Source organism: Agreia bicolorata (genome assembly GCF_000938265.1).
Taxonomy (GTDB): Bacteria; Actinomycetota; Actinomycetes; order Actinomycetales; family Microbacteriaceae; genus Agreia; species Agreia bicolorata.
In genome coordinates, this window is sequence record NZ_JYFC01000009.1 from 1 (window position 1) to 112,552 (window position 112,552).

At 66.6% G+C, this 112,552-nt stretch carries 115 protein-coding genes and 3 pseudogenes (1 of these 118 cut by a window edge); 63 read left to right on the top strand and 55 right to left on the bottom strand.

Annotation, left to right across the window (positions count from 1 at the left end; all coding sequences use genetic code 11):
* Positions 1-202, top strand: a pseudogene (locus tag TZ00_RS16705) (hypothetical protein); the annotation flags it as partial.
* 72 nt (positions 203-274) lie between these two features.
* Here the strand turns inward: TZ00_RS16705 and TZ00_RS16710 are convergent.
* Complete coding sequence (locus TZ00_RS16710) at positions 275-763, bottom strand: pyridoxamine 5'-phosphate oxidase family protein (RefSeq protein ID WP_044443499.1); 489 nt, start codon at positions 761-763, stop codon at positions 275-277.
* A gap of 207 nt (positions 764-970) precedes the next feature.
* Between TZ00_RS16710 and TZ00_RS16715 the strand changes: the two genes are divergently transcribed.
* Positions 971-1,984 (top strand): TerC family protein, encoded by a 1,014-nt coding sequence (locus TZ00_RS16715; protein WP_044443501.1) that lies wholly within the window; start codon positions 971-973, stop codon positions 1,982-1,984.
* On the opposite strand, the gene TZ00_RS16720 is transcribed toward TZ00_RS16715, so the two are convergent.
* The 8 genes from TZ00_RS16720 to TZ00_RS16755 all read right to left on the bottom strand — a co-directional run bounded on the left by TZ00_RS16720 (position 1,981) and on the right by TZ00_RS16755 (position 8,014).
* A complete protein-coding gene (locus TZ00_RS16720; protein WP_052521658.1) occupies positions 1,981-2,898 on the bottom strand; it encodes an alpha/beta hydrolase fold domain-containing protein in 918 nt (305 codons plus the stop codon). The genes TZ00_RS16715 and TZ00_RS16720 overlap by 4 nt on opposite strands.
* A gap of 5 nt (positions 2,899-2,903) precedes the next feature.
* The gene (locus TZ00_RS16725) at positions 2,904-3,437 is read right to left on the bottom strand and encodes a tetratricopeptide repeat protein (protein ID WP_044443615.1); all 534 of its coding nucleotides are present in this window, start codon (positions 3,435-3,437) and stop codon (positions 2,904-2,906) included.
* Entirely contained in the window at positions 3,424-3,903 is a 480-nt protein-coding gene (locus tag TZ00_RS16730; RefSeq protein WP_044443503.1) for an SRPBCC family protein, read from the bottom strand. The genes TZ00_RS16725 and TZ00_RS16730 overlap by 14 nt, the downstream gene beginning before the upstream one ends.
* A gap of 81 nt (positions 3,904-3,984) precedes the next feature.
* Entirely contained in the window at positions 3,985-4,371 is a 387-nt protein-coding gene (locus tag TZ00_RS16735; RefSeq protein WP_044443505.1) for a type II toxin-antitoxin system VapC family toxin, read from the bottom strand.
* On the bottom strand, positions 4,368-4,613 hold the full coding sequence (locus TZ00_RS16740; RefSeq protein WP_044443507.1) for a type II toxin-antitoxin system Phd/YefM family antitoxin: 246 nt from the start codon (positions 4,611-4,613) through the stop codon (positions 4,368-4,370). Before TZ00_RS16740 ends, TZ00_RS16735 begins: the two co-directional genes overlap by 4 nt.
* Before the next feature lie 34 nt (positions 4,614-4,647).
* Positions 4,648-5,466 (bottom strand): ABC transporter ATP-binding protein, encoded by an 819-nt coding sequence (locus tag TZ00_RS16745; RefSeq protein ID WP_044443509.1) that lies wholly within the window; start codon positions 5,464-5,466, stop codon positions 4,648-4,650.
* Entirely contained in the window at positions 5,463-6,563 is a 1,101-nt protein-coding gene (locus tag TZ00_RS16750; protein WP_084606244.1) for a FecCD family ABC transporter permease, read from the bottom strand. The genes TZ00_RS16745 and TZ00_RS16750 overlap by 4 nt, the downstream gene beginning before the upstream one ends.
* Positions 6,560-8,014, bottom strand: coding sequence for an iron chelate uptake ABC transporter family permease subunit (locus TZ00_RS16755; RefSeq protein WP_084606246.1), 1,455 nt, complete (start codon positions 8,012-8,014; stop codon positions 6,560-6,562). Before TZ00_RS16755 ends, TZ00_RS16750 begins: the two co-directional genes overlap by 4 nt.
* Positions 8,015-8,146: 132 nt before the next feature.
* On the opposite strand from TZ00_RS16755, the gene TZ00_RS16760 reads away from it, so the two are divergent.
* The 3 genes from TZ00_RS16760 to TZ00_RS16770 all read left to right on the top strand — a co-directional run bounded on the left by TZ00_RS16760 (position 8,147) and on the right by TZ00_RS16770 (position 10,878).
* Entirely contained in the window at positions 8,147-9,184 is a 1,038-nt protein-coding gene (locus tag TZ00_RS16760) for an iron-siderophore ABC transporter substrate-binding protein (protein ID WP_044443511.1), read from the top strand.
* Between the two features lies 1 nt (position 9,185).
* Complete coding sequence (locus TZ00_RS16765) at positions 9,186-10,091, top strand: siderophore-interacting protein (protein WP_044443513.1); 906 nt, start codon at positions 9,186-9,188, stop codon at positions 10,089-10,091.
* Between the two features lie 295 nt (positions 10,092-10,386).
* Positions 10,387-10,878, top strand: coding sequence for an FBP domain-containing protein (locus TZ00_RS16770; protein ID WP_044443515.1), 492 nt, complete (start codon positions 10,387-10,389; stop codon positions 10,876-10,878).
* A 173-nt stretch (positions 10,879-11,051) separates the two neighbouring features.
* Here TZ00_RS16770 and TZ00_RS16775 read toward each other — a convergent pair whose 3' ends face one another.
* Positions 11,052-11,372, bottom strand: a complete 321-nt coding sequence (locus TZ00_RS16775; RefSeq protein WP_044443516.1) for a hypothetical protein — start codon at positions 11,370-11,372, stop codon at positions 11,052-11,054.
* Positions 11,373-11,437: 65 nt separating this feature from the next.
* Here TZ00_RS16775 and TZ00_RS16780 point away from each other — a divergent pair, with 65 nt between their 5' ends.
* A complete protein-coding gene (locus TZ00_RS16780; RefSeq protein ID WP_139368839.1) occupies positions 11,438-11,773 on the top strand; it encodes a VOC family protein in 336 nt (111 codons plus the stop codon).
* Positions 11,774-11,805: 32 nt separating this feature from the next.
* Here TZ00_RS16780 and TZ00_RS16785 read toward each other — a convergent pair whose 3' ends face one another.
* Entirely contained in the window at positions 11,806-14,115 is a 2,310-nt protein-coding gene (locus TZ00_RS16785; RefSeq protein ID WP_152631244.1) for a hypothetical protein, read from the bottom strand.
* Between the two features lie 74 nt (positions 14,116-14,189).
* Here TZ00_RS16785 and TZ00_RS16790 point away from each other — a divergent pair, with 74 nt between their 5' ends.
* The 7 genes from TZ00_RS16790 to TZ00_RS16820 all read left to right on the top strand — a co-directional run bounded on the left by TZ00_RS16790 (position 14,190) and on the right by TZ00_RS16820 (position 21,871).
* Positions 14,190-16,628, top strand: coding sequence for an ATP-binding cassette domain-containing protein (locus tag TZ00_RS16790; protein WP_174436087.1), 2,439 nt, complete (start codon positions 14,190-14,192; stop codon positions 16,626-16,628).
* Positions 16,629-16,736: 108 nt separating this feature from the next.
* The gene (locus TZ00_RS16795; protein ID WP_044443519.1) at positions 16,737-17,168 is read left to right on the top strand and encodes an Hsp20/alpha crystallin family protein; all 432 of its coding nucleotides are present in this window, start codon (positions 16,737-16,739) and stop codon (positions 17,166-17,168) included.
* Positions 17,169-17,282: 114 nt separating this feature from the next.
* On the top strand, positions 17,283-17,519 hold the full coding sequence (locus TZ00_RS16800; RefSeq protein ID WP_152631245.1) for a hypothetical protein: 237 nt from the start codon (positions 17,283-17,285) through the stop codon (positions 17,517-17,519).
* A gap of 26 nt (positions 17,520-17,545) precedes the next feature.
* Complete coding sequence (locus TZ00_RS16805; RefSeq protein WP_044443521.1) at positions 17,546-18,223, top strand: SatD family protein; 678 nt, start codon at positions 17,546-17,548, stop codon at positions 18,221-18,223.
* A gap of 71 nt (positions 18,224-18,294) precedes the next feature.
* A complete protein-coding gene (locus TZ00_RS19095; RefSeq protein WP_052521659.1) occupies positions 18,295-19,032 on the top strand; it encodes a hypothetical protein in 738 nt (245 codons plus the stop codon).
* A gap of 190 nt (positions 19,033-19,222) precedes the next feature.
* On the top strand, positions 19,223-20,095 hold the full coding sequence (locus TZ00_RS16815; protein ID WP_044443522.1) for a hypothetical protein: 873 nt from the start codon (positions 19,223-19,225) through the stop codon (positions 20,093-20,095).
* A 111-nt stretch (positions 20,096-20,206) separates the two neighbouring features.
* Positions 20,207-21,871 carry a cation:proton antiporter gene (locus TZ00_RS16820; protein WP_044443523.1) on the top strand — a complete coding sequence of 555 codons (1,665 nt, stop codon included), beginning with the start codon at positions 20,207-20,209 and terminating at the stop codon, positions 21,869-21,871.
* A 12-nt stretch (positions 21,872-21,883) separates the two neighbouring features.
* Here TZ00_RS16820 and TZ00_RS16825 read toward each other — a convergent pair whose 3' ends face one another.
* The 3 genes from TZ00_RS16825 to TZ00_RS20025 all read right to left on the bottom strand — a co-directional run bounded on the left by TZ00_RS16825 (position 21,884) and on the right by TZ00_RS20025 (position 24,426).
* Positions 21,884-23,416 (bottom strand): SNIPE associated domain-containing protein, encoded by a 1,533-nt coding sequence (locus TZ00_RS16825; protein ID WP_044443620.1) that lies wholly within the window; start codon positions 23,414-23,416, stop codon positions 21,884-21,886.
* A gap of 170 nt (positions 23,417-23,586) precedes the next feature.
* Positions 23,587-23,901 carry a hypothetical protein gene (locus TZ00_RS16830; RefSeq protein ID WP_044443524.1) on the bottom strand — a complete coding sequence of 105 codons (315 nt, stop codon included), beginning with the start codon at positions 23,899-23,901 and terminating at the stop codon, positions 23,587-23,589.
* A gap of 75 nt (positions 23,902-23,976) precedes the next feature.
* Complete coding sequence (locus TZ00_RS20025) at positions 23,977-24,426, bottom strand: YybH family protein (RefSeq protein ID WP_044443526.1); 450 nt, start codon at positions 24,424-24,426, stop codon at positions 23,977-23,979.
* A gap of 75 nt (positions 24,427-24,501) precedes the next feature.
* Here TZ00_RS20025 and TZ00_RS20030 point away from each other — a divergent pair, with 75 nt between their 5' ends.
* The gene (locus TZ00_RS20030) at positions 24,502-25,050 is read left to right on the top strand and encodes a PadR family transcriptional regulator (RefSeq protein ID WP_052521661.1); all 549 of its coding nucleotides are present in this window, start codon (positions 24,502-24,504) and stop codon (positions 25,048-25,050) included.
* A 79-nt stretch (positions 25,051-25,129) separates the two neighbouring features.
* Here TZ00_RS20030 and TZ00_RS19100 read toward each other — a convergent pair whose 3' ends face one another.
* Complete coding sequence (locus TZ00_RS19100; RefSeq protein WP_052521662.1) at positions 25,130-26,173, bottom strand: DNA polymerase Y family protein; 1,044 nt, start codon at positions 26,171-26,173, stop codon at positions 25,130-25,132.
* 89 nt (positions 26,174-26,262) lie between these two features.
* Here TZ00_RS19100 and TZ00_RS16850 point away from each other — a divergent pair, with 89 nt between their 5' ends.
* Positions 26,263-26,700, top strand: a complete 438-nt coding sequence (locus TZ00_RS16850) for a hypothetical protein (protein ID WP_152631246.1) — start codon at positions 26,263-26,265, stop codon at positions 26,698-26,700.
* On the opposite strand, the gene TZ00_RS16855 is transcribed toward TZ00_RS16850, so the two are convergent.
* Both TZ00_RS16855 and TZ00_RS16860 read right to left on the bottom strand, forming a co-directional pair.
* On the bottom strand, positions 26,657-27,175 hold the full coding sequence (locus TZ00_RS16855) for a hypothetical protein (protein WP_052521663.1): 519 nt from the start codon (positions 27,173-27,175) through the stop codon (positions 26,657-26,659). The two genes, TZ00_RS16850 and TZ00_RS16855, sit on opposite strands and share 44 nt — an antisense overlap.
* On the bottom strand, positions 27,148-27,561 hold the full coding sequence (locus TZ00_RS16860) for a DoxX family protein (RefSeq protein WP_044443532.1): 414 nt from the start codon (positions 27,559-27,561) through the stop codon (positions 27,148-27,150). Before TZ00_RS16860 ends, TZ00_RS16855 begins: the two co-directional genes overlap by 28 nt.
* A gap of 11 nt (positions 27,562-27,572) precedes the next feature.
* On the opposite strand from TZ00_RS16860, the gene TZ00_RS20035 reads away from it, so the two are divergent.
* Positions 27,573-27,746 (top strand): hypothetical protein, encoded by a 174-nt coding sequence (locus TZ00_RS20035; RefSeq protein WP_161793794.1) that lies wholly within the window; start codon positions 27,573-27,575, stop codon positions 27,744-27,746.
* Between the two features lie 79 nt (positions 27,747-27,825).
* Here TZ00_RS20035 and TZ00_RS16865 read toward each other — a convergent pair whose 3' ends face one another.
* Positions 27,826-28,686, bottom strand: coding sequence for a helix-turn-helix transcriptional regulator (locus TZ00_RS16865; protein ID WP_044443533.1), 861 nt, complete (start codon positions 28,684-28,686; stop codon positions 27,826-27,828).
* A 102-nt stretch (positions 28,687-28,788) separates the two neighbouring features.
* On the opposite strand from TZ00_RS16865, the gene TZ00_RS16870 reads away from it, so the two are divergent.
* The 3 genes from TZ00_RS16870 to TZ00_RS16880 all read left to right on the top strand — a co-directional run bounded on the left by TZ00_RS16870 (position 28,789) and on the right by TZ00_RS16880 (position 32,084).
* Positions 28,789-29,481, top strand: a complete 693-nt coding sequence (locus TZ00_RS16870; protein ID WP_044443534.1) for an SDR family NAD(P)-dependent oxidoreductase — start codon at positions 28,789-28,791, stop codon at positions 29,479-29,481.
* A 63-nt stretch (positions 29,482-29,544) separates the two neighbouring features.
* Positions 29,545-31,293 (top strand): alkaline phosphatase family protein, encoded by a 1,749-nt coding sequence (locus TZ00_RS16875; RefSeq protein ID WP_044443535.1) that lies wholly within the window; start codon positions 29,545-29,547, stop codon positions 31,291-31,293.
* A 119-nt stretch (positions 31,294-31,412) separates the two neighbouring features.
* Entirely contained in the window at positions 31,413-32,084 is a 672-nt protein-coding gene (locus TZ00_RS16880) for an NADPH-dependent F420 reductase (RefSeq protein WP_044443624.1), read from the top strand.
* A 2-nt stretch (positions 32,085-32,086) separates the two neighbouring features.
* On the opposite strand, the gene TZ00_RS16885 is transcribed toward TZ00_RS16880, so the two are convergent.
* Entirely contained in the window at positions 32,087-32,647 is a 561-nt protein-coding gene (locus tag TZ00_RS16885; protein WP_044443536.1) for a TetR/AcrR family transcriptional regulator, read from the bottom strand.
* Positions 32,648-32,740: 93 nt separating this feature from the next.
* Here TZ00_RS16885 and TZ00_RS20215 point away from each other — a divergent pair, with 93 nt between their 5' ends.
* Together TZ00_RS20215 and TZ00_RS16895 are read left to right on the top strand one after the other, a co-directional pair.
* On the top strand, positions 32,741-32,932 hold the full coding sequence (locus TZ00_RS20215) for a hypothetical protein (RefSeq protein ID WP_044443537.1): 192 nt from the start codon (positions 32,741-32,743) through the stop codon (positions 32,930-32,932).
* On the top strand, positions 32,929-33,360 hold the full coding sequence (locus tag TZ00_RS16895; RefSeq protein ID WP_238579734.1) for a nitroreductase/quinone reductase family protein: 432 nt from the start codon (positions 32,929-32,931) through the stop codon (positions 33,358-33,360). The genes TZ00_RS20215 and TZ00_RS16895 overlap by 4 nt, the downstream gene beginning before the upstream one ends.
* On the opposite strand, the gene TZ00_RS16900 is transcribed toward TZ00_RS16895, so the two are convergent.
* Positions 33,341-34,192, bottom strand: coding sequence for a DNA-3-methyladenine glycosylase family protein (locus TZ00_RS16900; protein ID WP_044443540.1), 852 nt, complete (start codon positions 34,190-34,192; stop codon positions 33,341-33,343). The two genes, TZ00_RS16895 and TZ00_RS16900, sit on opposite strands and share 20 nt — an antisense overlap.
* Positions 34,193-34,195: 3 nt before the next feature.
* Positions 34,196-34,561: a VOC family protein gene (locus TZ00_RS16905; RefSeq protein WP_044443542.1), complete on the bottom strand. Its 366-nt coding sequence runs from the start codon at positions 34,559-34,561 to the stop codon at positions 34,196-34,198.
* Between the two features lie 58 nt (positions 34,562-34,619).
* Between TZ00_RS16905 and TZ00_RS16910 the strand changes: the two genes are divergently transcribed.
* Both TZ00_RS16910 and TZ00_RS16915 read left to right on the top strand, forming a co-directional pair.
* On the top strand, positions 34,620-35,066 hold the full coding sequence (locus tag TZ00_RS16910; protein WP_044443544.1) for a MarR family winged helix-turn-helix transcriptional regulator: 447 nt from the start codon (positions 34,620-34,622) through the stop codon (positions 35,064-35,066).
* Between the two features lie 140 nt (positions 35,067-35,206).
* A pseudogene (locus tag TZ00_RS16915) lies at positions 35,207-36,045 on the top strand (HpcH/HpaI aldolase/citrate lyase family protein).
* Positions 36,046-36,137: 92 nt separating this feature from the next.
* On the opposite strand, the gene TZ00_RS16920 reads toward TZ00_RS16915, so the two are convergent.
* Positions 36,138-36,347, bottom strand: coding sequence for a hypothetical protein (locus TZ00_RS16920; RefSeq protein ID WP_084606252.1), 210 nt, complete (start codon positions 36,345-36,347; stop codon positions 36,138-36,140).
* Positions 36,348-36,512: 165 nt separating this feature from the next.
* Between TZ00_RS16920 and TZ00_RS16925 the strand changes: the two genes are divergently transcribed.
* From TZ00_RS16925 to TZ00_RS16935, 3 genes are read left to right on the top strand one after another with little or no spacing between them, the layout of a single operon-like run.
* Positions 36,513-37,292, top strand: a complete 780-nt coding sequence (locus TZ00_RS16925; RefSeq protein ID WP_139368723.1) for a carbon-nitrogen hydrolase family protein — start codon at positions 36,513-36,515, stop codon at positions 37,290-37,292.
* Positions 37,293-37,338: 46 nt separating this feature from the next.
* Positions 37,339-38,799 (top strand): APC family permease, encoded by a 1,461-nt coding sequence (locus TZ00_RS16930; RefSeq protein ID WP_044443548.1) that lies wholly within the window; start codon positions 37,339-37,341, stop codon positions 38,797-38,799.
* A 51-nt stretch (positions 38,800-38,850) separates the two neighbouring features.
* The gene (locus TZ00_RS16935; protein WP_044443550.1) at positions 38,851-39,570 is read left to right on the top strand and encodes a FadR/GntR family transcriptional regulator; all 720 of its coding nucleotides are present in this window, start codon (positions 38,851-38,853) and stop codon (positions 39,568-39,570) included.
* Here TZ00_RS16935 and TZ00_RS16940 read toward each other — a convergent pair.
* The 10 genes and pseudogenes from TZ00_RS16940 to TZ00_RS20460 form a co-directional block, all read right to left on the bottom strand.
* The gene (locus TZ00_RS16940; RefSeq protein WP_044443552.1) at positions 39,567-40,190 is read right to left on the bottom strand and encodes a hypothetical protein; all 624 of its coding nucleotides are present in this window, start codon (positions 40,188-40,190) and stop codon (positions 39,567-39,569) included. The two genes, TZ00_RS16935 and TZ00_RS16940, sit on opposite strands and share 4 nt — an antisense overlap.
* Positions 40,190-40,732 (bottom strand): cysteine hydrolase family protein, encoded by a 543-nt coding sequence (locus tag TZ00_RS16945; RefSeq protein ID WP_044443553.1) that lies wholly within the window; start codon positions 40,730-40,732, stop codon positions 40,190-40,192. Before TZ00_RS16945 ends, TZ00_RS16940 begins: the two co-directional genes overlap by 1 nt.
* Positions 40,729-42,003 (bottom strand): MFS transporter, encoded by a 1,275-nt coding sequence (locus TZ00_RS16950; protein ID WP_044443554.1) that lies wholly within the window; start codon positions 42,001-42,003, stop codon positions 40,729-40,731. Before TZ00_RS16950 ends, TZ00_RS16945 begins: the two co-directional genes overlap by 4 nt.
* The gene (locus TZ00_RS16955) at positions 42,000-42,587 is read right to left on the bottom strand and encodes a winged helix-turn-helix domain-containing protein (RefSeq protein WP_052521664.1); all 588 of its coding nucleotides are present in this window, start codon (positions 42,585-42,587) and stop codon (positions 42,000-42,002) included. Before TZ00_RS16955 ends, TZ00_RS16950 begins: the two co-directional genes overlap by 4 nt.
* Before the next feature lie 52 nt (positions 42,588-42,639).
* Positions 42,640-43,371, bottom strand: coding sequence for a FadR/GntR family transcriptional regulator (locus tag TZ00_RS16960; protein ID WP_052521665.1), 732 nt, complete (start codon positions 43,369-43,371; stop codon positions 42,640-42,642).
* A 54-nt stretch (positions 43,372-43,425) separates the two neighbouring features.
* A complete protein-coding gene (locus TZ00_RS16965) occupies positions 43,426-44,379 on the bottom strand; it encodes a sugar kinase (RefSeq protein ID WP_044443558.1) in 954 nt (317 codons plus the stop codon).
* On the bottom strand, positions 44,376-44,999 hold the full coding sequence (locus TZ00_RS16970; RefSeq protein WP_044443627.1) for a bifunctional 4-hydroxy-2-oxoglutarate aldolase/2-dehydro-3-deoxy-phosphogluconate aldolase: 624 nt from the start codon (positions 44,997-44,999) through the stop codon (positions 44,376-44,378). The genes TZ00_RS16965 and TZ00_RS16970 overlap by 4 nt, the downstream gene beginning before the upstream one ends.
* Complete coding sequence (locus tag TZ00_RS16975) at positions 44,996-45,751, bottom strand: SDR family oxidoreductase (RefSeq protein ID WP_044443559.1); 756 nt, start codon at positions 45,749-45,751, stop codon at positions 44,996-44,998. Before TZ00_RS16975 ends, TZ00_RS16970 begins: the two co-directional genes overlap by 4 nt.
* Positions 45,748-46,449 carry a zinc-dependent alcohol dehydrogenase gene (locus TZ00_RS16980; RefSeq protein ID WP_238579735.1) on the bottom strand — a complete coding sequence of 234 codons (702 nt, stop codon included), beginning with the start codon at positions 46,447-46,449 and terminating at the stop codon, positions 45,748-45,750. Before TZ00_RS16980 ends, TZ00_RS16975 begins: the two co-directional genes overlap by 4 nt.
* Positions 46,450-46,511: 62 nt before the next feature.
* A pseudogene (locus TZ00_RS20460) lies at positions 46,512-46,856 on the bottom strand (alcohol dehydrogenase catalytic domain-containing protein); the annotation flags it as partial.
* Positions 46,857-47,191: 335 nt separating this feature from the next.
* Here TZ00_RS20460 and TZ00_RS16985 point away from each other — a divergent pair.
* The 7 genes from TZ00_RS16985 to TZ00_RS17015 all read left to right on the top strand — a co-directional run bounded on the left by TZ00_RS16985 (position 47,192) and on the right by TZ00_RS17015 (position 56,795).
* On the top strand, positions 47,192-48,394 hold the full coding sequence (locus TZ00_RS16985; RefSeq protein ID WP_238579736.1) for an ABC transporter substrate-binding protein: 1,203 nt from the start codon (positions 47,192-47,194) through the stop codon (positions 48,392-48,394).
* 44 nt (positions 48,395-48,438) lie between these two features.
* Positions 48,439-49,368 carry a carbohydrate ABC transporter permease gene (locus TZ00_RS16990; protein WP_238579737.1) on the top strand — a complete coding sequence of 310 codons (930 nt, stop codon included), beginning with the start codon at positions 48,439-48,441 and terminating at the stop codon, positions 49,366-49,368.
* Positions 49,355-50,269 carry a carbohydrate ABC transporter permease gene (locus TZ00_RS16995; RefSeq protein WP_238579738.1) on the top strand — a complete coding sequence of 305 codons (915 nt, stop codon included), beginning with the start codon at positions 49,355-49,357 and terminating at the stop codon, positions 50,267-50,269. The genes TZ00_RS16990 and TZ00_RS16995 overlap by 14 nt, the downstream gene beginning before the upstream one ends.
* 20 nt (positions 50,270-50,289) lie before the next feature.
* Complete coding sequence (locus TZ00_RS17000) at positions 50,290-50,610, top strand: L-rhamnose mutarotase (RefSeq protein WP_274519283.1); 321 nt, start codon at positions 50,290-50,292, stop codon at positions 50,608-50,610.
* A gap of 43 nt (positions 50,611-50,653) precedes the next feature.
* Positions 50,654-51,817: a mandelate racemase/muconate lactonizing enzyme family protein gene (locus tag TZ00_RS17005; protein ID WP_044443565.1), complete on the top strand. Its 1,164-nt coding sequence runs from the start codon at positions 50,654-50,656 to the stop codon at positions 51,815-51,817.
* 362 nt (positions 51,818-52,179) lie between these two features.
* Positions 52,180-54,588, top strand: a complete 2,409-nt coding sequence (locus TZ00_RS17010) for a right-handed parallel beta-helix repeat-containing protein (protein ID WP_152631247.1) — start codon at positions 52,180-52,182, stop codon at positions 54,586-54,588.
* 92 nt (positions 54,589-54,680) lie between these two features.
* Positions 54,681-56,795, top strand: coding sequence for a beta-galactosidase (locus TZ00_RS17015; RefSeq protein ID WP_044443566.1), 2,115 nt, complete (start codon positions 54,681-54,683; stop codon positions 56,793-56,795).
* Between the two features lie 10 nt (positions 56,796-56,805).
* Here the strand turns inward: TZ00_RS17015 and TZ00_RS17020 are convergent, their stop codons facing one another.
* Positions 56,806-57,591: a FadR/GntR family transcriptional regulator gene (locus tag TZ00_RS17020; RefSeq protein ID WP_052521667.1), complete on the bottom strand. Its 786-nt coding sequence runs from the start codon at positions 57,589-57,591 to the stop codon at positions 56,806-56,808.
* Between the two features lie 164 nt (positions 57,592-57,755).
* Between TZ00_RS17020 and TZ00_RS17025 the strand changes: the two genes are divergently transcribed.
* The 3 genes from TZ00_RS17025 to TZ00_RS17035 are packed head-to-tail and all read left to right on the top strand — an operon-like array spanning position 57,756 to position 59,820.
* Positions 57,756-57,941, top strand: coding sequence for a hypothetical protein (locus TZ00_RS17025; protein WP_152631248.1), 186 nt, complete (start codon positions 57,756-57,758; stop codon positions 57,939-57,941).
* Positions 57,942-57,994: 53 nt separating this feature from the next.
* Positions 57,995-58,837: an amidohydrolase family protein gene (locus tag TZ00_RS17030; RefSeq protein ID WP_238579740.1), complete on the top strand. Its 843-nt coding sequence runs from the start codon at positions 57,995-57,997 to the stop codon at positions 58,835-58,837.
* Complete coding sequence (locus tag TZ00_RS17035; protein ID WP_044443568.1) at positions 58,834-59,820, top strand: aldo/keto reductase; 987 nt, start codon at positions 58,834-58,836, stop codon at positions 59,818-59,820. The genes TZ00_RS17030 and TZ00_RS17035 overlap by 4 nt, the downstream gene beginning before the upstream one ends.
* 84 nt (positions 59,821-59,904) lie before the next feature.
* Here TZ00_RS17035 and TZ00_RS17040 read toward each other — a convergent pair whose 3' ends face one another.
* Positions 59,905-60,213, bottom strand: coding sequence for a winged helix-turn-helix domain-containing protein (locus TZ00_RS17040; protein WP_044443569.1), 309 nt, complete (start codon positions 60,211-60,213; stop codon positions 59,905-59,907).
* Positions 60,210-60,641, bottom strand: coding sequence for a chemotaxis protein CheY (locus TZ00_RS17045; RefSeq protein WP_238579741.1), 432 nt, complete (start codon positions 60,639-60,641; stop codon positions 60,210-60,212). Before TZ00_RS17045 ends, TZ00_RS17040 begins: the two co-directional genes overlap by 4 nt.
* Before the next feature lie 99 nt (positions 60,642-60,740).
* Here TZ00_RS17045 and TZ00_RS17050 point away from each other — a divergent pair, with 99 nt between their 5' ends.
* The 4 genes from TZ00_RS17050 to TZ00_RS17065 all read left to right on the top strand — a co-directional run bounded on the left by TZ00_RS17050 (position 60,741) and on the right by TZ00_RS17065 (position 64,736).
* Positions 60,741-61,721, top strand: a complete 981-nt coding sequence (locus TZ00_RS17050; RefSeq protein WP_044443573.1) for a hypothetical protein — start codon at positions 60,741-60,743, stop codon at positions 61,719-61,721.
* A gap of 165 nt (positions 61,722-61,886) precedes the next feature.
* Positions 61,887-64,169, top strand: coding sequence for an RNA polymerase recycling motor ATPase HelR (gene helR / locus TZ00_RS17055; protein ID WP_044443575.1), 2,283 nt, complete (start codon positions 61,887-61,889; stop codon positions 64,167-64,169).
* Positions 64,170-64,182: 13 nt separating this feature from the next.
* A complete protein-coding gene (locus TZ00_RS17060) occupies positions 64,183-64,473 on the top strand; it encodes a type II toxin-antitoxin system Phd/YefM family antitoxin (protein ID WP_338010802.1) in 291 nt (96 codons plus the stop codon).
* Positions 64,470-64,736, top strand: coding sequence for a Txe/YoeB family addiction module toxin (locus tag TZ00_RS17065; protein ID WP_044443576.1), 267 nt, complete (start codon positions 64,470-64,472; stop codon positions 64,734-64,736). The genes TZ00_RS17060 and TZ00_RS17065 overlap by 4 nt, the downstream gene beginning before the upstream one ends.
* Here the strand turns inward: TZ00_RS17065 and TZ00_RS17070 are convergent, their stop codons facing one another.
* The gene (locus TZ00_RS17070) at positions 64,737-65,225 is read right to left on the bottom strand and encodes an Lrp/AsnC family transcriptional regulator (RefSeq protein WP_238579742.1); all 489 of its coding nucleotides are present in this window, start codon (positions 65,223-65,225) and stop codon (positions 64,737-64,739) included.
* 101 nt (positions 65,226-65,326) lie between these two features.
* Between TZ00_RS17070 and TZ00_RS17075 the strand changes: the two genes are divergently transcribed.
* The 3 genes from TZ00_RS17075 to TZ00_RS17085 all read left to right on the top strand — a co-directional run bounded on the left by TZ00_RS17075 (position 65,327) and on the right by TZ00_RS17085 (position 68,401).
* On the top strand, positions 65,327-65,806 hold the full coding sequence (locus tag TZ00_RS17075; protein ID WP_044443580.1) for a DUF2000 domain-containing protein: 480 nt from the start codon (positions 65,327-65,329) through the stop codon (positions 65,804-65,806).
* 86 nt (positions 65,807-65,892) lie between these two features.
* On the top strand, positions 65,893-66,915 hold the full coding sequence (locus TZ00_RS17080) for a phosphotriesterase family protein (RefSeq protein ID WP_044443581.1): 1,023 nt from the start codon (positions 65,893-65,895) through the stop codon (positions 66,913-66,915).
* 31 nt (positions 66,916-66,946) lie between these two features.
* A complete protein-coding gene (locus TZ00_RS17085; protein ID WP_044443582.1) occupies positions 66,947-68,401 on the top strand; it encodes an aldehyde dehydrogenase family protein in 1,455 nt (484 codons plus the stop codon).
* Positions 68,402-68,510: 109 nt separating this feature from the next.
* Here the strand turns inward: TZ00_RS17085 and TZ00_RS17090 are convergent, their stop codons facing one another.
* Both TZ00_RS17090 and TZ00_RS20040 read right to left on the bottom strand, forming a co-directional pair.
* The gene (locus tag TZ00_RS17090) at positions 68,511-69,728 is read right to left on the bottom strand and encodes an MFS transporter (RefSeq protein ID WP_044443583.1); all 1,218 of its coding nucleotides are present in this window, start codon (positions 69,726-69,728) and stop codon (positions 68,511-68,513) included.
* Positions 69,725-70,231, bottom strand: a complete 507-nt coding sequence (locus TZ00_RS20040) for a RidA family protein (RefSeq protein WP_044443584.1) — start codon at positions 70,229-70,231, stop codon at positions 69,725-69,727. Before TZ00_RS20040 ends, TZ00_RS17090 begins: the two co-directional genes overlap by 4 nt.
* A gap of 93 nt (positions 70,232-70,324) precedes the next feature.
* Here TZ00_RS20040 and TZ00_RS17100 point away from each other — a divergent pair, with 93 nt between their 5' ends.
* Genes TZ00_RS17100 through TZ00_RS17120 form a run of 5 tightly spaced genes read left to right on the top strand, consistent with a single transcriptional unit; the run spans position 70,325 to position 77,626 of the window.
* Complete coding sequence (locus tag TZ00_RS17100) at positions 70,325-71,566, top strand: aminotransferase class V-fold PLP-dependent enzyme (protein WP_052521668.1); 1,242 nt, start codon at positions 70,325-70,327, stop codon at positions 71,564-71,566.
* Positions 71,563-72,654, top strand: a complete 1,092-nt coding sequence (locus TZ00_RS17105; protein WP_044443585.1) for an FAD-dependent oxidoreductase — start codon at positions 71,563-71,565, stop codon at positions 72,652-72,654. The genes TZ00_RS17100 and TZ00_RS17105 overlap by 4 nt, the downstream gene beginning before the upstream one ends.
* Complete coding sequence (locus TZ00_RS17110; RefSeq protein ID WP_044443586.1) at positions 72,651-74,183, top strand: gamma-glutamyltransferase; 1,533 nt, start codon at positions 72,651-72,653, stop codon at positions 74,181-74,183. The genes TZ00_RS17105 and TZ00_RS17110 overlap by 4 nt, the downstream gene beginning before the upstream one ends.
* A 30-nt stretch (positions 74,184-74,213) precedes the next feature.
* Positions 74,214-76,214, top strand: a complete 2,001-nt coding sequence (locus tag TZ00_RS17115) for a primary-amine oxidase (RefSeq protein WP_084606254.1) — start codon at positions 74,214-74,216, stop codon at positions 76,212-76,214.
* A complete protein-coding gene (locus tag TZ00_RS17120; RefSeq protein WP_044443587.1) occupies positions 76,214-77,626 on the top strand; it encodes an amidase in 1,413 nt (470 codons plus the stop codon). The genes TZ00_RS17115 and TZ00_RS17120 overlap by 1 nt, the downstream gene beginning before the upstream one ends.
* Before the next feature lie 15 nt (positions 77,627-77,641).
* On the opposite strand, the gene TZ00_RS17125 is transcribed toward TZ00_RS17120, so the two are convergent.
* Positions 77,642-78,334 (bottom strand): GntR family transcriptional regulator, encoded by a 693-nt coding sequence (locus tag TZ00_RS17125; RefSeq protein WP_044443637.1) that lies wholly within the window; start codon positions 78,332-78,334, stop codon positions 77,642-77,644.
* Positions 78,335-78,463: 129 nt separating this feature from the next.
* Here TZ00_RS17125 and TZ00_RS17130 point away from each other — a divergent pair, with 129 nt between their 5' ends.
* The 4 genes from TZ00_RS17130 to TZ00_RS17145 all read left to right on the top strand — a co-directional run bounded on the left by TZ00_RS17130 (position 78,464) and on the right by TZ00_RS17145 (position 81,711).
* Complete coding sequence (locus TZ00_RS17130; RefSeq protein ID WP_044443588.1) at positions 78,464-79,018, top strand: hypothetical protein; 555 nt, start codon at positions 78,464-78,466, stop codon at positions 79,016-79,018.
* A gap of 88 nt (positions 79,019-79,106) precedes the next feature.
* Positions 79,107-79,868, top strand: coding sequence for an amidohydrolase family protein (locus TZ00_RS17135; RefSeq protein ID WP_044443589.1), 762 nt, complete (start codon positions 79,107-79,109; stop codon positions 79,866-79,868).
* On the top strand, positions 79,865-80,320 hold the full coding sequence (locus TZ00_RS17140; RefSeq protein ID WP_152631250.1) for a cytidine/deoxycytidylate deaminase family protein: 456 nt from the start codon (positions 79,865-79,867) through the stop codon (positions 80,318-80,320). Before TZ00_RS17135 ends, TZ00_RS17140 begins: the two co-directional genes overlap by 4 nt.
* Positions 80,317-81,711 carry an amidohydrolase gene (locus TZ00_RS17145; RefSeq protein ID WP_044443590.1) on the top strand — a complete coding sequence of 465 codons (1,395 nt, stop codon included), beginning with the start codon at positions 80,317-80,319 and terminating at the stop codon, positions 81,709-81,711. Before TZ00_RS17140 ends, TZ00_RS17145 begins: the two co-directional genes overlap by 4 nt.
* Here TZ00_RS17145 and TZ00_RS17150 read toward each other — a convergent pair.
* Complete coding sequence (locus TZ00_RS17150; protein ID WP_044443591.1) at positions 81,705-82,100, bottom strand: DUF3224 domain-containing protein; 396 nt, start codon at positions 82,098-82,100, stop codon at positions 81,705-81,707. The genes TZ00_RS17145 and TZ00_RS17150 overlap by 7 nt on opposite strands.
* A 62-nt stretch (positions 82,101-82,162) precedes the next feature.
* Here TZ00_RS17150 and TZ00_RS17155 point away from each other — a divergent pair, with 62 nt between their 5' ends.
* From TZ00_RS17155 to TZ00_RS17180, 6 genes are all read left to right on the top strand, one after another.
* Positions 82,163-82,966, top strand: coding sequence for a helix-turn-helix domain-containing protein (locus TZ00_RS17155; protein ID WP_084606258.1), 804 nt, complete (start codon positions 82,163-82,165; stop codon positions 82,964-82,966).
* Between the two features lie 328 nt (positions 82,967-83,294).
* A complete protein-coding gene (locus TZ00_RS17160; RefSeq protein ID WP_084606260.1) occupies positions 83,295-84,860 on the top strand; it encodes an ABC transporter substrate-binding protein in 1,566 nt (521 codons plus the stop codon).
* 45 nt (positions 84,861-84,905) lie between these two features.
* Positions 84,906-85,952 carry an ABC transporter permease gene (locus TZ00_RS17165; protein ID WP_238579743.1) on the top strand — a complete coding sequence of 349 codons (1,047 nt, stop codon included), beginning with the start codon at positions 84,906-84,908 and terminating at the stop codon, positions 85,950-85,952.
* Positions 85,945-87,690, top strand: coding sequence for a dipeptide/oligopeptide/nickel ABC transporter permease/ATP-binding protein (locus TZ00_RS17170; protein WP_238579744.1), 1,746 nt, complete (start codon positions 85,945-85,947; stop codon positions 87,688-87,690). The genes TZ00_RS17165 and TZ00_RS17170 overlap by 8 nt, the downstream gene beginning before the upstream one ends.
* Entirely contained in the window at positions 87,687-88,469 is a 783-nt protein-coding gene (locus tag TZ00_RS17175) for an ABC transporter ATP-binding protein (RefSeq protein WP_052521670.1), read from the top strand. Before TZ00_RS17170 ends, TZ00_RS17175 begins: the two co-directional genes overlap by 4 nt.
* Positions 88,470-88,471: 2 nt before the next feature.
* Positions 88,472-89,749: a metal-dependent hydrolase family protein gene (locus tag TZ00_RS17180; protein WP_044443593.1), complete on the top strand. Its 1,278-nt coding sequence runs from the start codon at positions 88,472-88,474 to the stop codon at positions 89,747-89,749.
* Between the two features lie 423 nt (positions 89,750-90,172).
* Here TZ00_RS17180 and TZ00_RS17185 read toward each other — a convergent pair whose 3' ends face one another.
* Both TZ00_RS17185 and TZ00_RS17190 read right to left on the bottom strand, forming a co-directional pair.
* Positions 90,173-90,865: an alpha/beta fold hydrolase gene (locus tag TZ00_RS17185; RefSeq protein ID WP_044443594.1), complete on the bottom strand. Its 693-nt coding sequence runs from the start codon at positions 90,863-90,865 to the stop codon at positions 90,173-90,175.
* A 28-nt stretch (positions 90,866-90,893) separates the two neighbouring features.
* Positions 90,894-91,532, bottom strand: coding sequence for a cyclase family protein (locus tag TZ00_RS17190; protein WP_044443647.1), 639 nt, complete (start codon positions 91,530-91,532; stop codon positions 90,894-90,896).
* Positions 91,533-91,626: 94 nt separating this feature from the next.
* Between TZ00_RS17190 and TZ00_RS17195 the strand changes: the two genes are divergently transcribed.
* Positions 91,627-92,433 carry an N-acyl homoserine lactonase family protein gene (locus tag TZ00_RS17195; protein WP_052521671.1) on the top strand — a complete coding sequence of 269 codons (807 nt, stop codon included), beginning with the start codon at positions 91,627-91,629 and terminating at the stop codon, positions 92,431-92,433.
* On the opposite strand, the gene TZ00_RS17200 is transcribed toward TZ00_RS17195, so the two are convergent.
* The 8 genes from TZ00_RS17200 to TZ00_RS17235 form a co-directional block, all read right to left on the bottom strand.
* Positions 92,414-93,124 (bottom strand): TetR/AcrR family transcriptional regulator, encoded by a 711-nt coding sequence (locus TZ00_RS17200; protein WP_052521677.1) that lies wholly within the window; start codon positions 93,122-93,124, stop codon positions 92,414-92,416. The two genes, TZ00_RS17195 and TZ00_RS17200, sit on opposite strands and share 20 nt — an antisense overlap.
* A 33-nt stretch (positions 93,125-93,157) precedes the next feature.
* Complete coding sequence (locus tag TZ00_RS17205) at positions 93,158-94,861, bottom strand: allophanate hydrolase (RefSeq protein ID WP_044443595.1); 1,704 nt, start codon at positions 94,859-94,861, stop codon at positions 93,158-93,160.
* Positions 94,858-98,511, bottom strand: a complete 3,654-nt coding sequence (gene uca, locus TZ00_RS17210) for an urea carboxylase (protein ID WP_044443596.1) — start codon at positions 98,509-98,511, stop codon at positions 94,858-94,860. The genes TZ00_RS17205 and uca overlap by 4 nt, the downstream gene beginning before the upstream one ends.
* Positions 98,508-99,245, bottom strand: coding sequence for an urea amidolyase associated protein UAAP2 (locus TZ00_RS17215; protein WP_044443597.1), 738 nt, complete (start codon positions 99,243-99,245; stop codon positions 98,508-98,510). Before TZ00_RS17215 ends, uca begins: the two co-directional genes overlap by 4 nt.
* Complete coding sequence (locus tag TZ00_RS17220; protein WP_044443598.1) at positions 99,242-100,090, bottom strand: urea amidolyase associated protein UAAP1; 849 nt, start codon at positions 100,088-100,090, stop codon at positions 99,242-99,244. Before TZ00_RS17220 ends, TZ00_RS17215 begins: the two co-directional genes overlap by 4 nt.
* A gap of 86 nt (positions 100,091-100,176) precedes the next feature.
* Positions 100,177-101,772, bottom strand: a complete 1,596-nt coding sequence (locus TZ00_RS17225) for an APC family permease (protein ID WP_044443599.1) — start codon at positions 101,770-101,772, stop codon at positions 100,177-100,179.
* A 98-nt stretch (positions 101,773-101,870) separates the two neighbouring features.
* Positions 101,871-102,473, bottom strand: coding sequence for a class I SAM-dependent methyltransferase (locus TZ00_RS17230; protein ID WP_044443600.1), 603 nt, complete (start codon positions 102,471-102,473; stop codon positions 101,871-101,873).
* Between the two features lie 166 nt (positions 102,474-102,639).
* Positions 102,640-104,244 carry an ATP-binding cassette domain-containing protein gene (locus TZ00_RS17235; protein ID WP_238579745.1) on the bottom strand — a complete coding sequence of 535 codons (1,605 nt, stop codon included), beginning with the start codon at positions 104,242-104,244 and terminating at the stop codon, positions 102,640-102,642.
* Between the two features lie 363 nt (positions 104,245-104,607).
* Here TZ00_RS17235 and TZ00_RS17240 point away from each other — a divergent pair, with 363 nt between their 5' ends.
* Positions 104,608-105,015 carry an Imm70 family immunity protein gene (locus TZ00_RS17240; protein WP_044443601.1) on the top strand — a complete coding sequence of 136 codons (408 nt, stop codon included), beginning with the start codon at positions 104,608-104,610 and terminating at the stop codon, positions 105,013-105,015.
* Positions 105,016-105,204: 189 nt separating this feature from the next.
* Here TZ00_RS17240 and TZ00_RS17245 read toward each other — a convergent pair whose 3' ends face one another.
* Positions 105,205-105,741: a hypothetical protein gene (locus tag TZ00_RS17245; protein WP_152631251.1), complete on the bottom strand. Its 537-nt coding sequence runs from the start codon at positions 105,739-105,741 to the stop codon at positions 105,205-105,207.
* A 66-nt stretch (positions 105,742-105,807) separates the two neighbouring features.
* Here TZ00_RS17245 and TZ00_RS17250 point away from each other — a divergent pair, with 66 nt between their 5' ends.
* From TZ00_RS17250 to TZ00_RS17260, 3 genes are all read left to right on the top strand, one after another.
* Positions 105,808-106,359 carry a DUF998 domain-containing protein gene (locus TZ00_RS17250; protein WP_152631252.1) on the top strand — a complete coding sequence of 184 codons (552 nt, stop codon included), beginning with the start codon at positions 105,808-105,810 and terminating at the stop codon, positions 106,357-106,359.
* 142 nt (positions 106,360-106,501) lie between these two features.
* On the top strand, positions 106,502-107,029 hold the full coding sequence (locus TZ00_RS17255; protein ID WP_238579746.1) for a GNAT family N-acetyltransferase: 528 nt from the start codon (positions 106,502-106,504) through the stop codon (positions 107,027-107,029).
* Between the two features lie 97 nt (positions 107,030-107,126).
* Positions 107,127-107,894, top strand: coding sequence for an MBL fold metallo-hydrolase (locus tag TZ00_RS17260; protein ID WP_044443603.1), 768 nt, complete (start codon positions 107,127-107,129; stop codon positions 107,892-107,894).
* A gap of 143 nt (positions 107,895-108,037) precedes the next feature.
* Here the strand turns inward: TZ00_RS17260 and TZ00_RS17265 are convergent, their stop codons facing one another.
* The 4 genes in view from TZ00_RS17265 to TZ00_RS17280 are tightly spaced (at most 57 nt apart) and all read right to left on the bottom strand, a layout consistent with a single transcriptional unit that may run on beyond the window.
* Positions 108,038-109,282 (bottom strand): amidohydrolase, encoded by a 1,245-nt coding sequence (locus TZ00_RS17265; RefSeq protein WP_044443604.1) that lies wholly within the window; start codon positions 109,280-109,282, stop codon positions 108,038-108,040.
* Between the two features lie 29 nt (positions 109,283-109,311).
* Positions 109,312-110,676, bottom strand: coding sequence for a glutamate decarboxylase (gad, locus tag TZ00_RS17270; protein ID WP_044443605.1), 1,365 nt, complete (start codon positions 110,674-110,676; stop codon positions 109,312-109,314).
* Between the two features lie 57 nt (positions 110,677-110,733).
* Positions 110,734-112,383 carry a fucose isomerase gene (locus TZ00_RS17275; protein ID WP_044443606.1) on the bottom strand — a complete coding sequence of 550 codons (1,650 nt, stop codon included), beginning with the start codon at positions 112,381-112,383 and terminating at the stop codon, positions 110,734-110,736.
* Between the two features lie 28 nt (positions 112,384-112,411).
* Positions 112,412-112,552, bottom strand: the 3' end of a protein-coding gene (locus TZ00_RS17280; protein ID WP_044443607.1) for a dihydrodipicolinate synthase family protein. 729 nt of this gene lie beyond the right edge of the window; only the last 141 of its 870 coding nucleotides appear in the window; the start codon falls outside the window, past its right edge; the stop codon is at positions 112,412-112,414.

A 112,552-nucleotide genomic window follows, 5' to 3' on the forward strand; every position in this document is an offset into this window, starting at 1 on the left:
CACCCAGGCCCTCCTCTTCGACCTCCACGGAGGAACCCTGAAGCCCCTCCAGACCGGCCCGAACGACACCGCCATCCTCGAAGGCACCACCGTACACATCTCCGCCGACGCCGCAGGCCTCCTCAACGACACCTTCAAGACCGACGCCGTCAAAGCCGGCCTCCTCGTCGGAATCGCCAAAATCACCGTCAACACCAAGTAGTACTACTCCCCTGTGGCCCCCCGCCACACCGAATGGCCCGCCACAGACGTGGCGGGCCATTCGTGCGTTGCGCTAGTCGAGGTTCACCTTCGCGTTCTCACCGACGTCACCGACCGAGCCGGTGACCTTCGACTTCACGAAGCTGATCACCGAGGCGATGCGGCCTCCGGGGCTGTCCCAGTATTCGGCGCCAGAGGCGGAGAACTTCAGCAGGGTCACGTTCGGGTCCTCGGGTCCGTCGGGGAACCAGGCCTCGACGAACGGGTTCCAGTACTCCTTCAGGCGCGCAGGGTCGTCTACCTGCGCAGCCGTTCCGGTGAGCGACACCCACGTATCGTTAGACGCGAACGAGACTCCGGCGACGGGGTTCACGCCGAGCTCTGCGACCTCGTGGGAGTCGCGGGCCACGATAAACCAGAGGTCGCCGTCGAACTCGGCCTCCTGCACGGTGAGAGGGCGCGCGACGAGTTCGCCGAGCGTGTTGACGGTGGTCACCATCGCGAATCGGAAGTCCTTGATGAGGTCGGCGACTTTGGCGACGTCGGCGGATGAATCGGTCATGATGTGTCTCCTTTTGTCGGTACTCCTCCAGCCTCATGCAGTGCGCGAGAGCATGACAGGGGATAGACTTGAGCCCGCAAGGGGAGTATTCCCGCACGGCTGACTCGTCAGTACGGACCCATCGACGGGTTCCGGGCAGCCGGCCTTCACGATTGTGAGGGTGGAAGAGACCTTGGTTCTTCTACACCCGACCGTGGAGATACCCCTATGCAGATCACACCTCTTATCTGGCTCATCACCATCGCCGTGACGATCGCCTTCTTCGTCTTCGAGTTCTTCGTGCACGTGCGCAAGCCGCACGAGCCCACCATCGCCGAGTCGGCCCGCTGGTCGGTCTTCTACATCAGCCTCGCCCTGCTCTTCGGGGTCGGCATCGGCATGGTCTCGGGCTGGAACTTCGGTGGAGAGTACTTCGCCGGCTACCTCACCGAGAAGGCGTTGTCGATCGACAACCTCTTCGTGTTCCTCATCGTGATGACCGGGTTCGCCGTTCCCAAGGCCTTTCAGCAGAAGGTGCTGATGATCGGCATCATCATCGCGCTCATCATGCGCGGCGCGTTCATCGCCGTGGGTGCGACCCTCATCGAGAACGTGTCGTGGATCTTCTACATCTTCGGCGCGCTGCTGCTCGTGCTGGCCTACCGCCAGGCCTTCAGCGACCACGAGTCCGACCCGGCCAACGGCAAGGTCGTGAAGTTCGCCCGCAAGCTTCTGCCGATCACCAACGATTACCACGAAGACAAGATCGCGGTGAAGATCGACGGCAAGCGCTTCTTCACTCCCATGCTGCTCACCATTGTGGCCATCGGCTTCATCGACCTGGTGTTCGCGGTCGACTCGATCCCCGCGATCTACGGACTCACCAACGAGGCATACATCGTGTTCACCGCCAACGCATTCGCACTCATGGGTCTGCGCCAGCTGTACTTCCTGATCGGCGGACTGCTCGAGCGCCTGGTCTACCTCGCCCAGGGGCTCGCGGTCATCCTCGCCTTCATCGGCGTGAAGCTCGTGTTCCACGCCCTGCACGTCAACGAACTGCCGTTCATTAACGGCGGCCAGCACGTCGAGTGGGCGCCCGAGATTCCGATCTGGTTCTCGTTGGTCTTCATCGGCCTCACCATCACGGTGGCCACGGTGCTCAGCCTGCGCAAGACGCGCGGCGACGCCCGACGCGACGAGGCCGAGGTCGCCGTCGACGCGAAAGAGGGCAGGCTCTAGGCCGTAGGGCCGCTCGCGCGGAGCGCATTCCGGATGCGCGCCACGATGATCGCCCGCGCGTCGCGTCCCACGGCGGTCGGCAGCAGCGGGAACACGTGCACCTGTCCGGCTCCCTCGTGGTAGTCGAGCTCGACCCCGGCGGCCGCTGCCTTCTCGACGAGGAGGCGGGCGTCGGGGTTCAGCACGTCGCGTGTTCCCGAGAACAGCGTGATCGGCCCGAGACCCGCGAGCTCTCCATAGAGCGGGCTCACGACCGGGTCGAGCAGGTCGTGATCGCCGCGCCAGTACTCGGCCAGAACCTTGCCACCAGGCGTCGCGAGCCACGGATCGCTGGGCTGTACTCGAGGGATCTCGGGGTTGCTCCAGGTGAGGTCGAGTGCGGGAGAGATGAGCACCGTCTGCGGCAGTGTGATGCCGTGGTCGTCGCGCAGGGCGAGGGCCACCGACAGCGAGATCTGGCCGCCGGCCGAGTCGCCGCCGATGCTCGTGCTGCCGTAGTGCTCGATGCTGTCGCGAACGAGATCGACGACGAATGAGGCGACCTCAGCCGCTGTTCCGAACGGAACCAGCGGGTAGATCGGAAGGATGACCGTGGTGTTCGCCTCGGCGGCGATCTGCGCGGCGAGGTTCCAGTGCTGGCTCACGATCTGGTTCACCCAGCCGCCTCCGTGAACGTAGACGAGGCTGCCTATCGGCGTTCCGATACGAGGCGCGACCGTGTACACGGGCCAGCCGTCGCGATGCTCGACGTCGACACGAACATCCGGATGCAGGTGGCCGGGTGGCGCGTACGACGTCGGCCTGAGCTCGCGGGCCCGCACGTGGCGCCGCGCCTCGTCGGCCGAGACGAAGATGCGGTTGGCGCGCGTGAGTCGTAGGGCGGGAGCGACGATGCTGCTCGGAAGGGTGACCATGACTTCTATTCTGATTCGCGTTCCTGTGCCGCGGCGTCGAGAGCGCGCAGATAGTCTGCGTTGCCCCGAAGGGCGGGTTCGTAGCGGTCGATGTCGGGCGAGTGGATGCGATCGGCCGCCAGCGCGAGCAGCTCGGCGACGGCCGCATCGCTGCGCGACGCCGCGTGCAGCGACAGCGCAAGGAAGACGCGCAGCGAATCGGACTCAGGAAACTCGGAGCAGGCCTCGCGCAGAACGACTATGGACTCGTCGAAGAGTCCGAGGTTTCGCAGAGTGCTGCCGTATTGCAGCAGGCAGCGACGGCGCGTATCGCCCTGCAGGCCCGCAGCGAGGGCGCGTTCGTAGAAACCGCGCGCTCGTTCCTCTTCGCCCGCGGTGTCGTAGGCCCCGCCGACCTCATAGATCGCCTCCGGATGATCGGGGTACTGGGCCAGCAACGCCGTGACGTACTCGATCGTCGGGGCCATGTTGTTTCGGTCGCGGCGCGCGTAGCCCTCGGCGATCGCCCGCTGCAGATCGTCTTCGTTACCCGAACGCAAGGGCGTCACCTGTCTCGAGCAGCGATTTGAGGCTCGACAGCACGATCGGCCAGCCGTCTGTCACGCCCGCGAGGACCGCGCTGCCTGCCTCGAATCCGGTGTGGGTGATCGTGAGTTTCGTCTGCGCTCCGGCGGGCTCGATGTCGAAGGTGGCCGTCGAGCGCTTCTCCGATGCAAGCGCTGCTAGCAGCTCTGTGGAGTCGCCGACGGCCTCTCCGAACTCCGGGGTGAATGTCTGCCAGGTGAACGAGAGCCGGTGCGGCTTGTCGAACAGGAGAACGACCTGCTCCGCATCCACGATGTCGACGCCCGCGACATGCCAGGTCATCGTCGACCCGACCGCCCAATCGGTGCTGTGCGTGAGAAACCAGAACTGGCTCGTCAGCGACGGATCGGTGAGCGCCTGCCAGATGCGTTCCGGCGTCGCGCGAACGTAGATCGTGTAGGTGAAGGATTCGGCTGACATGCTCCCGACGGTAGCGGATGCCCATGGGCGCCGACAGGGTCGTTCATTCGTGAGCTGGATCCCGGCCGATAGGCGCGGGCGTCAGACCTTGATCGTCGACACGGGGTAATCGAGAATCCTGCTGTCGGCGGTGACCAGTGTGAGTCCCTCGGAGAGTGCCTGAGCAACGAGCATTCGATCAAATGGATCGCGGTGTAGATCAGGCAGGCCTGCAAGCACCGCAGCATGCGCGGCTGTGATGGGCAGGTCGACATAACCGTTCGCCTGCAGTCCTGAGCGCAATGCGACCACGTCGACATCGAAATCGGGTCGCGCAAGAGAGTTCTTGATCGAGATCTCCCAGTGCGTGGCGGCGCTGACGACGAGTGTGTTCTCGGTCGACTGGAGCAGTGCGCGTATTTGTGGCGTCAGGCGAGGGCTGTCGGTCGCGGCCCAGAGCACCACGTGTGTGTCGAGCAGGAGCCTCATTCGTCGGTGGAGAACATCGCTGCGATTTCGTCTGCGGCGAGAGAGTCTGTGTCGTCGGGAAATACGGCTGTCGAGGTGAGAAAACCGATGCGCTGCTGAATAACGTGCTCGGCGGGGCTCAGGGATATGAGCTTCGCGACAGGGCGGCCTGCCTTGGCGATGATGATCGTCTCACCTGCTTCGGCGGCCGATACAAGGCGTGAGAAGTGTGTTTTGGCGTCGTGCATGTTCACGGTTCGCATGGCACTCCTCGCCGATGGACTTAGTCCGTCTAGTCTAGTCCACCGGTATGCGAGTGGCGCGACGAGTGCTGTGCGGAATTACGGTGGGGGCGCCCGATTCGTCGTCGATCATCACGGTGGCAGAGAGCCCGAAGACCTCGCGCAGCATCTCGACGGTGATCGTCTCCTGAGGGGTGCCGACTGTGACGACTCGCCCCTCTTTCATCACGATGATTCTGTCGCTGTAACGCGCGGCCAGGTTCAGGTCGTGCAGAACCATGAGCACTGTCCTGCCGAGCTCGTCGTTGAGCCGATCCACGAGATCGAGCACATCGACCGCGTGGGCGAGATCGAGATAGGTCGTCGGCTCGTCGAGCAACAGGATCTCGGTTCCCTGCGCGAGCGTCATCGCTATCCAGGCCCGTTGGCGCTGTCCGCCCGAGAGCTCATCGATCGGCCTGCCTGCGAGGTGCGTCATGCCGGTGAGCGCGAGCGCGGCGCCGATCTCCGCCTCGTCATCGCTCGACCACTGCCGGGCCCAAGACTGATGGGGGTGCCGCCCCCGGCTCACGAGTTCTGCCACGGTGAGTCCTTCGGGGGCACTCGGTGCCTGCGGCAGAATCGCGACTCGACGGGCGATGTCGCGCGTGCGCATCCCGTCGATGGGCGCCCCGTGCAGCAGAATCTCACCCTCGCGGGTTCGAAGCAGCCGACCGAATCCGCGAAGAAGGGTCGACTTGCCACAGCCGTTCGGGCCGATGATCGTGGTGACCGAGCCCGCCGGGATCGATACGTTCAACCCGTCGATGATCGACGACCGGCCGTATCCGAGGGTGATGTCTCGAGCGACGAGCGGCGAGGAAGGCTCGGTCATGCGGCGGCTCTCCGATTCGTGCGGATGATCAAGTAGATGAGGAACGGCCCGCCGATAGCCGTGGTCACGATCCCGACCGGAAGGGGCGACGGCAGAAGCGTGCGGGCGATGAGATCGCTGGCCGTCACGAGGCACGCTCCCATGAGCGCGGATATGAGAAGCGGAGGAGCCGCTGCGCCCGTGACGCGCAGCGCTATCTGAGGCGCGACGAAGGCGACGAAGCCGATGGGCCCGGCCGCAGAGACGCTGAACGCAGTGAGACCGACCGCGATGATGAGCAGCACCGTCTTGCTCGCGCCGACGCGCACCCCGAGCGCGGCGGCGGAGTCGTCACCCAGCATCAGTGCGGGCAGCGATCGAACGACCACGATCGACAGCGCCGAAAAGAGCCCAACGGCGACGGTGACGGGCCAGAACTGTTCCCAGGTGCGGCCTTCGAGCGATCCTGTGAGCCAGACCGTCGCCTCCGTGGCCTGCGCGATTCGCGCGCCCGCCAGCATCCAGGTGGTGAGAGCCACGAGCACCGCATTGATCGCGATACCGACGAGGATCAGGCGGAATCCGTCGACACCGCCGCGCCATGCGAGCGTATACACCAGAACGGCCGCGATGAGGCCTCCGGCGAGAGCGGCGGCGGGCACGGCGACGACGGTTCCGACGATGGTGTTCGACCCCAAAACGATCACGGTCAGGGCGCCGACACCGGCGCCCGCACTGACACCGAGGATGTCTGGGCTCGCGATGGGATTGCGCGTGACGGTCTGCGTGAGGGCGCCGGCGAAGCCGAGCGCCACACCGACGAGCACACCGATCGCGGTCCTCGGCGCGCGCAACTGCAGAATCGTGAAACGATCGAGCGGGTCGCCGCCACCGAGCAGCACGTCGGGCACGCTGAACAACGGCACAGGGTAGTCACCGGTTGCGAGGCTGATGCCCGCGGCGAGCAGGAGAACGGCGACCAGAACGACGAGGATGACGGCTCGTCGCGGCAACCAGAGGCGCGAGAAGGATCCGATGCGTAGGGGCCGCGGTGAGCCGGCTCCATCGCGTGGTTCGGGGACAGGCGCACGGGGCGCGAGCTCGCTGAGAGTCTTCATAGCGCGGCCAATCGCCGGCGCCGGATGAGCGCGATGAAGACGGGGCCGCCGATCAGCGCGACCACGATGCCCACCTGCAGTTCGCCGGGTCGCAGCATCAGCCGGCCCACGACATCCCCCACGCACAGCATGAGTGCTCCGAGCAGCCCCGAGTACGGCACTGTCCAGCGGTAATCGCTTCCTACGATCGCCCGCGCCATGTGCGGGGCGACCAGGCCAACGAAGCCGATCGGGCCGCACGCGGCGGTGGCCGCGCCGGCGAGAAGGGTGATGGCCAGGATGCCGGACGCCCGGTGAGCGCGGATGTTCAGGCCGAGACCCACAGCGAGGTCGTCGCCGGTTGCGAGGAGGTTGAGACCGGGTGCACTGAGTAGTGCGATCACTGTTCCTGCAGCCAGAAAAGGCAGCAGCGGCAGCAGCACATCGAGCCCGCGGCCTGCCACCGATCCGACGATCCAGAAACGATACGAGTCCAGAGTCGACTCATCGAGAAGAACCAGCGCGCTCGTGATCGACCCGAGAAACGCGGCCAGGGCGGCGCCGCCGAGCACGAGGGTCATGGGGGAGCGCATCCCGCGACCGGCGGACGAGATGCCGAAAACCGCGGCGCTCGCGGCGAGCGCGCCTGCGAAGGCGAACCACACGTATCCGGCCGGTGTGGAGACGCCGAGCACGTAGATGGCGACGACAACAGCGCAGGCGGCTCCCGCACTGATGCCGAGGATGCCGGGGTCGGCAAGCGCGTTGCGTGTGTGCCCCTGGATCAGCGAGCCGGCAGCCCCGAGGGCGAAGCCCACCACGATCGCGAGGATGGTTCGGGGGAATCTGATCGAGCGGACGATCAGCTCCGCATCGCTTGCGCCGGTGTCGTATGGGGGAAGGAGGGCGGCGCCGACATCGGCGATGCTCAAGGGGCGCGATCCGATGGCAAGGCTCGCGAGTGCGGCGATGAGCAACAGGACGACAAGAGCAGGAAGCCAGCCGATGCGACGCAGCCGTAGTGCCCTGATCGGATCGTCGGGCTGATGCGGCACGAAGCCGTCGAGCTGTGCCGTCTCGCGGAGTACGACGTGCCGTCGAGTCAGAGGCGAGAGGCTGCGCCAGATTCCGAGTGGCGCGCCTTCGAGGTTTCGGGCGATGAGCCCGCACCACTGCTTGCCTACGGTTGCGCCGGTTCGGCCCTGCTTGACCCCGAGGTTGCCGACGAGAACAGCGATGCTGGCCAGAACGGCCACGCTGCCGAAGACGAAGCGGTCGGCCGACCCGCCCCCGCGAAGGTCACTCAGAGAGGCGACAATCAGCATCCCGACCACGGCCGGTGCCGCGATCGCCGCGAGATCGATTACGGCGGCGGCGACTCGCCGGGCGCCGATGCCCTGTCGACGCGCGGGGGCCGGAGGCAGCTCGTGAGGAAGATCTTCGGGGAGTGGGCGCAGGTCGGCGAGAGTCATTCCTGCCTCCTCGGCCGCGGGTCGGAGGGAGCCGGGTTGCATCCGCGATCCGATGTACTTAGGTTAGCCTAAGCTATAAACGCTGCCGAATAATCGGTGCAGCGCCGCCTCCCTCCACACGAAAGATCGTTGATGACCTCGAGCTCTCCCACTGCCGCGCCCATTCGAGCCCGCCGCCGCGCTATCGCATCAGCGGCGGTCGTCGTCGCAGCTCTTGTCGCTGTCACGGGCTGCTCGGCCGGGGCCGGTGCGACGACAGCTGTGAGCGATGTCAAGACGCAGACCATCGACGACTACTTCGGCTCGGTCGACGTTCCTGTCGAGCCCCAGCGCGTCGTTGCGGGAGATCCTGTGTCGCTGGCGATCATGCTCTCGCTCGGCGTCAAGCCGGTGGCCGCATCGTTCAGCCCGACATCGCTTCCGAGTCACCTCGCCGACAAGGCCGAGGGCATCGAGAACATCGCCGGCGAAGGCGGCGGGTTCGACCCCAACCTTGAAGCGGCATTGGCCGAGAAGCCCGACCTGATAGTTCTCGACACGGGATACACCGGCGAGGGTGACAAGGCGTGGAACAAGAAGACCTATGACCTCGCGACCGCGAGCGGCGTGCCCACCTTCGGCTACGCGTTCGACGATGGAGTCTCATTCGACGACCTGAAGCACGGGGTCACAGAGGTGGCCTCGGTGCTGGGAAAGAAGGAGGCTGGCGAGAAGCTGATCTCAGGCCTGGAGCAGCGAATGACCGACCTGGCGGCGCGCGTCAAGAGCGCCGGACTGTCGGACAAGCCTGTATCCGCCGTTCGACTGAGCGACGGTGGCAACTACTCCATCCGCGTCGGCACCAGCGAGAGCATCGCGTTCCGAGCCCTCGGCATCGCCCAGCCTGAGGGGCAGCAGGATCCCAGTCTGTTCCGCATCGAGCTCACCGCAGAGAACCTCAATGAACTCGCCAAGGCCGACACGCTCTTCGTCTACGTCGACGACAACTCTCCCGCCGAGAAAGAGAAGTTCACGTCGTCTCCGCTCTGGCCCACACTGCCTGCCGTGCAGGCGAACCGCGTGCACTGGGTTTCGTCCGGTGTGTGGAACTCCTCCGACCCGGTCGGCCTCGACAAGATTCTCGACGATATCGAGAAGGACTTCATCGAGCCGGCCGAGCAGCAGGGCTGATATGGCGGCGCGTGACAGTAAGGCGGCAGAGTCGACGCCCGGGTACTTCCGTGCTCGGGTCGCGGGCGTCGAACAGATATCGCCCTCTCTTATTCGCGTTCACTTCGATGGTCCGGGATTGGCCGGCTTTCCTTCGACGGGAGTGCCGGACGAGTCCATCCGGCTGTACTTTCCACGAGACGGCGAGGTCGAGCCGCCGCCGATGACGGTCCGAGATGGAGTGCTGGGCCATCACGATGACGATGACGCTCGCGAGTGCCGTACTTACACGGTGCGCCACTGGCAGCAGGAGCGTCTGTCGATCGACTTCGTCACCCACGGCGATGGCGTCGCCTCGTTGTGGGCAGCCGCAGCCCGCGTCGGCGACATGCTGGGCATCTGGGGTGTGCGCTCGTGGTACGCACCACCGGCCGACACCGCCTGGCAGCTTCTCGTCGCCGACCTCCCCGGCCTGCCCGCGCTGATGCGCGCGCTCGAGCGCCTCGAGGAGGGGGAGCGCGCGCACGCGATCGTCGAGGTCGCACATGCCGACGACAGGGTCGACGTCGTCACGAAGGGAGACGTGACGATCGATTGGCGCGTAGCCGGCAACGGGCGAGCATCGTCAGAACTCGCGGATGCTGTGCGGGCGTATGCGCTGCCCGACGGCCCGGGCTATGCCTGGTTCGCCGGCGAGGCGGCGGCGGGCAGAGAGATTCGCAAACATCTGCGCAACACCTGTGCGATGCCGGTCGGCCGCATGTCGATCATCGGATACTGGCGAGCAGACAAGGAGCAGTGGCTTGAGCGGTATGCGCCGCTGGAGGACAGGCTGCTCGTCGAGTACGACGAACTTGTGAGCTCCGGGGTCGACGAGACCGCCGCTGAGATCCACTGGGACGAGATGCTCGAGCGAGCCGGGCTCTAAGTCTCTGAGTCAGAGAGTCTCTCGGTCGATACGGGCGGGCGGCCGAATCGGTGGCTACAGTGGAGATGTGAGTTTCTCCTGTTCATCGGTGTCGCCCTTCGGGCGTGAGGGGGTTGCCGGCCGTCTTCTCGCCGGCATCAGATAACCCTGTTCCTCAGCCGCTCGCGTTCAACGTGGGCGGCCAAGCGGTGTGCGAGCCGGCCGATGTCGGGCACGTTCTGTGTGCGCATGCCGTCCGAATGGACATCCGCCCGACGGCTTCGAGCCGCGGGCCGACACTGATTGGCAACTCATCATGTTTTCCCTGAACGACAAAACAATCCGCGACTCCTTCGTGAACGCGTCCCGCAAAGAACTCTCCGACCTCACGCTGCCCGCCGGCTTCGCCGAGATCGACTGGTCGAAGCTCGACTACTTCGGCTGGAACGACCCGAAGCGCCCACGCCGCGCGTACGTCGTGGTTCCGGTTGGCGAGGTCGCGGTCGGCGTGCTGCTGCGGCGGGCCGACACGAAGCCCGCATCCAGAGCCCAGTGCTCGTGGTGCCAGGATGTGCAGCTGCCGAACGACGTTGTCTTCTTCAGTGCCCGTCGCGCGGGTGCGGCCGGGCGCAACGGCGACACCGTCGGAACGCTCGTGTGCTCGGAGTTCGAGTGCTCGCGCAATGTGCGCAAGCGCCCGACCATGGCGTACATCGGCTTCGACATCGAGGCCGCACGTCTCGACCGCATCGCATCGCTCCAGAGCCGCGCGGCCTCCTTCGCAGAGGACATTCGCGCGACGGACTGACGCGCACCGGCGCATCCATGTGGCGGTAATCGACCCATCTTCGAGGCGGAGGGTCGATTACCGCCAAGTCATGAACGCGAGGTCATGACGGTTTGGCGCATATCGACCTTCCCGAGCAAATATGGGTCGATATGCGCCAAGTGACAGCAGGGTGGGCGGTAGAGGCGGCAGTGTCAGACCCGGTCGCGGTGCTCCTGATACATCTCCGCGAGCATGCGGGTGTGCAGTCCCGACTCCGACGAGTCGTTCGGATCTGCTCCGAAGAGCCAGGTCAGGCCGCGCAGCCCTCGGTTGTCGATGCCGACGAGGGCGACCGCGATCGTCTCGCCTGCATCGGCCTCGCCGCGCGCCCAAGCAAAGGTCTCGGTGAACGTCGCATCCGACACATCGACGGTGCGCACCGCGGCGTCGGGGACCGTGGCGAAGTAGACGCGAAAAAGAGAGGAGTGCTGCTCCCACGTGCTGTCGCGCTCGTCGGAATCCACGATGTTCATGGCATCGAGCCTAGAGCGGCGGCCGAAGCAGACGTACCCTTGCTGCACGAGACAAGGAGGTCGCCGTGACGATATCGCGCCTGCTCGCCCAGATGACGGTGAGCGACTCCGCGCAGTCAATCCCCTGGTATTCGCTGTTGTTCGGGCGCGGGCCTGACGTGCATCCGATGGACGGACTCGTCGAGTGGCATCTGACCGACACGTTCGGGGTTCAGGTGTGGGTCGAGCCCGGGAGGGCCGGTACCTCATGCATGGTGCTCGACGACGACGATCTGGATGCCCGGCTTCAGCTGCTCGACGGCGCCGGCATCGAGAATGGCGGCATCAGGGCGGCCTCGGCCTCTCGGATCCTGCCCGTCGTCGACTCGGACGGCAACCGCATCGTGTTCACTGGCCCCTGAGAGTCAACGGCTGTGGCCGGAGGCCGAACTGGTCATTCCAGCCCACAGCGGGCGTCGGCGCATTCGAGCACGGTTCCTATCCACCGCGGATGCTCCGTATCGGCTCCGACGCGTCGATCGCCCACCGCGATGACGGGTTTCTGGTCGGCAGACAGGCCGAGTGCAAGGCCGCTCGCGAGATACGAATCGTCATCGAACTCGAGCATCGCGAGGCGTGTGGACGTCGAGTTCGTGCACAGCTTGTCGGCGCAGGAGAGAAGGTCGAGCGAACGGCTCTGGGCATCGACTCGCGCGATCAGCGGCCTGCCAGTGGCATCGATCGTGAACGTCGGGGTGCGTGCCTGCGAAATCAGCCTGTCGTGGGACCGGGTCGACGCAGATACATCCGTGGGAATGTCCGTCGCCTTGTACTCGGAGCAGTCCACCGTGAGGCACGTGAACATGCGCATGTCAGTCTGACTCTCTGCCCGCGAGAGGATGACCGGCAATCCGTCAGCGCCGCGCTCGATGCGCGCTCCGAATGTGGTGTCGTAACTCGTGTCGTCTGGATCAGCCGCCAATGTTTCGGGTGTCTCGATGCGTGGCTCGGAGGTGACGCCCGCGGAGATCACTCGAAGGGGAACGACGTCGGGGTCGCGTGAATCGCGGGCATCGACGAGGGTGACGACAGCCGTTCCGTCAGCCATGACAGAGACATCGAGTGTCGCCACGGTCGACTCGCCACCTCTCCAGCTCACCGGAACGCGCCGCTCTGTCGACGTCGTGCATGCATCGTCGTTGCAGAAGTAGATCAATACGTCGGTGTTGATCGAGTTCAGACCGGGCCGCGCAATTGCGGCGATGACGGGATGCTCGCCGTCGGTTGAGATCGCCGCCGCCGTGAGGCGCCGATTGCTGCGTGCATAGACGGAGTCGCCTCCTGAGAAGTACGCGTCATATCCGGAGAGGACTGTGCGGGTGCCCGGCACAGGGCCGCCCTTCGGTGGAGCATCCGGTGACGATTTCGTGCCCCATGCCTCGAGCTCGTCCGCGTCGGACGCAAGAACCTGCAGCTCGAAACGGTCCGGTGTGGAGCCCTGACCCTCCTTCGGCATCCACTGGGCGAACAGCAGGTGATTATCAGGTGTTCCTGCAATGCCTGAACCGAGGATGGATCCTGGTACGAGAGGCACGGAGCAGGCGGCGCCGCCGCAGAGAGTGACGGTGGTCTCTTCGCCACCCAGAACGCTGAGGACGCCGGACCGGTCGCCGACGGCGGTGACGTCGGCGGAATCCCAGATCCTCGGCACCGTCGCGGCCGAGTACGACGCGAGCCTCCACGGGTTCACCACTGCGAGCGGCACCGCGAGCAGGGCAGGAACCAGCAGGACGGCCAGCCCGACCAGCGCGCCCCCGCGGGTTCCGGCATCCGAGTCTTTCTGCGCCCACGACGGCGCGGCGAGGGGAACGATGGGCTCGGTGCCGATGCGGGCACGGGACTCCTCGCGAACGATCACCGCGCGAACCGCTACGGCCGTGAGAACCAGAACGAGTACGGCGGGAACGACGATGCCGAGCGCGTCGGCGACCATGGCGGAGAGCAGCGACTGGTGCATCAGTCCTGTGAGGAGTTTCAGGCCTACGCCGATGCCGCCCACGACCACGGTCGCGATGATCAGATTGACCCGGGGCGTGCGGTCTTCGGTGCGCCCTGAGACGACATCCTTTCCGGAGCGCCATCCGCGCGCCAGAGCCTCACCCCACGATGCGCTGCGTAGAACGAGCTGCGGCCACGCCAGTAAGAGCGGCGCGATCACGATCAGAACGATGAGGGCGAGAACGAGGCCGCCGATCGCCCAGAGGGGAGCGATGGCGAGGGCGACGGATGCGGCAACGGCCGCGACGAAGAGAGCGAGCGCGCCGACGAACGCGAGTGCGACCAGGTCTGGGCGGCGGGCGGCACGGGCCCACGCGGCGCGGGCCGGGAGGCTGGAGTCGGTGGTGTTCGCGATCAGGGAATGGGTCGCGGCGGTGATGCCGAAGGCGTGGCCGACGCAGAGCAGAATCACGGCGATCGCGGCAGTGACGAGCGCCTCGGTCGAGCTGGCCAATTGGGTGAGATTTCCGTTCACGATCACAACGGAGCCGTCTGGCACGATCGACAGCCCCACGACCGTGGCGATGATGGCGGCGACGATCACGGGAACCCCGTACGCCAGCACCGGTGTCGGCGACAGGAAGACAAGCGCCCACGCGCGTGGCGGTCCGTACATGCGGCGGGCGGCATCCCGGGCGGCTTCGGGGGATCGCTCGGCGGGGGTGGTCTCTGGGGCGGGTGTGGTCTGCGGGGCTGAGTCGGGCATCTAAAGGACACTAACAGCGGCCGGATCACCCCCACAGGGGGAGAACTCCCCATGGCCCGCATACGATTGAAACGGTGCAGACAGAACCGAACCAGCCCATCGCATCCGCCGAACCCGGGTTTGTGCGCGTGCGCGGCGCCCGCGAGAACAACCTGCGCGACGTGGATGTAGACGTGCCGCGCGACCGCATCGTCGCCTTCACCGGCGTATCAGGATCGGGCAAGTCGTCGCTCGCGTTCGGCACGATCTTCGGCGAGGCGCAGCGCCGCTTCCTCGAATCGGTGGCGCCGTACGCGCGACGCCTGATCGCCCAGGGCAGCACGCCGCACGTCGATGAGATCACGGGTTTGCCACCCGCGGTCGCCCTGCAGCAGCGCCGCGGCGCTCCGAGTTCGCGATCCACGGTCGGCACCCTCACGACGCTCTCGAATCTGCTGCGCATGCTCTACTCGCGCGCCGGCACCTATCCGGTGGATGCGACGGGCCGGCTCGACTCGGATTCGTTCTCACCCAACACGGCGGCCGGGGCCTGCCCCCGCTGCCACGGACTCGGCATCGCGCACGACGTGACCGAGGCGACGGCCGTGCACGACCCAAGCCTGAGCATCCGCGACGGTGCCATCACGGCCTGGCCCGGCGCCTGGCAGGGCAAGAACCTGCGCGACGTGACGGCCGGCCTCGGCTACGACATCGACAGGCCGTGGCGCGACCTTTCGCAGAAAGACAGGGACTGGCTGCTCTTCACCGACGAGCAGCCCGTGGTCGAGGTGACCCCGCAGCGCGACCGGGTGGCGAAGCCCTACAAAGGGCGATTCTGGAGCGCCAAGAGCTTCATCATGCACACCCTCGCCGACTCGAAGAGCGAGGCGCAGCGCAACCGTGCCCAGCGCTTCGTCGAGACCGCGCCCTGCACGCTCTGCGGGGGCAGCGGGCTCACCCGGGCCGCGCTCGCGGTCACGTTCGCGGGGCACACCATCGCAGAGCTGAACGATATGCCCTTCGCGGCGCTCGCCGACGTGCTGCGACCCACGGCCGAGCTGAAGTCGGCGGGCGCCGCGCGCTCAGACCGCTCGTCGGGGGAGCTCACCGAGGTCGCCGTCACCATCTCGCGCGATCTGCTCGCCCGTATCGAGGTGCTCGTCGGCCTCGGCCTCGACTACCTGGGTCTGAGTCGGGCGACTCCCACGCTTTCGCCCGGCGAGATGCAGCGGCTGCGCATCGCCACTCAGCTGCGCTCTGGGCTGTTCGGCGTGATCTACGTGCTCGACGAGCCCTCGGCCGGCCTGCATCCCGCCGATGCGGAGCCGCTCATCACGGTGCTCGAGCAGCTCAAAGCGTCGGGCAACTCGGTGTTCGTGGTCGAGCACAACATGGATGTCGTGCGCCAGGCCGACTGGGTCGTCGACGTCGGTCCCGGGGCCGGTTCAGGCGGCGGATGCGTGTTGTACAGCGGCGCCGTCGGCGGGCTCGCCGAGGTGGCCGAGTCGGTCACACGGCCGTTCCTGTTTCCGTCGGGCGGGGAGTCTGCGCGGCGGGCCGCCCGCGAGCCCCGCGACTGGCTGCGGTTGCGCGCGGTCTCGCGCCACAACATCCGGAATCTGGATGTCGACGTGCCCCTGGGTGTGCTGACGGCGGTGACCGGGGTGTCGGGCTCGGGCAAGTCGAGCCTGGTCGGCGGCGTGCTCGCCGAGAAGGCGCTGGCCGCTGACGCCATCGACCGCGTCGTGCAGGTCGACCAGAAGCCGATCGGGCGCACGCCGCGATCGAACCTGGCCACCTACACGGGGCTGTTCGATGCGGTGCGCGCGACGTTCGCCGCCACGGACGAAGCGCGCGAGCGGGGCTTCGATGCCGGCCGCTTCTCGTTCAACGTCGACGGCGGACGCTGCCCGACCTGCCTGGGCGAGGGCTTCGTGTCGGTCGAGCTGCTCTTCCTTCCGGGCAGCTACGCGCCCTGCCCTGACTGCGGCGGCACGCGCTACAACGCCGAGACTCTCGAGGTGCGCTATCGCGACGCGTCGATCGCTGACGTGCTCGCGATGACCGTCGACGATGCCGCTGGCTTCCTCGCCGACGTGCCCGTGGCCGCGCGCAGCCTCGACACCCTGCGCAAGGTGGGGCTCGGCTACCTTCGCCTCGGCCAGCCCGCCACCGAGCTCTCGGGCGGCGAGGCCCAGCGCATCAAACTCGCCACGGAACTGCAGCGCGCCCGCCGTGGCCACACGCTCTACGTTCTCGACGAGCCGACGACGGGGCTGCATCCGGCCGATGTGCGCCTGCTTGTCACGCAGCTGAACGGCCTGGTGGATGCCGACAACACGGTCGTGCTCGTGGAGCACGACATGAGTGTGGTCGCCGACGCCGACTGGGTCATCGACATGGGCCCGGCCGGAGGCGACAAGGGCGGGCGGGTCGTGGCGGCGGGTACTCCGGAGTCGGTGGCCGGGAGCGGCGACAGCCGCACCGCGCCCTACCTGGCGGCGGCGCTCGGCTCGGTGCTCGCGTCGGTCTGAGACCGAAAATTCCCATCAAATAGTCTTGGCACTCTCGGCCGTCGAGTGCTAATTTAGTTCTCACAAGTTGAGTCAGACCGACTCAAGTTCACAGAAAGGGGAATCCTCATGGCAATGTCTTTTGATCCTTTCAGCGAGCTCGACCGCATCGCCGGCGACCTGCTCACGTTCCGTCCTGGTCCTAAGTTCATGCCCGTCGACCTGTATCGCGACGGCGATCAGTACGTGCTGAGCGCAGATCTGCCGGGCATCGACCCTGGCTCGGTCGATGTCGATGTCGACGGCCAGCTGCTCACCATCAGGGCCAAGCGAACCGGTGCCGCCCACGAGGGCGTCAAGTGGCTCGCCCAGGAGCGCCCGAGTGGCGACTATCTCCGCCAGTTCAGTTTGGGTGACGGCGTCGACTCCGAGAAGATCTCGGCGAGCTACGACAACGGCGTTCTCTCCGTGATCATTCCGGTGAGCGAGCGTGCCAAGCCGCGCAAGATCGAGGTCAAGGCGGCACGGACTGCCGACGAGCAGAAGACGTTGACCGTCTGACGAGAACTGAAAAGAACGTGGGGCGGGCCTCTGGCTCGCCCCATTTTTTGCGCCCTGCGGTTGCGGGAGCATCGTGGTGGGTCGCTGTGTTCACCGTGCCGTTTTGTTCATGAGGTGGCCCTGAGGAGTCTCGCCCCGATCGTGGTTGCCGCGTTCGACATCCCGCTCTTCGTGATCGCATCAGCCGTCGCAGCGCTTCTTCTTCTTCTTCTTTTCGGTCGATTGCCCGCCGAGCGGATCGTGCGGGGTCTGTTCGCCTTGCGGCTGGCCGTCGCCCACGCGATCATCGGCTCGCTTCTCTGGAACTATGTCGCGAGGCCCATCGTGAATAAGCAGGAAACTTATATATAGTCCGATATCAGCGATAAGCTGATTACATGTCGGATCTGTTTTCGCCTGTAGCCGTGATCATCGATATTTCGAGGTCTCGCACGCACCCCGATCGCGAACTTCTGCAACGTGAACTGAACGGTGTCTTCGCGAAGGTCAATGAATTGCAGCCTGGAGTGCAGAGGATAGAACCGACCGTAGGCGACGAGTTTCAGGCCGTATACGGCCATCTTGGTCACGCGTTTCGGGCAACGCTGTTGGCCCGACTCTTCCTGCCTGAGCAAATCGACTGCCGATTCGGGCTTGGCTCTGGCGAAATCAAGATCGTCGGTCACAGTGTCGTCGGTGCGGTGCAGGATGGCTCCGCGTGGTGGTCGGCTCGGGAGGCGATAAATGAAGCAAGAAAACGCGAGTATTCCAAGCTCGGCTTTGTTCGGACATGGTTCCGAGTGGCCGAGGGTCTCGGGGGTGCGGCATTGGAGAGTTCGGACCGCGCCATCGGAGAGGCCGCGGTCAACGCGTACCTCCTGACGAGAGATCACATCATCAATACCATGAGCACTCGAACTCGCCGATTGTTTCGCGGCCAGCTTCTAGGCGAGACGCAGCAGAGCCTGGCGCGAGAAGAGGGTATTACCCAATCGGCGGTCTCGCAGAATCTGGCGAAGAGCGGCGCGAATGCGCTCTTTGCGAGTGAGTTGCTGCTCCTAGGCAGCGCGCAGTGATACTCCTCGCATTTCTCCTATTCGGGATAGGGGTCGCAGACGCTATCGGTGTTCGAATCGGCCGAGGGTCGATGGCTCTCTCGTCGGCCGTCGGCCTAGGGGTCGGCATTCTGATGGTTGTCGCCTGCGGGGTGGAATGGTGGTGGGCGTCTACGGTGGCGTTGGCCATCGTCCTCTGGCGTTATGGCACGGCGCGTGCCACGCGGTCGCAGCTCGCGGGCCTCGTGGTTGTATTGGCCCTCGGTGGTGCGGTGGTGATCATCGTCGCAGCTGGCCCGAGTCTTCCTCTGCCGCATGGTGTTGTCGTCGACTGGTACGGCTCGCTTCCGTACCAGGCACTCGCCGGTGTTTCATTCACGACGTTTGCGCTCGTGGTCGGTGCCGTTCTTTTTCTCATCGAGACGTCGAATGTCATCGTTCGGCTCGCTCTCCGCGCAGAGAGCGAGGTGCCGGTCGCCGCGGCAGACAAGTCGATCGCAGATTCCGAGTCATTGACCGAAGCAGCGCAACGCTCAATATTCTCTATCGGCAAGAAAAAGATGGTCGTGGTTCCGCCTCCTGATGACGACATCGTCAAGCTCAAAGGGGGTCGCTACATCGGCCCGATCGAACGGCTCTTTCTCCTTGCTCTGATTTTGGCTGGTCAGTTCGGTGTTATGGCAGCCGTCGTCGCAGCGAAAGGCATCATCCGATTTCCCGAGATCTCGAAAGATGCCGAGGGTTCAAAGGCGGAGTACTTTCTTGTAGGCAGCTTCACCAGTTGGGCTTTGGTCGGCACTCTGTCGCTCCTTATCTGGTTGGGCCGCTAAAGAACATGCACTGATTAGCTTCTGGCTTATTTGGACTAATAAATAAGCAAAAATCTTATATTTTTCGTGCTTGCTCGGTTTCGCGGCAGGTGGGTATACGTCGGTCGGTAGTTCATCAGGCTCCTCAGGGTGCCTGTCCAGAGCGGTCGTGCATGCTGAAAGGCCAGACCGTTCTATTGAAAGGCCCGAGATGAGCACCCTCCAGCGACTGATGAAAATGGCGTCGAAGGCGCTCGATGGATCGGGGCAGAGCAAAGCTTCGGGGTCCGGTGCAACAGACTGGCGCGACCTCGTGCGCACCGCTGCCGACAAGGTGACGGGCGACGGGCGCACCCCGAGCGCGGATCGCGGCAACACGCATCCGGCGCCGTCGCGGGTTCAGGATGCGCCGGTGCGCGACGCGCCCGTGCCGCACTCCCACGACGTTCCCGTCTATGGCACGCCGTCGGGCGCTCCGGCTCAGGATACGGCGAGTCCGGCTGCGTCGACTGCCGAAGACCGGGCCGCGATCGCGCGCTACGACTACCTGCTGAAGACCGCGATGCCGGAGCAGCTCGAGCAGGTGCATCGCGACGCATTCGCGAGACTCACTCCGGCGCAACGCGAGCAGGTCGAGTCGCGTCTGCGCGACGAACTGCCCGCATCTGAACAGCCTGTCTCGTCTTCCCCGAACGATCTGGCACGTGCCGCTGTTCGTGGCGAGGCGCACAAGCCGGGATTCCTGCGCGGACTTTTCTCGAAGCCCGCAGCGGCGGGTGCTGCGGGAGTCGGGGTGGGCGCCGTGGCCGGCGCCGGCATCGGCGTGGCTGGCGGGCTCCTCGCCGCCGTGGCAGGGGGAGCGGTGCTTTCGAGCGTGGCCGGTCCCTTGCTCGAGCAAGCCTCCGGAATGGGCATCGACTTTGATGCGCTGGGCGGCCTCGAAGGACTTGAGGGCGGTCTTGGCGACATTGCTGCTGGCGCGGGTGAGTACACGAGTGGCATCGGTGAGCACCTCTCCGAAATCGGCTCCAGCTTCGAGATCCCGGGCCTCGGCGACCTCGGAAGCCTCTTCGGGCGCGACTAGCCCCGGGTGGCTCGCTGCAATTCAGGAAGAACGGTGGTGCGGCGCGCGAAAATCACCGGATTCGGTCGTTTGACCTGAATTACAGCGCGGCCGTCGTGCCAATCTGGAGTCGTGACCGAACTTCTCGTTGTTTTGGTGCTCGCCTTCGTCGCGATCGCAGCTTCTACTGTGCTCGGTCCGCGGCTGGGCGTCGCTGCTCCACTGCTGCTCGTCGCGATCGGCGTCGGAGCGAGCTTTTTGCCCCTCTTCGCCGACGTCGAGATCGAACCGGAGTGGATTCTCGCCGGCGTGCTGCCGCCACTGCTGTACTCGTCGGCCGTGTCGATGCCGGCCATGAACTTCCGCCGCGAGTTCGGCGCGATCAGCAGCCTGTCCGTGGTGCTGGTCGTGGCAAGTTCGCTTGTTCTGGGCGTGTTCTTTATGCTCGTCATCCCCGATCTCGGCTTCGCGTGGGGCGTCGCTCTCGGCGCGATCATCAGCCCGACCGATGCGGTGGCGACGTCGATCATCAAGCAGACGTCGGTGTCGAAGAGGGTCGTCGCGATGCTCGAGGGCGAGAGCCTGTTGAACGACGCCACCGCATTGGTGCTGCTGCGCACGGCGATCGTCGCCACTGCGGCGTCATTCTCGTTCTGGGGAGCGGTCGGAACCTTCGTCTACTCCGTCGTGATCGCCGCCATCATCGGGATCCTGGTCGGATGGGGCAACCTGGTCGTGCGCAAGCGTGTCACCGATCCGACCGTGAATACCGTCATCTCGTTCGTGGTTCCCTTCGTCGCGGCCGTTCCCGCCGAGCTGCTCGGCGCATCCGGTCTTGTGGCGGCCGTTGTCGCCGGACTCGTCACGGGCGTCCGTGCTCCGCGATATCTCTCGGCGCAGAACAGGCTGTCTGACTCGCAGAACTGGCACACAGTAGAGATGGTTCTCGAGGGCGCCGTTTTTCTGACGATGGGAGTGCAGATTTCGTCAATCGTCGCGAACGTCGAGCACGATCACGCCGGAGTCTCGACCGCGGTGCTGATCGCTGCGGGTGCTCTTGTGCTCATCGTCGTCGTGCGCGCTGCTTATGTGGCGCCGTTGCTGTGGGTGCTGTCTGCTCTGCGCACCCGCAACGAGAGAATGCAAGGCAGGCTTCTCGAGGTGCGCGAAAAGATGAGCACTCCCGAGGGTGCCGAGGAGATGTTCGGTGGCTCGAATGGGCGACGGCGCCGAGCGTCTGACAATCAGATCGAGCGCTTCGGTCGGCGCATCGTGCAGACTCTGGCCGACATCACCTACTTCCGAAACGCTCCCCTTGGCTGGCGGGATGGCACGGCCGTGGTGTGGGCGGGCATGCGCGGGGCCGTCACGGTGGCCGCGGCGCAGACGCTTCCCGATGGCACGCCCCAGAGGTCTGTGCTCGTGCTGATCGCGTTCACTGTGGCCGTCATGTCGCTCGCTGTGCAGGGCGGAACGATCGGTCCGCTTCTCCGTGCCATTGCGCCGAAGGTCGACCAGGCGGCCGTCGACGAGCAGACGAACGCCGAGCGGACTCGCCTGATGCAGCTCCTGAGAAAGAGTGCTGAGGCCGTTCCTCCGGGGCCCCCGGCCGAGCAGACGACGGCGGGATTTCTCTCGGCGAAGGAGCACGAGCTGGCGGTGATCGGTGCCCAGAGAGCCGCGCTACTCGAGGCCCGCGACCACGGCACCTTTGACGCCGACGTGCTGGCCTATGCACTGCAGATCCTCGATGCATCGCAGATTGCTCTCGAGCTGCGCGGCGGTCCGAAAGGCTGAGCTTCGGGCCGATTATGCAGTTGCCATTTCCGGAGAGCTCGCCCGGAACTCGGCGGCTGCCGGCGAGACGGTGTACTCCACGATCTCGACAGCGTGCGATTTAAGAACCTGCAGTACCTCGTCGGGTGTCGTGTAGAAAAACTCTCGACGGAGGTTGACCTTGTTGACTCTTTGAGGGGCGAAAGTTCGGTGCAGCATTGCTTCGATAGCGACCGCATCATCGGCAAAGAAAAGTGCATGTACGTCGAAACGGAACGGAACAGAAGCGTCGCCCAGTTCATTGACTCTGTCCATTGGCTCGAGTCTGCGCGTCATACCGATCTTCACCATTCGTTCCCCGAACGCCCCGACATTCGAGATCACGTAGACGTAACCGGCACGGGCGTTGGCTGCTCGGTAGTCCACATCTGCGATTGCACGTTCGACGTCTTCGATCTTGGCCTGCATGCGGGCAGCGCCCTCGAGATCCCCATTTGCCTGGAGGGCCGCCAGGGTGGCGACATAGTGCGCTTGTTCTTTGTTCAGGCGTTCTTTTTCTCTTTCGAGCTCGGCCGCTGCCTTGGCCTGCTCGCGAAGCTCGGCGCGACGGTCTCGCTCCATTTCCTTTTCTCGCGCGAGGACTTGAAGGTGCTGATTCGCCAGGGCGATCTCTTTCAATCGAAGCTGATGAAAGTGCGGCTCAATGTGGAGGGAAATCATTGTGCCGCTTTTCGCGATCTGCTCGGCGGCCTTGGTCAATCGAGTTTGCGCGCCTGCGAGATTGCCGGCCCGCGTCGCCTTGATCGCGTTCTCGGCCTCGGCGTTATAAGCACGGAGCAAGACTTTAGCCATATCGCTCATGAACTTCTTGCCTTGAGCTGCAGAGTTGTTGAAGGTGAAGCCTGAGGCTGTGCTCACGGCGCGTTTGTTCTGGATCGACTGCTTGATCGCATATCGAACTGTCTCGAGTTCCGTCGCCAGATCGGCGGACGATTGAGCGGGATGTTCGAACTCGAAGAAACCGACATTCTGAAGTTCAACCGCTGCATCGGTATCGATGTAGTCTTGCCGCACTTGCTTTAGCTGGTTTTGAGCCGCGAGCAATTGGTTGTTGATTTCTTGAAGCTCCCGCGTCGCCTTGGCACGCTGAACATCCATCTCTGCTGAGGTCGCCGCCCAGGCGCGCTCATGCTCTTCGGCCCGAGCCTGCGCGTCAGATTCGTGCTGTCGGCGCGCTCTCTCCATATCGGACATGACCTCGGCGCGATACGCGTCGATCTCTCCAAAAGGTCGTAGACCGTGCTTTTCGACCAACTCTTCCAGTTGAAGGTTTCTCTGCATCAACTCCGAGGCAAGTGCTCTGGCGTCGTTCTTGCTGAGTTTGTCGATCTGTAGTGGAGCGGGCTCAATGGTCCCCGCGGCTTGCCGAGCTTGTCGACGGCTCTCGGGCTGGGCCGGTGTGACTAGCGGCGTCTTTTGTTGGACATGTTCTGTCCATTGCTCCCCGTCCCACCAACGGATGTAGTTCGGATTCGTGTCGTCGTACCAGCCTGCAGGAGTGCTCACCTGGTGAGGATAGTTCGGAATCGCGTTTGCATACAGTCCCCTAAACGGGATGCCGACCATCGGGAGTGCCGATGAGACTCGTTCAACAGGACGGATTGGCGGCACGCCGCGCGCGCAAATGTGCCACGCCGGTGGCCGAGCAATCCATCCTGTTCAACGACGCTTGAACGCTAGCCGAGCTGCTTCAGTGCCTCCACTGTTCCGCCCCAGTTGTGTGAGGAGATCGCGTCGGCGAAGGTGGAATCGCCGCGCCCGGTGCCCAACTTCTCGCCGGATGCATCGTCGACGATATCGACTCGGTGGCCCTTTTCTGGGCTGTCGCCGCTGCCGTCCTCGACGAACTCGATGCGCAGAACGCGTCCGTCGAGTCGGCCCGTGACCACCGCTCCTGTCTCGGTTTTGTTCGAGGTGTCGGTCATAAAGGGGCCTGCTCCCAGCGTGGCGAGCGATTCGTTGACCTGGTTGATGAGTGACGACGTGTTCATGGTTCTCCTAGTCGTGAGCGAGGCCCCAGGCTAGCGGCGCACCGCGACGTGTCGACAGGACTTGACGGCTCGTGCTCAGCCCGCGTCGCGCTTCTCGTAGGCGTCGGAGAGTCCTTTCATCGTCTGCATATCGAGAGGCATCGAGGTGTGCTCGTGAGTGATCTTCCATTCGCCGTCGCGCTTCTCGAGCACCACGGTCATGCGGTTCATCATCGAGTCGACCAGCTCTCCGTCGGCGGTGACCTCGGCATAGCGCACGGCTGCGTGGGCGGTGGCGAGGTCGTCACGCACCGAGGTCACGACCTCGGTGAACCGCGCCTCGCACAGCTTGTCGCCCAGGCTCTCGAACCACGCGGTCACCATCGGGCGCCAGCCGTCGACACCGGCGAACTCCCACATCCCCCACGCATCGAAGACGAGGGTGTCGTGGGCATACAGGTCGAGGAACCGTTCCACGTCTTTGGCCAGTACGGCCGACGTGTAGTTCTCGAAGAGAGTGGTCACTGGTGTGGATTCGAGGGGCATGTTCCTGTCCTTCTTCCGTGCTCCGAAAAACATTCCTAGTAGGAACATGACTATCAGGAACCTAAGGTTGTGTCCATGGCGAAACCTGAATTGTCGACCACGGCATACGCGCTGCTGGGTCTCCTTGTCTTCGACCGCGAGAATCCCGAGGGCATGACGGGATACGAACTCAAGCAGCGGGCCGACTTCACGCTGCGTTACTACTGGGTGAGCCCGGCGATGAGCCAGATCTACACGGAACTGCGCAAACTCGCCGACGCGGGGCTCGCTGAGACGGCACCTTCCGACGGCCCTGCCCGTTACCGCGTGACTGGACTCGGCGAAGAGCAGCTGCAGATATGGCTCTTCCATGGCGAGGTCGGCTTCCCCATCCTCAAGCACCCCGTGGCGCTGCGGCTGCTGATGGGCCGCCTCTCGACGCCCGAGCGGCTGGGCACGATGCTCGAAGCGCATCTGGATGACCTGGCGGCGCGCCGTGCCGATCTGCAGGGTGTGCGAGACATGCTCGGCGACGAGCATCAAGTGCGCTACGCGGCGATGGTCGCAGACTGGGGTCTCGCCTACTACGACAGCGAGGCGTCGATCGTGACCGGGCTGCGCGAGCGCCTCGACGGAATGGACTGAGCACGCCAACTGTGCCCGGCGCGGACAGTACGCACCGGTGTGTCGGTAACTCTTGTCTGTGCCGGGAACAGTTGGTTCGTCAGAAGAGGGGCTGCTGCACTCGCTCCGAGGGAACGAGCGCGGTGAGGGTGGCTTTCACCGCGACGAGTCCGGGCTTCTGGGCACCGGCCAGGAGCCGGAGCATCTCGGGGATCCAGGCCTGCGCGTCTGACGTCGCTGACGGCATCCGGTGTTTGAGAATGACGGGCGCAGCGCCGCCGTCGAAGCGCAGCGCGATCGTGAGCCCGCCGGCCGCGAGATCGGCCTTCGATGCTCTCCCGCAGACGCGCGTGATGCAGGCTTCCATGAGCTGGGCGGGAGCGAAGTCGGGGCGGTTGTAGCCTGAGATGGTTCCCTCGGAGGAGAGGCTCGATCGTGTTTCGACCGGGTTCAGCGTCGCGTCGTCGGTGCCGGCGCGGATGCGGCTCAGGCGGTGCGCCATCGTTGCTCCGCAGACGTGGCGGAGTTCGTCGGACGAGATGCGGTCGAGATCACCGAGGTGCGCTACCTCGATGAGGCGCAGCCGTTCGACGGTCTGCGCGCCGATTCCCCAGACGTCGGCGATGGGCAGAGCCGTGCGCAATTCTGCCTCTTCGTCAGCGTCGACGACGTGCAGGCCGTCGGGCTTCGCGGCGCGAGAGGCGAGCTTTGCCATGAGTTTTGTGCGCCCGATTCCAACGCTGATCGGAATGCCGAGTTCGTGCGCCACCCGGCGGCGCAGGCTCTGCCCGGCGTCGACGGCGGCCCGGATGTCTGTGGCTCCGATGTCAAGGAAGGCCTCCTCCATCGATCCCGGCTCGACCGACCGAGCGCTGTCGCGAAAGATGTCGAAGAGAGCGTCGCTGACCTCCTCGACTTCGGCACGGGGCGTATCGACCATGACGAGTTCAGGGCAGAGGCGCTGAGCCTCGTGCACCTGCATGCCGCCGCGAACGCCGCGGAGCCGAGCCGGGTAGTTGGCGCTGGCGATGAAGACATGGGCGATCGCGGCCATGGGCCTGTCGACGAGGTCGGGGCGGCGACGAAGGATCACCGAGGCGAAGAACGAGTCGGCGTCGACGTGCAGGAGGAGCGTCGTGGCCACGGTGTTTATCGTACAGGTGTTCGAATGTTTCCTCACCAGTGGCTGAATCGCCTGTTGGTGACGGGCGTGACTTTGTTACCGTGCTGAGCATGGCTGCAAAGAGATTTCCGCTCCGTTGGTGGCTTACGACCGGCCTGGCCTCGGCGTTCGTTGTGCTGTTCACCATGGGCGCGTACCAAAAGTGGCCGGGGCTCGTGACGATCTTCTTTGTCTTGGGGTTTTGCATCATTCAGTGGGTCGTCGAGCGACACAATGAACGCGAGGCAGACGTCGACCAGATCTGGTGGGTTCCCTCGAGTGTTCTGTGGGAAAAACCGCTTCGCGTTGCTCTTTCGGCTGTTCTTATGCTCGCGGCCTTCATCGGCGCGGCGTTTGTGGTGTTTGGTAACGCGGGCCTGTGGCTTCTCGGTGTCGTCGTGGCAGTCACGTTCGTGTACAGGCTCACGGTGGGCCGGATGTGGTTGATACAGGACCGCGCTGCGCTCACCGCGGAGAATGCGTCCGAGGGCTCGACCGCCGACGGCTGAATACGCCGACGCCGACGATTGCGACGGCGGACGCCAGGCTCGTGAGATAGAGCACTCCCGCCCAGATCGTGTGCGCCCCGCCGCCGACCCCGTGGGTGTCGGCGACGTCCATGCCCAGACGGAAGCCGTCGAGAAACGCGGGCACGGCGCCCGCCGCGACGATGGCGAGGAAGATCATCGCCATCGTCGAGAGCGAGAATCGTCTCCAGAGCCCGATGATCGCGGCGGTAACGGCAAGCACGACTCCCACGGCCGCCGTGCCGATCACCCATCCGATGTCGCCTCCGACATCCTGGCCGGCAGCCGTGAGGCGTGCGTGGATCTCACCGAGAGTCGAGCCGGGAACGGCCGCGAGCGGATCCAGCACGAGAGATTCGACGGCCATCAGGGCCGCATAGGCCGCGACGAGAACGACGCCGCCTACCGCGAGGAGTATGCGGCCTCGGTTCACTTCGCCGCGGTGCGCGTCGACCACAGAGCCCACGCCACCAGGAGGGGCTGGCCGAACAGGCGGCCGACGCGCTTGGCGTCGGAGTCGAGACCGAACGCATCCCTGTGGTGAATGGCCTGCGCGATGTTGCCCGGGAAGATCGCGGTGAAGAAGGCGGCGGCCAGGCCTCCGACGCGGGCCCGCTGCGAGCGAGGAGCGAAGAGCAGGGCAGCACCGAGCGTGATCTCGGCGACGCCGCTCAAGAGGACGGTTGTGTCTTCTTTGAGTGGAACGAACTCGGGCACCTGCGCGCGAAAGTCGTCGCGGGCGAAGGTGAGGTGGCTGGTGCCAGCGAAAACGAGGATGGCGCCGAGAGCGATGCGGGCTGCCGTGCGGCGCTTCGAGGCTGGTTTGTCGAGCTGTTTCGTCATGGCGGCTCCTCGTGAGAATCGAATGGTCTGCTTCGACGATACGCCTCGCGGCCGGATCCGACCCCGCTGTCGGTGGAGCGCGGTCGACCGCTCGGGCGCGCGAGGTGCTGCTGGCGCAGATCCTGGATGCCGCCCCCTGGCTCGACCTGCAGGGTTTCGCCGACCTCATGGTGCGGCCGGCGTAACCGCGCCCGCCCGGCGCATCTGCTGCCGGACGGCCGGGCGCGGATAGCCCCAGCGGGCGCGGATGCGGCGCGGTGCGCGCTAGCGCACCACGGCAGCCGGAGCTGCCACACGGAGGAACTCGATCTTCGCGGCGGCCTCCGACGCTGCTGCAGCGGTGTAGGCCACGATGCGCAGATCGGTGCCGGCGACACTGAATACGTCGCAGTCGAGTTCGATATCGCCGACCAGCTCGTTGCTGACAACCTTGCTCTCGGATTGGTGCTCGCCCACGATCCCGCTCTCCCACAGGGCCCGAAACTCCTCGCTCGTCGAGAGCAACTCCTGAACGAGGGCGCGCACCCGGCGGTCGTCGGGATACCGGCCCGCCACGCGACGCAGGTCGGCGACGAGAGACGCACCGAACGCATCCACGCTGCCGGATCGGCGGATAATACGGCCCCCGCCGGCCCCGAGCGACAGGTTGCCGAAATGGGCACGCAGCAGATTGGGCCTGCCCGAGGCGGGCCGCACGGGCTCGCCGAGAAGCGCCACCCACAGGGGGCTCCAGCTCAGCAGATCCCACGATGCGGTGAAGACGGCAACGGGAATCTCGCCGAGCCGAGCGACCAGCCTCTGCACCCCGGGAGGAATGTGTGCGGGAACCTCGTGCGGCGACGGCGGGAGCAGCCCGGCGAGCGTGAAGAGGTGGTCTCGCTCGGCGTCGGTCAGCTGCAGCGCTCGGGCGAGGGCCGAGGCGACCTGCTCCGAGGGGCGCCGTGCGCGGCCCTGCTCGAGGCGAACGATGTAGTCGACGCTGAGTCCGGCAAGAGCGGCCAGTTCTTCGCGCCGAAGCCCTGCGGCCCGGCGTGAGTCGTCGGCGGGGAAGCCGACGTCGAGCGGCGACAAGCGGTCGCGCCACGCCCGAAGAACCGTTCCGAGATCGCCGTGCGCATCCTGCATTCATTCAGTGTGCCAGCGGTCGCCACGTCATGGGTGGTATCGCGCGTCCATACGTTGAGGCGGGCCACGACAGCGCGCTGCGATCGTCGCAGACTTCTGACCATGACAACAACACTGATCACCGGGGCCAACAAAGGCCTCGGATACGAAACGGCCCGCCGCCTCATCGAGGCCGGGTACACCGTGTGGATGGGCGCACGAGACGAGACTCGGGGCCGCGCCGCCGCCGGCGCGTTGGGCGGGCGGTTCGTGCAACTCGACGTGACGAGCGACGACTCCGTCGCCGCCGCTGTGGCGACCATCGAGGCTGCCGGGGGCCTCGACGTGCTCATCAACAACGCGGGCGTCAGCGGCCCGTTCGCCGCCGCTGAGGATCTCACCGCCGACGACGCCGCCTTCGTGTTCGGCACCAACGTGCTCGGGATCGTGCGCATGACGCGGGCGTTCCGGCCCATGCTGCTGCGCTCGAGCGAGGCGACGATCGTGAACGTGACGAGCGGAATGGGGTCGTTCTCGTTCGTCCTCGACCCGGAGCACATCGAGTCGCAGATCATCGCGCCTCTGTACCAAGCGTCGAAGTCCGCGGTGACCATGCTCACCGTGCAGTACGCGAAGGCCTTCCCCGAGATCCGCATCAACGCGGCCGACCCTGGCTACACGGCCACCGAGTTCAATAACAACAGGGGCCCGCAGACCGTTACCGAGGGAACGGATGCGATCGTCGAGCTCGCCACCCGCAGGGGAACGGGGCCGACCGGCACCTTCATCAACCGCCACGGGGTCGCTCCCTTCTAGCGACTGCGGCGGTCCCTTCCGGCTCACGCAGAGGTAGTGTGGCGGGATCGAGAGGGGACCGCGATGGCTGCCAGAAAGAACGAAAGCGACGCCGAGAAGGCGCAACGCGGTGCATCGCGACGCAACTTTCTGCGCACGGCCGGCATCGGGGTCGCGGGGCTTGCGGTGGGTGGAGCCGCCGTCGGCGGCGTGACCGCCGGCATCCGATCGTCTGACACGGATGACGACGAACTCGGATTCTCGCCGCTGCCGGTTCGCCATGAGCCGGGCTTCGACCACGTGGTCGTGATCATGTTCGAGAACCGCTCGTTCGACCACATGCTGGGCTGGCTCTACGAGTCGGGGCAGGAGCCCGCGGGGCAAACGTTCGACGGCCTGCATCAGGGGGAGTACAGCAACCCTGGCCCGTCGGGTGGCACCGTGCCCGCCCACGTCTACAGTGGCGCGACCGACCGCATCATGGCCCAGCCCGATCCCGACCCGGGCGAGTTCTATCCCCACGTGAACACGCAGTTGTTCGGCACGATCGACCCCGAGAGCAACTCCGACCTGAAGAACCCCTTGCAGGAGCCGTGGAACCTGCCGAAGGATGCGTCGAAGCCGACGAACAACGGGTTCGTGAAGGACTACGTCGTGAACTCCACACTGTCTCGCGGGCGAGCGCCGACACCCGAAGAGTACGCAGTGGTGATGGGCGGGTTCTCACCCTCGATGCTTCCTGTGATCTCGACCCTGGCGAAGAACTTCGGGGTCTACGACCACTGGCACGCGGCCGTTCCATCGCAGACGTTCTGCAATCGCTCGTTTTTTCACGCGAGCACATCGCACGGTTTCGTCACGAACGTCGAGGGCGGCGGCATAGACAAATGGTTGGATGCGCCGGCTGTTCCGACCGTGTTCAGCAGGCTTCACGAGGCGGGCAAGTCGTGGCGCGTGTACTACGACGCCCAGCAGGTCGTCTCGCTCACCGGACTGCTGAGTGCGCCGTCGCTGCAGAAGTACTGGAAGAGCAACTTTCGCAGCATGGAGCAGTTTCACGAGGACACGGCGAAGGGAAACCTGCCCGACTACGCCTTCATCGAGCCGCGCATGGTGTTCGATCACAACGACCTGCACCCGCCGGTCGTGCGGCCGAGGGCAGGCAAGGCCGAACCGGAGACTCCGGAGATGGAATCCGCCTTCTCGGACATGCGTGCGGGTGAGCAGCTTCTCGGCGAGGTCTACACGTCGATCAAAGACGGCGCCTCGGCCACCGGCTCGAACGCGATGAATACCGTGCTGCTCGTGACCTTCGACGAGCACGGCGGTCTGTACGACCACGTTGCGCCGCCGGCGGCTGTTCCTCCCGTGAAGAACGAGGCTCCGGGTGAGATGGGGTTCGCCTTCGATCGCCTCGGTCTGCGGGTTCCCACCATCGTTGTCTCGGCCTACACGAAGCCCGGAACGGTCATCAACGACGAGATGCATCATGGGTCGCTCGCCAAGACTCTCGCCGAGCTGCACGGACTCGAGCCGCTGACCGAGCGCGATGCAACCGCCACTCCGATCTTCAACGCGGTGAATTTGACGAAGCCGCGCCAGCCTGCGCTCTGGCCCACGGTCACGCCCGCGTACGTTCCGCCGAATCCCGAGGCGAATCCGCGCGCCGACAAGGAGAAGGACCGCAGGCGCCCGCTGACCCCTCCCGCGCTCGGTCTCATCGGCATCCTGCTGGCCAAATATGAGCCGGATGCCCCGCTGCCCGACAACTACGCCGACGCATACGACGTGCTGGTGAAGCACGGATACGGGCTGTTCGGAGTGCGCGACTGAGGTCTGTCCTCCGTACTACAGGACGTTTCGTCAGCCGGTCGGCGTGTCGTCGGTCGAAACTCGGGGTGTCGTCGATTCGTCCTGTCGAACGGTCGGGGGCGGTCGCTACGCTGGGCCCGATGACTTCTGACGTTGCGAACCCGACCATCGGCATCCTCGGTGCCGGAAAGGTGGGCACCGTGCTCGCCCGTCTCGCGGTCGCCGCGGGCTATCCCGTTCTGATCGCGAGCTCGCGGCCGCCCGCCGCGATCGAGCTCACGATCGACGTGCTGGCGCACGGTGCCGAGGCGACGACAGCTTCGGATGCCGCGGGTAGGGCCGACATCGTCATCCTGGCTCTTCCGCTGGGCAAGGCCGTGCTGCTGGATGGGCGCGACGCGCTGCCGGTCGACGAGCTGCGCGGAAAGATCGTGATCGACGCCATGAACTACTGGTGGGAGGTCGACGGCGTTCGCCCGGATCTGACCGGTGACGATGTCACGACCAGCGAGATCGTGGCCGCCCTGCTGCCCGACTCTCGCGTGGTGAAGGCGTTCAACCACATGGGCTACCACGACCTCGACGAGGGCCCGCGGCCCGCGGGCGACCCGGATCGCAAGGCGATCGCGCTCTCGGGCGACGACGTCGAGGCCAATGATGTGGTCGCCGATCTCATCGACTTGCTCGGCTTCGACCCCGTCGACCTGGGCCCGCTCGCCGAGGGCGCGGTGCTGCAGCCGGGACGGGCCCTTTTCGGTGCGAACCTCAGCGCCGCCGAGATCCGCGATGTCGTGGAGCAGGCCGCCGCCTGAGGTCAGGTTCGGGCGTGCAGCATCCGCTCGACGGCGGTGACGACCGAGTGTCGGCGAGCGGCGACCTCCTCGGCTCGGACCGGATTCTGTTCGAGGCCCGTAAGCCCCTCTGGTGAGAGCTGCCAGGCCTGCGCAATGGCGTAGATGAAGACCAGAACGTCGACCGCCGATAGCGGTTGTGCGGCAGCAGTGGCGACGGCAAGCGTTTTGCTTCGGTAGATGTCGTGCGGCTCTGCGGTCGCGGTGGGTCGTTCGAGCTGAGCCCACATGCTCAAGCGGAGCACTTCGGGAAAGCGCTGATGATGATCGAAGACGTCGCCGGCCCAGCCTGCGAGGTTGTCAGGGCGCGGAGGGACGTTCTCGGCCATGCGGCGCAGCGCCTCGGCGAGAGTCGCATCGAATAGCCCGCTCTTGCCGCCGTAGTAGGCGTAGATCATCCGAACGTTGCTCTGTGCCTCAGACGCGATCCGATCCACGCGCCCGCCCGCGAACCCGTGGGCGGCGAACTCGACGGTGGCTGCTGTGAGTATTCGTTCTCGTGTGGCTTCAGCATCACGTGCCATGCGTATCCCCTCGGCGTGAATTGACGAGCCTGCGTTCAGTCGTTAGTTTACAAGTAAGTATTCATTTACTTATCAGAACTTATTGGAGATGACATGACCCGCATCGCGCTTGTGACTGGAGCCAATCGCGGGCTGGGGCGGGCTACCGCGCTCGCCCTTGCTCGGAAGAAGATCAGAGTCGGCGACCCCGAGGAGATCGCCAACGCGATCTGCGCTCTGGTGTCCCATGTATTGCGCTGGGCAACGGGCGAGCGCATCGAGGTATCGGGAGGTGTGCTGCTGTGACCGGATATCGGATGGATGACCGCGTGCGGCGCGCCCTCGCCATCACTCCGTCGTCGTCGGCCTCCGCACGCACGGTGGACATCACGACCATCGGCGCGAAAACCGGCCGCGAACGCCGCATCGAAATCTGGTTCTACCGAGTCGACGACGAGATCTATCTCACGACGCAGCCGGCGAGCCGGAGCTGGTACGCGAACCTGCTGAAGAATCCGCAGTTCACCTTCCACCTCAAGAACTCAGTTCGCGCCGATTTGCCTGCGACGGCAGAACCCGTGCTCGACCGAGATGCGCGGCGTCGTGTCTTCGAGGCGATTGTCGCCGACCTCGACCAGCCGCGACACCGCGCCTACATCTCGCAGCCTGTTCAGTCGGTCGAGGAATGGATGGACGGCAGCCCGCTCGTGCGCGTCAGCTTCCCGCCGGTGTAGCCATCCCCCGCAGTGCGCGCAGGTGCACCGACGCCCACGAGCGGAACGGCTTCCAGGTCTCGGTGATCTCTTCGACCGAGCGGTCTGTGCCGTAGCGCTTCACGATCTCGTCGTTCAGTCGGCCCTCGTTGCGCGGCAGCACATCGGCAAAGTTGGCGCCGCGGATCACCGCGAGCTCGGCCGCGAACGGCCCGAGCCCCAGGATGCTCTGCACCTGGGCGAGCGCGCCGGTCGGGTCGAGCGAGCGCAGGTAAGAGCCGGAGAGTCGCCCGTCGAGAGCGGCCTCGGCCACGGCGCGCAGGTACTCGGCCTTGCGCCCCGGCAGCTCGAGTGTCGCCCCGAGCAGCGCCTCGGGCGAGGGAAAGGCGCCGTCGTCGCCGAGCTGCTTCGTGATCCGCGTCTTTGTCGCGGCGGCCTGCCTCATCTGCACTCGCTGCGAGAGCACCGACCACGCGGCGGCCTCATAGGGTGAGAAGAAGCCGCAGGGCCGGAACCCGGGGAGCCGAGCCTGCGCATCCGCAATGACCTCGTCGCGTGCCGCCACATCCGGCCAGCCGCGGCCGTCGATGTCTATCGACAGAAGCCGGCGCACCTGCTCGGTCGCGGCATCCAGGTCGCCCGGGCCGTCGACGACGATGCGCGCCGACCCGCCCTCTTGGGTGACAACGGCATCCACTCGCTGCCAGTCGGTGTCGCAGAGAAACACCGTGCGGATGCCCTCCGCGCTGGTCTGGTGCGCGAGCTCGCCGGGCGTGAAGCCCTCCCAGAAGCGCTTGCTGGTCGCGAGTGACCAGGGGCCGACGACCTCGTGCGCCGTCTTGAGTCGGCTCATGGATCAGGCCTTGTCGTGCAGTGTGATGGCGTAGCCGTCGGGGTCGGCGAAGGTGAAGGTGCGTCCGAACGGTCCGTCGACAGGGGCGGAGGTGACGGTGAATCCATCGGCGACGAGCGTGTCGTGGATCTGCTGTGCGTCGGGCGCATGCATCCACACGCCGATACCCAGACCGAGCTGGGCGCCCGAGTTCAGGTCGACGCCGGGCATCGCGTCGCGTACAGCGAAGGCTGCGGGCGTCGCGCCGAAGACGATGGCGTGGGGCGGGCCGGGCTGACGATTCAGACCGAGGTACTTCTCGTAGAACGCGGCGGATGCCTCGATGTCGCGGACCTGCAGCGAGATGAAGCCGGGGCCGGATGCGGTCATGATGTTCTCCTTTGGTGATGTCAGTTTGTTGACATACTCAGTATGTCAGAATATTGACATGAGTCAAGGTGCATCGGGAATCGAGCTGGAGACATCGTTGGGGTACCTGCTGAAAGAGGTCTCGAGTGCGCTGCGCACCGCCATGGAGGCCGTGCTCCGTCCGCTCGGTATGAGCGTGACCCACTACTCGTGCCTCGAACTGCTCGCCCAGCGGCCCGGTCTGTCGAACTCTGAACTCGCGCGCGGAACCTTTGTGACCCGCCAGGCGATGAACGTGCTGCTGCAGGCGCTCGAGGGTGACGGGCTCGTGACGAGATCGCAGCAGCCCGCTTCGGGTCGCGCGCTGCCCACACGGCTGACCGCCGCCGGTCGTGCCCAGCTCGCCACCGCGAGTGCAGCGGTGAAGGGTGTCGAAGATCGCATGAAGTCGCAGCTCTCACCGAGCGAACAAGACGCTCTGCGCGCAATGCTGTCGGCGTGCGCTGTGTCGCTGCGCGCGAGCTGAGGGCGGGCATCCGAACGGATTGAGGGCAGGCGGCTGCGTCTGCCGCAGAGGATCGTTCGATACGATGCTGAGGCACGAGCAGAGCCGATCGTCACGGTCGGTGACTGTGCCCGAATCGAAGACAGAGAAGTAGACCGTAGATGACCGCATCGACCATCGATCCCGCAATCGCCCGCTCCTGGCTGCTCGTTTCAGGCATTAGATCCGAAGAGTTCGACGGGGCCAGCGATTCTCGCGCCGATCAGATCATCCTCGACATCGAAGACGCCGTCGACCCCAAGCTCAAAGCGGATGCGCGTGGCTCGGTCATCGATTGGCTCACGGCCGGCGGCGCCGGCTGGGTGCGCATCAACGACCGCAGCACCGAGTTCTGGAGCGACGACGTCGACAGCCTCAAAGGTGTTCCGGGGCTCGCGGGTGTGATGCTTGCGAAGACGGAGTCGGCCGAGCATGTGTCCGAGACGTTCGACCGCCTCGGCGGCACGGTGCCTGTTCTCGCGCTCGTCGAGTCTGCGCTGGGAATCGAGGAGGCGCCGTCGATCGCGCGCGCTCGCGGAGCCTTCCGCCTCGGCTTCGGCAGGGAGACTATCGTCGCGACACGGGCACGAGCGCCGACGACCTCGCCATGGCCTACCCGCGTTCACGCCTCGTCGTGGCCAGCCGCATCGGAAACCTGCCCGGCCCCATCGACGGCCCGACGGTCGGCAGCAACCACCCGGTGCTGCGCCAGAAGTCGGAGCACGCCGTGGCCATGGGTCTCACGGGAAAGCTGTGTCTCGACCTCGACCAGCTCTCGGTGATCAACGAGACCATCAGCCCCACGGTGTCGGACGCGACGTGGGCGCGCGACTTTCTCGACGATTTCGAGTCGCGTGGCCGGGTCATCCGCGATGGCAGCGACCTGCCGAGGCTCGGCCGTGCCGAGAAGATCGACCGTCTCGCCAAGGCATTCGGCATCCAGCCGATCGCGCGCCGCTAGACAGCGCTCGAGCTCGCCCCGAGCTCAACGGCGGCGCTGAGATGTCGACGATGGCGACGTAGACGTGCTGTCAGGTCGCCATCTGTGACATCTCACACGGCGTCGTTGCCGTTACCCTCGGTGCGCGCCCGGTTCTTGCCCTCGTCGACGACCCGGATGCTGCGGAGATTGTCGTCGAGGCCTCCGTCGCGTGCCGCGTCGGCCCGGATCTGGTCTTGACGCCCGGCCTGCTTCTCTTCGTCGCTTGCTTCGTTCGCGCCGTCCATGATGGGGGCGTCCTGGGTTTTGTCGTGTGAGCTCATGTCCGCATCGTACGGCGGGGTCATGCGAGCGCGGCATCCCCTTGCGCTCACGGAATAAGCCGCGCACGTGCTGCTCGTGTGTCGTAACGAGGTCGTAACGTGGCAGAAATCGAATAGATCAATCTGATCTGTTTGACTTGCGCAGTCGCTACCCGAAAGGACGACATGACCCTGACGATTGCAGGTCTTCAGCACGCCGGTGTGCCCGGAGACGTCGAAGCGAACCTCGCCATCATCGAGCACGCTGCTCGCGATGCTGCTAGGCGAGGCGCGGCCATGCTCGTTACGCCCGAGATGTTCGTGACGGGGTACAACATCGACGGCAGCCTCGACGACCTCGCGGCCCTCGATCTGACCGCGCGCGTCGCACGCATCGCGAGGTCGGTCGGAATCGCGATCGTCGCCGGACTTCCCTTGCCGAAAGAGAGCGGCGGCATCTACAACGCTCTCGTCGTGGTCGACTCGGCGGGCGTCGAACTCACCCGCTATCGGAAGACCCACCTCTTCGCCGAGCTCGACCGCTCCCTCTTCCACGCCGGCGACGCACTGGCCGACCCCATCGACGTCGGCGGAGTGCGACTGTCGTTCCTCATCTGCTACGACGTCGAGTTTCCCGAGACCGTGCGGGCTGCCGCGCTCGCGGGCGTCGACGCGGTGATCGTTCCGACGGCTCAGATGGAACCCTTCGCCCACATTGCGGACCATCTCATTCCGGTTCGCGCATGGGAGAACCAGGTGCACGTGGTCTACGTGAATCGATGCGGAGCCGAGGGCGACCTTCGTTACGTCGGACGAAGCAGCATCGTCGCCCCAGATGGCGAGCGGCTCGCCTCGCTGGGCGAGGCCGAGTCGGGTCTGATGATCGCCACGATCGATCCGGATGCGACGGCGCGAGCCAGGATCGCCAACCCCTACCTCGACGACCGCCGCCCCGAACTGTATTGAGCCCGCGCCACGGACATATCCCCGATCACCCGACCGAAAGCAGACCATGACCGCCTCACCTAGCGTCGCCTCGCAATCGACCACCCGCCTCGACGGGCAACTCGGCACCCGCTCCATCGTCTTTATGGTGATCGCCGCCGCGGCGCCGCTGACGGTGATCGGCGGCAATGTTCCCCTGGCCGTGGGAAGCGGCAATGGGGCGGGTGCACCCATCGGTTTCGCGCTCGCCGCGATCATTCTGCTGCTGTTCTCGGTGGGCTTTGTGACGATGACGCCGTTCGTCAAGGAGGCGGGAGCGTTCTTCTCCTATGTGACCGCGGGGTTGGGATCCCGACTCGGTCTCGGCACCGCGTTCACCGCCCTCGTCGCCTATACGGCGATTCAGGTCGGCGTATACGGATACATGGGATGGGCTGTCGGCGATCTGGTGACCTACTTCGGCGGACCGGATCTGCCGTGGTGGCTCTACTCCTTCGCCGCCATGGCGATCGTGGCGGTGCTCGGCTATCGGCACATCGACCTGAGCGCGCGTGTCTTGGGTGTCGCGTTGGCCCTCGAGATCCTCGTGGTCGTCGTGCTCGATATCGTGATCTTCGCCACCGGGGGAGACAGCGGTATCGCTATGCAGACCTTCGACCCCGCAACGGTGTTCACCCCTGGAATCGGCGTGGCGGTGCTCTTCGCCCTCACCGGCTTCATCGGGTTCGAGGCGACGGCCGTCTTCCGAGACGAAGCTCGCACCCCCGAGAAGACGATTCCTCGGGCGACCTACATCGCCGTGATCGTGATCGGCGTCTTCTACGCGGTCTCGTGCTGGGCGCTCATCACGGGCGTCGGCGCGAACAATGCAGTGGCGGTCGCACAGAAGACGCTCGCCGGCAACGGCAACCTCCTGCTCGACACGGCCACCCAGTATCTCGGCCCGATCATGCGCGATGTGATTCAGGTGCTTCTCGTGACGAGCCTGTTCGCGTGCGTTCTGTCTTTCCACAACGTGATCGCCCGCTACCAGTTCAGCCTGGCTAATAAGGGCGTGCTGCCCGCCGCTCTCGGGCGTCGCCACACCCGGCATCACTCCCCGTCGGTGTCGTCGATCGTTCAGACGATCACGGCTGCGGTCGTTCTCGCCGTTCTCGCCCTCTCCGGGCTCGATCCCCTCGTCGGCGTCTTCGGGTCGATGGCCGGCGTCGCCACGGTAGGCATGGTGATCCTGATGCTCCTCACCTCGGTGGCCGTGTTCTTCTTCTTCCTGCGACGCCCTGCCTTGGCCGAGGGTCACGCCTGGGGAGCGCGCGTGTTCCCCGTGCTCGCGGTACTCGGACTCATCATCGCCATGTGGCTCGTGCTGTCGAACTTCACGCTCGTGACCGGCGGAAGCGTGGCCGTGAGCACGGCGCTGGCCCTCGTGCCGGTCGTCGCGCTGCTGCTTGGTATCGTTCTCGGAGCGCGGCTCCGGCTCGATGGCGGTGCGGCGATCGATGCGGATGCCGAGGCGCCGCCCGCCTGATCGGCCCCGGCGGCCGGGCCGACGGCATCCATGACCTGAACGGAGCCGACCGTGGATCTCGACTCGCCCGCGTTCGGCGCGATCCGCCGAACGTCTGCCGTGGACACCGTTCGAGCCCGCATCTGGCTCGGCGTAAATCTCGGAATGCTGACGGCCGGACAACGCCTGCCGACTCCCGCGGAGACGGCCCGTGCGTTCGGCGTCAGCGAGATGACTGTGCGGCGGGCATATCGGTTGCTGAGCGACGAAGGTCTCGTGGTGCGTGTGCGAGGGGGTTCCGGCGGATCGTTCATCGCCGAGGTGCTTCCCGACCACGCCAGCCCGGCCCTCGCCGCCTATCGAGAGGACGCTGAGCATGTGCACGACCTCATCGATCAGCGCGCCGTGATCGAGGCGGGGCTCGCCGGCCTCGCCAGCGGGTCGCGAACAGCGCCGGAGTTGGCTGAGATGGGTGCTCTTGTGGAGCGTATGCAGGCGGCGAGGGACTGGGCCGATTTTCGCGAAGCGGATGCGGCGTTTCACGAGGCCGTGGCGTCGGCAGCCCACGTTCCGGGTGCCGCCACCCTGCACCGCCGGGTGGCGAACGAGCTCTACGAGTACTTCGTTCCCTATCGGCTGGAGTACCTGAAGGGGTCGAACGCCGAGCACGGATTGCTCGTCGAGGCGCTGGCGAGCGGCGACGCTCTTGCGGCCAGCGGGCTCGCTTATGCTCACGTGACGGAGTTGCACCACTCTATGTACGTGGGGCGCATGGACTCGTCGTTCAGCTAGAAGTGCAGCTGCTTCAAGGTGCCGTACTTGATCACGAGTTCTTCGAGCTCGTTGTAGCCGCTCTGCCCGTCCGCGATGTGAATCATGCCCGTATCGTTCTTGAGAATCAGGTCGGGTCCGTCAGAGAAGAGCAGCGTCGACCAGGGACCCGAAAATACAACGGCGCCGGATGTGTCGACCGCTCTGACCCCCGCGTCGTCGAGACGGACCTCGGCGATGCCGCGATCTGCCTTGACGGCGAAAGCGACGGGGAATTCGCTCCTCTCGTACTCCTCGAAGTAGGCGGTGAAGCCCGCCTTCGCCAGGGGCCAGCCGGCGCGGAGGCTCTGCGACACCCGGGAGATGTGCAGCGTTCGCGTTTCGTCGCCGACGTGAATCGAGTCGACGGGGGATCCGATCGGATAGCGCTCCTGAAACTGTTTCCACTGCCACGCGTCGTTCAGAACGACATCGCTCGACGAGAGGTAGGGCTGGTCGCCTATCCAGTCGACCGTCACGCGCCACGACGCGATGCCCGACTTCTTCTTTCGACGACCGGATGCGACGCCGATCACCACGATGAGCGCGAGCACCACGACTCCTGCGCCCAGAAAGAGCAGAATTCCCTGATCGTCGGACATCACTTCTCCAGTTCGTCGCTCGTGAGCACTGTGGCGAAGCTGCCGTCGAGTGCGGCCATAAACGACGCGTGCACCGCGGCGCCTGCAATCACGGTGTCGCCGAAGGTGAGATCGGGGGCGGCGCAGGCATCGCTCACGACGGTGACCTCGAAGCCGAGTTCGCTGGCGGCGCGTGTCGTCGAGTCGATGCACATGCTGCTCATCATGCCGACGATCACCAACTCGGTGACGCCCTCGTCGACGAGCAGTTGCTGAAGCCCGGTTCCGATGAAGCTGTTGGGTTCGTGCTTCTCGAGCACGATCTCGTCGCCGACCGGCGCGACGAGTGGGTGGATGCCGACGCCCGGCGTTCCTTGCACGAAGAACGTGGCGTCGTCCTCGGTCGACACGTGGAAGATGTGCACGATGGGCTCGCCGGATGCGCGGAAGCCGTCGAGAACGGTGCGCGCGGCGGCGGCCGCGGCATCCGGGCCAACGAGCGGAAACGCGCCCCCTGGGAAGTAGTCGAGCTGGATGTCCACGATGAGCAGCGCGCGAGTCATTGCTCCAGTATCGCGCTCGCGACGGGCTGCTTCTCCATCTGCCGCCACGGGCCGCCGAGCAGTGGGGTCAGGGTCGCCGCGGTGTAGACGACCGCGATGATGCCGAACGCCCAGTTCAGTCCGATGGTGTCGGCGGCGATTCCCCCGAGAAGCGCCCCGAAGGGCACCCCCGCCCACGCTCCCGCGTTGACGAGCCCGAACACCCGCCCGCGCATGTGCTCGGGAACCCGCTCGAGCTCGACTGTTCCGAGGATCGGATTGAGGGCGCCGGCCGCGAGTCCGGCGAGTGCCGTGACGGCCACCAGCACGGGCAGGGGAGCGCCGAGGGCGAAGGCGGCGCTCGCCGGCCCGCCCGCGATCGTGAAGCACACCACCAGGGTGACCCGACGTCCGACGCGATGCGCCACGAATCCGAAGGCGATGTTGCCGACGAGCGCGCATCCGCCCATCACGGCGACGAGCAGGCCCAGCGCGGCAGCGCCACCGAGCCGGTCGTTCGCATACAGGGGCAGCAGGGTCGAGCCGCGCGCGGCATCCATCAAATTCGTGATCAGCACGAGCCCCACGATCAGACGCATCAGCGGGTCATGGATGACGAACCGCAGCCCCACGGCCAGGTCGCGCCAGTAGCCGCTCGGCTCATCGGACGCCTGCACGTGGGTCTGCGCCGCAGCGGGCGCGGGGGTGACGAAGAGCCAGGTGAGCAGCGCCGACACAGCGAAGGTGGCGGCGTTCACGAAGAGAGCCGCGATCGGGCCCATGAGTGCGACGAGCAGGCCCGCCACTGTGGCGCCGATCATGCGGGCGAGGCGTTCCGAGCCGTCGAGCAGGCCGACGCTGCGCTCGAGTCGGATGCCGGCCCGCTCGGTGAGCCGCGGCAGCATCACCCGGCGCGCGGTTTGGCCCGGGGTGTCGAGCAGTCCGCCGGCGAAGACAAGCACGAGGAGCGCCCAGAACGGAAGGCCGACGGTGAGTGCGAGTATCGGAATGGACAGCACCGTCGCTCCGCTGATCAGGTCGGCGACGATGGCTGCACGCCGAGGCCCGACTCGATCGACGACCACGCCGCCCAGGGCTCCGCCCACCACGACCGGAACGGTGGAGAAAAATGCCGCGATTCCCACTTCGACGCCGGTGCCGCCCAGACCGAGCACGTAGAACGGGATCGCGAACGCCGTGATCACGTTGCCCGTCTGCGAGATGGCGTGGGCGGCGAGGAGCGCGGAGAGGGAGCCGACGGCGCGGCGCCTGTCGGTTGTGGGGGTTGTCACGGCCGGCGGTAGGTCTGATAGACGACCGACACGGGCTCTGCGCCGCTGTCGTCGGATGGGTCGTGCGCCTCGCTCACCTCGGCATAGCGAGCGACGAGCGCGTCGAGCTCGGCTGTCAGAGCGGCGAGTTCGTCGACCGTGAGGCGCAGGATGCGGTCGCTGCTGGTGCCTGCCGCGACCCACTCCCGTGGCAGCGAGGGCAGCGAGTCGACGTAGTTCGCGAAGCCTGCGGCGTAGACCTGGCCGACCGATTTCTGCAGCGCCGACGACGCGGCAGACTTGTCGGGGTCGTCGAGCAGCTCCGCTGCGTCCCAACTCGTGAGGGCGGCGGTGGCCTGCCACCACCGTTCGCGCCGATCGTGCGTCTGCGGCTCGGCCGGCTCGATGAGATCGATGGATGCCAGCTTGGCGAGGTGATAGCTCACGGTGCCCGGCGCCTCGTCGACGACGTCACCGAGCTGCGCCGCCGTCTGCGGGCCGCGCTCTCGCAGAAGACCGAGCAGCCGCAGGCGGGTGGGATGCGCCAGCACTCGCATCGAGGCGGCTGAGGTGAGCGTGCTGCGGCTGGGGTCGGTGGGAGTCACGACCTCAGACTATAAACACAAGAACTATTGCGCAATGGTTCTTGTGTTTATGTCAGGATGCCGAGTTCAGCGCGAGCAGGCGACGCTCGATCTCGAACCGATAGTCCTCTAGGGTACGTCGCACGTGGTGCGCGGCACGGTCGCCGGCGCTCTGGGAGTCGCCCTCCCGGATCGCGTCGAGGATGTCGGCATGCTCGCGCACGGCGCGTTCGGCCTCGTGAACCTCCTGGCCGAGTTCCAGAAAGGTCACCTGAGCCTGCAGCTCGCGGATGCGCACGACGGCGTCAACGAAGAAGATGTTGTGCGAGCTTTCGGCAAGAGTCGTGTGGAACTTCTCGTCGGCGCGCGTGAATGCCTCCCAATCGTGATTCGCCGCAGACGTGCGCCCGAGTTCGACTGCTTCGTCGAGGGCCATGACCTCTTTGGGAGTGGCGTGCTGGGCGGCGAGGGTGGCCGACTCGCGCTCCTGCACCGCGCGAAAGCGGAACAGTGCGGATATCTGGTCCATGTCCGTCGGTCGGAACGGCACGGGGTGCGCGCCCCGGAGCGACTCTGTTCCGCGCCCCACGAAGAGGCCCCGCCCGCGCTCGGCCTTGACACGGCCGATCGCCGAGAGCATCTTCAACGCCTCGCGCACGGTTCTCTGGCTCGTGCCGAGCTCCTTGGCCATCTCGGTCTCGGTCGGAAGCCGGTCACCCGGCTTCAGATCACGAGTCGAGATCAGAACGATGATCTCGTCGACCACCCGCTCGTAGGCGGGGCGGTATTCCTCTTCAGTCGACACGGGCACTCCTTCAGGTACTCAGTGGATTCTCGCACGCGGCCGCTGGTCGCACGCTCAGCGGCTGACGGGCTCGCGGTTGGCTTCGTCGGGTGACCATGCGGCCACGCCCTCCCAGTCGCCGGCATGCCGGCACGCGGCGGCACCGAGCTGCGAAGCGAGGCGCAGCCGAGTCTCGACGTCGTCGCCCCGACTCAACGCCACCAGGTAACCGCCGACGAAGGCGTCGCCCGCACCCACGGTGTCTACGACATCCACCGACACCGACGTTCCGAGTGTCGTGGCGCCGTCGATGCGCGCCGCGGAACCGTGGGCGCCATCCGTGACGACGACGTGGCGGTGGCCGTCTGCGGCGAGTGCCTCGGCGGCGTTCGCTGCGTTCGCGGCCTGGCCGCCCCATCCGGGCAGTAGGAGGTCGACCTCGTCGACGCTCGCGAAGACGATGTCGGCTCGCTGCGCGATCGAGCGGTAGACGGGGCCGGCGTCGAGCGTCGACCACAGCCTCGAGCGATGGTTCACATCGAACGAGACAGAGGATCCCGCGTCACTCGCCAGTGCCAGCAGACGCTCGATCGCGTCACGAGCCGATGCCGAGAGAGCGGCGGTGATACCGGTGAGGTGCACAAGGGTGTCCGCGGTGAGCTGGAGCCCGTCGACGTCAGAGGCGCAGAGCGTGCTGCCGGCGCTGAGCGCACGGTAGTAGGTGACGTCGGTGCGCCCACCCGCCGAGGTCTCTTTGACCAGCAGGCCGGTGGGATGCCCGGGGTCGACGATGGCGTGCACGTCGACTCCCTCGGCCCTGAGCTCGCGCACCACACGCTCGCCGAGCCCGTCGGCACCGACGCGCCCCATCCAGGTGGACGCGAGGCCGAGCCGAGCGGCGGCCATGGCCACGTTGCCCTCGGCGCCGCCGGTGCTCACTGTCACGTCGGGAGCTCGTCGCAGTCCGTCGTCGGAGTTCGTTCGAAAGACGGCCAGCCCTTCGCCGATGGTGACGAGGCGGTCGATCATCGTGCGACCTCGTTCCTGAATCGGCGTGCGCGCTCGATCGTCTCGGCGAATGCGCCTCGCTCGATGTCGGCCCGCGGGGTGATCCAGCTGGTGCTGACTGAGGCGACGCCGTCTATGGCGTAGCTCGCTGCATTGTCGATGCCGATCCCGCCGCTGGGCACGAAGGAGATGTCGGCGAACGGACCCCGCAGAGCCGAGATCATCGCAGGGCCGCCCAGCTGTGCCGCAGGGAAGAGCTTGAGCGTGCTCAGCCCTTCGTCGCGAGCGACCATCACCTCAGTGGCGCTTGCCACTCCGGGAACGCAGGCGACGCCGAGTGCGGCGGCAGCGCGGATGACGAAGATCGACGTTCCGGGGCTGACGATGAATCGAGCTCCGTTCGCGACCGAATCCTCGGCCTGCTGAGTGGAGAGCACGGTGCCCACCCCGACCAAGAAGCCGGGCACGCTCGACATGAGCTTCACCGCCTCGAGCGCGCGTGGTGTGCGCAGAGTGACTTCGGCGCAGGCGACTCCGCCGGCCAGCAATGCCTCAGCCAGCGGCACGGCGTGCGCGGGATCGTCGATGACGACCACGGGCAGCACCCGGATGGCGGCGAGGTCGTCGAGCACGGTCGTCATCGCGCGAGCCACCCTCCGTCGACGGGAAGCACGGTTCCCGTGACGTAGTTCGATGCGGACGAGGCCAGGAACACCGCCGCGCCGCCCAGGTCGGCGGCCTCGCCCCAGCGGCCCGCGGGAATGCGCTCGAGGATCGATCGCGACCGATCGGCATCGTTTCGCAGGGCTTCGGTGTTGTCGGTGCTGATGTAGCCGGGCGCGATCGCGTTGACCTGCACGCCGGATGCCGCCCACTCGTTCGACAGGGCTCGCGTGAGCCCCAGAATGCCCGACTTCGCGGCCGCGTAGCCGGGAACGTTGATGCCGCCCTGGAAACTCAACAGGCTCGCGGTGAAGATGATCTTGCCCGAGCCGCGCGCGATCATTGGCCTCGCGACCGCCTGTGACAGCACGAAGTGGCTCGACAGATCGACCTCGATCACCCTGTCCCACGCCGACAGCGGATGGTCGACAGCGGGCGCGCGTTCGATCGTGCCGGCGTTGTTGACCAGGATGTCGGGGGCCCGTTCCGCAAGTTCCTCGCCGAGGGCTTCCACGGCCGAGCGGTCGGAGAAGTCGACGGTGTGGGCCTCGAAACGGCGCCCCAGAGCCTGGATCTCGCCGGCCACAGCGTCGTCAGGCGAGGCGTTCGCGCTGACCCCGATGACATCGGCGCCGGCCTCGGCGAGCGCGCGTGCCATCGAGCGGCCGATTCCACGCCGTGCTCCGGTGACGACCGCAACCTTGCCGGAAAGGTCGAACAGGCCGGTCATGCGCGGGCCTCCGACAGTGCTGAGACGTCGACCAGAACCTTGAGCGCCTGCCCCGAGCCCAGCTCGTCGATGGCCTTGCCCGTCTCGTTGAGCGGAACGACCGAGGTCACCAGAGCGTCGACGGGAATGACGCCCGTTGCGAGCAGCTCGACCGCGCGCTCGAAGTCCGACCGCTGATACACGCGCGCACCGAGAATGCGCAGCTCGCGCCAGAAGACGCGCTGAAGATCGATCTCGCGCGGCGTCGAATGGATGGCGACGACCACGAGGGTGCCGCGCACCTTCAGCAGACCCGTCGCCTGGCGAACGGCCGCGGCGGCGCCAGAGACCTCGAAGACCACATCGGCGCCGTTCCCGTTCGTCCAGTCGGCGACGGTCGCGTCGATGTCTGTCGGGGCGACCGCCTCGAAGCCGAGAGCGGCGACGCGGTCGCGGCGCGCGGCATCCAATTCGACAACGGCGACCCGCGCACCCGCGTGCCGGGCGACCGTGGCGATGAGCACGCCGATCGGGCCGCCGCCGAGCACGACCACGGTGTCGCCGACCTGCAGCTCGGAGCGGCGCACGTCGTGCACGGCGACCGCGGTCGGCTCGACCAAGGCGGCATCGCGCAGGTTGATGCCCTCGGGAAGGCGTACCAGCGTGGTCGCGGGCACGGTCCAGAGCTCCTGCAGCGCCCCGGGCGAGTCGATGCCCACGAGGTCAGGTTCTGGCAGATGTGCTGGTTCCCGGCCAGGCACGCGGCGCAGCTGTTGTCCCAAAGCAGGGGCATCACGGTCACCCGGTCGCCGACCTGCCACTCGGCGACGCCATCGCCGACGGCCTCGATGGTGCCGGATGCCTCGTGCCCGAACACGAGCGGCGTCGTGACCCGCGCATCCATATTTCCGTGCGCGATATGCAGATCCGTTCCGCACAGCCCGCAATAGGCGACCCGGATGCGGGCTTCGCCCGGCCCGGGCTCGATCTGCTCGGTTGTGATCGTTTCGATACGGCCATCGCCGACGTATGCAGCACCCCTCATTGGGTTCTCACTTTCCTGCGTGGAAAATCCACGGTTGATAAACGTGTCGTCATTCATTATGTTGCACTTGACGCAAATCATCGTCAATCAAACTAACTAAATGAAGTACATCTATCTATCGAATCATCATGTTCACCGAAGCGCAGAAGGCGCATCGTTGTGCATACGTCACATGTATGATCTAATTCCGTAGGGGTCGCGCACCGCGGCTCGTCGTCAACGTCGTCGACCAGACAGGACTCGAAATGGCTACACAGCAACGCCGCTTCAATCGTTTCGCCAGGACCATCGCAGTTGCGGTGTCAGCCACTGCGCTCATCGCTCTTTCCGCGTGTAGCGCAGGAGGAGGTGGGGGTGGAGGGGATTCGGCTCTCGGATTCACCGCCGCCGAACAGGTCAAGGACAGCCCTATCACCGTGTGGGTAGATGCATCTCGCGAACCTGCGGTTGAAGCGTTCAAGGCGAAGTATCCCGATATCGAGCTCAATGTCGAGACGTACGACGGCAACGCCAGCGGCTCCGGGAGCTTCCAGACCAAGATCTCGCTCTTCGACCAGTCAGGCGAGGGGTGGCCCGACGTCGTCTTCTCCACGCAGAACAATGACGCGTCGTGGGCTTCCAAAGAGACCAATGGCCAGCAGGCCTTCGCAGCGCCCGTCAATAAGGGGTGGTTCGATAAAGACTTTCTCGACGGCTTCACGCCGGGGGCGCTCGACCCGCTCACCGTCGACGGAACGGTTTACGGCCTGCGCAACGATCTTGCCCAGTCGGTGTTCTGGTACGACCAGACGCTGTTCGATCAGTTCGGTTACCAGATCCCGACGACCTGGGAGGAGTACGAGGCGCTGAGCGACAAGCTCGCTGCCGAGCACCCGGGCTACATTCTCGGCTCCGTGGGTGACGCCTTCGTCGGCATGCTCGTCTACTACTGGGGTGCCCAGGCTCCCGTCTTCCAGCTCGACGGCAACACGTTCAGCAGCGACACCTCGGCTGATAATTCGAAGAAGATGACCGAACTGCTCGACCACATGGTTGCCAACGGCACGCTGGCCAAGGAGAGCGTGTTCAGCTCGGACTTCGTGCAGAAGTACCAGGGCAAGGCGCTGGGTATGCCCGGACCGATCTGGTTCACCGGTGCCCTCTTCCAGAACCCCGACAGCCTCAACGTTCCCGCGGGTCAGCTCGGCGCTGCAACTCCTCTGCACTGGGACGGTGAGGAGATCGGAACGGGCAACGTGGGCGGCGGCACCTGGTTCGCATCCAGTCACACGAAGAACCTCGACGCGGTCAAGACCCTGATGGAGTTTGTGACGAGTGCCGACGAGTTCCAGGTGGAACAGTCGGGCGGCTACCCCGCCTACGCCAGCGCGGCTGAGAAGTGGATCGCGAAGCAGGCCACCGGCGGGTACTTCGTCGGTGACTTCGAGAAGACGGTGGTAGATGCATCGAGCCAGGTGTGGACCGGCTGGGGGTACCCGAGCTTCAGCGCGGAGACCGCGTATTCGAAGGTCGTCCTACCCGCGATCGCTGCCGGTGACACCATCGAGTCGGTCGCTGCGAAGTGGCAGACAGAGATGGAGAACGAGGCGCAGGTCCAGGGTTACACCGTCGCCAAGTAACGACTCCTCATCACTGAAAGAAGAAGCTCATCGCACTCTCCAGCGTGAAGGCTCCCGCCGTCGGCCAGCTGAATGGCCCACGGCGGGAGCCGCTCCCCAGACGCAAGAACCCGAACCGCGCGCAGGCTCGAATGGGTTACGCCTTCAGCGCGGGATACGGGATCCTGCTGATCCTGTTCGGCCTGCTCCCTGCCCTGTATGCCATCTTCCTGGCATTCACGCAGGAAGGCGCCTTCGTGGGCCTCGACAACTTCGTGAAGGTGTTCAACGACTACCGGTTCTGGCCTGCCGTGCAGCACGTGGCGGTCTACCTCGTCATCTGGTTGACCTTCCAGACGATCTTCGTTGTGCTCCTCGCCCTGATCGTTCATGCGTTCGGCTCTCGGTGGCTGTCGATTTCGACGCGGTTCTTGTATTACATACCGGGCGCACTGGCCGGCGCGTCCAGCGTCATGCTGTGGCTGTTCCTCCTCGACCCGTCTGTCAGTCCGGTCTCCGGCGTACTCCGCGCGCTTGGCATGGACAGTTTCGTCGAGACCGTCTCGATCGAGAATCTTCCGGTCATCTTCACGATCATTGCCTTCTGGACCGGCGCCGGTGGGTGGATCGTCATCATGTACGGAGCGCTCAACAACATCAGTCAGGAAGTCATGGAGGCGGCGCGCGTAGATGGCGCCGGTACGGTCAAGACGGCCTGGTATATCCAACTGCCACTGCTGCGCAAATGGATCTCGTACATGGGAATCATGACGCTCGCGGCGGGAACGCAGCTCTTCGTCGAGCCGCGCATCCTTTCTCAGGCCAGTAAGGGCGTTGTTCCCGGCGACTATTCACTCAATCAACTCGCCTATCTATACGCGTTCCGACAGAACGACTTCAACGGTTCCGCGGCGATCTCACTCATCCTTCTTGTGGTCGCTCTCGGACTGGCCGCGTTCTTCGTCTTCCGTGGAGGTCTCTTTGAGCGCGACTAACGCAGTACTGAACCGCGATCGCCAAGCGGCGAGGTCGCCACGCGGCTGGATGGGCCGCGCCTTCGCGATTGCCGTCGCGCTGATTTTCGTGGTGTTCTTCGTGCTGCCACTGATCTGGCTCCTGCTGGCACCTACGAAGACACCGTTACAGCTGCTGACCGGCAATCCGTTCTCGTTCGGAGGTCTCGGCTCGCTTGCCGAGAACTGGCAGAGCCTGTCGGAGTTCCAGAACGGCATCGTCTGGACGTGGTTGGGTAACGCTGCCTTCTATTCAGGAGCGGCGCTCGTTCTCACGCTCATCGTCAGCATCCCGGTGGGCTACGCCCTAGCGCTGACCGAATTCCGCCTGCGTCGGGCGCTTCTGGTCACGACGTTGATCGTGATGCTCATTCCGAACACCGCCCTGGTGCTGCCGATCTTCCTCGAGCTGAGCGCCGTGCGACTGATCGGCAACCCGCTGTCGGTCATTCTGCCGTTCTCGTTCTTCCCGTTCGGGGTCTACCTCACCTATATCTACTTCTCCACGGGTGTCTCCCGAGACCTCTTGGATGCTGCTCGCATCGACGGAGCCGGTGAGTTCCGCGTCTTCTGGCGAGTCGCGATGCCCTTGGCGGCCCCCGTCATCGCCCTGGTCGGCTTCTTCAACTTCGTCGGCAACTGGAACAACTACTTCCTGCCCTTCGTGATGATGCCCGGAAGGAAGGCGCCGATTCAGGTCGGACTCGCGGAACTGCTCTCGAATGTTCCACTGTTCAACCCCACATCGGCGGGTTCGGTGACGATCGAGGTGCCGGTACTGGCGCTGGCGACGATCATCTCGGTAGCGCCGGTGTTGGTCATCTTCCTGTTCTCGCAGCGATTCCTGGTCTCTGGAATGACTGCGGGCGGAACGAAGGGCTGAGGCGAATGCAGCGACACGCAATGGTCTGCCGAATGCGACCGGACAAACGCGAGGAGTATCTTGCTCTGCATCGCGACGTCTGGCCGGGCGTGGAGGCGACGATAACCCAGTGCGGCATCCAGAACTTCTCGATCTACGTGATCGGAGATGTGCTCTTCGGCTACTACGAGTACATCGGCGACGACTTCGACGCTGATCAGCGTCGCATGGAGGCGGATCCCGTCACCCAGGAGTGGTGGGCGCGGACGGCGCCGTGCCAAGTGCCGTTCACGGAGGGTGCGGATGTGCCGAACTGGCAGCAGCTGGAGGAAGCCTGGCGCCTGGGTAGGTCGAACATGTGATGTATGCTCTTTGTGATTTAGTGTGGGGAAAGATAAGGACGAAATGAAGATCACTGGTTACCGCTGCATCCGCACCTACCGTGATTGGGGGCGTCCGATCGGTGACGTGAACGGGTACATCGACAGTGGGCTGACCGAAGTGCCTATCGTGATTCTTGAGACCGACGCGGGCATCACTGGCATCGGCACCGGCTCCGACCAAGACATCGACCGGCTGTTCCCGGCCCTCGAAGGCGAAGATCCGCGTGCGGTCACGGCTCTCTATGACCGGATGCTGGCACGTGTTTTCAAGGCGGGGCACGCGGGCGCGACCTTTGGGGGGATCGGCGCGCTGGACATGGCGCTGTGGGACCTCAAGGCGAAGATCGCCGGCGAGCCGCTCTGGCGACTTCTCGGCGGCAGGGACAGATTCGTCAGCGGATACGCCTCGGGGCTCGACATAGCGCTGGACGACGAGAAGCTCGCCGCCTTCTACAAGACCATGGCCGACCTGGGGTTCACGAGTGCCAAACTCAAAGGCGGCCGTGATCTCGAGGCTGACCGGCGTCGGCTGCAGATCATCGGAGACGAGCTCCGCTCAAACACGCGTCATCCCGCTCTTATGCTCGACGCAAACGAGTCCTGGAACCTCAAGCAGGCGGTGCGCTATGTGACGGCGCTCGAGAGTGACACTGATCTGACTTGGGTCGAGGAGCCGTTGCGACGGTGGGATGCTCCGGGTCACGCGCGATTGTCCAGTTCGGTGAGGGCTGCCGTCGCCACGGGCGAGAACTTGACAGGGCTCGAGCAGTTCCGGCCGTTGCTGGATGCCGGGGGTGTCGACGTCGTGCAGGTCGGCTGCGTCTGGGGTGTCACGCACTTCCTTCGGGTTGCGAACCTCGCTCATGCCCACGACCTTCCGATCAGTCCGGTCGGGCTGACGTCGAATCAGGCGGTCGCGCACGCCGCGACCGCGGTTCCGAACCACATGGTGACCGAAGTGCAGGATCTGGGCGCGCCGTTCGGGGTGACTATCGATCAGGAGATCGTGGACGGCGGCATCGTGCTCGGTGATGAGCCGGGTCACGGGGTGAGTGTCGACGAAGACGCGATCCTGGCGAGCCAGCGGTCTGCGAGTTGGCTGGTGCCTGCGGGGCCTCACGTGCGTCCGCAGCGGGCCGGACTGCGGCTCGTCGCAGAAGGCGACCGCGCAGAACGCGCTCTATAGGGCCGGATCTGGCGGCGGACGCGTGCTGAGTGGTCATTTTATATGGCCGCGTATTGCGCATACGTCACACGTATGATTTCGTAGAGTCGAGGGCAAAGCCGCCCTGCTCAATCTCACGGAAGCGAATAGCCATGACACTGATGTCACATACGCGAGAAGTCTCTGTTCGAAAGAAAGGTTGGTGGCGAGCGCCTGTCGGATTAGCTGGCGCGGCCACCCTGGTCCTGACTGGTCTGGGTGCATCGGTCGCCCAGGCGGCGCCACCGGAGACGGGCAGTATCTTCTACGCCTCGCCCGACGGTAGCGACCAAGGGGAATGCCAAGAGCAGCAGCCATGCTCGCTGGAGTACGTGCAGGGCGTCGTGCGAGACGAGGCTGCCAAGGGCGAGGGCGACGTCACCGCCGTGCTCGCCGACGGCACCTACCGCATCGACCGTCCACTCGAATTTCGGGCGCAAGACGGCGGAGGGGACAGCCACACGGTGCGCTGGACCGCTGCCGAGGGTGCGCACCCCGAGATCACGGGTTCGACCCAGCTCACGGGCTGGCAGAACTATGACGAGGCCGCGAACATCTACGTCGCGGACACACCGGCCGGTTTCGAGACCCGGCAGCTCTACGTCGATGGCATCGCCGCGCCGCGCGCCGCGACCAGCCTGGCGCTGACCGACCTGACGCTCACCCCGACAGGCATGACGATCAACAACCCAGAGCTCGCCTACTTGGCGGATCTGCCAGATCAGGACCGGATAGAGTTCGAGTCGCTCGGCGACTTCACCGACCGCTACTCCCCGGTGCAGAGCATCGCAGGCGACACGATCACGATGACTCAGCCCGCCTGGGACAACAACACGTGGGGCTGGGACACGGTGCAGAACTCGCTGCTCGCCGACTCGAAGTGGTTTATGGCGAACTCGCTTGGCTTCCTCGACCAGGCTGAGGAGTGGTACGTCGACCCCGAAGCGGGAAAGCTCTACTACAAGCCCGCGGACGGCGTGAATCCCGAGGACCTCGACATCGAGCTCCCGAGGGTGGAGACCCTCATCAGCGTGGGTGGCACCTATGACGCTCCCGTCTCCAATCTGGAGTTCAGCGGTCTCACCTTCGATGGCACCTCCTGGCTCGGCCCGTCCTCGGCCGAAGGGTACGTCAGCCAGCAGAACGGCGGCTACATCAAGGGCGTGTACGACTACCGTCCCGCCGACGCCTTCGCCAACTGCAGCCGCGGCTGTGATCCGTATGAGCGCACTCGCAACACCTGGTTCCAGATCCCTTCCGCCGTGCAGGTGTCCGCCGCCGACCACATTACGTTCGCCGGCAACACCTTCCGCAACCTCGGGTCGTCGGCCCTCGGCATCGGCAATGACGACAACGCGATGCTCACCGGGGTCGGGCTCGGCGCCAGCAACATCGACGTGACCGGCAACGTGTTCACTCAGGTCGGTGGCCACGCCCTCTTCGTAGGCGGCATTCGGGCGGACGCGCATCATCCCAGCGATCCCCGCATGACGAACCAGGACATCCTCATCGAGAACAACACCATCAGTCACGTCGCCGTGGAGTACCAGGACACCTCCGGGATCCTCAGCACCTACGTGACCCGGGCGCAGATCGTGCACAACGAGGTGAGGGATCTCGCCTACGCGATCGACACCGGATACGGCTGGGGCATCAACGACGCCGGCGGCTCCCAGGAGTACCAGAACCGCGGGTACTACCAGTACAACCCGCTCTACCAGACGCCGACGACGCTCAAGGACAACCTGATCGCGGGCAACCTCGTGCACGACATCAAGGCCGACTTCGCCGACTCCGGCAACATCTACAACCTTTCGGCCAGCCCGGGCACGGTCATTGAGAACAACTACATGTACAACGTCTCGGGTGTCGGCATCTATCTAGACGAGGGCAGCCGCTACACCGTCTCGCGGCACAACGTACTGGGCGATGCGAACCCGTGGGTGTTCACCAACGCGTACAGCGCAGGCAACGGCACGAACGACAACACGCTGCAGGAGAACTGGCACACCGGCGGAGAGCAGATGCCGAACGCCGAGGCGCGCAACAACCGGCTGATCGACAACGTGAAGGTCAGCGGCAACGACTGGCCAAGCGGTGCGTGGGACGTGATCTGCGCGGCGGGCGTCGCCCCCGAGCACCGCACGGAGCTCAACGTCAACCTGGGTGGTATCGATCCGCGGTGCCCAACGGATGTGACCAAGCCGCAGGTGACGCTCGTGTCTCCGACCGCAGCCGGCCCGTTCAAGGAACTCACGGTGCAGGTCGACGCGAGCGACGACTACGGGGTCGAGAAGATCGTGGCGAACATCTACCAGGGATCGGCTCTGGTCAAGTCGACGCAGACCGCGGTCGGCGGGGCCAAGACGGGTACCCACTCGGCCACGGTCACGCTTCCCGAGGGTGATTACACGATCAAGTACAACGCGCAGGATACGAGTGGGCTCATCTCGCAGACGAGCACCTTCGCCTTCACGATCGATACCACGGCGCCGACCGTCACGATCAAAAACGGCGCAAAAGAGACCGTGGGTTCAGACGGCACCTACTCGCTCGTGAGCTTCAAGCTCAACGACGCGGGCAAGATCGACAAGCTCACCCTCAACGGCGTCGAGAAGGACCTTGTGAACAATGCCTGGTCCGATCTCAACTACGTCAAGCCGGGTGCATTCGGTGGCGTCGCCGGGCTCAACACCCTCGTCGTCTACGACGTGGCCGGCAACGCCCAGACGCTCACGTTCACCTTGAGCTAACGTTCCAGCACGACCGAGGTGCCCCCGCGGCTTCACCGGCGCGGGGGCACCTTGCCGCACCACCTACCCCTGCAGATTAGGACCCCGTTGCCTTGACAGACATTGACAACCGCGTGCTCTTCGGTGCCGCGTACTATCACGAGTACCAGCCCTCCCCCCGGCTCAAACAAGACCTCGACCTCATGCAGCAAGCCGGGTTCTCCGTGATCCGGGTGGGCGAGTCCACATGGGCAACCTGGGAGCCAGAGGATGGGGTGTTCGACCTCGACTGGCTGCAGCCCGTGCTCGACGGCGCGCATTCACGAGGCATCGCTGTCGTGCTGGGCACGCCCACCTATGCCGTACCCCCGTGGCTGACGCGCAAGTACCCCGAGATCGCCGGAGAGCGGCGCACCGGAGAGCGCATCGGCTGGGGCGCCCGTCAAGAAATGGATCTGACGCACGCCGCCTACCGCTTCCATGCCGAGCGGGTGATCCGTTCCGTCGTCGGGCGCTATCACGACCATCCAGCAGTGGTCGGATTCCAGGTGGACAACGAACCCGGCCTCGAGTTGCTGCACAACGAGGGTCTGTTCCAGGCTTTCGTCGATGACCTGCGCCGCACCTACGGCGACGTGGAGACCCTGAACCGGGAGTGGGGACTCGTCTACTGGTCGCATCGACTCACTACCTGGGCTGATCTCTGGAGACCGGACAATAACGCCCAACCGCAGTACGATCTCGCCTGGCGCAAGTTCCAGGCGCGGATGGTCACCGAGTTCATCGGCTGGCAGGCCGGGATCGTTCGCGAAATCGCCGGCACCGAAAAGTTCGTGACCACCTGCATCGCTTACGACAGGCCCGGAGTGCAAGACCCGGAGCTGACGGCGGCGCTGGACGTGACCGCGGGCAATCCCTATTACGCGATGCAGGACGGTCTCGCGCTCCCGGCCACGGAGAATCCCACACCGGGCTGGACTACGAGCGGCACCTGGGCGATATTCCACAGCGCAGACCGCATGTACTCGTCGAAGCAGGCGCGGTTCCTGGTCACCGAGACGAATGCCGGAGCCATCGGCGGCCCTGCCATGAACGCGCCCGCATTCGATGGACAGTGGCGACAGGCCGCCTGGGCGATGATCGCCCGTGGCGCGCGAATGATCGAGTACTGGCACTGGCACACACTGCACTTCGGTGCCGAGACGTTCTGGGTCGGAATTCTCCCGCACGACCAGCGGCCCGGGCGGGTCTATGAGCAGCTGGCCGCGCTGGGTGCAGAGATCAAGTCTGCCGAGGATCACCTGAACGGGCTCGTCCCGGACGCCACCGTGGGGTTGCTGTGGTCCAACGAGTCGATGTGGGGACTCGAAGGTCAGCCGTCGCTCGCCCGCGACGACGGCTCCGCAGACCCTGACAGCTACCAGCGAATAGTCCACGCCTTCTACCGGGGAGCGTTCGACGCCGGCGCGCCGGTGCGAATCGTCCACGACGTCCAGCTTGTCGAACAGGGCGACGGCAAGCGGCTCCGCGAACCGGCCGAGGTCGCCGCCGAGTTGCCCGTTCTGCTGGTGCCGGCGCTCTACGTGGCCAGCGACGCGCTGCTCGACTGGTTGCGTGACTACGCTGAGGCGGGCGGACACTTGGTACTCGGACCGCGTACTGGATATGCGGACACCGAAGCCCGAGCGCGCGCGGAAATCAAGCCGGCGCGGCTCGCCGCCACCGCCGGCGTCAGCTACCAGGAATTCAGCAACCTGGCGACACCGGTGCGCGTGACGGGCTCCGACGGCGCACTGGAGTTGCCCGACGCCGCCGCCGGCGCAGCATGGATCGACTACTTGCAGGTCTCCGACAACTCTGTGCAGGTCCTCGCCCGATATCAGCATCCCGCGTTCGGCCCGTACCCGGCGATCACCACCACCGAGGCGGGGCTGGGGCGCGTTACCGTCGTTGGCACCGTGCCCAACGCCGAGCTTTCGGCTGCGTTGGTGTCGTGGGCGCTGCCGGCTGATGGCAATGTCTGGAGTGCTCTGACGGCAGGTTCGGTCACTGTGACCTCAGCGACCACGGCCGCAGCGCGTCGGTTGCGAATACTGCACAACTGGTCGTGGGCGCCCTGCTCGGTGCGGTTGCCGCGCGACGTTACGGATGTCCTCTCCTCCGAGCCTCTCGAGGCTCATGCGCTGGTCGAGTTGGGGCCGTGGGACGTCCGTGTCTTTCTGGAGTAGCAGTGAGGGTCTAGTCGCTTGGCTGAGCCGCCGCCGACCCGCCTCGCGTGCGCGGAGCGTGATCGGGAAGCCGACGCCGTTCCCACGAGATGTGGATGTGGTTGTGCATGGCCTTCTCGGCCCCGGCGACGTCGCCGCGTGCGATCGCTTCGACGATGTCGGCGTGTTCCTGGAGCGTTCGGGAGACCGCATCCGGGGGATTGATGCCTTGGTAGCGGCTGGATTCGACAGCCCGCTTATAGAGGTGCTTGGCGATGTTCTCGGCGAGCCGGTTCATCGAGATCTCCATCAGCGCGAAGTGGAAGACGACATCGGCCTGCCGGAACGAGTCGGTCTCCGACTCGCTCTCGCGCATCGCGGTGAGTGCGTTCTCCAGGCGCCGCAGTTCCTCGGGAGAGCGCCGCGCGGCCACAGAGCCGGCCATCGCGGATTCCAGGCTGGCCCGCACGACGGTCAGCTGGTCGAGCACGCCGAGGCTCTGGTCGTTGTCGATGAGAGCCGAGAGCACCACCGGGTCGAGCATGTTCCAGTATCCAGGAGCGAGTACCTGGGTGCCTCGCCCTTGCGAGACGATGACAAGGCCCTTCTCCTCCAGGCGCTTCACCGACTCTCGCAGCACGGTGCGGCTCACCCCGAATCGCTCGCTGAGCGGGCCCTCCGGCGGCAGAAGGTCGCCTTCTTTGAGCTGGCCGGTGACGATAAGTTCCACCAACTCGGCGACGACCGCGACCCCGAGGCGCTCGGCCGGGAGCCGCGCAGGAATGAGCTGCGACGCGGGCGAAGGTTCAAGCACCATACACATGACATTAGTCGCTGCTGTGTCGCGCGCCGGATTCTCGCGACGGCTACCCCAGTCGGATCGGCCTCGCATTTCTGCTCGCATCGACCCCGGCATTCAACCCGAGTTCTGCGGGGGCGAAAAGGAATGATCGCGACCTCGTTGTCGCGTAAGGAGACTCAATGAAAATGACCGACTATCGAAGCCTCGTAACCATGCACGAATGGGGCCGGCTCGCCGGCGCCGCGAACCCCGCGGCGTTCGTCGGCGGTCCGCACGCGCGCCCCGAACACGCCGGCATTCGGCTGGTCGAAGAAGGCCACGAGCGTATCCCGGCCGAGCGCTTCCTGGCCGGAGGTATCCAGTGACCGACCCGGGCACAGACGGTCTGGCAGCCTCTCGACGAAGTCTGGCACCTCGAGTGAGCCGCACGATCGACGCACACGTTCATCTGTGGAATCGCGCGACCGACCCGCAGCCCTGGATCGAACCGGCGACGATGGCGGTGATCGACCGCGACTTCTCTGCCGCTGATCTGCGGGTGATGCTCGCGGATACCGGGGTCGATCAGGCCGTCGTCGTGCAGTCGTCGAACAGCGCCGGCGAGACGGCTCGTCTGCTGCAGCTCGCGGTTGACGACGATGCGATCGCCGGAGTCGTCGGCTGGCTCGATCTCACCGGTGACGTGAGAGAGCAGCTCGATCGCATTCCCGAGCGGCTTCGGCGCACGCTCGTCGGCGTTCGTCACCTCGTGCACATCGACCCCGACGAGAACTGGCTGGAGAGCGCGGAGGTGCATCGGGGGCTGACCGCGCTGGGCGAGGCGAACCTCTCGTTCGACCTGGTGGTGCGCTGGTGGCAGCTGGAGTCGGCGGCGCGAACGGCGGCCCGGCATCCGGAACTCACTTTTGTGCTCGACCATCTCGGCGGCGTGCCTGATGACGCCGACGATCTGTCGCGCTGGGAGGAGGGTCTGCGGGCCCTTGCCGCGCACGGGAACGTGAGTGCCAAACTCAGCGGAGTCTCCGCCTTCATCGGCGGTGAATCGGGGGTCGGCCTCGGTCTTGTCATCGACGCGGCGTTCGGCGCATTTGGTGCGTTGCGGCTGATGTATGGTTCCGATTGGCCGCTGAGCCAGCTCGGTGCCGGGGTCCTCGCGTGGCGCGGCTACGTGCAGGATGTCCTGGCGAGCGTGAGTGCAGATGATCGAGACGCAATTCTGGGCGCGAATGCCGCCCGCCTCTACAGATTGGACCCGAGATGAGTGACCTGTTTCAGCGCGTGGAGCGCACGCCTACCCCGTTCGCCCAGATCGGCCTCGGTGGTGGGCCGCTCGGCAACTTCGGAAGTGCGATCAGCGATGAGGCGGCGCAGGCGACGATCGAGCGAGCGTGGGAGAGGGGCATCCGGTACTTCGACACGGCCCCGCACTACGGACTCGGCCTCTCGGAGCGTCGTCTCGGGGCCGGCCTCGCCGGACGCAAGCGGGAAGACTTCGTCGTGTCGAGCAAGGTCGGCCGACTCATTGTGCCGGCAGAGAACCCGCAGGAGTTCGACGACGACGGCTTCGTCGTGCCGGGTGACCTCGCCAGACAGTGGGACTTCTCTTTCTCGGGCGTCGAGCGTTCGCTCGACGAGAGCCTCGAGCGCCTTGGGCTCGACTTCATCGACGTGCTGCTCGTGCACGACCCCGACCAGGCGTGGCCGGGCGCCGGCAGCGAGGGCCTCGAGTCTCTCGCTGCGCTCAAAGCAGACGGCCGGGTGAAGGCCATCGGCATCGGCACCAACTCCGTGGTGGGCCTCGATGCGCACATCCAGGCGGGCACCCTCGATGTGATCATGCTGGCGAACAGGTACAGCCTGCTGACCCAGGATGCCGTCGCGAGCGTTCTCGAGCCGGCCGCGGCCGCCGGGGTGGCCGTCGTGGCGGTCGGAGTTTTCGGCACGGGGCTGCTCGCTTCGCCGAGGCCGCAGGCTGGAGCGACTCTGGAGTACCGGGCCGCCGACGCTGATGCTCTGGCCCGTGCGGCTGCGATCGCGGACATCTGCGAGGCCCACGGGGTCGACCTGCCGACGGCAGCGCTGGCGTATCCGCTGCGGCACCCCGCGGTCACCGCGGTGGCGCTGGGCATGAGGTCACCCGAGGAGGTCGACCAGAACGTGGCGCGCGCCACGACCGAGGTGCCGCCCGCCCTGTGGACCGCGCTCGCGGACGCAGGGCTGGTGCCGGGCGGGCCCGTCGCCTAGCGAACGCGCCGTTAGCGGGCACACGCGCTGCTCAGAGTGGCGCGCTCGCCCGCTGATGGCGCGTTCGGGCCGGACTGATGCTGGTTACGACAGCCCCGCGATCTCGCGCAGAGTCGCCAGGTGGGCCTTCCATGCGGTGCGGCCCTGCTTGGTGAGGGTGAGCGAGGTGCGGGGCATCTTTCCGGCGAACGATTTTCCGACCGCCAGGTATCCGGCGCCCTCGAGCAACGAGACCTGCTTGCTCAGGGCGGAGTCCGTGATCTCGACGGCGTCGCGAACCTCTTTGAACGACAGGGTCGACGCGCGATCGAGCGCAGCCACGATCGAAAATCGCACGGGGTTCTGCAGCAGCTCGTCGAGGCGGTGACGCGGGTGCTGTTCGACGGCGGTCACGGGCGGGCCTCGCGAGCAGCGCAGGCCATGGTGACGAGCAGGATGAGTGCCGAGGTGAGGCCCGATGCGAGCACCGAGCCGTGAGCCCAGATCACCACGGAGATGGCCGCGGCGTAGGTCGCGAACCAGGCAGCGATGTAGGCGGTCCAGCGGCGCCCGCGAGAGAAGGCAGAGCGCCCTCGGATCGTGATCATGAAGAACATGATGAGCGCGAACGTCACGGTCAGCGTGCCGAAGTAGGCCAGGCCGAACGCGTTTCCGGTCGTGAGTCCCATGGCGAGCGTTCCCATCGAGGTCGCGACACCGAGCGCGAGGATGAACGTGATGTACGGCCAGCGCGTGGCGTTGTGGGCGGAGCGGCTGAGGTGCTCCGCGCGATCGAGAAGCACCTGCGCTTCGGCCGGGGCTACGGGGGTGGTGTCGCTCACGGTGATCTCCTCGTCGTTGCCTCCAGTGTCGCAAGTACTTTCCATTTAAGCAAGTACTTTCCATGAACAAGTAAGAAGACATGGGGGAGAATCGAGCCCGTGAAGCTGTCGTTGGTTGCTGAGGTGTCGTTGCCGGAAGGCGTTGACGCGTTCCACTTGCCCAAGACCGCTCTGGTCGCTGGGGACGGAGCGCTCTGGGGTGTCGTGAACGTCAAAGACCACGACGAGTGGGAGACCTGGATCGTTCGTGCGGACCGAGAAGGCCTGTCGCATCACGCGCTGTCGGCATCAGATGTCGAAGACGTCTTCAGCGGGCAGGTGATCGTCGACGTGGGAGGTGGATCGGTCGCTGTTGTGCTCTCGACCGATGCGGTGCGGGTTCTCGACGCTGCGTGCTCCGTTGTCGCCGATCATGTGATCGAGGGGGCCCACGAGTTGCGTCAGGCGGAGCTGCAACTCACACCGAGCACGGCACGGGGCGAGCGCGGCGGAGCCTATGTTCTACGCCTAGGTTCGAGATTTGGCGCACGTACTCTCGTTCCTCTGAGGATCGACCTCACCGCCGGCTTGGCCAGCTGGGGCACTCCTTTCGGCCTCGACCCTTCCGCGTATCCCGTGGATAGGTATGGCAGCGACGACTTCGACGGCAACGGTGACCCGACGCCGCCGATTGTCGGCGACGTCGCGAACTTCGATGGCGGCATCCTCGTCTCTACCGAGGGCTCGAACGAGTTCGTGCTCCGCTACGGCGCGGACTTCTTCACCGTCGACCGGGTGAACGAAGACGGGAGTGTTGCGGAGCGGATCCACGAACAGTTCGGGTGGAAGCGAATGCCGGGAAAGCACGGCTGGCAGGGGCGCATCACATCGGACGGCGACGCGGTCATAGTGACCCCGGTGTTCTCTTCGGGAGAGTGGAAGGGCAAGCAGAGAATCCTCTCCTTCGCAGACGGCTCCTTCGAGGCCCTGTCCATGCCGCGCGGGGCGTCGAAGAGCACGCTTCTTGACGTTCGTGACGGGCGGGCATGGCTCTTCGACGGTCGCACTCGACTGCTGTATTGCGATCTGTCGGGCGAATGATCGCTCAACGCGAGCGGCATCCGTTACTTAACGAGAAAAAGGACCGCCGTGGGGCATGTCCTTGCATTTCCAGATTATAGGTGAGAGGGGGTCTTGCGGCAAGACCCCGGTAGGGGCGCAGACTGGGCGGTCGTGACCGCAGCCGACGAAGTGGAGTCGCCCCCCATGACCGTGTCAGCTCATGTTTTCGCCCTGCCCGCAGCGCTTGCCGCGAAGGCAGACGCTGCCCTCATTGCCGACGACGAGCGGCATTTCGAAGCCATTGAGCGGAGCCTTGCGCAGTCGAAAACCGAGGTGTCTGCCAGTCTCGATAAGGCGAAGCTCGCACCGGCCGGCGCCGGTCAGGGCGCGCTCGACCGCGACTTCGAGGTGCACCGGCTGTCGGCGAGGCTGCGCGCGCTCAGTCGGTTCGGGCTCGATCTGTGTCTCGGCAGGATGGTTCCCGGTGAGGGCGACCCGGTCTACGTGGGGCGGTTCGGCCTCACCGACTCCGACGGCCGCCGCCTTGTTCTCGACTGGCGTTCGCCCGCGGCCGAGCCGTTCTTCGGCGCCACCCACGCGCATCCGATGGGCCTTCGCAGCCGGCGCCGCTATCGCTGGACGCTCGGGCGCATCACCGACTACTGGGACGAGCTCTTCGTCACCGACGAGCTCGCCGAGCGCGAGACGCGTGCCGGCCGCGCGGCGCTCGACGACCAGTCGGCGTTCATCGCCAGCCTCGGCAGCAGTCGCTCGCCCCGCATGCGCGACGTGCTCGGCACGATTCAGGCAGATCAGGATGCGATCATCCGGGCTGGTTCGCGCGGCGCGCTCGTCGTAGACGGCGGGCCTGGAACCGGCAAGACCGTCGTGGCGCTGCACCGCACCGCCTACCTCCTCTACTCCGACCCACGGCTGGCCGGTCAGCACGGCGGAGTGCTCTTTGTGGGGCCGAGCCCGGCATACCTCGCCTACGTCTCCGACGTGCTGCCGAGCCTCGGCGAAGAGAGCGTGCAGACCTGCTCGCTGCGCGAGCTGGTGGCGGAGGGTGAGCGGGCGGTCGTCGAGACCGATCCTGCGGTGGCCGAGCTGAAGGCATCCATCGATGTGACCCGCGTGATCGAGGCGGCCGTGCGGTCGTACGAGCGGCCGCCGTCTACCGGGCTCGCCATCGAGACCGACTGGGCCGACCTCTGGGTCGACCCGGCCGACTGGGCCGATGCGTTCGACGCGGCCGACCCCGGGGCGGCGCATAACGAGGCCCGAGACCAGGTGTGGGATGCCCTGCTCGACATTCTTCTCGACCAGCTTCGAGACGCCGACGAGGTGCAGGAGGCGACCGACGAGTTCGACGCCTACGGGTTCGACTCGCGGGGCTCGGGTTCGTCGGGCGTAGAGACATCGGATGCGGGGCTTCGCCGGGCGCTCGCGTCGGACCGCGAGCTCGCGCTGGCTTTCAGCCGCGCGTGGCCATTGGTGGAGGCGTCCGAGCTGGTGCGGCTGCTGTGGTCGTCGCCGCAGTTTCTGCGGCGGTGCGCACCCGAGCTGACCGACGAGCAGGTCGAGCTGCTGCAGCGAGAGTCATCGGATGAGTGGACCACCGCCGATCTTCCCCTTCTCGACCTGGCGCGACGGCGCCTGGGTGACCCGGAGGAGTCGCGTCTGCGACGTCGCAGCGAGGCTGCCGCAGCGGCGGAGCGCGCCCGCATGAGCGAGGTGATCGACGATCTCATCGCCAACGACGACTCCGACATGAAAGTGATGTCGATGCTGCGGGGGCAGGACCTGCGCAGAGCCCTCGTCGACGACAGCGCCCTGCCTCAGCGCGATCTCGATCAGCTGGCGGGCCCCTTTGCTCACGTGGTGGTCGACGAGGCCCAGGAACTCACCGATGCCGAGTGGCAGATGCTGCTCGCCCGTTGCCCTTCGCGCAGCTTCACCATCGTGGGCGACCGCGCCCAGGCAAGACAGGGGTTCTCGGAGTCGTGGGAGGAGCGGCTCCCGAGGGTGGGGCTCGGCACCGTGACGGTGGCGTCGCTCACGATCAACTACCGCACGCCCGTCGAGGTCATGACTGAGGCGGCACCCGTCATCCGGGCCGCGCTGCCCGATGCGAACGTGCCCACATCGGTGCGCTCGACCGGCGTGCCAGTGCTTCACGCGGAGGCGTCGCGGCTGGATTCGATCCTCGACGAGTGGCTCGCGCAGCACGAGGGAATCGCGTGCGTGATCGCGGCGCCGCAGCCGAGCGCGCCGTCAGCGGGCGAGCGCTCCATCGACGACGGCGCGTTCGCCCGCTCTGCGCGCGATCGGGTGAGTGTGCTCACCCCTGAACTCTCGAAGGGGCTCGAGTTCGACCTTGTGGTGCTCGTCGATCCGGATGCGTTCGGTGACGGCATTCGGGGAGCGGTCGATCGCTACGTGGCGATGACTCGTGCCACGCAGCAGCTGGTCATCGTGACGAGTTGAGCGGTGCGACTCAATGCTCGAGTGGTACCATATCTTGTACGATTCAGGAGGAATGATGGCTATCACTACCAGCGAGGCTCGTCGCGACCTGTTTGGCCTGATCGAGCGGGTGAATCTCGATCACACCGAAGTGGAGATCACGTCGAAGCGTGGTTCGGCAGTGTTGATGTCGAAAACCGAGTATGACGCTCTGGTCGAAACCAGCTATCTCCTTCGCTCGCCGAAGAACGCTCGCCGCCTCTTGAGTGCGCTCGAGAATGCGCGATCGGGAGGCGCCGAAGAGCATGAGCTCATCGAGCCGTGAGCGTTCGGAAGATCGCTTGGACGTCGGAAGCCTGGGAGGACTACCTCTATTGGCAGGGCCAAGATCGCAAGGTGCTCAAGCGCATCAATCTGCTGATCGCGGACATTCTTCGTGACGATCCGTTCGAAGGCATCGGCAAGCCCGAGGCTCTGAAGCACGCCCTTGCGGGCGCGTGGTCTCGCCGTATCGATGAGACCAACAGGCTGGTCTACGTCGCGAGCGATGAGCGCATCACGATTCTGCAGGCGCGTTACCACTACTGATCAACGTTTGCCCCGACCTGCCTGCGGCTCTGCCGGAACCACGGCCCGGTTACGGATGTGTTCGTAGACGACGGTCGTTCGCACATCGGCGACCTCGCGCCTTTGGGTCAGTCGGTCGATGACGAAGGCGTAGAGATCGTCGTTGTGGCGCACCCCGACGTGAATGATGAAGTCGTCGTTGCCTGTGGTGACGAAGACGCCGAGCGTCTCGGGCAGCGCGCTGACCCAGTCGCGAAAGGCCTCGATCACCTCGCGCGAGGGTGGCCGGATGCGGACCGCCACGAGTGCCTGCACGCCCCGGCCGATCGAGCCCAGGTCTACATCGAGGCTGGCGCCTGTGATCACGCCGCGCGTGCGCAGGCTCCGAGTGCGCTCGAGGGCGGTGGTGGGCGAGACACCGACCGTGGCCGCCAGATCGCGATTGGTCTTGCGTGCATCTGACTGCAATTCCCGAAGAATCGCGAGATCTAGTTCGTCCATATCGGTCATATTTCTCCTTTTACCAAATTAAGTTCGGATTCTGTGCGTGAAACCTGTTGATAACCGTACGCTGTGCCGGTATTGCTGTTCGTTCACGATCCGGAGCATTCATGTCTGACTCACTTTCTTCTGTCGTCGGCTTCAGCGCTGACGAGATCGACACGTCCGCGCCCACCAGGGCCGCGCGCTTGAAGTGGGTGGTCGTGATCAACGACTCGATTCCCGCCGGCCGAGCGGTCAACGCTGCCGTGTGCGTCGCGGGCGCGACGGTGAAGGCGGTGGGTGGCCTTCTTGGGCCGGATGCCGTCGATGCGGCCGGCGTTGCGCATCCGGGTCTGCCGTGGGCCGGCTGTTCTGTTCTGACGGCCGATGCTGAGACCCTGCGCGCAATTCGAGCGAGAGGCGAGGCTCACGAGGCGACGTTCGTGGCCGACATGCCCGAGGCGGCGCAGACCACCCGTGTCTACGACGAGTACCTCGGGGCGATGTCGTCGAGCGATGCCGACCGGATCGAGTATCTGGCTGTGAGCCTGGTCGGTCCCAAGAACCGTATCGACAAGATCGTGGGTCGGCTGCCGCTGATGGCGTAGATCCGCACACACACTATCGGATACATAAGCGTGTACATTGGATCCTATTGTTCGAAGCCGAGGCTTCTGTCGCGAGGGAGGCTCAGGTGATCCAGACCGTACTCGGGCCGGTCCAGGCGGACGCTCTCGGCTCCGTCTCGATGCACGAGCACGTGTTGACCGATGCGAGCGCGCTGCAGCGACCGGGAGTCGAGGCCCTCGACCCGAATCAGCCCGTCACGGCCGAGCTCGCCGCCGCACTGCGCTGGAGCCAGCTGGCGCTCGCCGACAACCTGCGCCTCGACGACCTCGATCTGCTGGTCGACGAGGTGGCGGGTGGCGCGCACGCCGGACTCGGGGCCGTCGTCGACCTCAGTTCGCTCGGCTTCGGGCCCGACGCCGAGCGGCTCCCGGAGCTTGCTCGCCGCTCCGGAGTGCACGTCGTTGCAGGCTATGGCGCCTACCTGCCTCGGCTGCTGCCCGAGTGGTATCTGGCACTCGACGAAGATGGGCGCACGGCACTGTTCGAGCGGGCACTGACCGAGGCCGTTCCCGGCGCCGACTACCGCGCCGGCATCCTCGGCCTCATGGGAACGACCGGTGCGTTCCAGGCCCCGGATGGCGACGAGGAGCGTCGCAGCCTCACGGCGGCCGGTCGCGCCGCCGTGACAACCGGGTCCGCCATCACTGTGCGGCTCGCCGCCGATGCGCGCAACGGCGTCGAGGTGCTCGAGCATCTGATCGGCCTCGGCGTCGATCCGACGCGGGTCGTGTTCTCCACGGTCGACGAGTTCCTCGATCTGCCCTACCTGCGCGACCTGGGCCAGGCCGGCGCGGTCTTGGAGATGTGCTTCGGCAACGAGGGAGCGCACGTCGGTCGAATCCGTAACGCGAGCGATCCGCAACGGTGGGATGCCCTGCTCGCCCTTCTCGAAGACGCCCCCGGCATTCGATGGGTGCTGGGGCACAGCACCTGGACGAAGGGCCAGCTTCGCCGATTCGGCGGCCACGGCTTCGACCACCTCACCGCCCGGGTCGTTCCGGGACTGAGGCTGCTCGGAGTCTCCGACGAGGTGCTTCACCGTATGACCGCGCTCGAGCCGGCACGGCTGCTCGATCGACCCGCCTGACTTCACCCCGCCATCCATCCCGGAGGATCCAATGAGAAACCAGCTTTCCCCGCTCGCGAGCATCGAGCCGTACCTCCTCGATGGCGCCTGGGTGACGCCGGAGGGTGCCGAACTGATCGACGTGATCGACCCGGCGACCGAGGAGCTCCTGACGAGAGTGCCGCAGGCCGACCCGGCCCAGATCGACGCCGCGGTCGCCGCGGCCAGGCGCGCGCACGACGACCGCCGGTGGAGCGGAATGACCCCCCACGATCGCAGCCGCATCCTGAATCGGGTCGCAGATCTGATCGAAGAGCGCCTCGAAGAGCTGGCCCAGCTCGAGACGCGCGACAACGGCAAGCCGATCGAACGCTCGCGTGCTGACACCGCGACCTCGGCCCGTGTCTTCCGCTACTACGCGGGCGCTCCGTCGCGGCTGACCGGAACGGTCATCCCCATCGATGGCGGTCAGCACCACGTGTACACGACCATGGAGCCTGTCGGTGTCGCGGCGGTCATTCTGCCCTGGAACTTTCCGATCATGACCGCGAGCTTCAAGGTCGCGCCCGCGCTCGCGGCGGGGTGCGCGATCATCGTGAAGCCCGCCGAGCAGACCCCGGTCACCATGCTGCGGCTGGCGGCGATCTGCGAGGAGGCCGGAGTGCCTGCCGGCGTTGTGCAGGTGCTGACCGGCGACGGCAGGGTCGGCGCTGCTCTCACGGCGCATCCGGGTATCGACAAGGTGTCGTTCACCGGAAGCACCGAGGTGGGCCGAAAGGTCATGACCGCGGCCAGCGCCGACTTCAAACGCCTGACGCTCGAGCTCGGCGGCAAGAGCCCCAACATCGTCTTCGAAGACGCCGATCTCGACGCGGCCGTGCTCACGGCGATGCGCGCCTCGTTCGGGCACTCCGGCCAGATGTGCACCGCCGGTAGCCGACTGCTCGTGCAGCGGTCGATTCTCGACGAGACGACCAAGCGGCTCGCGGATGCCGTGGGCCGGGTATCGCTCGGAGACGGCCTCGCGGGTGGCGTGACCGTCGGCCCGCTCGTGTCGGAGGAGCAGCGCCAGCAGGTGCTCGGCTACATCGCCCGTGGACAGGAAGAGGGGGCGACCGTGGCTGTGGGCGGCGGCGTACCCGACCGAGCCGGATACTACGTGGAGCCCACGCTCTTCACGGGGGTCACCAACGACATGACCATCGCCCGCGAGGAGATCTTCGGGCCGGTCGTGGGCATCATTCCGTTCGACGATGAAGACGAGGCCGTGGCGATCGCCAACGATCAGAGCTACGGACTCGCGGCCGGTGTGTGGACGCGTGACCTCGCGCGGGCGCACCGCATGGGCCAGCGACTTCGGGCCGGAACGGTCTGGGTGAACACGTACAACATCTTCGACCCGGCGCTGTCGTTCGGTGGCGTGGGCGAGTCGGGTCTCGGCCGCGACCTCGGCGAAGAGGCGCTGCGTTCGTTCTGCGAGTCGAAGAGCGTGGTCATCGCGCTCTGACGCGCGCACGTCGCGACCCCGCGATCCCGCGAGGCCGTCGAGTGTGTACAAATGGTTCGTCGCGTTGATTCGCACGGGCCATTTCTGCACACTGGATGCGCCGGCTCGCTCAGACGAGCGGCGGCTCGACCGCGGGGGCGACTCCCCTGCCGCCCTCGAGCCGTCGGCTCAGAATCGGGATGGCGGCGAGCTGCAGCACGGCAAGGATCACCAGCGCCTCGCGTGAGCCGAGGGTGGAGACGAGCAGGCCGCCGACGAGTGAGCCCGTCGCGTAGCCGGCGCTCGTGAAGGCCGAGAAGACGCCGACGCTGGTCGCCCGTCTGTCGCGAGGAAGCTGCTGGGTCGAGAGCAGAGTGAGCGCGGGGAACAGCGGCGAGTACCCGACGCCGATGAGCACGGCGCCCACTGCCGCAGACGGGAAGTCGCTGGCGAACGCGAGAACCGAGAGGCCCGCCGCCAGCACCGCGAGGCTGATGCGGGCGGTGATGGTCGCGCCGATGTGATCGGGCAGCCCTCCGAGGAGCAGGCGTGACGCCACGACGCTGAGGGCGAAGACGGTGAACACGTTCGCGGCCCCGAAGAGTCCCTGCGTCTGGACCCCGTGGCCGACGAGGTGCGCGATGAGGAAGGCGATGAGGAATCCCTCTGCGGCCCAGGCGATGAATCCCACGCTTCCGGGGCGCAGCAGGGTGACGACGATGGGCCTGCCGCCGGATACAGGTGCGGCGCGATCGATCGCCGCGCGGGGCGGGGCGCTGCCGTCGCGCGCCAGCATGGCCAGGAACAGGCCCGCGAGCTGCACGGCCACCGCGGTCGCCCAGACCGCCCGGTAGCCGAAGAGCTGCAGCAGGTTCTCGCCGAGCACGGGCCCGAGGGCCAGCCCGACCCACACGCTGAGGCCGAAGAAGCCGAGCGCTCGGCCCCGCTGTCCTGCGGGTGTCTCGGCGACCACCCAGGCCGTCAGGGCTGTGGCTACCGCCGCGTTACCGGCGCCGAAGACGATGCGGCTCGTGGCCAGGCTCGGCACTGTGAGCATCACCAGCACGAGAACCAGTCCGGCGGCGCTGAGCACGGCCGAGCCGGCGATGACGCGCCGGGGCCCCCAGCGATCGGTCAGCGCTCCGGCGATGGGCATCGCGATGATCGAGGCGAACGCGGCCAGTGACACGAGCAGTCCGCCGACGGCCGCACCTGCGCCGAGCTGGTCCTCTGCAAGCCTGGGGATGACCGGCGTGGTGGCGCCGTTGACGATGTGCCCCGCCGTCGATGCCAGCACCAGCGTCCAGAACGCGACGCCCTTCGTGCCGGTAGCGGCGAGCGGTCTCACTCGCTAGACGGTCGGGGTCGGCACTCGAGGCTCAGCCACAGCTCGAAGCAGGCATTTCGAGACAGAGCCGTCGCTCCGATCGACGCGCGCCCCATGCGGCCGACCTCGGGGCCGAACACGTCGAAGAGCAGATCGCTCGCGGCGTTGGAGACCTCGTTCAGGCGGGTGAAGCCCGGAGGACAGAGAACGAAGCAGAGTCCACGCGACAGCGCCGCGACCTCATCGAGGCTGCCGAGGGCGTAGCGGATCATACCCAGCGCGTTGACGGCGGTGTAGCGAGCCGCCTCGCGTGCCTGGTCGAGAGAGATGTCGACATCGACGCTTCCGGGGTGCAGCAGCTCTCCGCTTCGCGACTCCGGTGTGATTCCGCTGAGCTCGAGTAGATCGCCGGTGCGGTGGAACGCCCGTAGCGAGCTGCCGTAGCGACCTCCATAGGGCGGATTGGAGTAGTCGGGAATCTCGAGACCGAGTTCGCGTGCTCTGGCTTCGGCGGAGTGGGCCACGGTTTGTCCTCTGACTCGCTTAAGTGGATACAACCTGATTAGTATGGGATCCATTATGCACCGTCCGAGGTGCCGATCAGGAAGGACCCGCGGATGACGATCGGTCTCGAAGGCGGAGCCACCGTCGCGGCAGCGGGCATGGTCGACGTCGCCGCGGAACGCGAGCGCACCGCCGGCTCGGTCGGTCGCCATTACTTCAATGCGGCCGGGGCCGGACTGATGAGCGACAGCGTGGTCGAGACCATGGTGGATCATCTGCGTCTCGAGCAGCGGCTCGGAGGCTACGAGGCCGCGAATCATCGTGCCGACGATCTGGCCACCGTCTACTCGGCCGCGGCGACGCTCCTGGGAGCTGCAGCCCACGAGATCGCGTGCTTCGACAGTGCGACCACCGCGCTCAGAGCCATCTTCGACGCCCTCCGACTGGGTGAGGGCGACACCGTCATCGCTCCTCGCTCCAGCTATGTGAGCCAGGCGCTGCGGCTACTCACCCTCAAGCGCTACAGCGGCGTGCATCTCGAGGTCATTCCGACGGATGCGACGGGTGCGATGGATCTGCAAGCGCTCGACTACGCCCTGGCCACGGCGTCCGGCCGCGTCGTGATCAGTGCCGTGCACATTCCCACCTCGTCTGGACTCGTCGAGCCCATCGCGGAGATCAGCGCCCTGGGGCGCCGGTTCGGCGCTATCACCGTTCTCGACGCGACCCAATCTGTTGGTCATCTCGATATCGACGTGCGCGCTCTCGACATCGATGCGCTGGTCTCGACGGGGCGCAAATACCTTCGGGGGCCCCGGGGAACGGGGCTCGCGTACGTTCGCACCGGCATGCTCGACGGCTTGGGCGGTTGGGCGCCCGACGTGCGAGGCTCGGTGTGGACCAGCGCGGAGGAGTGGACCATGGAAGCAGGCGCACGTCAGCTCGAGACGTGGGAGTCGTCGGTAGCGGCCCGCCTCGGCCTGGGCGTCGCGCTGAACGAGGCGATCTCGCGCGGCCAGACCGTGACGGAGTCCTATCTCGTGAACTTCGGCGTTCGGCTTCGCGAGGGTCTTGCGGCCATCGATGGCGTCGAGGTCACCGATCCACCCGCTTCTTTGTCGGGACTCGTGACCTTCACCGTGAACGACATCGCGGGCAAGCAGGTCAGCGCTCTGCTGCGAGAGGCTCGCATCGACTCCATCGCCGTGCCGGCCAGCCACGCCCAGTGGGATCTCGGCGCGCGCGGAATCCCCAGCATCGTGCGGGTGTCGCCTCATGTGTACAACAACGAGGATGACGCTGTGGCGCTGCTCGATCGTGTCACCGACATCGCGCAGTCGGGGGGTGCACGATGATCGTCCGCGACGTGGTCGTGCTCGGCCTCGGCATCCATGGCTCTGCGGCCGTTCTCGAACTCGCGCAGCGCGGTCTTGACGTCGTCGGTGTCGAGCAGTTCGGCGCGGCGCACTCGCGCGGGTCGTCGCACGGCGCGACCCGCATGATCCGGCGTGCCTACCCGCATCCGGTCTGGAACGCGCTCGTCGAGCGCGCCTATCTCGGCTGGGATCGCTGGGGTCTCGCTGCCGGCCGGTCATTCGTGGAGACGACCGGCGGGTTCTACGCGCACCGCGGCGCGCAGTCGTTGCAGGGCGGTCGAAGCGTGCCGCTGGCATCCGGCGAGCTGACCGAGGTCGGCCCGTCGTTCCGGCCGCCGACAGACTACGGCGTGGTGCATGATCCCGACGCGGGCGTCATCGATGCGGCAGGTGCTCTCGCGTACGCCCACGGTGCGGCACGCGCGAAGGGGGCAGAACTCCGCTTCGACGAGGCGGTCCGGGGCTGGACGATCGACGACGGCATCGTGACCGTGCGCACCTCGTCTGGCACGATCCGCACACGGCGGCTCGTTCTCGCCGGGGGAGCGTGGGCGTCGACGCTCGTGCCGAGAGCGGCGAGCTTCTTCGAGGTGTGGCGCATCGTCACCCTCACCGTTCCCGCCGGTCAAGCCATCGCCCAGCCTCCGGCTCTCGGATGCTTCTCGGTCGATCTACCGGAGGGCCTCGTCTTCGGCCTGCCCGAGGCATCCGGATCGGGCGCCAAGATCGGCATCGACGCGGGCCCGATCTGGAACCCCGACGTGCCGGTCGCGGCGCCGACGGAGGCCGAGATCGAGCACCTCGCCGGGCTGCTGCGCTCGTTCGTGCCCGGCATCGACACCGACGGCGGCGAGGCCGCGGCCTGTCTCTACACGATGACGCCCGACAAGCGCTTCGTCGTCGGCGCGCTGCCCTCCTCGCCCGAGGTGGTCATCGCCGCGCCCTGCTCCGGTCACGGATTCAAGTTCGGTCCAGCCATCGGCGAGGCCGTCGCCGACCTGGTCACAGGAGTTGCGCGCCCCGATCTCGACTTCCTCAGCCCCGCCCGTATGGAGGCTCTCGTATGACGTCCAAGCCAGATCAGCCGCCCGTCCGACACATCGCCGTGGCCGCCCCGCACCCCGCGGCGATCGAGGCGGCATCCGAGGCGATCGCGGCGGGCGGCAATGCTATTGACGCGGCTCTCGCTGCCGCTGCCATGCTCACGGTTGTCTACCCTCACCAGTGCGCGATCGGCGGCGACCTCGTGGCACTCGTGCGCCGCCCCGGCCTCGGTGTGACCGCGGTGGTGTCGGTGGGCGCATCGCCGGCCGACGTCGACGTCGACGCGCTCGCACGCGAAGATCGGATGCCCAAACAGGGCGCACAGACCGTCACGGTTCCTGGGGTGGTGGCCGGATGGCGGGCTCTCGACGGGCTCGGCTCGCGGCTCGGCCTCGGGGCTCCACTGCGTGGTGCGGCCCGCCGCGCGGCAGACGGCTTCGCCGTCTCGGCCGGCCTGGCGCGCGCCATCGCGATTCGCACCGACGAGCTGTTGGCCGACGAAGGGATGCGCGGAGTCTTCGGCATGGGCGACGGCGGTCTCGCGGTCGAGGGTGATCGCATCGTGCAGCCGGCGCTCGCGGCCACGCTCGAACAGCTCGCGGTCGACCCCGACGCCATGTACAGCGGAAGCATCGGCGCGTCGATTGCGGCGCGGCTGCGCGCCCTCGGCGGCGCGCACGCAGAGGCCGACTTCGCCGCTCACGACGCGGAGCTGCTCGACCCGGTAGAGGCGTCGACGGGTGGCGTGCGCTGGTGGGTAGCCCCGCCTCCCACTCAGGGCGTCGTTCTGCTCGGCATCCTGCCCGAGGCTCTCGGCGACGATGTCGCCGAACTCGTCGCGGCCGTTCATGACGCCGCGCTGGTGCGGCAGTCGCAGCTCGGAGATCCGCGCGGCGGCCCCATCGACATCGATGCCATGCTCGCGCCGCGCTCGCGCGAGCAGCAGGGATCGCTGCCTCGGGCAGGGCGCGCGTTGGGCGACACGGTGGCGGTCACCGCCGCGGACAGCGACGGAACGGTCGTGACCCTCATTCAGAGCGTGTACCAGCTCTTCGGTTCGGGCATCCTCGATCCGGCCACGGGCGTGGTGCTGCACAACCGGGGCTCGGCGTTCAGCACCGACCCCGCGCATCCTGGCCGTATCGGCCCCGGTCTGCGGCCGCCGCACACCCTGCTGCCCGTGATCGCCGAGACCGACGAGCTCGTGCTCGGACTCGGCTGTCAGGGCGGCAGTGCCCAGCCGTGGATTCTCGCGCAGGTCGTTGCAGAACTCCTCGATTCCTCCGCCGATCCGACCACCACGCTTGGGCGGTCGCGCTTCGTCATCGGCGCCCGCGACCTGGGATACGAGGTGATGACCCTCGTTGCCGAGCCCGGACTGCCCGCTGCGGAGGCCGCCGCGCGCGGCCGGGACCTGCCCGTCGTCACGACGGAGGGCCTGATCGACGATGCCGGGCATGTGCAGGCCGTGCGCCTGCACGCCGACGGTCGACTCGACGCCGCGAGCGATCCGCGCGCAGACGGGCGTGCCCTCGTCTTCGACACCCTCTGAACCTGACCACCTCACGACCCGAAGGAAGCCATGACCAGCTCCGCTCACGTTCTCGACCCCCTCACCTCTGCCGAGATCGCCTCGTTCGTCGCGGCCGTGCGCACCAGCGATCGCATCGGAGAGCGCCCCCGTTTCTGGGGCATCTCTCTCGATGAGGAGAAGGCGAAGACGCTGCGGCCGGGAGACGCGCGACCCGTGCGTCTCGTCGTGATGAATCCCGATGCCCACGCATCCTGGGAGGTGCGCGGCTGGACGGCCGGACCGACGAGCGAAGCCATCGTCGAGGTCTGGTCGGACGTCGATCACCGGCGCCCGGGAGTCTCGAGTGACGAGGCCCGCCTGATCGCCCGAGCGGCACGCGACTCGCCGCTGCTCGTCGAGGCGCTCGCGAAGCGGGGCATCACCGACACGTCGCTGGTCTGGGTCGACCCCGAGTCGATCACCGGCTTCGTGCCCGAAGACCTCGCCGACCGCCGGCTGAGCTGGGGAACCGTCTGGTACCGGGAGTTTCCGGAGGACAACGGCTACGCCCGCCCCGTGGCGGGGCTCGTGCCGATTCTCGACCTCGACACTCTCGAGGTGATCCGCATCGAGGATCACGGTGTGATTCCGATGAACACCGAGACGGGCGTCTACACCTCGGGCACCTGGGGTGCCGACCGAACGGTTGCCCCGCTCGACATCGTGCAGTCGGAGGGACCCGGCTTCGCGATCGACGGGCACAAGGTCACCTGGCAGAACTGGTCGTTCCGCGTGGGCTTCAGCCACCGCGAGGGGCTGGTGCTGCACGACGTGAGCTATCGCGACGGCGACGCCCAGCGTCCCGTGCTCGACCGGGCCGCGGTGAACGAGATGTATGTGCCGTACCTCGACAGCGACCCGACCGCCTATCGCAAGAACTTCTTCGACTGGGGCGAGTACGGCGCGGGGCCTCTGACCGCGAGCCTGGAGCTCGGCTGCGACTGCCTCGGCGAGATCCGCTACTTCGACGTTGAGTACCTCGATGGCAGCGGTGAGCCGCAGACGATCGTCAACGGCATCTGCATTCACGAAGAAGACGACTCGATTCTCTGGAAGCACGTCAACACACGCACCGGAAGCGCCGAGGTGCGCCGCAGCCGGCGGCTCGTGATCTCGAGCTTCGCCACCGTGGCCAACTACGACTACGGCTTCTACTGGTCGCTCTATCAAGACGGATCGATCGAACTCGAGGTCAAGCTCACCGGCCTTATGTCGGTGTCGGGCATCGCCGATGGAGAGCGCCCGCGTTACGGACGCATGGTCGCCCCGAACGTGCAGGCCCCCACCCACCAGCACTACTTCGCCGTGCGCCTCGACATGGCGGTCGACGGCGCACGCAATCGCCTGGTGGAGGTGCACGCGGAGCCCGAGCCCGACGAGGCGCTCAACCCGTGGGGCAACGCCTGCATCGCGGTCGAGACACCGATCTCGTCGGAGTCGCTCGGTGCCCGACGGGCCGACCCGTCGAAGGCTCTGCACTGGAGGGTCGAGAGCGAATCCGCACTCAACCGCTACGGAGACAGCACCGCCTACCGTCTCGCCATCCAGAACACTGCTCAGTTGTACGCCCGCCCGGGCAGCGTCGTCGAGCGCAAGGCACCGTTCGTGGGCCAGCATCTGTGGGCGAGTGCTTTTGACCCCGAGCAGCGTTACATCGCGGGCGAGTACCCCAATCAGGGCGAGCTCGGAGACGACGGCGTGCACGTCTGGCAGCGGGCCGACCGCTCGCTCGAGAACGAGCGGCTCGTGCTCTGGCCTGTGCTCGGCGTGCACCACTTTCCCCGCCCCGAGCAGTGGCCCATCATGCCGGTCGACCACATCGGCCTGCGACTCGAGCCCGATGGATTCTTCGACCGAAACCCCTCGCTCGACGTGCCGCCGTCGGCCGAATCCGATCACTGCGCCGCGCCTGCGGCCGGCGACGGTGCCCATGCGCATCAGGCCCACCGCGGCGCGCACGGGGGCATGGAGCACACCGAGCAGCAGCACGACCACGAGGGCGGTCGTTGATGGAGAGCCTCGCCGACTGGAGCGCCGTGAGGCTTGCCGGAGCGATCGCCGGCGGCGAGGTATCGGCCGTCGATGTCATGCGGGCGCATCTGGGTCGCATCGAGGAGCGCAACCCCGCCATCCGGGCCGTCGTCTCGCAGCAGCCCGACAGCGTGTCTCTCGCCGCCGCCGAGGCTGCTGACAAACGCACCGCCGAGGCCCGGGCCGAGGGCGCGTCGCTGCCGCCGCTGCACGGTCTGCCGACCGCGGTCAAAGACCTGATGGATGTCGCCGGCTTCCCGACGACCAACGGCTCCGCCGCGTTCGCCGATGCGCCTCCCGCGGCCCACGACAGCGTTCTCGCGACACTGCTTCGCGAGGCCGGGGCGCTCGTGATCGGCAAGACGAACACACCCGAGATGGGTCAGGGCGTGCTGACGTTCAACCCGGTCTTCGGCACGACGGTCAACCCGTGGGACCTCGGTCGGCACGCGGGAGGCTCGAGTGGCGGGGCCGCCGCCGCTCTGTCAGCCCGGATGCTGCCGATCGCCGACGGCTCCGACAGTGGGGGCAGCCTGCGCTACCCGGCCGCGTTCTGCAACGTCGTCGGAGTGCGCCCCAGCCCGGGTCGCGTCGCCAGCGGGCGCACCGGCAACGCGTGGACTCCGCACGGGGTCACGGGGCCGATGGCCAGGGACTCGGCCGACGCCGCGCTCTTCCTCGACGCGCTCGCGGTCGAGAAATCGGTCTGGCCGCTCTCCGCCCTGCCCAGTCACCCCGCGACGCCCGTCACGGTCGACGGCCTGCGCGTCGCTTGGAGCGCCGACGCCGGCGGGCTGCCGATCGACCCGGAGATCGCCGCCGTGCACGCCGCCTTCGCCGAGCAGCTCGCGGCCCTCGGCGCGATCGTCGAGCCCGCCGAACCCGACTTCGCCGGCGCCGACGAGGCGTGGGAGACCATCGAGACCTTCGAGTTCTTTCTCGGCGGGCGGCACGCGGTCGACGCCGGCGCAACCGGATTCCGCCCCGACTACCTCCGCAACGTCGAGCAGGGTCGCGCCACGACCGCAACGCAGTTGGCCGATGCGTACGAGCGACGAACGCGGCTGTTCCGCGACACCGCCGCTGTGCTCGACCGCTACGACGTGCTGATTCTGCCCGCGACGCCGGTGGTTGCTCCGGATGCCGGGCTCGAGTGGGTGCAGACGGTCGACGGCCATCGCTTCGACCGCTACTTCACCTGGCAGATGCTGGCCAATCGCCTGACCCTCGCGGCGCATCCGGTCGTGGTCACCTCAGCCGGTTTCACCGGCGAGGGGTTGCCCGTGGGTGTTCAGGTCGTGGGTCGACACGGCCGAGAGGCGCAGCTGCTCGAGGTGACGCGTGCCATCGAGGAGGCGACGGGCTGGATTTTCCGGACGCCGTCATTCTGAGACCGGTCGCTGCGCTCAGCCCGTGAAGACCGTCGAAGATCGTCGTTCGTACCAGTGAGCGAGATGCTCTCCCGCGCGCAGAACGTGAGCGCGCATGAGTTCGGCCGCCCGATCCGCGTCGCCGGCCGCGAGCGCCTCGAGGAGCTCCTCGTGCTCGCGGAAATTCTCTTCGCGATGGCGCGAGCTGTCTTTCAGCACGAGCGCCGAGACGTTGCGCGGGAAAGCGTCGTTGATCTCGCCCAGCATGCGGCTCAGGCGCGTGTTCGCCGAGGCCTCGTAGATGCGGCTGTGGAACTGGTCGTTGTCGTTGCCATCGCGCTCCGTCGCGGTTCCTGCGGCGACGGCGAGCGAGCGTTCGTACATCGCCTTGTTGATGCTGCGGAGCTCGGCGATTGTTGTGTCGTCGAGTCGATCCACTGCGCGGCGCGCGGCGAGCGACTCCAGCTCGGCGCGCACCTCGTAGGCCTCGCGCACCTCCCACGGAACGGGCACCCGCACCACGGCGCCGCGGTTGGGCACGACCTCGATCAACCCTCCGGTCTGCAGCTGACGAAGGGCCTCACGAACCGGGGTGCGACTGATGCCGAACTGCGCGGCGAGCTCGGCCTGGCGAAGCGGCGCCCCGATCGGAATCTCTCCCGACATGATCTTGGAGCGGATGCGTGCCGCAAGGTCGTCGACGAGTGCGTTGCCATCGGTCTCGGGCACGTTGTGACCTCTCTTGTCCGTCGAGCGAGGCTGACGCGCGTTCACTGCGGCCGCCCTATGATTGGATCCAATTATGGTGCCTCCTGAGCCGATCCAGCAGCGGCGCCCCCGCCGAGTTCTGAATTCGCCGTGAGCGCGCTCTTCGCCGTGATGGTTGCGGCAGCGACCGCGTCGGTCGTGCTCTCGATTCTGGGGCGGAGTCACGGCGGAAGAACGGGCCCGGTGTTCGAGTGCGTGATGCTGCTGGCGATGGTCGATGTGCATGCTCCGGGACTCGGCGTCGTTCCCGCGCCGCTGTGGTGCGTGCTGCTGACGGCGTGCGCGATCGGTGGAGCGTTCGTCGGCAGGCTGCAGGCGGCTCCCGGCGCCCGTCCGGCGATCGTGCTTCGTCACTCCGCCGGCATGCTCGTCGCCGCCCTGCTCGTTCTGATCGCCGGGACGACGGGCAGCCGAGACGCGCCGCTCGCCGTCGCGAATGCATCCGGAATCGCCCACGCGCACGGCGCCGCGCCGTCGTCGTTTCTCGTGACGCTCGTGGTCGTCGCCGTTGTGGCCTATGCGATCGGGGTGGTCGCGGTGGTGCTCCACCGCCGCCCGGCGCGGATCGAGACGGCCCGATGCTTCTCATCGTTGCTCGGGCTCGTGGCTATGGCCGGCATGGTGGCGGTGCCCGTGCTGCACTGATCACTGCAAGATTGGATCCAATTATGCTTGAATGGGATGAAATCTTCGCGGACCGTCGACTCCGCGCCAAGCAGCAGGGAGACGTCGCATGATCATCGATGCCTACAACACCACCCAGGACCGCCGCGGTCGTAGCGACTACCTCAGCGGCGTTCGGCCTGGCGAACAGCCTCCGGCTTACACGCCGTTCGATGCACGGCGCATCCTCGATCGAATGGATGCCGCGGGCGTGGACAAGGCGATGGTCTGCTCGCTCGCGCAGGGCATCGAGAACGACTTCCTCATGGAACTCGTCGCAGCGCATCCCGACCGTCTCTTCGGCTTCGGGCAGGTCATGCCGCAGTGGGAGAACGCGACGGACGAGATCCGTCGCTTCGCTGACGGTGGCCTTGTCGGTCTGAAGCTGCACCCGAGTCTGCACGGATATCACGTGGCCGACCATGGCCTTCTCGATCCGCTGTTCGCCGTCTGCGAGGAGCTCGGTCTGCCCGTGCTGATCAACGCACTCGATGACGCGTTCTGCGCGCCCTTCGCGATCGAGGAGATCGCCAAGGGCTTTCCGGGTGTTCCCACGATCATCGCTCACATGGGTGCTGTGTGGAACGTGCCTGAGGCGATCATTGTCGCCGAGCGCAATCCGCACATCTATCTCGAGACTTCGGCGACGCTTATGTCCGACGTGAAGCGCGCCTACGCGCGGCTGGGCGCAGAGAAGATCCTCCTCGGCTCCGAGTGGCCGGGCAGCGACTTCGACCTCGAGCGTATGAAGGTCGCGAAGGCCGTGCCGGACGAGGCAGACCGAGCCCTCATCGAGGGCGGCAACATGGCTCGGATCATGGGCTGGTCGTGACCGACTCCTCGAGGCCGCTTCTCGGCGGGCCGCCCGTCGGCATGTCTTCGGCCGATCGTGAGCTGCTCGAGGAGGCCCTCGGTCTGCTCGAGGCCCGTTATGTCGTCGGCGTGCACGAGGTGGCCGCGGCCCTGCGGCTTGCCGATGGGCGCACGGTGACGGGGCTGCACGTGGAGGCGACCGCCGGCCGGGCATCCATCTGCGCGGAGTCGGCGGCGTTGAGCGCCGCCGTGATCGCTGGTTCGCCGGCGGTGTCGATCGTGGGCGTGCTGCGCCGCCCCGCGGGCAGCCTGCACATCATCGAGCCGTGCGGCGTCTGCGCCGAGCTTCTCGCCGATCACGCGCCCGACGCATCCGTCTGGGTTGCGGTCGGCGACGGATTCGCGCCCGTGGGCGTGCGGGAGCTGCTGCCGTTCCGGCGCCGCAGGGCAGGTCGGCAAGTTCAGCCATGATGCCCGCCACTGATGCCCGCCTGATCATCGGCGCCATCCGCACGATGGACGACGAGCGCCCCGAGGCCGAGGCGATGCTCATCGTGGGTGAGCGCATCGTGTCGATCGGAGCGCTCGACGAGGCGCGCGCTGCGGCTCCCGCAGGCACCGTCGAGGAGCGCTTCGATGGAGTGATCGTGCCCGGCTTCATCGACGCGCACTCGCACATGCAGCGTGCTGGTCTGAAGGCCCTGCAGCTGCTCGACGATGGCGCGGATGCCGCGACCTTCTCGGCGGTGATGCTCGCCGACGGCGACGCAGATCCGGATGCCCCGGATTGGCTCGGCGACACGCCTCCCCTTCTCGAGGATCGGCTCGCCGCCCTCCGTCGGGTGCAGCCCCTTCTGCACGCGATGGGATTCACCGGAGTGATCGACCCCGCCGTGACGCTCGACGAACTCGATGGCTACCGCGAGGCGCATCGACGCTCACTCTTGACGATGCGCGTCGTCGCCATGCCGTGGCCGCAGCTCGGATCGGCGGAGGTGCCCGACGTCGACGCGGCGCTGCGAGTGCTCGACGGCATCGATGGTGCGACCGGCGACGGCGACGACCAGCTACGGCTCGGCCCGATCAAGGTCTACTACGACGGCGAAGGAATGAAGGGCCAGGCGCTGCTCGAGCGGCCGTGGGTCGGCGATGATTACGGCGTTCAGCGTCTCTCGGCCGATGAGTTCGCCCGCCTTGCGTCGTCGTGCGTCGAGCGCGGCTGGGGCCTCGGGGTGCACGCGGTCGGCAGTCGCGCGGTCGCGCAGGTTCTCGACGGCCTCGAGGCGGCCGCGCCGCCGACCGTTCTCGGGCCGCTGCGCTGCCAGCTCATCCACGCGTATCTCGAGCCGAGCGTCGAGAGCATGCGGCGGGCGGCCGAGCTCGGGGTGATCGCGTCGCTGCAGCCATCCATCGCATGGAACAACGCGTCGGGACTGATGCGCCGCCTCGGTGATCGCGCGCTGCCGGTCAACCCGATGCGCGCCTGGCTCGATGCAGGCGCGACGCTCGCGATGGGCTCCGACGCCCCCTACTTTCCCTTCGACCCGAGGCGGCTCGTCGAGGTGTCTGCAGAAAGACGGATGCGCGGCATGGCCGAGCCGATCGGCTCGGAGCAGGCGATCACCGTTCTCGAGGCGGTTCGGGCCTACACGCGGGGAGCCGCGCGCGCCGCCTTCGCGGAGGATCGCTGCGGAATGCTGCGCGAGGGCTTTCTCGCCGACTGGGTGCTGCTCGAGGTTGACCCCACAACGTGCACCTCGGCGGAGTTTGCGGCCTCGCGGGTGCTGCGCACGGAGGTGGGCGGGACTCCCGTCTTCGAGGGTGTCGTGGCGGAGGGCGTCGATCGTGGAGTTGATCAGTAGTTGGCGGTAAGTCGGAGTCGCAACGTCACTTGGTGGTCACCATTCGCGGCCTCGAGGACCACCTCGCCGGTCACAGTAGCCAACTCCCCGGTGCCGGAGCCTGGAATGACCTCGTACCGCAACGCCTCCGCCCCGTCGGCCATCGAGCCGAATTGTTGGAACACAATCGTCCCGGTCCGATCATCGATGGCGCCCTCGAACAGCTCGATCGCGACGTAGCCGGCTGCGCCCGACGATGGGTCGCCGCCTGAGAGCATGACGCCTGCGGAGGTGCCTTTGATCCCACCTGTCCACGTCTTAGTGAAGTCGAACCTGCCCGTACCCGGAAGCACGGCGTCCGCGGGAGCGATGTCGATGTCGAACCGTCCAGAAATCATCAAGTCAGTCATGCTCCAAGCGTCGTCGATGCATCGAGGCAGGTCTTGAAGATTCGCGCCGTCATAATGGGACGATGCTGGAACCCTACGCGAGTCGTGGAGTCCTCCACTCGCACCTACTCCCGCAGTTCATTCGGAGAACGCCAGGTGCGCCGCTAGAGACAAGGGTGCGCTGGTTCTGGGCCGCATCGTGGAACCTGCCTGACGGCGGCACATCCGAACAGGCACTATTGCCCTTCGCCGCAGCCAACCTTGCCGTCGAGCCAACCGGTGTCACCCTTACTGGGCCGAATACCGGTGCTGTCGCCCACACGCTGAAAAGCCACGGATGGGTGGTCGCGGCAAACCTGCAACCCGCCGCATCCGCCGCACTCCTGGGGTGCCCCACAAGGATGCGCGATCTTACCCAGGCCATCATCGCGGACGATCTCGTTGCCGCGGTCACTCAGGCGTTCCACCGCATCGAGGCTTTTGACGACGCTGCTGATGCGGCTGTCGCCGCGCTCTCGGCGTGGATTGTTCAGCGGGTTCCGCCGCCCAGCGAGCTGGCCGTCAGAGCGAATCGCCTCCTCGCTCTGGTCGAACACGACCAGACGATCACGACCCTCAGGGATGCTGCCGACGCACTGCATGTCTCACAGCGCACGGTCCAACGCGTCGCCCATGACTACATCGGCATGTCGGTCGGCGAGATCATTCGCCGCTCACGCCTGCAACGCACCCTGGAGCACGTCCGCGAGTCACCGACCGAATCCCTAGCAGGCATCGCCGCTGCGAACGGGTACTCCGATCACGCACACATGGCCGCCGAGCTGCGAACCATCACTCGCCAGACGGCCACTCAATACCGAACCGCCGCCCGAGACCCAATCCACTGATACGCCGCGAAGCTGCCCTATCGAGGCCTCAGTGAGGTTCGGAGTATGGCCGCTTCGAGGCCAATCGAAGCGGCCACTTCCCGCACCTCAGTGAACTCACGTGTCCAGCAGGAGTGATCTCGATATGCCGACTCCTTCGTCGCGCGATACGCGGGAAAATCCTCAGGATTTGTAATCCCCTCGAAACATAATTGGATGCGTATCACACTAGATTGGATCCAAGTTGACTGGCCGAGTGGCGATTCAGCGTCGGCACCCGACGCGCCCACGGCCGCAGCCACCCAATCTGCACCCGACGCACCACAGACATCCTTTGGAGGACAGCACCATGATCAGGAAGAGAATGATCGCCGGCGTCGCGCTGGCGGCGGCGGTGGGCCTCGCGCTCAGCGCCTGCTCCGCCGGCGCGCCCGAGGCGGCCTCCGGCACCACCGACACGATCAACGCCGAGCTCTGGTACGCGCCGGCCACCTTCGACCCCGCGAAGGCCTCTGCCTCATCCGACGTGACCGTCGCGAGACTCGGCTTCGACACTCTGCTGCGTCAGGGCGAGACCGAGGGCTACGTGGGAGGGCTGGCGACCGACTGGTCGTCGACGTCGGCGTCGGACTACACCTTCACCATTCGTAAAGACGCCACCTGCTCCGACGGCACCGCCATCACGCCGACCATCGTGGCCGACTCGTTCTCCTACCTCGTCGGCCTCGACGACTCGGGCGCCCAGACCTGGAAGAACCAGGCATTCGGCTCGGGCACTCCCACCTTCACTCCGGACGACGCGGCCGGAACCCTCTCCATCTCGCTCAGCGCGCCGTACTCGCAGCTGTTCGGCGGAGTCACTCGCCCAGGCTCCGGCATCATCTGCCCCGCCGGTCTTGCCGACCCCGACGGCCTTGCCGCGGGTACCGTCGCCGGTGCGTGGTCTGGCCCGTACACGCTGAAGAAGTCGGATGCCGGAAAGAGTGTGCAGTACGCGCTGCGCGACGACTACAACGTCTGGCCCGACTGGAAGAACGTCAAGGGCACGCCGGCCAAGACGATCAACCTGACCGTTCAGGGCGATTCCAACACGAGCGCCAACCTGCTCGAGTCTGGCGGCGTCGACCTCGCTCGCTTCTACGACGCAAACGCTCAGCGCTTCGAGGGCGACGGATACTCCACGGTCAGCTTCGCCAGTTCGGCCTACAATCTGGTGTTCAACCAGGCTCCGGGCACGGGTTCGATCTTCGAGGGAAACAAGGAACTGCGCGCGGCCGTGGCCCAGGCCATCGACCGGCAGGGCTTCAACGCCGCCGGTCTCGACGGTCTAGGCGTCGAGCAGAACACCGTGAACGCTGCCAGCTACCGCTGCGCGCTCGACGACCCCTCGCTTGTTCAGCCGTACGACCTGGCCGCTGCCACCAAGGTGCTCACGGGCAAGACCATCCGACTGCTGATCATGTCGAAGTGGGATCCGGCTGCAGACTACCTCGCCGAGTCGCTTCGCTCCGCCGGCGCCACGGTCACCGTCTCGGCGCCCGACCCCGCCGACTGGACCAAGCAGATGCGCACGCAGCCCGAGACCTGGGATGTGGCGGTTGCGGCTGAGAATGCCGAGGCAGGTCTCATCGACACGTCGATCGCCCGTTATCTCGGACCGACCTACGCCCAGGGCGGCACCAATGTCGCGTCGACCGACAACCCCGAGGGTGTTGCCGACTACGAGGCCGGAATGAACGCGACCGAGCCCGAGGAGCAGTGCGCCGACTTCGAGGCCGCGCAGAAGACGATCCTCGAGCGCGTCGACATGGCTCCGCTGATCACGGACACGCACCGCTACGTGGCTCGCAAGGGATTCGCCTCGTACGTCTTCTCGGGCTACTGGGACATCTCGGCCATGCGCATCGTCTCGTAACACGCTGACGCACTGCCGGACCGGAACACTTCAGGAGAACACGCGATGAGCACGATGACCGCTGACAGCTTCGCGGCGCCCGGTCCGGGCACCCCAGAACCAGGCCGCCCCGTCAAGGCGGCAACCCTCGCCGGCGCGTGGCGCACGTTCCTCGTGCGCCGCGTGGCCGGCCTCCTCGTCAACCTGGCGCTGCTGGTGCTGGTCACCTTCTTGATCGTGCAGCTGATTCCCGGCGACCCGGCGACGGCCATCGCCGGAGAGAGTGCGACCCTCGACCAGGTCGAACTGGTGCGCACGCAGCTCGGTCTCGACCAGCCTCTGCCTGTTCAGCTCTGGACCTACGTGTCGGGAGTCGTGCAGGGCGATTTCGGGGACTCGTACCGCTACCGGCAGCCCGCGATGGACATCGTGATGACGGCGGTTCCCTACACGCTCACCATCACGATCGCGGCCGTGCTGCTGCTGCTGGTGCTCGGCATCGCACTGGGCATGGCCATCGGCGTCGCCACGCGGGGCGACCGCAGGCGCTGGTTGGATCTCTCGTTCAGCGTGGTCACGGGCATCATCTCGTCGATTCCCACCTACGTGCTCGCCACGGGCTTCGTCGTGGTGTTCGCGGTGCTCTGGCGGGTGCTGCCTCCGGCGTACTCGCCGGCATACAACATCGGTGCGGCGGCCATCCTGCCTATCGCCTCGCTCTCGATCGGCGGAATCTGTTCCGTCGCTCGAATCGTGCGTCGCGAGACGGCGGTGATCCTCGAGCAGGACTACATGCGCTCGGCGAGAGGGTGGCGCCTGCCGACGCTCACGCTCTACGTGAAGCACATGCTGCCCAACCTTCTGACCACGGCGCTCACGCTCTCGGGCATCATCCTCACGGCGCTGCTGGGATCTGCTCTCATCACCGAGGCGGTCTTCGCCTGGCCCGGACTCGGCGGCGTGATCGTGCAGGCCATCGCCGTCGACAAGGACTACCCGGTCATCAGGGCCGCGGTCTTCGTGATCGGGCTGATCTCGCTTGTGATGACGCTCATCATCGACATCATTCTCGGCCTCATCGACCCTCGAACACTCGGAGGAAAGCGTGACTGAGTCGAACCCCGCAGCGGCGGTACGCGTCGCAGAGGCGCCCGCCGATCGCGCGCGCCGCTTCGCCTGGAACCCCGGCCTCGTCATCGGCCTCGGCATGCTCGCCGTCGTCGCCGTGGCCGCGGTCATCGCTCCGCTCGTCTTCGGCACGCAAGCGACCGGCGTGGGAACCGATCCGGGTCAGGCATCGAGCGCCGCGCATCCACTCGGCACGGACACGCTCGGTCGCGACATGCTCGCCCGCACCCTCGTGGCAACTCAGTCGACCGTGCTGATGGCGCTCTTCGCCACGGTGCTGTCGTCTGTCGTGGGAATCGCCTTCGGCATCTTCGTCTGGCTGGCCCCGCGCCGTCTTCGCGAGCTGGGCTTGCGGCTGATCGAATTCGCGGTGAGCTACCCCACGATGCTGGTTGCGATCATCGTCGCGGCGATCCTCGGCCAGGGCGTTGTGCAGGTCGTGGTCGCCGTGGCAGTGGCGAACATCGCCGGCTTCGCGCGGCTCACGGCCAACCTCGCCGCCAAGATCTCGGCCAGCGAGTACGTGACGACCGCGCGCCTCATGGGGGTGCCGGTGCACCGCCTCGCGCTGCGCCATGTGCTTCCGAACATGGCGGAGCCCATCCTGATTCTCATCGCCGGGGCCTTCTCGGGTGCCCTCGTCGAGATCTCTGGACTCTCGTTCATCGGCCTCGGTGCCCAGACCCCGGCGTTCGACTGGGGAACCCTTCTCAACGACGGGCTGAGCAGAATCGCGGTGAACCCCATCGTGATCGCGGGGCCGGCCGTGGCTCTGACCTTCACCTCGCTCGCCGCCCTGATGGTCGGAGACGGCCTTGCGGCGGCGGCGAACCCGCGGTCGAACTCGACCCGGGCGCGCCTTGTGCGAGCGGAGGGAGAACCCGCGGTCGTTACGATCGAGGGCGACGACACCGTTCTGATCGCCGATGGAATCACGGTCAAGCACGGCTCCACCGGCCGCCCCCTGGTCTCCGACGTCTCCTTCACTATCCGCCGCGGAGAGGTGCTCGGCATCGTGGGCGAATCCGGCTCGGGCAAGTCTCTCACCGCCTCCGTCGTCGCACGGCTTCTCGGGGAAGGGCTCGAGGCATCCGCCCGACGGCTCGAACTCGGCGGCACCGACCTGCTCGGACGCGTCTCCGGTCGCACCCTCGCGTCGAAGATCGGGCTCGTCTATCAGGATCCGGGCACGGCACTCAACCCCGCCCTCGTTCTCGGAACCCAGCTCTCCGACGTGCTCACGATTCGCCTCGGCTTCTCGCGCCGCGGCGCCCTAGGCCTGCTCGCACGCGCCTTCGAGGCGGTGAAGCTGAGCGATCCGGAGGGTCGACTGCGGCAGCATCCGCACCAGCTCTCGGGCGGCATGAAGCAGCGGGCGATGATCGCCTCTGCCATGAGCACCAAGCCCGATCTCTTGATCGCCGACGAGCCCACCACCGCACTCGACGTCACCGTGCAGCGCGAGGTGCTGTCGCTTCTGAAGCGCATGAACGAGCAGTCGGGCACGGCCGTGCTGTTCATCTCGCACGACCTCGGGGTTGTCAGGGCTCTCTGCGATCGCGTGCTCGTGATGAAAGACGGCCGCATCGTCGAGCGCATCGACGACGTCGCCACACTCTCGGAGGACACCGTGGAACACCCGTATACCAAGCAGCTTCTCGCAGCGACGCCGACTGTCGCCGTGAAGGTGCCGGCTCCGACTCCGGGGGAGGCCCGCTCGTGAGCGAGGTGAGCGAGGTCATGGTCGACGTGCGTGGCCTCGACGTCTCGTTCGGCTCGGCGCGCGTGCTGCGTGGCGTCGACCTGCGCCTCGAGCGAGGCCGCACTGTGGGTATCGTCGGAGAATCCGGCTCGGGCAAATCGACGCTGGCGAAGGTTCTCGTCGGCACGGTGCGCGCGGCATCCGGAACCGCGACCGTCGACGGCGTCGACATCGTCGCGGCAGACCGCCGAGCCATGCGCGCGTACCGCCGGCGCGCCCAGATGATTCCGCAGGATCCGTACTCGTCGCTGTCTCCGCGGCGCACGATCGCGCAGACGCTCGCCGAGGCGATCGATCCGGTGCGCGGAAGGGTCGCAACGCACGAGCAGCTGATCGGCGAGTGGCTGGTGCGCGTGGGGCTGACGCCAGAGATGATGCATCGCTTTCCGCACGAGTTCTCCGGAGGCCAGCGGCAGCGCATCGCCATCGCGCGGGGCCTGATCATCGACCCGCACCTCGTGATCGCCGACGAGATCACCTCGGCACTCGACGTGTCGGTGCAGGTGCAGATTCTCGATCTGCTCGCCGGCATCAAGGACTCTCTCGGCGTGACCATGATGTTCATCTCGCACAACCTCGCGGTCGTGCAGAGGGTGAGCGACGACGTCGTTGTGCTCTACCAGGGCGAGGTCGTCGAGGCCGGACCCGTCGAGCAGGTCTACGCTGACCCGCAGCACTGGTACACCCGCCGACTGCTCGATGCCGATCCGGGCGCGCCCGGCTTCAGCCTCGCGAGCTGACAATGGCCGCTCGTCTGCCGCACGTTCCGCCCGCGTCGGGCGTCGTTCGTCTCGTCGGCGCCACGCTCATCGACGGCACCGGATGTCCGCCGCTGGCGGATTCCGAGGTCGAACTCGTCGACGGGGTGATCGCCTACGCCGGACAACGCAGAGCCGCGCAATCGCTCGACGGCGCGATCGACCTCACGGGCACATTCCTCATGCCGGGATTCGTCGACGCGCATGTGCACCTCAGCATGGTGCCGGGCGACCCCGAGACGCAGCGCTCGCGCTTCGTCGAGGAGCACGTGCTCGAGACTGCGTCCGTGCTGAGAACAACGCTGCTCGCCGGGGTCACCACCGCTCGCGACCTCGATGGCCTCACCCCGGGCTACCGCGACGCGATCGCGCGTGGCTCTGCTGTGGGCCCGCGGCTGCACCTGGCCATCTCGATGCTCTCGCCCACGGGAGGCCACGCCGATCCGGTGCGGCCCAACGGCTCCCTCCCCGCGTGGGCCGTGCGCCCCGGCATGCCCGCACCGGGCGTCGTCGATACCGACGACGACATCATCCGCACTGTGCGCGAGCTCATGCGCATGGGAGCCGACGCCATCAAGGTCTCGACCTCGGGCGGGGTCGGCTCGCCCACCGACGACCCGGCGGATGCGGGCCTGCCCGTGGAGCACGTGCGTCTCGTGGCCCGGCTCACGGCCGAGCGGGGTGGCCGCCCGATCACCGCGCATGCCCTGACCGATGCGGCGGTTCGGGTCGCCGTTCTGGGCGGAGCCGCAAGCATCGAGCACGGCTACGACCTGAGCGACGACACGATCGATCTGATGCTGCAGCACGGCACCGTGCTCGTTCCGACTCTCAGCACCCTGCTGCGCACGCTCGACCCGGCGACCACCTCGCCCGCGGCGCTGGCCGACCGCGAGGCGCGGCAGAGACGAGGCCTCGACTCCGTGCGTCGTGCCGTTGCGGCCGGTGTGCCCGTCGCGCTGGGCACCGACGCGGGAGTGCACCCCCATGGCCGCAATCTCGCGGAACTTGCGCGCCTCGTCGAGGTCGGCCTCGACCCGCTCGCGGCCATCCGGGCGGGCACCCTCGGTGGCGCGCGCCTGCTCGGGCTCGACACCGAGCTCGGAACGGTGGAGGCCGGCAAACAAGGCGACCTGGTCGTGACCGTGGTGGATCCGCTGCAGAACATCGGGGACCTCGCGGACGTTTCCGCCGTTCGCATGGTGCTTCAGGCCGGTCGCGTGGTCAAAGATCTCGACAGCCGGATGCCGGCTGCGCGCTGACTTGCGCGTGGCCGGCCCGGGCCCACCCATGTACGTGGTCAGAAGGCGACGTTCATGGTCAGGACGCGAAGTTTGCGGTCATCCGCAGCGCGGGACGGCTCTCTACTCGCCCAACGCGCCCTTAGCGGGCGAGAGCTCCGTCGTGGACAGCGCGGTCGCCCGCCGAAGGAGCGCTCACGCGGTGAAATCTCCTTCGCGCCTGGTCGTGTGGTGTTGGTCGGGTGAGCTCAAGGGCTCGCAGGTCACGATCGACCGAGGAGTCCGGTGGCTAACTGAGGACATTTTTGTTTCGTGGGATGCGGAGTCGCGAGAATCAGGGGTCGAATGTGCCGGGGGACTCGGCGTCAAGGTATTTGTCCTCCGTTAGCTCCTGCAGCGACGAGGGCAGGAGTCGCTGGTGGCTTCGATACGGCCGCGGGCGGCCTACTCAACCAGCGCAGAGGCTCCCTCGATCGCCAGCACGATGGTTGCGACCACGCGCTCAGGCGCGACATGCGGCACCGCGTGGCTCGTGTCGACCTCGGTCGTGACGGCGCCCATGCGCGACGCCATGTCGCGCTGGGTCTCGGGGCGAAGGTGCTTGTCGCTGGCGGCCACGAGGTACCACGAGGGTCGTGACCTCCAGGCGGGCTCCACGATGGTCTCGGCGAAGATCGCGTCGGACGAGACTCTGCTCTCGGCGCGCCCTGCGAGGCGGATGGCTTCGGGAACATCCCAGGCGAGCTCGCGCCACGACTCCTCGTCGGGTGCCGGGATCCACTCGCCCGACGGCCCGCGCGTAAAATACTTCTCCACCTCGGCGGGCTCGTACGCATCGACGATGGTCGCCACGGACTCGTCGCGGTCGGGTGCGAAAGCCGCGACGTAGACGAGACCGACGACGCGCTCGTGCGTGCCCGCAGCGGTGATGACGGCGCCACCATAGGAGTGACCGACGAGCAGCACGGGGCCGTCGACGGCGTCGATCAGGGCGCGCACGTTCGCCTCGTCGTCGTACAGCGACTGCGAGAGGTTGTCGGCCAGCGACAAGGAGTAGCCACGCTCCTCGAGCAGCGGAACGACGGAGGACCACGTGAAGGGGGTTCCGCCCATTCCGTGAACGAGGACGAGATGCATGGGACTCTCCGTATTCATAAGAGACGCCTTACGCGGGAAGAGGCAGGAGCACCGTCGGCGCCGGCGCCGCCTCGCGGCCGGCGAACGGCACGGGCTGGCAGACCATGAGGTAGTCGCCGGGCTCCACGGATGACAGGTCGGCGTTCTCGAGGATCACGACGCCCGCGCCGCACAGGGCTACGTGCGTCGGCCACGTCGCCGTGTTCGCCGGGGCCTCCATGGTCATGTAATCGATGCCGGCGAAGAGCACGCCCCGCTCGACGAGCCATGCGGCGCCATCCGGACCGAGTCCGACCCACGTCTCCGACTTCTCTGCCCTGGTGAGCGCGTCGGTCGAGTTGCGCGTGCGAAAGAGCACGCGTGCGGCGCCCTCCGCGCCGGCCGCAGCGAGGTCGGCCGCGGTGATCTCCTCCTCGACATGGCGCAGGTCGAGCACCCGTACGGGGCCGACGACGCTGTCGAGCGCGATCTGGTCAACGGTGGTGCTGCCGGGCACGAAGTGCGAGGGGGCGTCGACATGGGTTCCGGTGTGGGCGCCGATGAGCCAGCGCGATACGTCGGATGCGTAGCCGTCGACGATCTGCTCGACCATCTCGAAGGTGGGGCGCCGGCCCCAGTGCAGCATCTCGCCGTGGATGGGGATATTGATGTCGATGGCGTCGGTCATGTCTTCCTCGGGCTCGGGAACCATAGAATGGATTCGCTTTGATCAATATTGTATCCAATTTGAATGCTTCATCACCAGCCTCCGGGAGGGCCGAATGATCTGCACCACGAGCGACTTCACCCAGCCCTTCGCCCTCACAGGCCCGCCTCGCCGGGTTGTTCCCCTCGTGCTGGGCTACGAGCCGATCGCCGAGTCCTTGTCGCTGCGCGGAGGCGACTCGTCTCGATTTCTGCTCGAACCGGTCACGGGTGCGATCGTCGTCTATGACAATGGCTGGGCGCTCGTCGACGGCGGCTTCGATCTCGACGGAGTGCGCGACCCGATCCTCCGTGCCGCCCGCTACGACTACGAGAGCTACACGGCCGTGGTGCCGCCGGGCGACGCGCTGGCCGAGGGAGTCTCCGCGGCGGGCCTCGAGTGGAGCGACCTGGCGTTCTGCGCAATTTCGCATGTGCATCTCGACCACACCGGTGCCCTGAGGCTGGCACCCGCGGGCACTCCGGTCGCGCTGCAGCGCCGGGAATGGCAGTGGCTGACGAGCGGAATCGGGCGTAGCGCGGTCGTCGTGCCCAGCGACATCCTCGACCGCGACGTCGACGTCGTGCTGCTCGACGGCGATACCGTTCTAGCGCCCGGGTTCACGGCCCTCGACACTCGCGGACACACCCCGGGGCACCAGTCCTTTCGCGTCGACCTTGCCGGGCGCTCGATCGTGCTCGCCTGCGATGCGGCCGATCTCGAGCGCAACCTGACCGAACGCATCCCGTGCGGTTGGACCGCCGTGCCCGGCGACGACGAGCTGGCCAGCCGTTCACTCGAGCGCCTGGCCGACCTCATGGTCGAGCCGGGAGTCGAGGTATGGCCCGGCCACGACCCCGCCTTCAGTGCGTGGATGCGCTGAGCGCCGTCACCGCCGCAGCTTCCTCGCGTGCCGCGGCGATCTCGGCCGAAGACAGGCCGAGCACGCGCAGGCACGACGCTGCGATGGTCGTGTCGTCGTCTTCGGGCGTCGCGGCGGTGCCGCCGTCGCGACGCAGCCGGATGACGAGTTCGGCGAGCTGAATCAGGATGGCGCCGATGCGGTCTTCGCTCATCGTCGCCGCGACGTCGGGGTGCGCTGCGGCGACCCCGAGGCGTCCGTAGCTCGCACGCAGTTGCTCACGCTCGATGCGGAACGCGTCGTAGCGCGACTCCTGAATCTCCGGAAGCAGATAGAGGGTGCCGATGTTGTGCGGTGTCTGTCGAAGTGTTCGGGCGTCAATGCTGGCCAGCGCGAACAGCGCGCCCGCCGGTGTGATCTCGTCGGGCACGCGCGCTTCGATGCGCTGCACGAACTCGATGCTCGGTCGCACGGAGCCGCTGAGCAGCTCCGCGAGAATCTCGTCTTTTCCGGCGAAGTGGTAGTAGAGCGACTGCTGCCGAATGCCCACGCGGTCGGCGATAGCGCGCGTCGACGATCCCGAGAATCCGGTCTCTGAGAACAGCGCCGCCGCGGCATCGAGGATCTGCTCGCGCGCGCTCAGGGCGGAATTCTGCTTGTGCACGCTGGCCCGGGGTCGACCTGCTTTGCTCGATGTGGAGACGGAACTCATGTGACCCATACTCTCACTCGACGGGCGCAGAGATCATTCGGCGGCTCGAGATCGCAGCCACGCCAGCCAGCCTCCGTGTGCGCTGATGTTCTCGGCGCCCTCTGTGGCGATGGGCTCGCAGAGAAAGCCCGACACAGAGCTGCCGTCGGCCAGCGAGACGCGGCCGATGGTCATCGGCGCGGGCAGTGCCGCGACGAAGGTGCCGAATCCGGATGCCGGCAGCGACCATATCTCGCCGGCCACGGATGTTCCGCCGTCGGCGACCCTCAGCAGGCCCGGCTTGGGCGGGACGGTGTCGAGGGCGAAGAGCGCGTAGTCGGCGCTGGTCGTGGTGCTCCGAGCGAAGGATCCGCCGGCCGCGACGAGCTGATGGTTGAGAGGCTGGCCCGTGAGGTGCGCGCCCACGACGAGAATCTCGAGCGCCGGAGCGAGCAGGCGCTCGGCCAGCTGGTGCACCGCGAGGTCGTGAAACGCGGGCGCCGTGATCATCACGCCGAAGGGCAGCCCGTCGACGACTCCGGCGGGCACTGAGCTCGACGCCATGTCGAGCAGATTGGCGAAGTTCGTGTACCGGCCCATGCGGCTGTTGCCGCCGATCGGGTCGGCGGCGATCTCGGCGAGAGTCGGATGCCACGTGGTGGTCGGGGTGAGCAGGGCGTCGCACCCGGCGAGCGCGGCTTTGGCGACCGCACCGAGCCGGTCGAGCTGCTCGCGATCGCGGTAGAGCTCGACCGCGGTGCGGTCGGCGCCGCCCAGCACGATCGTCGAGACCGAGAGGTCGAGATCGGTGCCGATGAGCTCGCGGTGCCCGTCGATGTGATCGCCCACGGCGGCGTAGCGTTCGGCCACGAACGACGACTCATAGAGCATCCGTGCCGCCTGCAGCAGCGGAGCGATGTCGACCTCGACGAGCTCCACTCCGGTGGCGGCGAGGCGACCCGCCGCGGCGTGGAACGCGTCTGCCCAACCCCGGGCGAGGCCATCCAGATGCTCTGCAGTCGGGATGCCGACGCGGGGACGTGCGGGGAGCGCGGTTCCTGTGGCGTGCGCAGCCTCGACGAGGGTGCGTTCCAGGGGGTCGATGCCGTCGGGCCCGGCGAGCAGCTCGGCCGTGTTGTAGGCGAGGCCGGCCTCACGGGCGAAGACGGTGACGCAGTCGAGGGTGCGGCAAGCGGGAACAACGCCCGTCGTCGGGATGCGGCCCCGGGTGAGCTTGACGCCGACGATGCCGTTGAGCGCCGCGGGCACACGACCCGAGCCCGCGGTGTCCGTGCCGAGTGCGACGTCGACGATGCCGAGCGCGACCGCCACGGCTGACCCCGAGCTGGAGCCGCCCGAGATGCGGTCGGGGCGCCAGGCGTTGCGCACGGCGCCGAACGGGCTGCGGGTGCCGACGAGTCCGGTCGCGAACTGGTCGAGGTTCGTCTTGCCGATGACCACCGAGCCGGCCGCGCGCAGGCGGCTGACCGCGGTCGAGTCCGCATCCGGGCGATAGCGGTAGCTGGGCGCCGCGGCGGTCGTGTCGAATCCGGCCGCGTCGATGTTGTCTTTGACCCCGGCCACCGTACCGGCGAGGGGCAGCCTCTCGCCCGCCTCGACGCGGGCGTCGATCGATGCCGCCTCGGCGAGCGTGTCTTTCTCGTCGCGCAGACTGATCCAGATCTCGGGGCGATCCACCGCGCGAATGCGTTCGTAGGCGGCGGTGACCCGGTCTACGGCGGTCGTGGTCTGCGTCATGCTGCTGCTCCAATAATCGAAATGAGAATCTGCCCGGGCGCGACCTGGTCTCCGGGTCGCACGTGGATCTCGCCTACGACACCGTCGGATGCTGCGACGACCGCCGACTCCATCTTCATGGCTTCGAGCGCCATCAGCTTCTGGCCGGCGCTCACCGCCTGGCCGGGCTCGACGCCGATCTGCCACACGGTCGAGGTGAACGGCGCGGCCACTCCCACCGAGCCCTCCGCGACGACGACGGCATCGGCCGGTGCGGCCGCCCTCTCGTCGGGGCGCACATCGAATTCGCCGGATGCGCGCCAGCGCTCCTTCTCCTCGCTGAATGCGCGGGCCTGCGTCTCACGGAAGTCGGCGATCGAGTCGGCATTCTCGGCGAGGAAGCGCTGGTAGTCGGCGATCGCGAACGTTCCCTCTTCGGTCTCGTAGTGACCGCGGCCGGCGTCGGTCTCGGCCCGCAGCTCGAGCAGCTCGTCGGCGCCCACCGGGTACCACTCGATGCGGTCGAAGAAGCGCAGCGCCCACGGGTTCTCCTGGAACAGGCCGCCGCGGCGGAACCTGTTCCACACCTGCACGGTGCGGCCGACGAACTGGTAGCCGCCCGGCCCCTCCATGCCGTAGATGCACATGTACGCGCCGCCGATGCCGACGGAGTTCTCTGCAGTCCAGGTGCGGGCGGGGTTGTACTTGGTGGTCACGAGCCGGTGTCGCGGGTCGAGCGGCGTGGCCACGGGCGCGCCGAGATACACGTCGCCGAGCCCGAGCACGAGGTACGTGGCATCGAACACGGTCTTCATCACATCGTCGACCGAGTCGAGGCCGTTGATACGGCGGATGAAGTCGATATTCGACGGCGTCCACGGCGCATCGGCGCGCACGCCGTTCATGTAGCGCTCGATGGCGAGATGCGTCGCCGGGTCGTCCCACGACAGCGGCAGCCGCACGGTGCGCGAGGGCACGACCAGCTCGTGAGTCGCGGGAATGTCCTGCTCCAGCTCGCGCAACAGACCGGCCAATGCGGTGGCCTTCAGCTCGGAGGAGTCGGTGTGAATCTGCAGCGAGCGGATGCCGGGGGTCAGCTCGAGCACGCCGTTCGGCGATTCGCTCTGCAGTCTCTCCATCAGCGCGTGCACGCGCATCCGCAACCCCAGGTCGAGCGTGAGGTCGCCGTACTCGACGAGCAGATTGTCGTCGCCGTCGCGGCGATACGTGACCGACGGCCGCGCATCCGTGGCCTCGAGCCGGTCGATCACGCCGTCGTCTCCGTCACCGCCGGAGGTCGCGACGCTGAACGAGGCGCGGTCGGCGTCGAGAGCGGCCGCGTCGGCCTCGCGCACGGGAACGAATCGGATCGTGTCGCCGGGCCGCAGCTGTCCGAGCTTCCACAGTTCGCCGCTGGCGACCACGGCGGGGCAGACGAAGCCGCCGAGGCTGGGCCCGTCTGGACCAAGAATGATCGGGGTGTCGCCGGTGAAGTCGATCGCGCCCACCGCGTAGGGGTTGTCGTGGATGTTCGACGGGTGCAGGCCCGCCTCGCCGCCGTCTTCGCGTGCCCATTCGGGGCGTGGCCCGTCGAGGCGCACGCCGGTTCGGGCTGAGTTGTAGTGCACGGTGTAATCGGTCGAGTAGAACACGTCGAGGTCGGCGCGGGTGAAGAAGTCGGGGGCGCCGTGCGGCCCCTCCGTCACGCCGATCTGCCAGGTCGTGGTCAGCGCGGTTCGGCGCTCCGCAGGGGTCGGACCTCCGATGCGGGTGAGCCGAGTGCCTTCCGCAAAAGCGGGGTGCGCGGCATCCGAATCGGGCGAGCCGGGTCGCAGCACGTCGCCGGGCAGCAGCGCGCGGCCGGCGTGCCCGCCGAATTTGCCCAGGGTGAAGGTGGATGCGCTGCCGAGATAGAGGGGAACGTCGATGCCGCCGCGCACCGCGAGATAGGCGCGCTGGCCGGGGCCGTGCAGGGTTGCGATGGCCAGCACGCTGCCGGCGGCGACCTCGACCGGCTCCCAGAAGGGCACCTCGACTCCGTCGAGGGTGGCGGATGCCGGTGCGCCGGTCAGGGCGATCAGGCTCGGCGCGCTGAATCGCAGGGTCGGGCCGGTGGCGGTGATCTCGAGCGCCGGGGCTCCCGCGGGGTTGCCGACGGCGAGGTTGGCCTCCGAGAATGAGGCGGCATCCATCGGGCCGCTCGGCGGAACGCCGATCTGCCAGTATCCGGTGCGACCGGGCAGGTCTTGCACCGTTGTCATCGCTCCGGCATCCAGAACATCGATGCGGGGGTCGGGGTCTGAGGTCTGGTCGAGGGTGGAGGTCGAGTGCACCGCGGCGCGCAGCCCCGTCTCGTCGGTGAGGGCGCGCAGCAGTCCGAGGTTGGTGACGACCCCGTCGACGCGGCTGGCGTCGAGACCCTCGCGCAGCAGGTCGAGCGCGGTGTCGCGGGAGGGGGCCGCGGCGATCACCTTGGCCAGCATCGGGTCGTAGTAGGGCGAGACTTCGAGGCCCGTTTCGATCCATCCGTCGACGCGCACGCCGCTGAGCTCGGCACTGCCGAAGCCGGGGAACGCCGCGTGGGTGACGAGGCCCGAGCTGGGAAGGCCGTTCTTGTCTGGGTCTTCGGCGTAGACGCGCGCCTCGAAGGCGTGGCCGCTCGGTTCGAACGGGGTCGTGAAGATCGAGGGGTCGATGCCTTCGGCGCCGTCGCGGGCGAGGCGCAGCATCATGGCCACGAGGTCGACGCCGTAGACCTCCTCGGTCACGGGGTGCTCGACCTGCAGGCGGGTGTTCACCTCGAGAAACGAGGCCTCTTCGCGCAGCGGGTCGTAGACGAACTCGACGGTGCCCGCCGAGCGGTAGCCGACGGATGCCGCGAGCGACCGGGCGGACTCGTGCAGTTGCCGCCGCACGGCATCCGGAAGCGCGGGAGCGGGCGCCTCTTCGATGACCTTCTGGTTGCGTCGCTGCAGCGAGCAGTCGCGGTCGCCGATCACGGCGACGCGGCCGTCGCCGGCGCCGAAGAGCTGCACCTCGACGTGGCGGGCGGGCCGCACGAGGCGCTCGAGAAACACGCCGGCCGAGCCGAAGTTCTTCTCGCCGAGGCGGGCGACCCTGTCGTAGGCCTCGCGCACCTCGTCGAGGGTTGTGCAGGCCTGCATGCCGATTCCGCCGCCGCCGCCCGTGGCTTTGAGCATCACGGGCAGCCCGATGCGCTCCGCCTCGGTCACCGCCTCATCGGCCGACGAGAGAAGTCCGGTGCCCGCGAGCATCGGAACGCCGGCGCGGGCGGCCAGCTCCCTGGCCGTGTGCTTCTCGCCGAACGAGGCGATCTGCTCTGCAGTGGGGCCGATGAAACTCATTCCCGCGGCCTCGATGCGGCGTGCGAAGTCGAGGTTCTCAGACAGAAAGCCGTAGCCGGGGTGGATGGCGCCGATGCCCAGCCGCTCGGAGACCTCGAGGATCGTGTCGATGTCGAGGTACGACTCCTTGGCCGGAGCCGGGCCGAGGCGCACGGCCTCGTCGGCCTCGCGCACGTGAGGAGCTGCGCGGTCGGCGTCGGAGTAGACCGCCACCGTGCGAAGTCCGAGAGTGCGCGCCGAGCGGATGATGCGGCGCGCGATCTCGCCCCGGTTGGCGATGAGGAGGGTGTCGAAGGCGGGGGTCATGCGTGGTCCGATCCGTCGGTGGGGGCCGTCACGATCATGCGCAGCGGAGTGCAGTTGAAGTCGTTGCAGGGGTTGTTCATCTGTGGGCAGTTAGAGACGATCACGAGCACGTCCATCTCGGCCCGCAGTGCCACGCGCTTGCCGGGTGCCGACATGCCGTCGACGATGCCGAGCGTGCCGTCGGCCTCGACCGGAACGTTCATAAACCAGTTGATGTTCGAGACGAGGTCGCGGGCGCCCAGGCCGTGGCGGGCGGCTTCGGCGAGAAAGTTCTCGCGGCAGCCGTGCTGGTGCTCGGTGTGGAACCCGTAGCGCAGGGTGTTCGACTCCTTCGAGCAGGCGCCACCGATGGTGTCTTGCCGGTCGATCTCGTTGCCGGTCACGGTCATCAGGGGGCGTCCGAGGTTCGAGCGCAGAATCGACCCCTCCCTGAGGTAGGCGTTCTTCTGCCAGGCCAGGGTGTCGGGTGTGGAGTACCGCTCGTCTGTGTCTTGCGCGTTGTAGACCAGAAAGTCTGCGGACTGATTGCCACCGACATCCACGATCGTGAGGGTCTGGCCGGCGGTGAGTCGAGCCGACCACGGGGCGAGCGGCGCAACCGCTTCGTCGAGCACGATCGCGCCGGTCGCCAGCGGGCCGCTCGGGTCGAGCGTGGTGCCCTCGACGTAGTGGGCGCCCACGGGAACCGTCGTCTCGATGACGCGGTCTCCGACGGTGTGAGTGGTGATGGTCATAGTCCTCGGGCCTCCGCGTAGTCGATCGAGTTGAGATAGGCGCGGTTCACTTCGGGTGTCGCCGTGAACTGCGGGTTGCCAGGCAGAGTGGGCTCGCCAGGCCAGGCGTGCACGCGGAGAGGCCCGACCAGGTAATCATCTGCGGGGTCGAGCGGATGCGGCACATTGACGATCAGCACGAGCAGGGGCAGCTCGGCCACGAGCTCGACGTGCGTGCCCTCGCCCGCGCTGCCCAGAAACGAGAGCCCGCCATCCGCCTCGACGTGAACGCCCTGAAAGAACGAGACGCTGGGCGGCAGGTCGCGCCCGGTGAGTCCGTGTTTGGCTGCGGCGAGCAGAAAGCGGGAGCGGCCCGAGGGCGATGGGCCCTCGGGAGCCGCCGATCCGTATTTCGCCGTCGTCGATTCGTCGGTGCTGGTGCCGCAGAACGTGTCGTGCCGGCCCGAGGTGTCGGCCGTAATGGTCGCCAGCGCCCGGCCGTCGCCCGAGAGCAGGGGGTGACCTACGCCGAGGTACGCCTGCCACGGGATCTTGATCGTGTCGGCGACGTTGAGCCGTTCGTTCGTCTCGAGCGCGTTGTACACGATGACGTGGGCGCACGCGTTGCCGGTCGGATCGTCGAGGCGCAGCCGGGTGCCGCGGGCGATGATCCGGTGCGTGTAGCCCCCGGGCGCCACGGTCTCGGCCCAGACCAGGGCGTCGCGGTCGACGCCCTGGGGCACCACCGGCGACGACGAGGCCGGCCGGTAGGGCATGTACTCCGAGGTGCGTTCGGCCTGGGCGCGTGCGTCGGCTCTCGCCGCCAGCACGCTGTCGGTCTGGTGGTCGTCGGCTATCGAGGTCATGGTGCCGGTGCTCTCTTTCGGGCGGTGCGGATGCCGTGGGTCGGTTTTGGCGGTGAGGCTAGGTGCTGGTGGCGGCGGCGCTGGGGCTAGGCGATGGTCGCGACCGCGCCGGCGGGGGCTCCGGCCGGGGGTGCCGACGTCGGCAGGTGGCCGAGGTTGATGGCGCCGTGGCGGGTGCGGGCGTGGCGGTGCACGAAGAATCCGACGATCAGCGTGGCGCCGATGAAGAGCAGCGCGCTCCACTGCAGCCACCACGTCTCGCCCGTGAGGTCGTAGATCTCGGCGCGCGGCCAGACCAGGTTCACGACCATGCCGACCTGGTAGACGACGGCGATGATGTTCACCGGAATTCCCCACCGGCCGAGGCTGAACAGCGGCTTGCCGGTCTCGTCGACTCCGGGAGGAAATCCCTGATCGGGGGCCTTGAGGCGACGCACGAGCAGCGGCACCGTGACCCCGAGGTAGGCCAGATAGAGCATGGCGATGCAGAGGCTCGAGAGGGCAGTGAAGATGGCGGCCTGCCCGAAGTTGACCGCCAGAGCGAGGGCGGCGCCCACACCGATGACCACGCTGGTGGCGATGGGGGTGCCCGTGCGGGGCGACACCGCGGCGAGTGTGCGCCAGAACGGCAGGGCGCGCTCGCGGGCCATCGAGAACATCATGCGCGAACCGGATGTCTGCACCGCCAGGGTGCAGGCGAACACGGCGACCGCGACGGCCACGAGCAGCAGTCGACCGAAGACCGGACCGAGGCGCTCTGTCACGACATAGGCGATTCCGCCGCCGGCGAGGCTTCCGTCGGTGAGGCTCGGGGCCGCGATGAGCGCCGCGATGATCAGCAGCGCGCCTCCCAGGCCCGACACCACAACTGCTCGGATGATCGTCTTCGGGATCGTCTTGCGCGGAGCGTGCGTCTCTTCGGCGAGCTCACCGGCAGAGTCGAAGCCCACGAGTACGTAGGCCGCCATCAGAGACGAGGCGAGGAACGCCCAGATGTAGGGGGAGTCGGAGGGGGCGGTGCCCTCGCTCGTGAACACCACCGACGGATCGCGAGCGGGTAGGAGCAGCAGGGCGGTGACCAGCACGGCCACGCCGACGATCTCGATGAGCACGCCGACGCTCGTGGCGAGAGCCATGATGCGCACGCTCAGAATGTTGACGACGGTGGTGATCACCAGCAGGATCACGCCGAGCAGCACAGCATTCTGGGCGCCGGTCTCGGAGGCGAGCGACGGATCGGCGGTCGGTCCGCCGACGATCTGGAAGCCGTCCCAGATGGCGGGGAGGACTGCCTGCACGGCGATCGCGGCGACCGCGACCGTGAGGGTCTGCGCCACGATCATGACCCAGCCGGTGAACCAGCCGAAGGTCGTTCCCGCGAGGCGGCTGGCCCACTGAAAGATGGAGCCGGCGATCGGCCAGCGCGCGGCGAGCTGCGCGAAGTTGAGGGCCACGAGCAGCTGGCCGGCGAAGACGAGCGGCCATGTCCAGAAGAACGCGGCCCCGCCGATGCCGAACCCCAGCCCGAAGAGCTGGAACACCGTCGTGAGGATCGAAACGAACGAGAAGCCTGCGGCGAACGAGGCGAAGGAGCCGACACCACGGTGCAGTTCCTGACGGTAGAGCTTGTGGTTCTGGTGGGCTGGAGCGAGGTGGATCGGGGATGGTTCCTGGGCACTCATGGGCGCGACCTTCCGCGGACAGGGACTCGAATACCTGTCGATTGACAGGTGATGCTCCCATGCTGGGCGACGGCAATTGCGAGCCGGTTTCGCGGTTGTTAAATGTACGTTTCGCGGCGCGCGACGATGGCCGCGTGCGGGCGGTATCCGAGGCCGGTGCGCGTGTGCGTCTCGACGACCTCGAATCCGGATGCGCGCAGCCGCTCGCTCAGCTCGGCCACGGGCCAGCGGTAGGCCGTCGTCACAGCATGGTCGAAGGGCTCGACGGCGGCGCCTTCGAAGAACCCCACCAGCAGTAGCCCACCGGGCCGCAGCACGCGCGCGATCTCGTCGAGGGCCGAGCCGATCGCATCCGGCGCGTGGTGAATCAGCGAATACCACGCGAGCACGCCGCCGAGAGATGCGTCGGATGCGTCGAGCGCCTCGACGCCGCCCGTCGCGAACCTCAGACCGGGGTAGGCCGCGCGGGCATGCTCGACGAACGCGGGCGTGAGGTCGATGCCGCGAATGTCGACGCCGCGCGCCGCGAGGAAGTTCGTCCAGTGGCCGGGGCCGCATCCGGCGTCGATCGCGGGACCGACGAGCTGGTCGCCCCACGTGCCGATGAGCTCGCGGTCGGAGGGGTGCATGGCCTCGACCGATCCGAGCAGCTCGATGTATTCGACCGCCCGACCGGAGTACGCGTCGGCAACCTCGTTCATTCCTGCGCCTTTCGCCCGCCGATTCACGTGTTCGCGCTCCGTCGACAGATCGCTCCCCTTGCCGTTAATCGTCTCACTCCGTCACTTGACCTGAGAACGGCCGTCTCAGCTAGGGCGGCGCTGAACGATCGTCTATCGGACTGCGTGAACGGGCTAGAAGTTGCTTTCACAGTGTGTCAAGTACCAGCCGCGCGTCGAGTCGCAGCCGATCCAGGAAGAGTTCGTCGTGGCTCACTACGACGAGGCCGCCTCGCCATGCGCGGAGTACGTCGACAAGGTGATCGGTCGTTGCCATGTCGAGGTCGTTCGTCGGTTCGTCGAGCACGAGCAGTTGTGGTGATGGCTGCGCGAGGATAAGTCCGGCCAGGGCCACGCGAAACCGCTCCCCGCCCGACAGCGTCCTGGTCGGCCGGTCAACGACTGCGCCTCGTACTAGCAGGCGCGCGAGCGCGTCGCGCACGTCGCGTGTTGGAACGGTCGGCGCTACGCCAGCGACGTGCTCAAGCACGGTGCGATCATCATCGAGCAGGTCCTCCCGGCACTGGGGCAGCCATCCGATTCGGTCAGTGAGTGCCTTCGCGTCCGTGCCGGGAAGAGGATGCGGCCGGGTATCGGCTGCGCCGACGAGCCGCTCGAGCAGTGTGGTCTTGCCCATGCCGTTCGCCCCGACGATAGCGAAGCGCTCCGGCCCCTGGAGCACGGTGGTGCGGCCCCGCACGGTGAACTCGGCGAGGCGCCGCGCGGCGGGCACGCCCGGGTTGGGAAGGTCGAGTTTCACAGTGTCGTCATTCCGCACCTGCCGGGATGCCGCATCGACGTGCTCGCGGGCGCGCGACTCGGCATCGGCGTGCCCCGACCTCAGCTTCCCGGCCGTGGCTTCTGCCCGGTTGCGCCTGGCATTTGCGAGGATCTTCGGCATCGACGCAGCGGACTTCTCTCCCGCCTTCGCGCGCCGGGCGATCGTGGTCTCGGCCTCCACCCGTTGTCGGCGCTCAGCCCGAAGCACCTGTTCTGCTGAGCGCAGGTCGCGTTCAGCGGCCGTGTGTTCGATGGAGAGGCGTTCCTCGAAGGCAGACCATGTTCCACCGAAGGTACGCAGCGAGCCGTCGCGCAACTCAGCGATCTCGTCGACATGTTCGAGGAGCTCGCGGTCATGACTGACGATGACGAGCGTGCCGCGCCAGCGGTCGACCAGGTCGAGCAGGAGCCCGCGGGACCGGCGGTCGAGGTCGTTCGTGGGCTCGTCGAGCACTGCGATCGGGAGACCGCGCAGTCTCACCCCCGTCACGGCTGTGAGGACTGCCTGCCCGCCAGAGAGTGTCGCAACCGGCCGACGCAGGTCGGCGACCGCGAGTTCGAGCCCGGCTTCGTCAAGCGCGGCGATCGCCCGGGCCTCGATATCCCAGTCGTCGTCGACTACGTCGAAATGGTGCGGGTCGGCGTCCCCGCCGAGGATGGCGTGCAGAGCGTCGAGTCGTTCACGCACGCCGAGCAGATCGGCGACGGTGTGGTCTGGTCCGCGCACGAAGCGCTGCGGCAGCAGGTCGACCGGTCCCGTCGTCGAGACGTTTCCTCTTGTTGGGACGAGGTCGCCGGTGAGTAGTCGTACGAGCGTGGACTTTCCGGCACCGTTGGCCCCGACGAGCCCGGTGCGCCCGCTGCCGAATGCGGCGCTGACCCGTTCGAGGACGACCGAGCCGTCGGGCCAGGCGAACGAGCAGTCGGTGAGAACGATGGATGGCGTGGTGATGGTACTGAACGTGGTGGGCACGGTGCTCCCGGTGGTGGTGACGGCGCACGACGACCACCGCGCTCCCGGCCGAAGGCTGGGAACGACGGCCTCACCCGATCAGCGGGTAGGCACGGGCGGCGTCAATGCGAGGGCAACTGCTGCGTCATGGACGCAGTACCGGTGTTGATGCGCAAGGGCCTGTCTTTCGTGCGGGGAGCCCCCGTTTCCGCGAGCCGACCGGTCGGCCGGTGAGGTGGCCGCACCGACGTCGCGGCCCGCGACGAGGTACTCCTCAACGCTACGTGCGAGGCGGTGCAGCCCGCAAGGGCCCCGCCAGAAGTGCATCGCCTTACGTGCTGTGATTCCGACCAGTGCGGCCTGGCCTGCATATAGGTTGAAGACATGCCCTCATTCCGCGTCGGCCCTATCTCATACACCGTAGGCAGAGCCGACTTTCTCGGCTCATTCTTCGACACCATCACCGTTCGACTCGAAGATGGTTCGCGTGGAAGCAGGTATCCGCTCCTTGCTTCCTTGTACGCGGCTGGGGAACTCTCCTCTGCCAGCGCAGCCGTCGCCCGCGACGAGCTTCGAGATGTCGTTGACGCGCTCAGCGCCTTCCCGCCAACAGACGTGGTGTGGGATGCGGACGACTCCACTCGACAGCCGCCCTGGGGTGATGAGATAGCACCGTCGATTCTCACCTTGGCCGACTATCACGTCACAGCAGACGGCCGGCGGCTACATGAGGTGCTCGACACGGCTCTAGATGCGTCCGCGCGCGTACAACGACCGCTTCGCATTGCGTAGCCGGAGAATCCTCCTGCTGGGAGGTGAGCGCACTCGTCCGACTGCTTTTTGCCATTGGGTCACGCAACCGGGTGTCCAAAGTTCCGCGAAAGCTTCTGCAGTTCGACCCGCCCGCGCGGGACCGCTCATAGCCTGTGGGAAACCTCCATATCAGCGCGGGCTGCCGGAATTAATCGTGTTCGGTGGACGCTATTCCAGATGCTCTTCGACTGACTGAGCGATGGCGGCCGCTAGCGTTCGATCATCTGCAGCTGGACCTTCACTCCGGCTGAGGTCGATCGAGATGACGTACGAGTCCCAGATTGAGTAGACATGAACGACCGGCTTCGAGGGGCCGTCTACAAGGCAGGTCGACCCGATCGCGCCCTTCATGCCGAGCGGCTCGCAGGTTTCTTTCTTGGATTCCGCGTCGGAGTGTTTGGCCCTCAGTCGGTCGAGTCCTTCCTCGGTCGGAGCGGTGATCCGGATCGAGAGGGCGTTCCCGCTGTCCGTAGCGCTCGACTGAGTGCACTCGGCTCCCTGCGCATCATCAGGATCGATCGTGATCGAGTCGCCGTCGCGGATCAGCCCGACCCCGGTTGAGGTTTCACGTGGCAGATCCGGCACGGCTTGCTCGACCAAATCCGGTGAAACGAGGCCGCAGGCGGGCGTCACGGCATTCGGCGAATCGGGTGCGCAGCCGGCCAGACCGGACATCAACAGCCCTACTACGAGCAGGTAACCCACCCCACGAGCAATTCTCACGCTGAACGACCTCCCCGATCGTAAAGGCTCAAGAATAGGCGCAACGCCGTGGCTTCACCAAGGTTCCTGCCCGCCGTGAGTGCCGCTTGGAATCAAGAGGGCAATCGCGGAGCGCGACCGGAAACGACGGTTTTCAGTCGTATCAGTGACCTCGGCGTACCTGAGCCGGGCATCTTCCAAGGCCGCACGATCGACTCGCCGCTCGCATGGGTCATGAACACTGGCTTCGTCATGGGCGGTCTCGGCATCCTCGCCGTTGCGACCACCGTCACCGGTCGCATCCGTACCCTCATGGTGACCCTCGGCGCCATTACCGCCGTGGGGCACACACTCGTGGGACTCATGCACACCTTCGTCGAGGCGGCCCAGAACGGCACCCTCGTTCTCCACTTCACCGGCGCATTCCTCGCCATTCTCGGCGGCAATATTCTCGCCGTCACACTCGGGGGGTACTGGCGGAAGCAGGCCCCCACCAAGCGGATTGGGAACGCCGTCCTCGCGGTAGGCATCGTCGGGCTCGTCGCGGTCGTGGTCCTCGGTTTCACCGCCATGAGCCAGGTCGCCCCCCAACGGACTAATCGAACGCACCACCGTCTATAAGCTGCTCCCGTTCCAGCTGTGTACCGCCGCTTACCTCATCCGAGCGGGTCGCACGCCGATCGCTGCGTCGCGCGCGGGCTGAGTCGACCGGCTTACGGGCGGTTTCGTTGTGGCGGCTCTTCCCCGGTGGCAGGGTATCTAGGTGCACATATCGCCTGTTCCACATGACACGTCGGTCGAGGTGCGGCCCTACGAAGACGGCGACGCTTCCAGCACGCTCGAGGTGTTCCTGACTGCGATCACCGAAACTGCGTCCGCGGATTACACGAGCGAGCAAATTCAGGCGTGGGCTGACCCCGGCGGGCGCGATCTTCGGCGCTGGGCCGAAGCAATGGCAGGGAGGCAGAGCTTCGTCGCCATTATTGGCGGTCAGTTGGCTGGGTTCTCTGATGTGAGCGAGGACGGCTACATAGACATGATGTTCGTGTCACCGCAGTTCTTGCGACGCGGGGTGGCACGGACACTACTTGTCTACGGGCAAGAGCTGGCTCGGAAGTGGAAGGCCAGCGAGTTGTCAGCGGACGTCAGTATTACGGCCCGGCCTTTCTTCGAAAGCCAAGGCTTCGCTATCGTAGCGGAACAGTCGCCCGTGAAGCGAGGGGTGATGCTGACAAACTTTAAAATGCGCAAGCCTCTGGATCACCCACCAGAGTGCGTTGATGCCCGCTGAGCGCGACCCGGCGTCTGCCAGAGCTGCACCGCGTGTGACGCCACTGTCTCAACGACGCTGAGGCGGCAGTCCTCACCGCAGCCAATACGATGTGGCTATGTCTGTTCAGCACATTCAGCTCACTGTTCTCGGAAGCTCGACGCCATACCCCAGCGCCGACAATCCCTGCTCGGGATATCTGGTCACATCAGGCACAACGAAGCTCTGGATTGACGCCGGAACCGGCACTCTTGGGCCTCTTCAGCAGCACATCGCCCTCGGCGATCTCGATGCCATCTGGATCTCCCACCTCCACGCTGACCACAGCGCCGACTTGCTCACTGCCTTTTACGCCCTCGTCGCCGCCGACATCACCCGCAGGCCCGTCCCGCTTTACGGCCCTCCGGGAATTGCGGAGCGCCTCACCCACTACCTGACCAACGGATCCACTCCTGCTCCGATCGATCGCGCCTTCGAGATTCATGAACTGCATGACCTGCACCAAGCGCAAGTGGGCAACCTGCTCCTGACCTCTCGCAGCGTGTCCCACGGAATCCCCGCGTTCGGTGTTCGCATCGCAAGCCCAACAACATCGCTTGTTTTCTCCGGAGACACTGCACCGTGCGCAAACCTCACCGACCTTGCCGTGGACTGTGACGCACTGCTCTGCGAATCCGAGAGCACCGCTGCTCCCCATGACGCGCCCCAGGTTCACCACACTCCGGAGAACGCGGGAACCACGGCGACGGATTCCAGAGCCGGTCGATTGATCGTCACCCACGTGGGCCGATCCCTGACCCCAGCTGACGCGCTCGCAAGGGCGGCAACCCGGTACAGCGGGCCTATTGAATTTGCCGCGCCGGGAACAACGTTTGCCATCGGTTGAAATAACACGTTCCCGCCAGATGCTGCTCGCGGCCCCTGTCGAGCGCATCCATCGGTCGCCAAACGCTCTTATTCGCGGGCATAAGAGCATGAGGCGACGGATGGATGAGCTCCGCCTCCTGCGCGCCCACGCCTATGGCCTGCTCAGCCCGCGGGCGACTCCAGAAAGGTGCGCGCCGCGACGACCAGTGCATCGATGCCGTGCTGCAGCGTCGGCTCGATCACCGGAGCGAAGTAGGGGGAGTGGTTGCTCGGTATGTCGCTCTCGGCGCGGCCTGCGGCGGATGCTGCGGCGAACGCGACAGGATCGGCGCCTCCCGTGAACCAGTACACCAGCGGCACGCCCGCACTCGACGACAGCACGCTCACGTCTTCGCTGCCGGAGACCGTTCCGTAGTCGATGACTGCCCTGTCGCCGAACGCGTCGACGAACCGCGATCGCAGTCTCTCGGCGGCGTCGGGGTCATTCATGGTGGCCGGCGCGCTGGCCAGCAGGGTGACGTCGGGTTCGGTCGTCATTCCGGATGCCGCGGCCTCGGCTCGCACGATTCGCTCGACGGCGGCAAGTACGCGCTCGCGGGTGGATGCGTCGACCGAGCGCACGTTGACACCGAGATGTGCGTCGGCCGGGATGATGTTGCTCTTCGTTCCGGCCTGCAACTTTCCGACGGTGACAACGGCGAGTTCGCCCGGGGTCACCTCGCGCGAGACAACGCTCTGCAGGCGCACCACCGTGGATGCCGCGGCGAGCACCGGGTCGATGGTTCTCTGCGGTGTCGAACCATGGCCACCCCGGCCGTGCATCACGACCGAGATGTCGTCTGAGGCGGCCATCATCGCTCCGGAGGTGAGCGACACCAGGCCCGCGGGCAGCGGCCCGATGTGCTGCCCGAGAACGATATCGGGGTGGGGCACCTTCGTGAGCAAACCGTCGTCGACCATGGCCGCAGCCCCGGCAATGACCTCCTCGGCCGGCTGGAACACGGCGACGATCGTTCCCGAGAACTCGTCGCGGTGCGCTGCGAGCTGCTCCATCGCGCCGACCAGCCAGGTGACGTGCATGTCGTGCCCGCACGCGTGCATGACCGGAGTCTCGAGCCCGTCAGCAGTCGTCGCGATAGCGGTGCTGGCGTAATCCAGACCGGTGAGCTCGTGCACCGGCAGGCCATCCATATCGGCGCGCAACCACACGGTGGGCCCGGGGCCGTTCGCGAGCACCGCGGCGACGCCCGTGCCGCCTATCCCCTCGATGACCTGCAGGCCGAGCGCCGTCATGCGCTCGGCGACGATCGCGGCCGTGCGGTGTTCCTCGAAGGCGAGTTCCGGATGCGCGTGCAGGTCTTTGTAGAGACGTGTCAGCGAGGTCAAATCATCAGTGTTTGCGACCATGGGCCACACCCTACTCCGGAGGCCTGCGCTCAGTGATGGAACGAAGGGCTCCCCTCGGTGTCTGGCATCGGCGTCTCGAGCGCTTCGAGGTAGCCGACCTCGGCGGTGAAGGCCGCGAGGAACTTGTCGGCCAGATCCATCGACAGGTCGCGTCGCACCACGATGCGCTGCACGGTGAGGTCAGCAAGGTCGGCCGGCATCGGATAGGCGGGCACGATCCAGCCGCGCATCCGCAGGCGATCCGCCAGGTCGTAGAGAGTCCATTTGTCGGTGTGGCCCGGCTTGAGTGACCAGGCGAAGACCGGGATGTCTGTGCCGTCGTTCCAGAGTTCGAACGGGCCGAGAGCTGCGACGGCTTGCGAGAGGTGCACCGCGACATCCTGCGCCCCCTGCTGAATCGCCGTGTAGCCGGCCACCCCCAATCGCAGGAACAAGTAGTACTGCAGCAGAACCTGCGCGCCCGGCCGCGAGAAGTTGAGCGCGAGGGTGGGCATGTCTCCGCCGAGGTAGCTCACGTGAAAGATCAGGTCGTCGGGCAGCCACTGCTTCTCGCGCCACAGCACCCACCCGAGCCCGGGGTAGACGCCGCCGTATTTGTGCCCGGAGGTCGAGATGGAGTGCACTCGTTCGAGGCGGAAATCCCACTCGAGCTCGGGCTGCAGAAATGGTGCGATCATGGCGCCGGATGCACCGTCGACGTGAATAGGGATGTCGAGTCCGCGCGCCTCCTGGATAGCGTCGAGGGCCGCCGCGATCTCGGCGACCGGCTCGTACATTCCGGTGTAGGTCACGCCGAGAATCGCGACCACGCCGATCGTGTTCTCGTCGACGTAGGAGTCGAGGTCGTGCCCATCGAACACCTTGTGCTCGTGGCTGATCGGCACGAGCCGCATCTCGACATCCCAGTAATTGCAGAACTTCTCCCAGCACACCTGCACTGCGGAACTCATCACGAGATTCGGCCTCGACGTGTCCGCTCCAGCAGCCCGACGGCGGTGCTGCCACAGCCGCTTCATGGCGAGGCCGCCGAGCATGCAGGCCTCGCTCGAACCGGTGGTCGACGTGCCGATCGTGCCACCGGCATCCGGTGCATGCCAGAGGTCGGCGAGAATCGCGGTGCACTTCACCTCGACGGCGGCGGTCGACGGGTATTCGTCTTTGTCGACCATGTTCTTGTCGAACGCTTCGGCGTAGAGGCGGTCGGCGTGCTCGTCCATCCAGGTGGTCACGAAGGTGGCCAGGTTGAGCCTGGCGTTGCCGTCGAGCTGGGCCTCGTCGTGCACGAGCTGGTAGGCCGTCTCGGGCAGCATCTCGTCGGGGCCGAGTCGGTCGTGCGCGGCTGAGGACGCGCGGGTGTCGCGATCGAAGACGGGGGTGAGGGCATCGTCGGTCATCGTGATCCGTTCGTCGGCGTGCTGCTCACGTTAGTGGATGTGGGGGTGAAGAGTCCGCTAGACGTTCACCTCACCCGCGAGGTGCACGTGCGCGCCGAGTTCGGCGAAGGCCACCGCCTTGGCGAGCAGGGCGGCGTCGGCGGTCGCCGCATCCGGTGCATACGCGACCTGCACGTGATTCGCCTTGTGTCGGGCCATGAACTGGTCGCGGCTCACGCCGTGCAGTACCACGTGCATGATGGGCCACTCGATGTTGGTGGCCCGCCACCTGCGCGAGGTCTCTTCGGCGGGCAGCGAGACCGCCGAGGCGCGGCCGATGTCGAGGTGCAGTTCGCCGCCCGCGATGTAGAGCCGCGACCACACGATCTCGCCGGGCTTCGAGACTCCCGTGATGGTGGAGCCGCCGGCAGGGAAGAACACCGGGCCCTGTCGCCAGCCGACCGCATCCGCGTAGCCGTTCTCGAAGTGCGACGGTGGCACCGAGCCCGAGATCTCGTAGACCCACACGAACTGCCCGTCGAACTCCTCACCCCAGCGCACGTCGTGCAGCGTCGTGGCGGGGTCGAGCCCCATTGCAACCCACACCCGGTTCGTGATGAGCGCGTCTGCGGCGACGCCCTCGTCGGCCTCGTTGAAGTGGGGCAGCGCCTTGCCCTCCCAGAGCACACGCGACCCGTCGCGCGACGTGACCGGCGGGCGCTCGACGTTGTTGAGTAGGCCCTCGACGAGATCGGATGCCGGGGTCAGGTCTTTGAGGCCCTGTTGGTATTGGATGCCCACGGCGTCGAGCCCGAAATCGTCGCTGATGCGCAGCGCGGCGATGTACATCTTGTACTGCTCGCGCAGCTGGCCCTCGGTGAGCTCGGTGGCGTCGTCGGTGCCCAGTTTGAAGGTCATGCCGGCGTCGAGCAGCCAGCGGCCGACGGCATCGGCCGTGTCATCGTCGACGCGCTGCATCTCTGCGTAGAGGGCGCTCTGCGAGAGGCGCTCCTTATAAATGCCCAGTGGATTGAGCAGCTCGTCGTCGATGATGGCGTTGTACATGCCCATGCAGCCCTCGTCGAAGACACCGATGATGGCCTTGTCGGTCTGCAGCTGCTTGGCGAGGGCGCGACCGAGCTCCACCTCGGGGGATGCCTCGAGCGACTCGACGGGCGGAAACGCGCGCACGTGAGACGAGTCGTGCCGGATGCCGCCGGTCGCGATCCATTCGCCGATGCGGTCGTGTGCCCACTCATCGGTGAAGTCGACACTCCACACCGTGGAATACGGGGTGCCCATCTTGGTGAGGCCGGCGTTGAGCCCGAGCAGCCCGACGAGGCCGGGCCACTCGCCCGCGAAGTTGGCGGCGGTGAGGATGGGCCCGCGGTGCGTGCGGAGGCCGGCGAGAACGTGGTGGCTGTACTGCCAGACCGCCTCGGCAACGATCAGCGGTGCGTCGGGCGGAATCGAGGTGAAGATGTCGAGGCCCATGCGCTGGCTCGAGATGAAGCCGTGGCCGGTGTCGGGGTCGACGCCGTGGGCGCGCACAACGCTCCAGCCCTGTCGGGCGAAGGCATCGGCGATGGCCTGTTCGAGCGCCTGCTGTGTCGGCCACCCTGCGACGTTGGCCGATTCGCGCAGGTCGCCGCTGGCGATGAGATAGGCGGTCTTCGGGGCGACGGTGCCGCGGTCTCGCAGCTGGGGGAGGGCGTAGTCGGAGGTCATGATTTTTCCTGGTTCGGAGACAGTGGGGTCAGCGGTAGAGGGCCACGACGCGATCGATCTCGGCGAGAACCTCCGGCGTCGGCGGAGTGATGGCCATGCGCGTGGTGCCCCCGTTGATTACGAGCGCGCGATAGGCGGCCTTCATGCGGCCCATGTTTCCGGCAATGGC

Coding starts and splice junctions, on each gene's coding strand:
- TZ00_RS16710 (WP_044443499.1), bottom strand. CDS start 763: ATGACCGATTCATCCGCCGACGTCGCCAAAGTCGCCGACCTCATCAAG.
- TZ00_RS16715 (WP_044443501.1), top strand. CDS start 971: ATGCAGATCACACCTCTTATCTGGCTCATCACCATCGCCGTGACGATC.
- TZ00_RS16720 (WP_052521658.1), bottom strand. CDS start 2,898: ATGGTCACCCTTCCGAGCAGCATCGTCGCTCCCGCCCTACGACTCACG.
- TZ00_RS16730 (WP_044443503.1), bottom strand. CDS start 3,903: ATGTCAGCCGAATCCTTCACCTACACGATCTACGTTCGCGCGACGCCG.
- TZ00_RS16735 (WP_044443505.1), bottom strand. CDS start 4,371: ATGAGGCTCCTGCTCGACACACACGTGGTGCTCTGGGCCGCGACCGAC.
- TZ00_RS16740 (WP_044443507.1), bottom strand. CDS start 4,613: ATGCGAACCGTGAACATGCACGACGCCAAAACACACTTCTCACGCCTT.
- TZ00_RS16745 (WP_044443509.1), bottom strand. CDS start 5,466: ATGACCGAGCCTTCCTCGCCGCTCGTCGCTCGAGACATCACCCTCGGA.
- TZ00_RS16750 (WP_084606244.1), bottom strand. CDS start 6,563: ATGAAGACTCTCAGCGAGCTCGCGCCCCGTGCGCCTGTCCCCGAACCA.
- TZ00_RS16755 (WP_084606246.1), bottom strand. CDS start 8,014: ATGACTCTCGCCGACCTGCGCCCACTCCCCGAAGATCTTCCTCACGAG.
- TZ00_RS16760 (WP_044443511.1), top strand. CDS start 8,147: ATGACCTCGAGCTCTCCCACTGCCGCGCCCATTCGAGCCCGCCGCCGC.
- TZ00_RS16765 (WP_044443513.1), top strand. CDS start 9,186: ATGGCGGCGCGTGACAGTAAGGCGGCAGAGTCGACGCCCGGGTACTTC.
- TZ00_RS16770 (WP_044443515.1), top strand. CDS start 10,387: ATGTTTTCCCTGAACGACAAAACAATCCGCGACTCCTTCGTGAACGCG.
- TZ00_RS16775 (WP_044443516.1), bottom strand. CDS start 11,372: ATGAACATCGTGGATTCCGACGAGCGCGACAGCACGTGGGAGCAGCAC.
- TZ00_RS16785 (WP_152631244.1), bottom strand. CDS start 14,115: ATGCCCGACTCAGCCCCGCAGACCACACCCGCCCCAGAGACCACCCCC.
- TZ00_RS16795 (WP_044443519.1), top strand. CDS start 16,737: ATGGCAATGTCTTTTGATCCTTTCAGCGAGCTCGACCGCATCGCCGGC.
- TZ00_RS16805 (WP_044443521.1), top strand. CDS start 17,546: ATGTCGGATCTGTTTTCGCCTGTAGCCGTGATCATCGATATTTCGAGG.
- TZ00_RS19095 (WP_052521659.1), top strand. CDS start 18,295: ATGGCTCTCTCGTCGGCCGTCGGCCTAGGGGTCGGCATTCTGATGGTT.
- TZ00_RS16815 (WP_044443522.1), top strand. CDS start 19,223: ATGAGCACCCTCCAGCGACTGATGAAAATGGCGTCGAAGGCGCTCGAT.
- TZ00_RS16830 (WP_044443524.1), bottom strand. CDS start 23,901: ATGAACACGTCGTCACTCATCAACCAGGTCAACGAATCGCTCGCCACG.
- TZ00_RS20025 (WP_044443526.1), bottom strand. CDS start 24,426: ATGCCCCTCGAATCCACACCAGTGACCACTCTCTTCGAGAACTACACG.
- TZ00_RS20030 (WP_052521661.1), top strand. CDS start 24,502: ATGGCGAAACCTGAATTGTCGACCACGGCATACGCGCTGCTGGGTCTC.
- TZ00_RS16850 (WP_152631246.1), top strand. CDS start 26,263: ATGGCTGCAAAGAGATTTCCGCTCCGTTGGTGGCTTACGACCGGCCTG.
- TZ00_RS16860 (WP_044443532.1), bottom strand. CDS start 27,561: ATGACGAAACAGCTCGACAAACCAGCCTCGAAGCGCCGCACGGCAGCC.
- TZ00_RS16865 (WP_044443533.1), bottom strand. CDS start 28,686: ATGCAGGATGCGCACGGCGATCTCGGAACGGTTCTTCGGGCGTGGCGC.
- TZ00_RS16870 (WP_044443534.1), top strand. CDS start 28,789: ATGACAACAACACTGATCACCGGGGCCAACAAAGGCCTCGGATACGAA.
- TZ00_RS16875 (WP_044443535.1), top strand. CDS start 29,545: ATGGCTGCCAGAAAGAACGAAAGCGACGCCGAGAAGGCGCAACGCGGT.
- TZ00_RS16880 (WP_044443624.1), top strand. CDS start 31,413: ATGACTTCTGACGTTGCGAACCCGACCATCGGCATCCTCGGTGCCGGA.
- TZ00_RS16885 (WP_044443536.1), bottom strand. CDS start 32,647: ATGGCACGTGATGCTGAAGCCACACGAGAACGAATACTCACAGCAGCC.
- TZ00_RS20215 (WP_044443537.1), top strand. CDS start 32,741: ATGACCCGCATCGCGCTTGTGACTGGAGCCAATCGCGGGCTGGGGCGG.
- TZ00_RS16900 (WP_044443540.1), bottom strand. CDS start 34,192: ATGAGCCGACTCAAGACGGCGCACGAGGTCGTCGGCCCCTGGTCACTC.
- TZ00_RS16905 (WP_044443542.1), bottom strand. CDS start 34,561: ATGACCGCATCCGGCCCCGGCTTCATCTCGCTGCAGGTCCGCGACATC.
- TZ00_RS16910 (WP_044443544.1), top strand. CDS start 34,620: ATGAGTCAAGGTGCATCGGGAATCGAGCTGGAGACATCGTTGGGGTAC.
- TZ00_RS16920 (WP_084606252.1), bottom strand. CDS start 36,347: ATGAGCTCACACGACAAAACCCAGGACGCCCCCATCATGGACGGCGCG.
- TZ00_RS16925 (WP_139368723.1), top strand. CDS start 36,513: ATGACCCTGACGATTGCAGGTCTTCAGCACGCCGGTGTGCCCGGAGAC.
- TZ00_RS16930 (WP_044443548.1), top strand. CDS start 37,339: ATGACCGCCTCACCTAGCGTCGCCTCGCAATCGACCACCCGCCTCGAC.
- TZ00_RS16940 (WP_044443552.1), bottom strand. CDS start 40,190: ATGTCCGACGATCAGGGAATTCTGCTCTTTCTGGGCGCAGGAGTCGTG.
- TZ00_RS16945 (WP_044443553.1), bottom strand. CDS start 40,732: ATGACTCGCGCGCTGCTCATCGTGGACATCCAGCTCGACTACTTCCCA.
- TZ00_RS16965 (WP_044443558.1), bottom strand. CDS start 44,379: ATGATCGACCGCCTCGTCACCATCGGCGAAGGGCTGGCCGTCTTTCGA.
- TZ00_RS16970 (WP_044443627.1), bottom strand. CDS start 44,999: ATGACGACCGTGCTCGACGACCTCGCCGCCATCCGGGTGCTGCCCGTG.
- TZ00_RS16975 (WP_044443559.1), bottom strand. CDS start 45,751: ATGACCGGCCTGTTCGACCTTTCCGGCAAGGTTGCGGTCGTCACCGGA.
- TZ00_RS17000 (WP_274519283.1), top strand. CDS start 50,290: ATGGTCTGCCGAATGCGACCGGACAAACGCGAGGAGTATCTTGCTCTG.
- TZ00_RS17005 (WP_044443565.1), top strand. CDS start 50,654: ATGAAGATCACTGGTTACCGCTGCATCCGCACCTACCGTGATTGGGGG.
- TZ00_RS17020 (WP_052521667.1), bottom strand. CDS start 57,591: ATGGTGCTTGAACCTTCGCCCGCGTCGCAGCTCATTCCTGCGCGGCTC.
- TZ00_RS17025 (WP_152631248.1), top strand. CDS start 57,756: ATGAAAATGACCGACTATCGAAGCCTCGTAACCATGCACGAATGGGGC.
- TZ00_RS17035 (WP_044443568.1), top strand. CDS start 58,834: ATGAGTGACCTGTTTCAGCGCGTGGAGCGCACGCCTACCCCGTTCGCC.
- helR (WP_044443575.1), top strand. CDS start 61,887: ATGACCGTGTCAGCTCATGTTTTCGCCCTGCCCGCAGCGCTTGCCGCG.
- TZ00_RS17060 (WP_338010802.1), top strand. CDS start 64,183: ATGCTCGAGTGGTACCATATCTTGTACGATTCAGGAGGAATGATGGCT.
- TZ00_RS17070 (WP_238579742.1), bottom strand. CDS start 65,225: ATGACCGATATGGACGAACTAGATCTCGCGATTCTTCGGGAATTGCAG.
- TZ00_RS17075 (WP_044443580.1), top strand. CDS start 65,327: ATGTCTGACTCACTTTCTTCTGTCGTCGGCTTCAGCGCTGACGAGATC.
- TZ00_RS17085 (WP_044443582.1), top strand. CDS start 66,947: ATGAGAAACCAGCTTTCCCCGCTCGCGAGCATCGAGCCGTACCTCCTC.
- TZ00_RS17100 (WP_052521668.1), top strand. CDS start 70,325: ATGACGATCGGTCTCGAAGGCGGAGCCACCGTCGCGGCAGCGGGCATG.
- TZ00_RS17105 (WP_044443585.1), top strand. CDS start 71,563: ATGATCGTCCGCGACGTGGTCGTGCTCGGCCTCGGCATCCATGGCTCT.
- TZ00_RS17110 (WP_044443586.1), top strand. CDS start 72,651: ATGACGTCCAAGCCAGATCAGCCGCCCGTCCGACACATCGCCGTGGCC.
- TZ00_RS17115 (WP_084606254.1), top strand. CDS start 74,214: ATGACCAGCTCCGCTCACGTTCTCGACCCCCTCACCTCTGCCGAGATC.
- TZ00_RS17120 (WP_044443587.1), top strand. CDS start 76,214: ATGGAGAGCCTCGCCGACTGGAGCGCCGTGAGGCTTGCCGGAGCGATC.
- TZ00_RS17135 (WP_044443589.1), top strand. CDS start 79,107: ATGATCATCGATGCCTACAACACCACCCAGGACCGCCGCGGTCGTAGC.
- TZ00_RS17145 (WP_044443590.1), top strand. CDS start 80,317: ATGATGCCCGCCACTGATGCCCGCCTGATCATCGGCGCCATCCGCACG.
- TZ00_RS17150 (WP_044443591.1), bottom strand. CDS start 82,100: ATGACTGACTTGATGATTTCTGGACGGTTCGACATCGACATCGCTCCC.
- TZ00_RS17155 (WP_084606258.1), top strand. CDS start 82,163: ATGCTGGAACCCTACGCGAGTCGTGGAGTCCTCCACTCGCACCTACTC.
- TZ00_RS17160 (WP_084606260.1), top strand. CDS start 83,295: ATGATCAGGAAGAGAATGATCGCCGGCGTCGCGCTGGCGGCGGCGGTG.
- TZ00_RS17165 (WP_238579743.1), top strand. CDS start 84,906: ATGAGCACGATGACCGCTGACAGCTTCGCGGCGCCCGGTCCGGGCACC.
- TZ00_RS17180 (WP_044443593.1), top strand. CDS start 88,472: ATGGCCGCTCGTCTGCCGCACGTTCCGCCCGCGTCGGGCGTCGTTCGT.
- TZ00_RS17185 (WP_044443594.1), bottom strand. CDS start 90,865: ATGCATCTCGTCCTCGTTCACGGAATGGGCGGAACCCCCTTCACGTGG.
- TZ00_RS17190 (WP_044443647.1), bottom strand. CDS start 91,532: ATGACCGACGCCATCGACATCAATATCCCCATCCACGGCGAGATGCTG.
- TZ00_RS17195 (WP_052521671.1), top strand. CDS start 91,627: ATGATCTGCACCACGAGCGACTTCACCCAGCCCTTCGCCCTCACAGGC.
- TZ00_RS17200 (WP_052521677.1), bottom strand. CDS start 93,124: ATGAGTTCCGTCTCCACATCGAGCAAAGCAGGTCGACCCCGGGCCAGC.
- TZ00_RS17205 (WP_044443595.1), bottom strand. CDS start 94,861: ATGACGCAGACCACGACCGCCGTAGACCGGGTCACCGCCGCCTACGAA.
- uca (WP_044443596.1), bottom strand. CDS start 98,511: ATGACCCCCGCCTTCGACACCCTCCTCATCGCCAACCGGGGCGAGATC.
- TZ00_RS17215 (WP_044443597.1), bottom strand. CDS start 99,245: ATGACCATCACCACTCACACCGTCGGAGACCGCGTCATCGAGACGACG.
- TZ00_RS17220 (WP_044443598.1), bottom strand. CDS start 100,090: ATGACCTCGATAGCCGACGACCACCAGACCGACAGCGTGCTGGCGGCG.
- TZ00_RS17225 (WP_044443599.1), bottom strand. CDS start 101,772: ATGAGTGCCCAGGAACCATCCCCGATCCACCTCGCTCCAGCCCACCAG.
- TZ00_RS17230 (WP_044443600.1), bottom strand. CDS start 102,473: ATGAACGAGGTTGCCGACGCGTACTCCGGTCGGGCGGTCGAATACATC.
- TZ00_RS17240 (WP_044443601.1), top strand. CDS start 104,608: ATGCCCTCATTCCGCGTCGGCCCTATCTCATACACCGTAGGCAGAGCC.
- TZ00_RS17260 (WP_044443603.1), top strand. CDS start 107,127: ATGTCTGTTCAGCACATTCAGCTCACTGTTCTCGGAAGCTCGACGCCA.
- TZ00_RS17265 (WP_044443604.1), bottom strand. CDS start 109,282: ATGGTCGCAAACACTGATGATTTGACCTCGCTGACACGTCTCTACAAA.
- gad (WP_044443605.1), bottom strand. CDS start 110,676: ATGACCGACGATGCCCTCACCCCCGTCTTCGATCGCGACACCCGCGCG.
- TZ00_RS17275 (WP_044443606.1), bottom strand. CDS start 112,383: ATGACCTCCGACTACGCCCTCCCCCAGCTGCGAGACCGCGGCACCGTC.